The organism is Mesorhizobium sp. dw_380 (assembly GCF_018588885.1).
Lineage (GTDB): Bacteria > Pseudomonadota > Alphaproteobacteria > Rhizobiales > Rhizobiaceae > Mesorhizobium.
On the sequence record NZ_JAFFIW010000007.1, the window covers coordinates 169,164 to 250,310 of the forward strand.

At 63.5% G+C, this 81,147-nt stretch carries 69 protein-coding genes and 1 riboswitch (1 of these 70 cut by a window edge); of the genes, 29 read left to right on the forward strand and 40 right to left on the reverse strand.

Features of this window, described 5'->3' with window-relative positions:
- The 11 genes from JT360_RS09810 to JT360_RS09860 all read left to right on the forward strand — a co-directional run.
- Positions 1-591 carry the final stretch of an amylo-alpha-1,6-glucosidase gene (locus JT360_RS09810; protein WP_214471322.1) on the forward strand. 687 nt of this gene lie to the left of the window's left edge, so 591 of the gene's 1,278 nt are visible here — the last part of the coding sequence; the start codon falls outside the window, past its left edge; the stop codon is at positions 589-591.
- 210 nt (positions 592-801) lie between these two features.
- Positions 802-1,779: a sugar-binding transcriptional regulator gene (locus JT360_RS09815; protein WP_214471323.1), complete on the forward strand. Its 978-nt coding sequence runs from the start codon at positions 802-804 to the stop codon at positions 1,777-1,779.
- 45 nt (positions 1,780-1,824) lie between these two features.
- On the forward strand, positions 1,825-3,270 hold the full coding sequence (locus tag JT360_RS09820) for an ABC transporter substrate-binding protein (protein WP_214471324.1): 1,446 nt from the start codon (positions 1,825-1,827) through the stop codon (positions 3,268-3,270).
- 212 nt (positions 3,271-3,482) lie between these two features.
- Positions 3,483-4,406, forward strand: coding sequence for a carbohydrate ABC transporter permease (locus tag JT360_RS09825; protein WP_023764804.1), 924 nt, complete (start codon positions 3,483-3,485; stop codon positions 4,404-4,406).
- A gap of 9 nt (positions 4,407-4,415) precedes the next feature.
- Positions 4,416-5,273: a carbohydrate ABC transporter permease gene (locus tag JT360_RS09830; RefSeq protein WP_214471325.1), complete on the forward strand. Its 858-nt coding sequence runs from the start codon at positions 4,416-4,418 to the stop codon at positions 5,271-5,273.
- A gap of 2 nt (positions 5,274-5,275) precedes the next feature.
- A complete protein-coding gene (locus JT360_RS09835) occupies positions 5,276-6,394 on the forward strand; it encodes an ABC transporter ATP-binding protein (RefSeq protein WP_214471326.1) in 1,119 nt (372 codons plus the stop codon).
- Positions 6,391-7,515: an ABC transporter ATP-binding protein gene (locus JT360_RS09840; RefSeq protein WP_214471327.1), complete on the forward strand. Its 1,125-nt coding sequence runs from the start codon at positions 6,391-6,393 to the stop codon at positions 7,513-7,515. The genes JT360_RS09835 and JT360_RS09840 overlap by 4 nt, the downstream gene beginning before the upstream one ends.
- Positions 7,515-9,068 (forward strand): FGGY-family carbohydrate kinase, encoded by a 1,554-nt coding sequence (locus tag JT360_RS09845; protein WP_214471328.1) that lies wholly within the window; start codon positions 7,515-7,517, stop codon positions 9,066-9,068. Before JT360_RS09840 ends, JT360_RS09845 begins: the two co-directional genes overlap by 1 nt.
- Before the next feature lie 10 nt (positions 9,069-9,078).
- Positions 9,079-10,119: a 2-hydroxyacid dehydrogenase gene (locus JT360_RS09850; RefSeq protein WP_214471329.1), complete on the forward strand. Its 1,041-nt coding sequence runs from the start codon at positions 9,079-9,081 to the stop codon at positions 10,117-10,119.
- Between the two features lie 46 nt (positions 10,120-10,165).
- A complete protein-coding gene (locus JT360_RS09855) occupies positions 10,166-11,683 on the forward strand; it encodes a glycerol-3-phosphate dehydrogenase (RefSeq protein ID WP_214471330.1) in 1,518 nt (505 codons plus the stop codon).
- A gap of 48 nt (positions 11,684-11,731) precedes the next feature.
- Positions 11,732-12,673: a sugar phosphate isomerase/epimerase family protein gene (locus tag JT360_RS09860; RefSeq protein ID WP_214471393.1), complete on the forward strand. Its 942-nt coding sequence runs from the start codon at positions 11,732-11,734 to the stop codon at positions 12,671-12,673.
- A gap of 56 nt (positions 12,674-12,729) precedes the next feature.
- Here JT360_RS09860 and fba read toward each other — a convergent pair whose 3' ends face one another.
- Positions 12,730-13,794, reverse strand: a complete 1,065-nt coding sequence (fba, locus tag JT360_RS09865) for a class II fructose-bisphosphate aldolase (protein WP_214471331.1) — start codon at positions 13,792-13,794, stop codon at positions 12,730-12,732.
- Between the two features lie 272 nt (positions 13,795-14,066).
- On the opposite strand from fba, the gene JT360_RS09870 reads away from it, so the two are divergent.
- From JT360_RS09870 to derI, 3 genes are read left to right on the forward strand one after another with little or no spacing between them, the layout of a single operon-like run.
- Entirely contained in the window at positions 14,067-14,837 is a 771-nt protein-coding gene (locus JT360_RS09870; RefSeq protein WP_214471332.1) for a DeoR/GlpR family DNA-binding transcription regulator, read from the forward strand.
- Positions 14,838-14,885: 48 nt separating this feature from the next.
- Positions 14,886-15,644: a triose-phosphate isomerase gene (locus tag JT360_RS09875; RefSeq protein WP_214471333.1), complete on the forward strand. Its 759-nt coding sequence runs from the start codon at positions 14,886-14,888 to the stop codon at positions 15,642-15,644.
- Between the two features lie 25 nt (positions 15,645-15,669).
- A complete protein-coding gene (gene derI, locus JT360_RS09880) occupies positions 15,670-16,113 on the forward strand; it encodes a D-erythrulose-4-phosphate isomerase (RefSeq protein WP_214471334.1) in 444 nt (147 codons plus the stop codon).
- 80 nt (positions 16,114-16,193) lie between these two features.
- Here derI and JT360_RS09885 read toward each other — a convergent pair whose 3' ends face one another.
- Positions 16,194-16,916, reverse strand: coding sequence for a FadR/GntR family transcriptional regulator (locus JT360_RS09885; protein WP_250888694.1), 723 nt, complete (start codon positions 16,914-16,916; stop codon positions 16,194-16,196).
- A 253-nt stretch (positions 16,917-17,169) separates the two neighbouring features.
- Here JT360_RS09885 and JT360_RS09890 point away from each other — a divergent pair, with 253 nt between their 5' ends.
- The gene (locus tag JT360_RS09890) at positions 17,170-19,095 is read left to right on the forward strand and encodes an autotransporter outer membrane beta-barrel domain-containing protein (RefSeq protein WP_214471336.1); all 1,926 of its coding nucleotides are present in this window, start codon (positions 17,170-17,172) and stop codon (positions 19,093-19,095) included.
- Here the strand turns inward: JT360_RS09890 and dhaL are convergent.
- From dhaL to JT360_RS09910, 4 genes are all read right to left on the reverse strand, one after another.
- Positions 19,090-19,734, reverse strand: coding sequence for a dihydroxyacetone kinase subunit DhaL (gene dhaL, locus JT360_RS09895; protein ID WP_214471337.1), 645 nt, complete (start codon positions 19,732-19,734; stop codon positions 19,090-19,092). The two genes, JT360_RS09890 and dhaL, sit on opposite strands and share 6 nt — an antisense overlap.
- 15 nt (positions 19,735-19,749) lie before the next feature.
- The gene (locus tag JT360_RS09900; RefSeq protein WP_214471338.1) at positions 19,750-20,757 is read right to left on the reverse strand and encodes a dihydroxyacetone kinase subunit DhaK; all 1,008 of its coding nucleotides are present in this window, start codon (positions 20,755-20,757) and stop codon (positions 19,750-19,752) included.
- A gap of 180 nt (positions 20,758-20,937) precedes the next feature.
- Positions 20,938-21,411, reverse strand: a complete 474-nt coding sequence (locus JT360_RS09905) for a 6,7-dimethyl-8-ribityllumazine synthase (RefSeq protein WP_214471339.1) — start codon at positions 21,409-21,411, stop codon at positions 20,938-20,940.
- A gap of 77 nt (positions 21,412-21,488) precedes the next feature.
- Positions 21,489-21,692, reverse strand: a riboswitch (FMN riboswitch).
- A gap of 100 nt (positions 21,693-21,792) precedes the next feature.
- Positions 21,793-22,968, reverse strand: coding sequence for an MFS transporter (locus tag JT360_RS09910; RefSeq protein WP_214471340.1), 1,176 nt, complete (start codon positions 22,966-22,968; stop codon positions 21,793-21,795).
- Between the two features lie 49 nt (positions 22,969-23,017).
- On the opposite strand from JT360_RS09910, the gene JT360_RS09915 reads away from it, so the two are divergent.
- A complete protein-coding gene (locus tag JT360_RS09915) occupies positions 23,018-23,557 on the forward strand; it encodes an Lrp/AsnC family transcriptional regulator (protein WP_214471341.1) in 540 nt (179 codons plus the stop codon).
- Here the strand turns inward: JT360_RS09915 and JT360_RS09920 are convergent.
- The gene (locus JT360_RS09920) at positions 23,554-24,876 is read right to left on the reverse strand and encodes a four-carbon acid sugar kinase family protein (protein WP_214471342.1); all 1,323 of its coding nucleotides are present in this window, start codon (positions 24,874-24,876) and stop codon (positions 23,554-23,556) included. The two genes, JT360_RS09915 and JT360_RS09920, sit on opposite strands and share 4 nt — an antisense overlap.
- Before the next feature lie 8 nt (positions 24,877-24,884).
- Positions 24,885-26,135, reverse strand: a complete 1,251-nt coding sequence (gene oiaX, locus JT360_RS09925) for a 3-oxo-isoapionate-4-phosphate decarboxylase OiaX (RefSeq protein WP_214471343.1) — start codon at positions 26,133-26,135, stop codon at positions 24,885-24,887.
- 186 nt (positions 26,136-26,321) lie between these two features.
- Here oiaX and JT360_RS09930 point away from each other — a divergent pair, with 186 nt between their 5' ends.
- On the forward strand, positions 26,322-27,035 hold the full coding sequence (locus tag JT360_RS09930; protein ID WP_214471344.1) for a transcriptional regulator NanR: 714 nt from the start codon (positions 26,322-26,324) through the stop codon (positions 27,033-27,035).
- A gap of 7 nt (positions 27,036-27,042) precedes the next feature.
- On the opposite strand, the gene apnL is transcribed toward JT360_RS09930, so the two are convergent.
- The 12 genes from apnL to mtnK form a co-directional block, all read right to left on the reverse strand.
- Positions 27,043-28,881: a D-apionate lactonase gene (gene apnL / locus JT360_RS09935; RefSeq protein ID WP_214471345.1), complete on the reverse strand. Its 1,839-nt coding sequence runs from the start codon at positions 28,879-28,881 to the stop codon at positions 27,043-27,045.
- Entirely contained in the window at positions 28,878-29,912 is a 1,035-nt protein-coding gene (locus tag JT360_RS09940; RefSeq protein WP_214471346.1) for a Gfo/Idh/MocA family protein, read from the reverse strand. The genes apnL and JT360_RS09940 overlap by 4 nt, the downstream gene beginning before the upstream one ends.
- Positions 29,913-29,914: 2 nt before the next feature.
- Complete coding sequence (locus JT360_RS09945; protein ID WP_214471347.1) at positions 29,915-30,979, reverse strand: ABC transporter permease; 1,065 nt, start codon at positions 30,977-30,979, stop codon at positions 29,915-29,917.
- Complete coding sequence (locus tag JT360_RS09950; protein WP_214471348.1) at positions 30,972-32,543, reverse strand: sugar ABC transporter ATP-binding protein; 1,572 nt, start codon at positions 32,541-32,543, stop codon at positions 30,972-30,974. The genes JT360_RS09945 and JT360_RS09950 overlap by 8 nt, the downstream gene beginning before the upstream one ends.
- A complete protein-coding gene (locus tag JT360_RS09955; protein WP_214471349.1) occupies positions 32,540-33,184 on the reverse strand; it encodes a DUF2291 family protein in 645 nt (214 codons plus the stop codon). The genes JT360_RS09950 and JT360_RS09955 overlap by 4 nt, the downstream gene beginning before the upstream one ends.
- Positions 33,185-33,261: 77 nt before the next feature.
- Positions 33,262-34,203, reverse strand: a complete 942-nt coding sequence (locus JT360_RS09960) for a D-ribose ABC transporter substrate-binding protein (RefSeq protein ID WP_214471350.1) — start codon at positions 34,201-34,203, stop codon at positions 33,262-33,264.
- Positions 34,204-34,500: 297 nt separating this feature from the next.
- Entirely contained in the window at positions 34,501-35,328 is an 828-nt protein-coding gene (locus tag JT360_RS09965; RefSeq protein ID WP_214471351.1) for a phosphogluconate dehydrogenase C-terminal domain-containing protein, read from the reverse strand.
- 111 nt (positions 35,329-35,439) lie between these two features.
- Positions 35,440-36,471 carry an ABC transporter permease gene (locus JT360_RS09970; protein WP_214471352.1) on the reverse strand — a complete coding sequence of 344 codons (1,032 nt, stop codon included), beginning with the start codon at positions 36,469-36,471 and terminating at the stop codon, positions 35,440-35,442.
- Complete coding sequence (locus tag JT360_RS09975; protein WP_214471353.1) at positions 36,468-38,948, reverse strand: ATP-binding cassette domain-containing protein; 2,481 nt, start codon at positions 38,946-38,948, stop codon at positions 36,468-36,470. Before JT360_RS09975 ends, JT360_RS09970 begins: the two co-directional genes overlap by 4 nt.
- Before the next feature lie 68 nt (positions 38,949-39,016).
- Positions 39,017-40,039, reverse strand: a complete 1,023-nt coding sequence (locus JT360_RS09980) for an ABC transporter substrate-binding protein (protein WP_214471354.1) — start codon at positions 40,037-40,039, stop codon at positions 39,017-39,019.
- Between the two features lie 309 nt (positions 40,040-40,348).
- Complete coding sequence (gene mtnA / locus JT360_RS09985) at positions 40,349-41,443, reverse strand: S-methyl-5-thioribose-1-phosphate isomerase (protein WP_214471355.1); 1,095 nt, start codon at positions 41,441-41,443, stop codon at positions 40,349-40,351.
- On the reverse strand, positions 41,440-42,711 hold the full coding sequence (mtnK, locus tag JT360_RS09990; protein ID WP_214471356.1) for an S-methyl-5-thioribose kinase: 1,272 nt from the start codon (positions 42,709-42,711) through the stop codon (positions 41,440-41,442). The genes mtnA and mtnK overlap by 4 nt, the downstream gene beginning before the upstream one ends.
- Before the next feature lie 137 nt (positions 42,712-42,848).
- Between mtnK and JT360_RS09995 the strand changes: the two genes are divergently transcribed.
- The 3 genes from JT360_RS09995 to JT360_RS10005 all read left to right on the forward strand — a co-directional run bounded on the left by JT360_RS09995 (position 42,849) and on the right by JT360_RS10005 (position 46,537).
- Positions 42,849-44,360, forward strand: coding sequence for a sugar ABC transporter ATP-binding protein (locus JT360_RS09995; RefSeq protein ID WP_214471395.1), 1,512 nt, complete (start codon positions 42,849-42,851; stop codon positions 44,358-44,360).
- An 81-nt stretch (positions 44,361-44,441) separates the two neighbouring features.
- Positions 44,442-45,437 carry an ABC transporter permease gene (locus JT360_RS10000; RefSeq protein WP_091576572.1) on the forward strand — a complete coding sequence of 332 codons (996 nt, stop codon included), beginning with the start codon at positions 44,442-44,444 and terminating at the stop codon, positions 45,435-45,437.
- A gap of 47 nt (positions 45,438-45,484) precedes the next feature.
- Positions 45,485-46,537 (forward strand): substrate-binding domain-containing protein, encoded by a 1,053-nt coding sequence (locus JT360_RS10005; protein WP_214471357.1) that lies wholly within the window; start codon positions 45,485-45,487, stop codon positions 46,535-46,537.
- A 135-nt stretch (positions 46,538-46,672) separates the two neighbouring features.
- Here JT360_RS10005 and JT360_RS10010 read toward each other — a convergent pair whose 3' ends face one another.
- The 4 genes from JT360_RS10010 to JT360_RS10025 form a co-directional block, all read right to left on the reverse strand.
- On the reverse strand, positions 46,673-46,888 hold the full coding sequence (locus tag JT360_RS10010) for a type II toxin-antitoxin system RelE/ParE family toxin (protein WP_352127009.1): 216 nt from the start codon (positions 46,886-46,888) through the stop codon (positions 46,673-46,675).
- Positions 46,881-47,141, reverse strand: coding sequence for a type II toxin-antitoxin system ParD family antitoxin (locus JT360_RS10015; RefSeq protein ID WP_250888697.1), 261 nt, complete (start codon positions 47,139-47,141; stop codon positions 46,881-46,883). The genes JT360_RS10010 and JT360_RS10015 overlap by 8 nt, the downstream gene beginning before the upstream one ends.
- Before the next feature lie 125 nt (positions 47,142-47,266).
- Positions 47,267-49,321: a bifunctional aldolase/short-chain dehydrogenase gene (locus tag JT360_RS10020; RefSeq protein ID WP_214471359.1), complete on the reverse strand. Its 2,055-nt coding sequence runs from the start codon at positions 49,319-49,321 to the stop codon at positions 47,267-47,269.
- An 88-nt stretch (positions 49,322-49,409) separates the two neighbouring features.
- Positions 49,410-50,375: a sugar-binding transcriptional regulator gene (locus JT360_RS10025; RefSeq protein ID WP_214471360.1), complete on the reverse strand. Its 966-nt coding sequence runs from the start codon at positions 50,373-50,375 to the stop codon at positions 49,410-49,412.
- A 203-nt stretch (positions 50,376-50,578) separates the two neighbouring features.
- Here JT360_RS10025 and JT360_RS10030 point away from each other — a divergent pair, with 203 nt between their 5' ends.
- The 5 genes from JT360_RS10030 to JT360_RS10050 all read left to right on the forward strand — a co-directional run bounded on the left by JT360_RS10030 (position 50,579) and on the right by JT360_RS10050 (position 59,146).
- Entirely contained in the window at positions 50,579-52,219 is a 1,641-nt protein-coding gene (locus tag JT360_RS10030; protein ID WP_214471361.1) for an acyl-CoA synthetase, read from the forward strand.
- A 190-nt stretch (positions 52,220-52,409) separates the two neighbouring features.
- Entirely contained in the window at positions 52,410-53,015 is a 606-nt protein-coding gene (locus tag JT360_RS10035) for a TetR/AcrR family transcriptional regulator (protein WP_214471362.1), read from the forward strand.
- Positions 53,016-53,063: 48 nt separating this feature from the next.
- Positions 53,064-54,206, forward strand: coding sequence for an efflux RND transporter periplasmic adaptor subunit (locus JT360_RS10040; RefSeq protein ID WP_214471363.1), 1,143 nt, complete (start codon positions 53,064-53,066; stop codon positions 54,204-54,206).
- A gap of 244 nt (positions 54,207-54,450) precedes the next feature.
- The gene (locus JT360_RS10045; protein ID WP_214471364.1) at positions 54,451-57,591 is read left to right on the forward strand and encodes an efflux RND transporter permease subunit; all 3,141 of its coding nucleotides are present in this window, start codon (positions 54,451-54,453) and stop codon (positions 57,589-57,591) included.
- A gap of 199 nt (positions 57,592-57,790) precedes the next feature.
- Positions 57,791-59,146, forward strand: coding sequence for an LLM class flavin-dependent oxidoreductase (locus tag JT360_RS10050; protein WP_214471365.1), 1,356 nt, complete (start codon positions 57,791-57,793; stop codon positions 59,144-59,146).
- Between the two features lie 64 nt (positions 59,147-59,210).
- On the opposite strand, the gene JT360_RS10055 is transcribed toward JT360_RS10050, so the two are convergent.
- The 16 genes from JT360_RS10055 to JT360_RS10130 all read right to left on the reverse strand — a co-directional run bounded on the left by JT360_RS10055 (position 59,211) and on the right by JT360_RS10130 (position 77,048).
- Positions 59,211-60,920, reverse strand: coding sequence for a trimethylamine N-oxide permease (locus JT360_RS10055; RefSeq protein WP_214471366.1), 1,710 nt, complete (start codon positions 60,918-60,920; stop codon positions 59,211-59,213).
- A gap of 254 nt (positions 60,921-61,174) precedes the next feature.
- The gene (locus JT360_RS10060; protein WP_214471367.1) at positions 61,175-63,544 is read right to left on the reverse strand and encodes a trimethylamine N-oxide demethylase; all 2,370 of its coding nucleotides are present in this window, start codon (positions 63,542-63,544) and stop codon (positions 61,175-61,177) included.
- A 352-nt stretch (positions 63,545-63,896) separates the two neighbouring features.
- A complete protein-coding gene (locus JT360_RS10065) occupies positions 63,897-64,523 on the reverse strand; it encodes a sarcosine oxidase subunit gamma (protein ID WP_214471368.1) in 627 nt (208 codons plus the stop codon).
- A complete protein-coding gene (locus JT360_RS10070) occupies positions 64,516-67,497 on the reverse strand; it encodes a sarcosine oxidase subunit alpha (protein ID WP_214471369.1) in 2,982 nt (993 codons plus the stop codon). Before JT360_RS10070 ends, JT360_RS10065 begins: the two co-directional genes overlap by 8 nt.
- Before the next feature lie 223 nt (positions 67,498-67,720).
- Positions 67,721-67,996 carry a sarcosine oxidase subunit delta gene (locus JT360_RS10075; RefSeq protein WP_214471370.1) on the reverse strand — a complete coding sequence of 92 codons (276 nt, stop codon included), beginning with the start codon at positions 67,994-67,996 and terminating at the stop codon, positions 67,721-67,723.
- A 10-nt stretch (positions 67,997-68,006) separates the two neighbouring features.
- A complete protein-coding gene (locus JT360_RS10080) occupies positions 68,007-69,260 on the reverse strand; it encodes a sarcosine oxidase subunit beta family protein (RefSeq protein ID WP_214471371.1) in 1,254 nt (417 codons plus the stop codon).
- A 35-nt stretch (positions 69,261-69,295) separates the two neighbouring features.
- Positions 69,296-70,603: a type III glutamate--ammonia ligase gene (gene glnT / locus JT360_RS10085; protein ID WP_214471372.1), complete on the reverse strand. Its 1,308-nt coding sequence runs from the start codon at positions 70,601-70,603 to the stop codon at positions 69,296-69,298.
- 56 nt (positions 70,604-70,659) lie between these two features.
- Entirely contained in the window at positions 70,660-71,988 is a 1,329-nt protein-coding gene (locus tag JT360_RS10090) for an FMN-binding glutamate synthase family protein (RefSeq protein WP_010914750.1), read from the reverse strand.
- Between the two features lie 6 nt (positions 71,989-71,994).
- Positions 71,995-72,726 carry a GltB/FmdC/FwdC-like GXGXG domain-containing protein gene (locus tag JT360_RS10095; protein ID WP_214471373.1) on the reverse strand — a complete coding sequence of 244 codons (732 nt, stop codon included), beginning with the start codon at positions 72,724-72,726 and terminating at the stop codon, positions 71,995-71,997.
- 4 nt (positions 72,727-72,730) lie between these two features.
- Complete coding sequence (locus JT360_RS10100) at positions 72,731-73,627, reverse strand: class II glutamine amidotransferase (RefSeq protein WP_214471374.1); 897 nt, start codon at positions 73,625-73,627, stop codon at positions 72,731-72,733.
- Positions 73,628-73,712: 85 nt separating this feature from the next.
- Positions 73,713-74,042 (reverse strand): hypothetical protein, encoded by a 330-nt coding sequence (locus tag JT360_RS10105; RefSeq protein WP_214471375.1) that lies wholly within the window; start codon positions 74,040-74,042, stop codon positions 73,713-73,715.
- Positions 74,039-74,728, reverse strand: a complete 690-nt coding sequence (locus tag JT360_RS10110; protein WP_214471376.1) for a hypothetical protein — start codon at positions 74,726-74,728, stop codon at positions 74,039-74,041. Before JT360_RS10110 ends, JT360_RS10105 begins: the two co-directional genes overlap by 4 nt.
- A 45-nt stretch (positions 74,729-74,773) precedes the next feature.
- Positions 74,774-76,180, reverse strand: coding sequence for an APC family permease (locus tag JT360_RS10115; RefSeq protein ID WP_214471377.1), 1,407 nt, complete (start codon positions 76,178-76,180; stop codon positions 74,774-74,776).
- Positions 76,181-76,194: 14 nt separating this feature from the next.
- A complete protein-coding gene (locus tag JT360_RS10120) occupies positions 76,195-76,356 on the reverse strand; it encodes a hypothetical protein (RefSeq protein WP_140638582.1) in 162 nt (53 codons plus the stop codon).
- 15 nt (positions 76,357-76,371) lie between these two features.
- Positions 76,372-76,749 (reverse strand): hypothetical protein, encoded by a 378-nt coding sequence (locus JT360_RS10125; RefSeq protein WP_214471378.1) that lies wholly within the window; start codon positions 76,747-76,749, stop codon positions 76,372-76,374.
- A gap of 11 nt (positions 76,750-76,760) precedes the next feature.
- Complete coding sequence (locus JT360_RS10130) at positions 76,761-77,048, reverse strand: hypothetical protein (protein ID WP_214471379.1); 288 nt, start codon at positions 77,046-77,048, stop codon at positions 76,761-76,763.
- A gap of 285 nt (positions 77,049-77,333) precedes the next feature.
- On the opposite strand from JT360_RS10130, the gene JT360_RS10135 reads away from it, so the two are divergent.
- From JT360_RS10135 to JT360_RS10150, 4 genes are read left to right on the forward strand one after another with little or no spacing between them, the layout of a single operon-like run.
- On the forward strand, positions 77,334-78,467 hold the full coding sequence (locus tag JT360_RS10135) for an aminomethyl transferase family protein (RefSeq protein WP_214471397.1): 1,134 nt from the start codon (positions 77,334-77,336) through the stop codon (positions 78,465-78,467).
- Between the two features lie 41 nt (positions 78,468-78,508).
- The gene (locus tag JT360_RS10140) at positions 78,509-79,105 is read left to right on the forward strand and encodes a dimethylamine monooxygenase subunit DmmA family protein (protein WP_214471380.1); all 597 of its coding nucleotides are present in this window, start codon (positions 78,509-78,511) and stop codon (positions 79,103-79,105) included.
- Positions 79,102-80,067: a PDR/VanB family oxidoreductase gene (locus JT360_RS10145; protein WP_214471381.1), complete on the forward strand. Its 966-nt coding sequence runs from the start codon at positions 79,102-79,104 to the stop codon at positions 80,065-80,067. Before JT360_RS10140 ends, JT360_RS10145 begins: the two co-directional genes overlap by 4 nt.
- A 9-nt stretch (positions 80,068-80,076) precedes the next feature.
- Positions 80,077-81,117, forward strand: a complete 1,041-nt coding sequence (locus JT360_RS10150; RefSeq protein ID WP_214471382.1) for a heme-dependent oxidative N-demethylase family protein — start codon at positions 80,077-80,079, stop codon at positions 81,115-81,117.
- Positions 81,118-81,147 lie beyond the last annotated feature (30 nt).

The window sequence follows — 81,147 nt, forward strand, 5'->3', positions numbered from 1 at the left end:
TCGCCCTTCCGGGTCGTCGATCCCGGCTTCAACGCCATCCTGATCCGCGCCGCGACCGATCTTGCCGATCTCGCCGAGGCGCTCGGCGAAACCGAGATTGCCGCCATCAACCGCGCCCGCGTTCGAAAAGGCCTGGCGGCGATGGAGCGGCTGTGGAGCGATGCGCATGGCCAGTATCTCTGCCTCGACCGCATCACCGGCGAACTGATCGACAGCGCATCCGTTGGTGGCATCCTGCCCGCCTTCGCGGCCATCCCGCAAAATCGTGCCGCGGCGGTCGCCGCAAAGGTCGAGCGGCTGGCCGGCAAGGCACGCTATGTCGTGCCGTCGCATGATCTCGGTGATCTGCGTTTCGAGGCCAAACGCTACTGGCGCGGTCCGATCTGGCTGGTGGTCAACTACATGATCGCGGACGGGCTTGCCGCCGCCGGCCACGACCAGGTCGCACAACGCATCACCCAGTCCAGCCTCGACTTGATCTGCGAGAGCGGCTTTGCCGAATATTACGATCCGCTCACCGGCGAGCCGCTCGGCGGCGGCCGCTTCACCTGGACAGCGGCGATGGTCATCGAATTTTTGAGCGAAGCATAAGCGGCCTTTCTACGTCCGCAGCCCGTCGCGGCTCCTGACCGGGCTGCGCCAGGGGCCGGCCTTTCGCGGCGTTTGCCATGCACAGATGTCATTGGACGGCCAGGAGCCGTTTTGAACCTCCGCGACGACCCGGGGGAAGATCGTCGCTTGACTCTGATCATGCCTTGTGAAAAATTTTGCAGCAACTGATAAAAATATCAAAGGGTGGAAATGGTAGGGTTCGGCAACGGCCTCCTGCGCGACGATGAAAGCAGCATGGCGGCGCGTGCCGCCTGGCTTCATTACGCCGGCGGCATGACCCAGTCCGAGGTTGCCAAGCGGCTGGGGCTGACCAGCCTCAAGGCCCACCGCCTCATCACCAAGGCCAACCAGGAAGGGCTGGTGAAGGTCTATATCGACGGCGAAGTTTCCGAATGCGTCGAGCTCGAGGACGAATTGTCCCGCCGCTACGGCCTCGACTATTGCGAGGTGGTGCCGGACTTCGATTCCGAGGATCTGCCGCTGAAGGCGCTCGGCATTGCCGGCGCGCAGTTCCTCAAGCGCGAGATCGAACGCGGCGAGCAGGCGCTGATCGGTGTCGGCCATGGCCGCACGCTCGCGGCTTGCGTCGAATACCTGCCGCGCACCTCGACCGACCGGATCCGCTTCGTTTCGCTGCTTGGCGGCCTGACGCGCAAATTCTCGGCCAACCCCCATGACGTCATTCACCGTCTCGCCGAGCGCACCGGCGCCGAAGCCTATGTGATGCCGGTGCCGATGTTCGCCAACACGGCCGAGGACCGGATTGTGCTGCTCGGGCAGAAGGGCATCAGCGAAGTCTTCGATCTCGCCAAATCCGCCGACCTGCTGCTTGCCGGCATCGGCACCGCCGAACGCGAGGCGTCGCTGGTCGCCACCGGCATGATCGAGAAAGGCGAGATGGAGGAGATCCGCCGCAATGGCGGTGTCGGCGAATTGCTCGGCCACTTTTTCGACGAGGCCGGCAATGCGGTCGCCACCACCGTATCCAACCGGGCGTTGGCGCTGGCCCGTGAAGATATCAGCAACCGCCGGATTGTCGCCGTTGCCGGCGGCAAGGTGAAGGTTCGTGCCATCAAGTCAGTGCTGGAGGGGCGCTATCTCAAGGGCTTGATTTCAGACGAGCGGACGGCGCGATCGCTCGTGGAAGAAGAGACGCCGGTCGGGTAGCTGGCGTCAGTTCAGTTGAAACTACCCTGTGGAGGAGAAGACGAAATGCATGAGAAAGAGAAAGACCTCATCAATGCCTTCCTGCGCGGTCAAGTGGACCGTCGCGGACTGATCAAGGGCCTGGGTGCGATGGGCCTTGCCGCCGGCACCGCCGGCACGCTGCTCAACCTTGGGCAGACCCGCGCGCTGGCCGCCGATTTCGACTGGAAGGCGCATAAGGGCAAGACCATCAAGCTCCTGCTCAACAAGCATCCTTATGCCGATGCGATGATCGCCGATCTGGAGAACTTCAAACAGCTGACCGGCATGAACGTCGTCTATGACGTGTTCCCCGAGGACGTCTATTTCGACAAGGTCACGGCCGCGCTGTCGGCAAGCTCGCCCGAATACGATGCCTTCATGACCGGCGCCTACATGACCTGGACCTATGGTCCCGCCGGCTGGATCACCGATCTCAACGAATGGATCAAGGACCCGGCCAAGACCAACCCGAACTATGCCTGGGACGACTTCCTGCCCGGCGTCAGGAATTCCTGTGCCTGGAACGGCAAGCCGGGCGGCGCGCTGGGTTCGGAGGATGCCAAGCAGTGGTGCATTCCGTGGGGCTTCGAGCAGAACAACATCACCTACAACAAGGGCATGTTCGACAAGGCGGGCGTTAAGGTCCCCGGCAACATGGACGAGATGGTGGCCGCGGCGGCCAAGCTCACCAAGGATGTCGGCGGCGGCGTCTACGGCATCGGCGTGCGCGGCTCGCGCTCCTGGGCGACGATCCATCCGGGCTTCCTGTCGGCCTACGCCAATTTCGACCAGAAGGACCTGAATGTGTCGGCCGACGGCAAATTGTCGGCCGCCATGAACACCGCACAGTCCAAGGCTTTCCACAAGCAGTGGGTGCAGATGATCCAGGAGAGCGGCCCCAAGGACTGGTCGACCTACACCTGGTATCAGGTCGGTACCGATCTCGGCGCCGGCGCCTCGGCGATGATCTTCGACGCCGACATCCTCGGCTACTTCATGAATGGCGGCGACAACAAGATGGCCGGGAAGCTTGCCTTCGCCGCCTTCAAGGCCAACCCGGCCGCCAAGGCGCCGACACCGAACATCTGGATCTGGTCGCTGTCGATGTCCAACTTCTCCAAGGACAAGGACGCCACCTGGTACTTCATGCAATGGGCCTCGGGGCCGGAGCATGGGCTGTTCGGCGCCACCAAGATGGACTTCGTCAATCCGGTCCGCCAGTCGGTCTGGAAGGACGAGATGTTCCGCGAGAAGCTGAACAAGAGCTATCCGGGCTATGTCGAGATGTTCGACGCTTCGGCGCCGGGCGCCAGCATCAAGTTCACCGCGCAGCCGCTGTTCTTCGACCTCACCACCGAATGGGCGGCGACGCTGCAGAAGATGGTGTCCAAGGAGGTGCCGGTCGACGAGGGCCTCGACAAGCTCGCCGAAAGCATCAACGGCCAGCTCAAAGAGGCCGGTCTGGGTTAAGTCGCAACGAGGGCCGGCCTGCTTGGCGGGCCGGCCCTCGTCACACCTTTTCATGTTTGCGATGCGGTGCCTGGACATCGGACCCAAAAGTGGAATCCGGTTTTGGGAAAATCCGATGCTCGAGAAAAAGCGCCGCAACTTCGCCCGACCGGCCGCCTTGCTCCCTTGGGCGGCCGGCAGGGGCGAAGCGACAGTAACAACGGAGCAGCTCGATGACTGCGGTGGTATCGCAAAGGCACAAGCCATCCGGCTTCAGGATCAGCAAGCGGGTGCTGCCCTACGTTCTCAGCCTGCCGGCCTTGCTGGTCTGCATCGGCATCCTCATCCCGTTCCTGACCTCGGTCGTCTATTCCTTCCAGCGCTACCGGCTGAGCCAGCCCTGGGCGCGCCAGTTCAACTGGGGTGACAACTACATCTCCTTCTTCACCGACCCGAAGTTCTGGAACACGCTCAAGGTTTCGCTGCTCTATGCCGGCACCACGGTCGTGCTGGAGCTGCTTCTAGGCCTGGCCATCGCCTTGCTGCTGCAGAAGCGCTCGACACTGAACAACTTCATCTCGATCATGCTCTTGATGCCGCTGATGACGGCGCCGGCTCTTGCTGCGCTGATGTGGAAGCTGATGACCAATCCCGGCTTCGGCGTGCTGAGCTATCTCGCCAGCCTGATCGGGCTGCAGGATTTCCGCTGGGCCTCGTCGCCGTCGACGGCCCTGTTCACCGTCGTGCTCGTCGACATCTGGGTCTATACGCCCTTCATCATGATCCTGCTGCTCGCCGGCCTGCGCAGCCTGCCGACACAGCCCTTCGAGGCTGCGGCCCTCGATGGCGTGCCGAGGAGCTTCGTGTTCTTCCGCATCACGCTGCCGATGCTGACGCCCTACATCTTGACGGCGACGCTGTTTCGCCTGCTCGATTCCATCCAGCAGTTCGACATCATCTACGCGATGACACAAGGCGGGCCGGGCGACACGCTCACAGTCTTCCAGGTCGAGGCCTACCTCAACTTCTTCCAGTCGACCAATGTCGGCCGCTCGGCGGCACTGATGATCATCCTTTGGGCGATCACCTATTTCCTCTCCAACATCTTCATCAAGAACTGGCTGCGGCTGCGCGAACGCGCCCGCGGCCAGGCATAGGAGGCAGCAATGGAACATACGTCCTTGCTGGAGCGCATCCTGCGCGGCGCAGCGCTGACGCTGGTCGTGATCTTCTTCATGTTCCCGATCGTCTGGATCTTCATGATGTCGTTCCAGACCAATGAGACCATCCTGCGCATTCCCCCGCAGCTGGTCTTCGAGCCGACGCTCGCCAACTATACCGCACTGATCACCGGCAAGCTGATGACCGCCGCCGGCACGCTCGACATCGCCTTCATGCGCAATCTCTGGAATTCGGTGTTCCTGTCGGTGACCTCGGTTGCCGTCTCGCTGCTGCTCGGCGTGCCGGCTGCCTACGCCTTCGCGCGGCACAAGTTCCGCGGCTCGGAGGATATCGCCTTCACGCTGCTGTCGTTCAGGTTCGCGCCGGCGCTGCTGGTGCTCCTGCCGCTCACCCTCTATTTCCAGAAGCTTGGGCTGGCGAACACCTATGTCGGACTGATCTGGGTCTATCAGCTGATCTGCCTGCCGTTGATCCTGTGGATCGTGCGCGGCTATTTCGAGGATATTCCCGCCGACATCGAATATGCCTACCGCATCGGCGGCCATTCCTGGTTCGCCACCTTCCGCAAGATCGCGCTGCCGCTCGCCGGCCCCGGCATCGCCGCCGCCGGCCTGCTCGCCTTCATCTTCGCCTGGAACAATTTTGTCTTCGCGCTGGTGCTAGCCTCGGCCGACAAGCAGCCGGTGACAGTCGGCGCGCTCGCCTTTATCACCTCCTCGGGCATCCAGTACGGCCAGATCTCGGCAGCCATCGTGCTTTCGATCACGCCGACGCTGGCGCTCGCCCTCTATGCACAGCGCTACCTGGTCGAAGGCCTGTCGCTTGGCGCGGTGAAAGGATAGAAATGGCCAGCCTCGAACTCAGAAAAATCGTCAAGCGCTACAAGAGCCAGACCGTCCTCGACAATCTGTCGCTGACGGTCGCCGATGGCGAAACCCTGGTGCTGTTCGGACCCTCGGGCGCCGGCAAGACGGTGCTGCTGCGTCTTGTCGCCGGCGTCATCGACCCGGATGAAGGCAAGATCCTCATTGGCGGCGACGACATGACCGATGTCGACGCGGAATTCCGCGGCGTCGGCATGGCGTTCCAGAATTTCGCCCTGTTTCCGCATATGAGCGCGTTCGACAATATCGCCACGCCGCTGCAGGCCAAGCGGTCCTCGCAAGGCGCCATCAAGGCCGGCGTCGAGAGCGTCGCCAAGCTGTTGAAGATCGCCCATGTGCTCTCGCACAAGCCGCGCGCGCTCTCCAACGGCCAGAAACAGCGCACGGCACTTGCCCGCGCTTTGGTCGGCTCGCCGCCGCTACTGCTGCTCGACGATCCCTTGCGCAATGTCGACGCCAAGCTGCGCTTCGAGATGCGGCTCGAACTGCCGCGGCTGCTCGCCGATCGTGGCGCCACCGTCGTCTACGTTACCCAGGACTACAAGGAAGCAATGGCGCTTGGCGACCGCATCGCGGTGATGGCGCAAGGCGTCATCAGGCAGCTCGGCACGCCCGAGCAGATCTATCGCGAGCCGGCCAACATCGAGATCGCGCGGCTGTTCGGCGATCCCACCATCAACCTGCTCGACGTCAAGCCCGCGCGGGATGCCAGGGGGATTTATGTCGGTCTGTCGAATGTGCAAGTCTATCTCCCCGATGCTCCCGGGACCGCGGTTGGCCGCGATTGCATCATCGGGCTCAGGCCGGAGGCACTGCATTTCGTTGATGAAAACGAGCCTGGCGCCATTCCGGTGACGGTCGAGGCCGAGACGCCGCTCAACGAAAAGATCGTTACGCTGGTGCGCACCGTGCGCGGCCGCGAGATCCTGGTCTCGCGCCCGGCCGGGACGCCGGGCCGCAGCGAGGGCAAGGCCCATATCGCCGTCGACGGCAAGAGCGCCTTGCTGTTCGACCATGCGAGCGGCGAGCGCATCGGCTCCAAGAATGTCCTCAATTTGCGCAGCGGAGAAGCGGCATGAGCCCGAGCGCACTCACCATTTCCGGCGTCGACAAGTTCTATGGCCCGATCGACAGGGGCGTTCAGGCCGTCAAGAAGCTGACGATAGAGATCGGCAAGGGCGAGATCGTGGCGCTCCTCGGTTCGTCCGGCTGCGGCAAGACCTCGACGCTGCGCATGATCGCCGGCTTCGAAGAAGTCTCGCGCGGCACGATCTCGGTCGGCGGCCGGCAGGTGCACACCTTGCCGCCGGTCAAGCGCAATGTAGCGATGGCCTTCGAGGGCTATTCGCTCTATCCGCCGCTGACCGTTCGCGAGAACATGGCCTTCGCGCTCAAGGCGGCGAGGCTGCCGAAGAGCGAAGTCGAGGCCAAGGTCGCCAGCATCGCCAAGCTGCTCGAGATCGAGGACATACTGGAGCGCCATCCCAGTTCCATTTCAGGCGGCCAGCAGCAGCGTGCCAGCCTTGGCCGGGCGTTGATCCGCGAGGCCGACCTGCATCTTCTGGACGAGCCGATGGGGCAGCTCGAACCGCAGCTTCGCGCCGTGCTGCGCGGCCGCATCAAGCACTTCATCAAGGAGCGCGGCCTGACCGCGATCCTGGTCACCCACGACCAGACCGAGGCGAACGCACTTGCCGACCGCATCGCGGTCATGGAAGGCGGCGTGCTGCAGCAGTTCGACACGCCAGACCGGATCAAGGAACGCCCGGCGAACCTGTTCACCGGCACCTTTGTCGGCGAGCCGCCGATGAACGTTTTCGAGGCCTATGTCGGCTCCGCCGCCGGCAAGATCAATCTCAGACTGCCCGACGGCCTGTCCCTCGACTACGACAAGGATGCCTTCAGCGCTCCTGTTCGCGATCAGTTGCTCAGCCGCGAACGGGTCGTCATCGGCATCAGGCCCTACGCCGTGCGCCGCTCGAAGGAGGGCGTTCCGGCCAGGGTTTCGGCCAACCAATGGCTCGGCGACCAGACCCATATCGCCGCCGACTTCGCCGGCGGCTCGCTGGTCCTGGTCGAGCATGACCGCACCCGCCTCGACCTTGGCGCGCCGATCAACGTCAGCATCGATCCGAAAAACCTGCATGTCTTCGATCAGGCGAGCGGCGAGGCGATTTCGCACGGCATGGAGCTTGCTTGATGCGTGACATACTGATCGGCATCGACGCCGGCACCTCTGTCATCAAGTCCATCGCCTTCGACACGGCGGGCCGGCAGATCGCCGCCGCCGCGCTGCCGAACCACTATGAGACGCTGCCGGGCGGCGGCGCCGAACAGGACCTGACGCAGACATGGGCCGACGCCGCCACGACCCTGCGCCAGCTCGCCGACAAGGTGCCTGATCTCGCCAGCCGGACCGTGGCGATCTCGGTCACCGGGCAAGGCGACGGCACCTGGCTGATCGACGCCAAGGGCGAGCCGGTGGCGAAGGGCTGGCTCTGGCTCGACGCGCGCGCGGCGGCAATCGTCGAGGAGATCCGCGCGCGACCCGAGGACCGGCTTCGCTTCGAAAAGACCGGCAGCGGGCTTGCCGCTTGCCAGCAGGGTTCGCAATTCGTGTTCATGAAGCGCACCATGCCCGAAATGCTTGGCAAGGCGGCGACCGCGTTCCACTGCAAGGACTGGCTCTATTTCAAGCTGACCGGAGAACGTGCCACCGATCCGTCCGAGGGAACTTTCACCTTCGGCGACTTTCACACCCGCGACTACAGCGACGACGTGCTCGATGTGCTCGGCGTCGCCGATCTCAGGCATCTGCTGCCGCCGATCGTCGATGGCACCAGGCTCAGCACCGGGTTGTCGCGGGCGGCTGCCGACGCCACCGGGATGCTGGCCGGCACGCCAGTGGTGCTCGGCTATGTCGACGTCGTCTGCACCGCACTCGGCGCCGGCCTGCTCGACCGCAAGCGCAAGCCCGGCTGCTCGATCATCGGGTCCACCGGCATGCATATGCGGCTGGCCGAGACCCCGGACGATGTGCAGCTCAACGAAGCTGCGACCGGCTATACGATGGCGATGCCGGCGCCCGGCGTGTTTGCACAGATGCAGTCGAATTTGGCGGCGACGCTCAACATCGACTGGGTGCTCGGGCTCGCCTCCGGCATTCTCGCCTCGCAGGGCATTTCGCGCAGCAATGGCGAGATGATCGCGCTGGTCGATGCCTGGATCGCGGCAGCGCAGCCCGCCTCGCTGCTCTATCAGCCTTATGTGTCGGAGGCGGGTGAGCGGGGACCGTTCGTCGATGCCAACGCAAGGGCGGGCTTCGTCGGCATTTCCTCGCGGCACGGCTATGCGGACCTCGTCCGTGCCGTCTTCGAGGGGTTGGCCTTCGCCGCGCGCGACTGCTACGCCGCCATGGGGCCGCTGCCGCGCGAGGTCCGCCTCACCGGCGGCGCCGCCAGAAGCCCGGCCCTGCGCAAGATCCTCGGTGCCGCGTTGGGCGCCGATATACGCACCAGCGCGCGCGAGGAGGCGGGTGCCGCGGGCGCGGCGATGATCGCCGCTGTCTGCGTCGGTCTGTACCCGTCCATGGACGCGTGCGTCGGCGAATGGGTGACGCCGCTGCTCGGCGATGCCGAGCCGAGCGACCGCATCCTCGCCGCGATCTACGAGAAGATGACCCCATCCTACATGTTGGCGCACCAGGCATTGCGGCCGGTCTGGCGCGCCATGGCTTCAGTGCAGGCAAATTGAGAAGTCGAGTATGCGCAGGAAAATAGCGATCATCGGCGACAACTTCATGCTTCCGGAGGTGTTTCGCGCCAAAATCGAGAAGGTCGCGAGCGGCGACCTCGATATCAGGACATTGCAGACGGCCTGGCCCGACGAGCCGATGGAATTCGGCGATCCGGCGCTCGGCCTCGACAAGGTCAAGGAATATTTCGGCCACCCCGACGAGGTCGTCGATTTCATCGGCGATGCCGAGATACTGGTCACTCAGCTCGCGCCGCTGTCGGAGGGCATGATGGGCCGCCTGCCGGCGCTCAAGCTTGTCGCGGTTTCTCGCGGCGGTCCGATCAACATCGACATGGCCGCGGCGCGAGCCCACGGCATCACAGTGGTCAATGTGCCCGGCCGCAACGCGACCGCCGTGGCCGAATTCACCATCGGCGCCATCCTTGCCGAGACGCGGCTGATCCGGGTCGGCCACGAGGCCTTGCGCAAGGGGGAATGGCGCGGCGATCTCTATCGCGCCGACCGCACCGGCCGCGAACTCGGCGAAATGACCGTCGGCGTCGTCGGCTATGGCAATATCGGCACGAAGGTGGTCCGGCTGCTGCGTGCCTTCGGCTGCCACGTCCTGGTCAGCGATCCCTATGTGCAGTTGAGCGCGGAGGATCGCAATGCTGGCGTCGAACTGGTTGGGCTCGACGATCTCCTATCCCGCTCCGACGTGGTCACGCTGCATTCGCGGGTGACCGAGGAGACGCGCGGCCTGATCGGTAAGGACACCATTGCGCGGATGAAGCCCGGCGTGGTCTTCGTCAACACGGCGCGCGGGCCGCTGGTCGACTATGACGCGCTCTATGAGGCGCTGGTTTCAGGACAGATTGCCAGCGCCATGCTGGAGACGTTCGCGGTCGAGCCGGTGCCATCGGATTGGCCCCTGCTGCAGCTTCCCAACGTGACGCTGACGCCGCATATCGCCGGCGCCTCGGTGCGCACCGTGACCTATGCCGCCGAGCAGGCCGCCGAAGAGGTGCGCCGCTACATCGCCGGCTTGCCTCCGGTCAATCCATGCTGAGGGTGGCGGCCATGGCAGACCAATCCGGCATCGAGGCCCAGGCGGGATGAGCGGCGGCACCGAAATCGTCGACCTCTTTGTCGTCGGCGGCGGCGTCAACGGCGCCGGCATCGCGCGCGATGCCGCGGGGCGTGGCCTTTCCGTCATCTTGTGCGAAAAGGACGATCTTGCCGAAGGCACCAGCTCCCGCTCGGGCAAACTCGTCCATGGCGGCCTGCGCTACCTCGAATATTACGAGTTCCGGCTGGTGCGCGAGGCGCTGATCGAGCGCGAGGTGCTCCTGGAATCGGCGCCCCACATCATCTGGCCGATGCGCTTCGTCCTTCCGCACAGCCCCGATGACCGGCCGGCCTGGCTGGTACGGTTAGGCCTGTTCCTCTACGACCATCTCGGCGGCCGCAAGCGGCTGCCACCGACCCGCACGCTCGACCTGCGCACGGCGCCCGAAGGCGCGCCGATCAAGGACGCGTTCAGGCGCGGCTTCGAATATTCCGACTGCTGGGTCGACGATGCGCGCCTCGTCGTCATCAACGCGCTCGACGCCGCCGAGCGCGGGGCGAAGGTTTTCACCCGCACCGCTTGCACCGCTGCCCGCCGCGAGAACGGCCTGTGGGTTGTCGAGATGCGAGACGGCAGGAACGGCGCCAGGACGATGGTTCGGGCGCGCGCCCTGGTCAATGCCGCCGGCCCCTGGGTCAACGACATCGTCAACCGCGTTGCCGGCCAGAACTCGAGGCGCAATGTCCGCCTGGTCAAAGGCAGCCATATCGTCGTGCCCAAATTCTGGGAAGGGCGGCAGGCCTATCTCGTCCAGAACAGCGACAAGCGTGTGATCTTCATCAATCCCTATCAGAACGATCTCGCTTTGATCGGCACCACCGACATTCCCTATGAGGGGCGGCCCGAGGACGTGACGGCGGATGAGAGCGAGATCGATTACCTGATCAGGGTGGTCAACCGCTATTTCAAGCGCGGCCTTGCGCGCGGCGATGTGATCTATTCGTTCTCCGGCGTCAGGCCGCTCTATGACGACAATGCCGACAATCCGAGTGCAGTAACCCGCGACTACATTTTCGAACTCGACGCGCCGGACGCGCAGGCGCCGCTGCTCTCCGTCTTCGGCGGCAAGATCACCACCTTCCGCAAGCTGGCCGAACATGCGCTGGACAGGATCGCGCCTTTCTTTCCCCGGATGGGCAAGCCGTGGACAGCGAAGGCGCACCTGCCCGGCGGCGACATCGCCAATGCCGATTTCGAGCAGTTTCTCGGCGACCTCGGACGTGAGTATCCGTGGATGCCGGCATCCTTGGTCAAGCATTACGGCCGGCTTTACGGCACCAGGACACGTCTTCTGGTCGGTGCCGCCGGATCGCTCGCCGGATTGGGGCGATGCTTCGGCAAGGATTTCTTCGAGCGCGAGGCCAATTATCTCTTCGAACAGGAGTGGGCGGCAACCCCAGCCGACATCCTCGAGCGGCGTACCAAGCATGGCCTGCATCTGTCGGCCGAGGAGAGGGCGGCCTTCGAGCATTGGTGCGCGAACCGGCTGGCGAGGGCAGGCTGATGGCGGTCATCGCCAATGTCCCGCGACAGCGCTGAGAGGACCGCGACCGTGGCGTTCACGCTCTCCCTCAACACCAATCCGCTGGTCAACCGCTTCGCCGAGCCGGACGATCTGATCGACACGATTGCTTATGGAATCGGCATCCGGGACGTGCAGCTCACGCACGAATTCATCAATCCGGGCTGGCCGGCGGCGACGATCGTCAAATTCGTCCGCCTGTTCCGCAACGCGCTCGCCCGCACCGGCGTGCGCGTGACTTCAGGCATGACCGGCCCCTACGGCCGGCTCAACCATTTCGGCCATCCCGACGCCGATGTGCGCCGCTACTATGTCGACTGGTTCAAGACCTTCGCCGACATCTCCGCCGAGCTTGGCGCCAGCGGCATGGGCACCCAATTCGCCATCTTCACCCATCGCGACTTCGACGATCCGGAGCGCCGCGCGCGGCTGTTCGACATTGCGCTGGAATGCTGGCGCGAGGTCGCCGAACACGCCCGTGCGGCCGGGCTGAGCTACTTGTTCTGGGAACCGATGTCGGTCGGCCGCGAATTCGGACACACCATCGAAAACTGCCGGCAGCTGCAAGGCGCGATCGACGCCGCCGGCCTGGCCATTCCGCTGGAGATGATGGTCGATATCGACCATGGCGACGTCACGTCCAGCAATCCGGCCGACATCGATCCCTATGCCTGGGCCGAGGCCTTTCCCAAGAAATCGCCGATCATCCATATCAAGCAGTCGTCGATGAACAAGGGCGGACATTGGCCGTTCACATCGGCTTACAACAAGGACGGCCGTATCACGCCTGAAAAGCTGCTGGAGACGGTGCGGCGCGGCGGCGGCACCGACAACGAGATCTGCCTCGAACTGTCGTTCCGCGAGCGCGAGCCAGTCGACCATCAGGTCGTTGCCATGATCCGCGAGTCCGTCGACTATTGGGCGCCGTTCATCGAGACGGGCAGGGCAGGGATTTCACCAAAGGCCGAATGAAATCGGGCAGGAGCCGATGCAACTCCTGCCCGTTGAACGCGACCGGGTGAACCGCTCTATCCGAATTTCGGATCGAGACTGCCCGACTTGTAGCGCTTGGCCATTTCGGAGACCGGCAGCGGCTTGATCTTCGGCGCATTGCCGGCGGTGCCAAACTGTTCGAACCGCTCCCTGCAGAGCTTGCGCATGGCAGCCATGGCCGGCGTCAGGTACTTGCGCGGATCGAACTCGCTTGGGTTCTCGGTCAGCACCTTGCGGATGGCGCCGGTCAGCGCCATGCGGTTGTCGGTATCGATGTTGATCTTGCGCACGCCGTGCTTGATGCCGCGCTGGATCTCCTCCACCGGCACGCCCCAGGTCGGCTTCATCTGGCCGCCATATTTGTTGATGATCTCCTGCAGATCCTCCGGCACCGAGGACGAGCCGTGCATGACCAGATGCATGTTGGGCAGCCGCCGATGGATCTCCTCGATGACGTTCATGGCCAGCACCGCGCCGTCCGGTTTGCGCGAGAATTTGTAGGCGCCGTGGCTGGTGCCCATGGCAACCGCCAGCGCATCGACATGGGTGTCCTTGACGAACTCGACCGCCTGCACCGGATCCGTCAGAAGCTGGTCGTGGCTGATCGCACCTTCGACGCCGTGGCCGTCTTCCTGTTCGCCGCCGCCGCTCTCCAGCGAACCCAGCACGCCGATCTCGCCTTCCACCGACACGCCGCCCCAATGCGCCATGTCGACGACGCGCTTGGTGATGCCGGAATTGTAAGCGTAATCGGCCGGCGACTTGCCGTCTTCCTTGAGCGAGCCGTCCATCATCACCGAGGTGAAGCCATGCTGGATCGCGGTGACGCAGGTTGCTTCGTTGTTGCCATGGTCGAGATGCATGCAGACCGGGATGTCGGGGTGGATTTCGACCAGCGCGTCGATCAGCTTGGCCAGCACCACGTCATTGGCATAGGCGCGTGCCCCGCGGCTCGCTTGCAGGATGACGGGCGATTTGGTCTCTTCCGCCGCCTCCATGATGGCGAGGCCCTGTTCCATGTTGTTCATGTTGAAGGCCGGCACGCCGTAGCCGTATTCGGCGGCGTGATCGAGCAATTGTCTCAATGTGATGCGAGCCAACGAATAGTCTCCCGTATCTGGTTTCAAACCTGTGGTTGCGGACTGTCCGCGCATCGTCCAGCCCACCGATGCTTCTGGCCGGATTTCGGCGCAACCGCAACCGCCAGAGCCCGTCCAGGCAGCAATTCTTGTTACAGCGCAGCGATCAAAGCCAACGAAATGTCCCAAAAAATCATCCCATTATCACAAAAATACTGATACTTTTGCGACGATAGCTGTTATACTTAGGGTGCAATCAAGGGCCACGGTTCGGCGTTGGCGGGTCGGCGGCAATGAAGAGCGATATCCGGCGGCAAGGCATTATGGACTTTCTGGTGGACGCCGGCGGGGCGAGCGTCGACGATCTTGCCGTGCGTTTTGGCGTCTCCAGGATGACCGTGCACCGCGACCTCGACGAACTCGAGGAAAGCGGTTTTTTGCGCAAGGTGCGCGGCGGCGCCTCGATCCAGCCGAGCAGTCTGTTTGAAAGCGATTTCCGCTACCGGCAGAAGCAGGCGACCGAGGAAAAGCAGCGCCTTGCGGCAGCCGCGATGGCCATGATCGAACCCGGCCAGACTGTGATCATCGATGACGGTTCGACGGCGGGCGGCATTGCGCGCCATCTCGCCGAGCTGCGGCCGCTGACGGTGATCTCCAACAATCTGGCCGTCATCCAGGAGCTGGCTGGCGCCGGTGGGATCAACCTGATCGCGCTCGGCGGTCAATACAGCAAGAAGTTCCACGGCTTCTTCGGCCTGCTGGCCGAGGCTTCGCTCAAATCGCTGCGCGCCGACGTCGCCTTCCTGTCCTCATCCGCCATCCATGGCGCTGCCGCCTTCCACCAGGACCAGGAGGTGGTGCAGACCAAACGGCTGATGATGGCGGCGGCAACCCGCAAATATCTGCTGGTCGATCATGGCAAATTCGGCCGCACGGCGCTGCACTTCCTGACAGATCTCAGGGCATTCGACACCGTCTTCACCGGCCGCGCGCCCGAGCCGGGGATGCGCGCCGCGCTGGATGCCGCCGGCGTTTCGCTGACGGTGATCGACAAGGGAGCATGATCCCGAAAATCGGGAGTTCGTGGTCAACAAAGGTAAGGAGCAGTACGCGTGGTTTACTGGGTCGGTACAAGCTGGAAGATGAACAAGACGCTCGCCGAGGCGCTGGATTTCGTAGAGCGCCTCGCTGGATTCATCCCAGGCTTCGATGACCGCATCCAGCCCTTCGTCATCCCGCCTTTCACGGCGGTGCGCGAAGTCAAGCAGGCGCTGTCGGCAACGCGCATCAAGGTTGGCGCTCAGAACATGCATTGGGCCGATGCCGGCGCCTGGACCGGCGAGATTTCGCCCCCGATGCTGACCGACTGCGGGCTCGATCTTGTCGAACTCGGCCACAGCGAACGGCGCGAGCATTTTGGCGAGACCGACCGCATGGTCGGCCTGAAGACTGCGGCAGCCGTGAAGCACGGATTGGTACCGCTGATCTGCGTCGGCGAGACGCTGGCCGAGCGCGAAAGCGGCGGGGCCGATGCCGTGCTGACCAGCCAGGTCGAGGGTGCGCTGCAATTCCTCGAAGGCGAGGCGAAGGGCGCAAAGATCCTGTTCGCCTACGAACCGGTCTGGGCGATCGGCGACAAGGGCATTCCGGCCAGTTCCGACTACGCCGACAAACAGCAGGGACTGATCAAGAAGGTGGCCGGCAGCCGGCTGCCGTCCGTGCCGCCGGTGCTCTATGGCGGCAGCGTCAATTCCGGCAACGCCGCCGAGCTGATCGGCCAGCCCAATATCGACGGGCTCTTCATCGGCCGCTCCGCCTGGCAGGCGGATGGCTACATCGACATCCTCGGCCGCGCCTCGGCGGCGATCTGATTAATCGAACAGGAAGGACACGACCATGAAAATAGCCATTGGAGCCGACAGCGCCGGCAAGCCGCTGCTCGATGTCATCGCAGCCCATCTGGCAACGAAGCCCGGCCTTGCCGTCAGCGATCTCAGCCAGGCCGGCTACTATGCCGACCTGTCGCAAAAACTCGCCCAGACCATCGTCGACGGCGAGAATGATCGCGGCATCCTGTTCTGCGGCACCGGCATCGGCGTCTCGATCTCGGCCAACAAGGTGCCCGGCATCCGGGCGGCACTCACCCACGACACCTATTCGGCCGAGCGCGCGGCGAAATCCAACAATGCACAGATCATCACCATGGGCGCCCGCGTCATTGGCCCGGAACTGGCCAAGGCGATCGTCGATACGTGGCTCGCCTCCGAGTTCGACGAAAAAGGTCCCTCGGCCGGCAATGTCCAGGCGATCAACAGGCTCGACGCGGCGAAACCCGCATGATCCGCGCAAGCAAGCCGGCGGCATAGGCTGGCAGGTTCGATTCCTGGCGTAGCGGCGCCGAGCATGCCGTGATGCCGGCTCTATTTCTGCCTGCCAAGCCTTGTCGCGAGGGAACGCCGCACGTCCTCTTCCGCCCCGTCGAGCAGGTCGATCAGCACCTTGCTGGTGGCCGCCGGGTCGCGCTTTTCGATATTCTCGACGATCTGCCGGTGCAGGCCGAGCGAGTGGCGCTGACCGGCCGGATTGTCATCCGAAAGCCGGAAGCTGATCAGCAGCGCGGTTTCGATCAAAGCAGCGAGCGAACCGATCAGCTCGTTGCCCGACATATGCAGGATCGCCTGGTGGAAAGCCAGATCGGGTACGGCGAAGCGCTCGCCGTCATCACCGGCACGTTCCATCTCTTCGAGGATTGACCGCAATTCGGCGATCTGCTCCGGACTGGCGCGCTCCGCCGCCAGTGCGCCAGCCGTCGGTTCGATCGCGCGGCGAAGCTCGAACAGGGAACGCGCCTCCTCGGCCGTCGTCCGCGAGCCGAAGCGCCATTGCAGCACGTCGGGGTCGAGGAAATTCCAATCCTTGCGCGGCCGCACCCTGGTCCCGGTCCGGGGCCGCATTTCCACCATGCCCTTGCCCGCCAGGACCTTGACGACCTCGCGCAGGCCGGTGCGGCTCGCGCCATAGGAGGCGCTCCAAACGTCGCCGTTCGGCAGCTGATCGCCCGGAATCAGTTCGCCGCGCACGATGCTGAGACCGATTTCGTTGAGCAGCCTGGCGTGAAGGCCGGAATGGGACGAGCCAGCCATGCGCGACCTCATCCGGGGTAGGGCGGCTGAATTCTTCATACTATTCTCATTATTCATACGATTGTCACGTGCCCACCCTAGTGAGCACATCGTTGAACTCTCCGCCAGAGCGATCGACGAACCACAGCGCAGATAGCACCCGAAGAGCCATAAAACCTCAAATCTTGCCATCGCCGACGGCCGCCACCGTCGTTGGTCGATGTCGTGCGCGTCGAGCCGTCGATCATAAACAGCAAAAGGAACGCGTCAGAAAATGTCTCCCAAGATGATTGATCACGCCAGCAAAGCCACCCTGAAGGGAACGGCTTGCCTTCCGAAAACCATAACCTCCTGCATCTTCCTGTCCAGCGCGCTTGCCATGACATCGGTGCCGGCGCTTGCCGTCGAGCCCTGGATCATGGTCGAGAAGACGACCTTCACCGGCGACGCGATATCCTCAAAACAGCAGGGCGTGACCACGGACGGGACGAACTGGTACTTCTCCGGCACCAATATTCTCTCGCGCACGGACAGGAACTATAATCCGTCCCTGACCGTCTCGCCTGCCATTCCCGACGGTCTCAAGCTTCCGTCGCAATATTCCGACATCGGGCTGAACCACATCGGCGACATCGATTATGCCGACGGGCTTCTCTATATCTCACTGGATTCGAGCAAGCGTGACCCGGTCACCGGGGGCAAGTACGAGAACCCGGTTTTCGCGGTGTATCGCGCGAGTGACCTGAGCTTCACCGGCCAGGCCTTTTCACTCAATCCGCCTCACGGCATCCATGACATTGCCAGCTGGGTAGCTGTCGATGCCAAGAACGGCCTCGGTTACGGCATGGCCTATGAGAACGCGACGGAATTGACCGTCTACAATCTGTCGGACTGGAGCTTCAAGGAATACATCCCGCTGACGCAAACCATCGACCAGGCCCAGGGCGGCAAGCTCCTCAACGGCTGGATGTATTTTTCGACCGATAATGACGAGAAGATCATCTACCGGGCGAACCTCAAGACCGGCGAAGTCGAGAATCTCGGCAACCTGAAGATCGACCGCGAGCAGGAAGTCGAAGGTCTTTCCTTCAACCAGACGAAGGATGGCTGGTCGATGTACATCCTCAATCGGGAAGCCCTGGAGGGAAACCCTGACCAAGAGGCGGTTGGCTTCTATCGTTATCTGCGACCTTACGGAAACGCGCTCTCCGGCGAGATCCACGCCGATATCAATGGCGCGCTTGTCGAGGACAGCCGTTTCGGGCGGGATGCCGCGAACAGCCGAATTCGCTCCGCCTTCGACGCGGTCTCCGCACCGGTTCTGACAACCGCCAGCATCGACGCAGGCGGCGTGCACGCCGCGCCCGCCACCGCCGACGGCATCGTGATCTGGAGCGAGGCACTGGCGATGACGGGCGACGCGAACGCCTCCGGCGATGCCGCTGCCTTTGGCCGCAATACCGCCGGGTTCATCGGTGGTGCCGACGCACCTGTCGGAAGCTGGCGGCTTGGCGTGCTCGGCGGTTACAGCCATTCGAGCTTCGATGTCACCGACCGCGCTTCATCCGGCTCGAGCGACAATTATAATCTCGGCATCTATGCCGGTACGCAGTGGGGCGCGCTCGGCTTTCGCACCGGCGCGATCTATGGCTGGCATGACATCGAGACCAGGCGCAGCGTCGTCTTCCCTGCCTTCAGCGAACAGCTCTCCGCCGACTATGATGCCGCGACGGCGCAGGCTTTCAGCGAACTGGCCTACCGGTTCGATATCGGCCGCAATGCCTTCGAACCCTTCGCCAACCTCGCCTATGTCCATCTGACCACCGATGGCTTCGCCGAGACCGGCGGCGCGACTTCGGCGCTGACGGCACAGAAGATGACGACCGAAAACACCTTCTCGACATTTGGCGTTCGCGCTTCGACCCAATTCGACACGGGTGCGACCAAGGCCGCCCTGCACGGCATGCTGGGCTGGCAGCACGCCTATGGTGACATCGGTCCGAGCTCCGATCTGGCCTTCAATACCGGAGCCTCCTTTACCATCTCTGGCGTGCCGATCGCCAGGGATGCGCTGGCGGTCGAAGCGGGCTTCGATGTTTCCCTGTCATCCAATGCCACACTCGGTGCGTCCTATTCCGGCCAGATCGCCAAGGACACCCAGGGGCATGCCTTCAAGGTCAGCTTCGATTTGAAGCTATAGAGCCGACCCCAGGCTCTTGCGCATCGCGCCGATGACGGTGACGGCCGATGCGGCACCTGGATCGACGTGGCCAAGCGACCGCTCGCCCAGCCGGGCCGAGCGGCCCTTGGCCGCGATCATGTCCTTGGTCGCTTCCGCGCCACGCTCGGCGGCGGCAAGGGCGGCCCCAAGGCTCTCAGCCAGGGTCTTGCCGGCGACACTGGCTGCGGCGGCTGCTTCGGCCGCCGGCTGCCAGGCATCGACCATCGTCTTTTCGCCAGGTTCGGCCTTGCCGCGATCTCTGATACCCTGTGCCATCGCCTGGAACAGGGCAATGAATTCCGCGCCCGCCAGTGTCGCCTTGCCCTTGACCGCGGCGGCGGCACGCATGAAGGCCGTGGCATAGAGCGGGCCTGACGAGGCGCCGACGGCATTGAGGAACGATTTCGCCGCCGTGTTGAGCAGCGCCGTCGGCTCAGTCGCGGCCAGATCGAGCGGCGCCAGCGCGTCGCGCACGGCGTTGAAGCCGAGCGCCATGGCAATGCCGTGGTCGGCATCGCCAATAACGCCGTCCAGTTGGCAGAGCCGGTCCTTGTCGGCCTCGATCGCGACGGCGATTTCATCGAACATTCTTTTCAGGTCAGCGGCATCGATTGTCACAGGATCGCTCTTTCGTCAGCCGGCGCGGAACATGGCGCAGTCGCAGGGATGGTCGAGCATGGTCTGCAGCTCGCCATCGAGATGCATCAACGTCACCGAGGCGCCGGCCATTTCCAGGGATGTGCAGTAATTGCCGACCCAGGTCGCGTGGATGGAAACGCCGATTGCGTCGAGCCTCTGCTTGACCCGGCGGTTCATGATGTAGAGCTCCATCAGCGGCGTTGAGCCGAGCGAGTTGACCAGCACGGCGACTTTGTCGCCACGCGACGGCGCCATCTCGGCGAATATTTTGTCCAGCATCTCGTCAGTGATCTCGTCGGCCGTCCCGAGCTTGCCGCGCGCGATGCCGGGTTCGCCATGGATGCCCATGCCGATCTCCATCTCGTCAGCGCCGATCTCGAAATTCGGCCGCCGGGTCTGCGGCAGCGAGCAGGGCGACAGCGCGACGCCCATGGTGAAGGTGTGGTCATTGGCCTTGCGCGCGACGCGCTCGCATTCGTCGAAGGAGAGCATCCGGTCGCAGGCGGCACCGGCTGCCTTGAAGATGAAGAAATTGCCGGCGACGCCGCGCCGCTTGTGCCGCTGGTCGCGCGGTGCCGAGGCGACGTCGTCGGTGGTCAGCACTGTGCGCACCTCGACGTCGTCCATCGCCGCCATCTCGGCCGCCATGTCGAAATTCATCACGTCGCCGGCATAGTTGCCGTACATGAACAGGACGCCGGCGCCGCCGCTTACCGCCTTGGCGCATTCGAGGATCGGATCGGGTGGCGGCGAGGCAAAGACGTTGCCGATTGCCGCCGCGTCCGCCAATCCCTTGCCGACAAAGCCGAGAAAGGTCGGCTCGTGGCCCGAGCCGCCGCCGATCACCAGCCCGACCTTGCCGGGCCGCGGCCCGTCGCGGGCGATAATCGAGCGCGGGCTGCCGTCCGCGCTCCTGAGGTGGCGAGGATGCGCGGCGAGGATCCCTTCGAGCATCTCGTCGACGGAGCGATTACCGTCATTGATGATCTTCTTGGTCTGCACCGGCATTCTCCCGAACTCGATATTTTCCCTGAAACGCGTCGCGCTGAAAACGAATTCGCGCGACGCGTTTCAGGTCTTTGTTTTATGCATGTCGTTATCCCAAAACCGCTGCGCACTTTTGGGCGATATGCATCCGATACTACCGGCTGTTACCGCGATTTCCACCCGGCTGGGAATATTTCATGCCGCGAGTTTCTCACGAGCCGCGAGAATGTCCACGCAGGCCTTGGCCGCCTCTTTGCCCTTGACGGTGAAGTGCTCGAAGAAGAAGCGATGGTGCTCGGCGCTGTCGTGGTAATTGTGCGGCGTGAGCACCGCCGAAAGCACCGGCACTCCGGTCGACAGTTGCACGTTCATCATGCCATCGATGACGGCGCTGGCGACGAACTCATGCCGGTAGATCCCGCCATCGACGACGAACGCCGTGCCGAGGATCGCCGCATAGCGGTCGGTCTGGGCCAGGGTCTTGGCATGCAGGGGGATTTCGTAGGCGCCGGGCACATCGAAGACATCGACGGCGAAGCGGTCGCCGCCGATGTCAGCCAGTTCGGCCTCGAAAGCTCTTACGCACTGGTCGACGATATCGGCGTGCCAGCGCGCCCTGATAACGGCGATGCGGATTGTCTCGTAGTCTTTGTGGGAATGCTGATTCATGGGTCCATCCTTCCGTTTCGAACCAGAATCAGGACGCACGATACGGGATCCGGCCCGCCGAGGCGGTCCGTCTTCCGTTTCGTTCTCTTCCATCCGGACTGTGACCGTCGGCTCCGGAATCACACCGGATCTGCTGACCCTTCCGATTGTGTCGGAAAGCGCTCGCGGGCTTGGGCCTGCCGCATGACCCCGAAAACCGGAACCGGTTTTCGGAAAGGTGTCATGCGCACTTAAGGTGCCTTACCGCCGGTGGGGACTTTCACCCCGCCCTGAGAACATTAACGGGGTTTGTATGGAAGGGCAGGGTATTGCTGTCAACCACAGGGGGGGCGGTGGCCAATCATGTTCTGTCGCCTGGAGCAATTGCGTGAAAGAACCGCCTTATTGCGTGCGCCATGCCGCCGCTGAGGCGGCAACCAGCATCAGCAGCGCCGCGACCATAGCGCAGATGTCAAAACCGAAGCTGGAATAGAGCGGCCCGAAGCCGGTGGTGCCGACAAAGACCGCCAGATAGGTCACCGCGCTGTTCAGGCCCATGATCGTGCCGCGCCGCGAGGGATCGAGCGCCGAGAGGCGCATCACCAGGACATTCAGTCCGAAATGATTGGCAAGCCCCCACACCGCCACCATGGCGAGCGTCAGTCCAAAACTGTTGCTCGTTAGGGCAATGGCGACGTAGACGGCGGCGACGAGCAGATAGGCGAACGGCATGACGCGCCGCGCCCCCAGCCGATCGATCACGCCGTCGAGGAGAGCAGCCGCGCCGAAGCCGATGCCGTAGGCGAGCGCGGCCCACCCATTGGCGCTCACCGGTTTGCCCAGTCCGCTGTGAAGGTGATCACCGAGATAGCCATAGACACCGTAGAAGGCGGTCATGAAGGCCGCGCAGGCGACGAGAAGCGGCACAATGCCGGGAATACCCAGCGCGGCCAGCGGCGTTGGCGCCGGGCCGCTCTTCCTGATGTCGCTCAGAGACGTCATGGTAAGACTGGCCAGCGCAAGCATCGCAAGCACCGCGACGGCGGCAAAGACGGCGCGCCAATGCACGAGGTCGGCAAGCACGGCCGACAGCGAAACGCCGGCCACCATGCTGAGCGTCCATCCGGTCAGCACGACGCCGATCGTCCCGCTTTCACGGCCGGGCGCTGCAATGGCCGCGGAACTGGCGTAGATCGCCGGCATGGCGACGCCCGCAGCAATGCCGGCCAGCAGTTGCGCCGCGACAAGCATGATCACCGTCGGTGCGGCCGCGCTGGCCACCAGGGCTATGGCGAGCAACAGCAATGCCCCCTGAAGCATCCGGCGGGCGCCGAGCCTGTCGATGTAGCGGGCCAGGAACAGGGCGCTTGCAGAGGTCCCAAGACCGAACGCCGCCGCCGCAATCATCACGACCGGCACGCTTGTTCCGAACGAGGAGGCGACAGCCGGTGCTATCGGGCCCAGCACTAGCGAGTTCGAGCCGATCACGGCGATGCAGCCGGTCAGCAGATAGGCAAGCGCCGGGATCGGCGTCCGGGCACTTGCTGGCAATGATGCAGTTTGATCAGCGTTCGACATATCGTTATAATGGCCGTATTTTATTCAGCGGCAATTGGGAGATTTCGCTATGGATGAAGAAACAGATGGTATTCTGCAGAATAAGCCTGCGGCTCGCGACCTCGACGCAATTGACCGAAAGATATTAGGCGTGCTGGTCGAGGACGCGACGGTCAGCTATGCCGAACTGGGCGATCGCGTCGGTCTTTCGCCGCCTGCCGCGCATGAGCGGGTCAAGCGCCTTCGGCGCAGCGGCGCCATTCGCGGCACAGCTGTCATCATCGACCCCAAGGCGGTGAAGAAGCCGCTGCTCGCTTTCGTGCATATCGACACCAGGGGCTGGGGCAAGACCCCCGAGCTGATGGCGGTCTCGCAATACCCGGAGGTTGAGGAGATCCACACCGTCGCCGGCGATACCTGCATGTTGCTGAAGGTCCGCACCGAAGATACGAGAGCGCTGGAAGGCCTGCTTGCTCGCCTCTACGAAACGCCTGGCGTCACCTCGACGCGAAGCTATGTGGTGCTGTCGACCTATCTCGAGCGGCCGGTGCAGCCCGGCGTCACCGACAAGTGGCCAACGCCGGGCCATATGAGCAAGCCGCTGTACTAGCCGCCCAGCCGGATCGTCTCGAAATAGGCGTCGGTGCCGACCTGGCCGCCCTTCAGCGCGATTTCGAGGCCATCGATCTCGCCGCTACCATGGGCGAGACAGAGCGGCGAGCCGGGCGATTGCGGCAATGGCATGCGCACGGTCAAGGCATCGATGGACAATTGTCCCAGCGCGTGGCTGGACGTGTCGCCGCCGGCGATCACCGCGCGCTTGAGTTTCTGGTCGACGACCAGCCGCCGCAGAATGTCCCCCAACGCGCGGCCGAGCCTGTTTCGCGCGCCTTCGACATGGTCGATCTCGGCACTGCGATCGGCTTGGGGACCAAGGGCGGTGTAGAGGATGACGCTCCGCCCCGCCGCCAAGCTCGCCAGGCCGCTTGCGACGGCTCGCTCGATCGCCTCGCCGGCGCCGTCAGAGACCAGTTGCATCGCGTCCATCTGGATGCCGTCGAACCCATGGGCAAGCGCGAAGCGGATCTGCTTCTCCGTGGTCGGCGACACACTGCCCGAGACCACAGCGAGCCGGTCGACCCGGCCGGGTGCCGCGAATGACGCGTGCCCCCTGGCGATGCCTTTGCCGACCCACTCTGCGAGCAGGGCGTATTCGACGCCCGAGGATCCGACGACGAAACCATGACCTTGTTCGCAGATGCGCCAGATCTGTTCGCCGACGCGCTTCTGCGTCTGGCGGCTTTCGACATCGAACAGGACGATCTCCTTGTCCTGCAAAGCCTGGTCGACCTTGTGCGAAAGATCATCCGCCTGCAAATCCGCCAGGTCGACAAGGCCGGAACCGAGACTGGTCTGACGAGAGAGGTGGACGAGCAGATCGGCCTCGTTCATCGGCGTCACCGGATGCCGGCTCATGACCGGATGACGGTCGATGCGGAAATATTCACCGCGAAATGCGGCGAAGAGATTGCCGAACGCTGTGTAGCGCTTGAGCTGCGGCGCGCCGACGACCACCGGCACGGTTTTCTGGCTGAACACGCGCCGGCCGATCTCGATGGCGCGGCCGATGTTGCCGATCGTCGGGCTGGAATCGAAGGTCGAGCAGATCTTGTAGTGGCAAACCGATGCTTCGAGTCCTCTCAGCCATTCGAAGGCCGGCGCCAGATTGTCGTCCATCCATTGCGGCGTTTCGCTGCGGCTGGTGCCCGCCAGTCCGATGGCTCGGCAATGCGAAAATCGCGCCAGCAAGGGTTGCTCGGGCCGGCGCATGAACAGCACTGTCGGCACGCCGCCGAGTTCGAGTGCCTCCATGACGTCGGTCGAGCCGGTGAGGTCGTCGCCATAATAGCTGAGGAGCAGGTTCTGCATGGCCTTGCTCACGCCGCCTTGCCGTCGCCGAACTTTTCGATCGAGCGCGCCAGCTCGACATGGCTGCGGGCATAGTCGGCCAGCGGAATGCCCTCGACAGCGGCCTGCCAAGCCTGCTGGACGGCGCGCACGCCGGCACCCGGGCCATCCGGATGGCTGACGATGCCGCCGCCGCAGAGGTAGAGCAGGTCGACCGTGCGCCCGGTGCGCTGGTAGGTCTCGGGCGCCTGTCCGCCCCACTGGCCGGAACCGACGACGGGCAGGGCGCAATCGTCCGGCGAGAACAGGGGCGTCGTCACCGCCTCGAAGGAGCGGATGAACGATGCATCCGGCTCCCAGTATTTCGAGGCGATGCCGTTGATCTGGAACTGGTCGACGCCAAGCAACCGCCAGAACTGCTGCCAGACCCGAAAATCCATGCCGAGGCCGGGATGGCGGGTGAGGATGTCCCAGCCGTTGCGGTGGGCGTGCAGCACCAGGCCGGAGCGCTTTCTGAGGAAAGCCATGCCGCCGAAGCCGATGGAATTGATGTTGACCACGGCGCAATTGCCGCCGGCTTCGAGAACCAGATCGTGATTACGCATCATCTCGTCCGGATCGGCATGCGAGATGCCGAAGGCATACATCACCTTCTTGCCGGTCTTCTGCTCGTGGTCGAGGATCAGCGGCATGATCGCCTTCACCCGCTCCGCCAGCGGCGAGTAGGCCGGGCTCATCAGCTTCTCGTCGTCCTTGATGAAATCGACGCCGGCCGCGATCAATTCACCGACCATCGCGGCCGTCTCGTGCGGCCTCAAGCCCAGCGCCGGCTTGACGATGGTGCCGATGATGGGGCGGCCCTCGACGCCGGTCAGCCTGCGGCTGCCGGCCAGACCGAACTGCGGGCCCGGATGGGCGCCCCTGAATTGTTGCGGCAGCTTCATGTCGACGACGCGGATGCCCGACAGGCCCTTGATCGAATAGGTGCCGCCGATGGCGATGGTCATCAGTGCCGACAGGTCGGTGCCGATCGCATCGAACGGAAATGCAATGTCGACATCGGCGCGCCTGAAAGGCCCGGTGCCGGCTTCGGGAATGGACGGCTGCTCCGCATCGGGCAGATTCCGGATCGCCAGCACCCGCGCCGCCACGCGTGCCTTTAGCTCTTCGGTTTCGCCGGGCAGGGCAACGAAGGTGCCGGTCGACTGGTCGCTGGCGATCTTGGCCGCCAGCGCCTCGACATTTTCAGACGTTTCGATGCGATAGGTGAGGGTGATCATCGTGCGCCGGCCAGTCGAAAAGGGTCCGAAAAAAGTTTGGTTGCGTAGGAAATCTGGTATAATGAGTACATAAGTATTGCAAGCAATATCCCGACGTTGGCGCAACGGGGCGGGCAAGACGCGGGCATTCCGGGAATCCAGTCGGCAATGCTAAACAGGAACCGGGCCAGGGAGTGATTCGCCACGATGAACCGTTCGGAGCCGATCGTCCGCCGCAAACTTTCCGACGAAGTCTTTGCGAGGCTGAAGCTGCTGATCACCAGCCGCGAGCTGCAGCCGGGCGACGACATGCCGTCGGAACGCGAATTGATGGAGCGTTTCGAGGTTGGCCGGCCGGCGATCCGCGAGGCCATGCAGGCGCTGAGCAATATGGGCCTCGTCGCCATCTCGCATGGCGAGCGGGCCAAGGTGCTGCAACTCACCGCCAAGTCGATCATCAAACAGGTCGACGGCGCGGCCAAGATCATCCTGTCGTCGTCGAAGGACACGCTTGAGCATTTGAAGACCGCGCGCATCTTCTTCGAGCGTGGCATGGTCAGGGAGGCCGCTGAGAAGGCCACCGTCGAGGACGTGCAGCGGCTCAAGGCAACCGTCGCCGAGCAGCGCGCCGCGCGCGGCGATTCCGAAGCCTTCATTTCCGCCGATATGAAATTTCACACCCAGATCGCGGCGATATCGGGCAATCCTATCTATGTTGCCGTCAGCGAGGCGATGCTCGGCTGGCTGAAGGAATATCACACCGAGATGCTGATCTGGACCGGCAAGGAAAAGTACACGCTGACCGAGCACGAGGAGATCATCGACCGCATCGAACACAGGGATGCCGACGGCGCCGAGAAGGCGATGATCAAGCATCTGGAACGCTCACGTGCGCTCTATGTGATGAATTCCGAGAAGTAAGGCTTGCCTAACTGATCTTGGCAATCGCGTAAGGCGACATGACGAGATGGCCCTGACCAAGCTCGGAGGCGTCGACCGGCACTTCGTGCGCCGTCAGGTTCGCCAGCCACACGAGGGTCGCCCCAGAAGCGGACCTGCCGGCCAGCGCCAGAACCCGCGTCTCGTCGCTTGTTTCAGCGGCAACATGCGCAAGACCAGCCAATTCGCAGAGCGCATTGATGGCCTGGAAGATCGGCCGCGGTGATCCTTCCGTGGTTGGTTCACCGGGTGCCGCCAGCACGCCGAACGGCCCGGTGAAGCTGGACAGCGTCAGCATCTCCAGCCCGGCCGCAGCGACGCGCGCGGCATAGCCGATCGTCCATGCGGCGGCGAATTGCCCGGCATGGCGCGGATCGCGATTGGCCATGGCGATGCGCTGTCCCTGCGGATTGTCCTTGGTCGCGCCGCCATAGGGGTTCTGCCGCATGGCAATGGTCGAAGGCCCGATCCGGTAGGGCTTATCGCCGAAGATCGCCCGCGCCGACCGGGTGATGAATGGCAGTGCCTCCAGTGACTGCATGACGCTGAGATCGTCGGCTGCATGCACGATCGGACAGGTGCAATGGGTGACGAAATCGAGCAGCCCGGCCGGAGCGCGCTTGCGGTTGAGTTCGGTGAAATAGCTGAACATGCCGCCGCCGAGACGGAGATCGGGAAAGGCACGGCGCGCCGCGGCATAGACATCCTCCAGTGGCGGGCACGCCGGCCAGGCGCTGCCCGGCGGCGTCGACTGCCGGTCGACCGAAGGCGACACCGCGATGGCGTCGAGCCGCAGGCCTGCCCGGCGCACCATGTCGGCGACATCGCTGAGTTCGGCATCGAGGTCGCCGGTGCAGGCCACCACGCATTCGAGCGTTGTTGCGGCAGGGCAGGCGGCGGCGAGCCGGGCATGGGCGCGCAAGGCCTCCAGCCCATGGCCACGTGTCGGATCGTAATGGAGGAGGATCTGCTGCGGGCCGAACCTCGACAACATTGGCAAGTTCGCGAGCGCTGTCTCCACATCGCTGGGGTAGATCACGACGCCGATGTCGGGCAGTCTTGTTCCAGCCTCGCCGAGCTGGATGCGGACGGGTTCGTTGGCCGCGGCTGAGATCGAAGGTCTGGTGTCGCCCGCGATGCGCAGGGTGACCGTCTGGCGCACCGGTTCGCCGGCCGGCAACACATAGGGCCATGGCAGCGCCAGCGGCCGCACATAGGTCTTGTAGGAAGCGTCGGACCAATTGCGCTGGTCCTCCATTTCGAAAATGTCGCCTTCCATCCGGCATTCGGCGGCGACATCGGGCCGTATCTCGTGCGTGATGGCGCGCAAATCCTTGAAAGGCTGCCAGGGGTCGATCAGATCGGGCAGCTCGGTGTCCACGACGCTGCCGTCGGTATGCTCGACCGTCACCGGGCTGCCGGCGAGGCCGGCGATCGGATGCAGGATGCAGAAGCCGCAGCGGTTGGTCTCGAAATCGCTTTCGGGCAGCGCGCTGACTTCGAATACCAGCCGTCCGTCCGCCCACCCCTTGATGGTGGCGCGGAAGACGAGCCGGCTTTCGTCCGGTCCGGTGCAGCTTGCCGTGTAACTGACAGAGAAAGCATCGGCACCCTGGTCGATGGTCAGGTCCGTCAACGTCGGCTCATAGGTGCCCCAGTCGCGGTCGCGCACGACATAGGCGATGGCGCGCAGCACCTCGGTGCCGCCATGGCGGATGGTGCGCAGATTGCCGTTGACGAAATCGGCGCTGAGAGGGCCGGCGCTGAGCCGGACCGGTTTGGCTTCCGCCACGCGTGTGCCGCAGAGAAGAAAGCGATCCACAGTCATTTCAGAAGGTCGTCGATCCGCACCGGTTCCCGGCTCGCTGCACCGGAATAGGCCGCCTCGACCAGCGCGAACGTCTTGAGATTGTCGGCCCCCGAGGTTGCCGGCTCCTTGCCTGATGCAAGGCAGTCGACCCAGTGCCGCTGGATTGCCAGCACGCTTTCCTGGATGTTGTGCCATGGCCGCGATGCCCAGGGCAGAAGCGGCGGCGAGATGTCCTTGACCGTTGTGCCGCTCTTGCCGGTGACGGTGAGCTGGTAGCCCTGCGCCAGCCGGATCGTGCCGTCACTGCCGTCGATCTCGATCAGCGTTTCGGGGAATGGTTCGACGGCAAGCCGGGTCGCGTAGCTGCAATCGACGACGGAGGTGGCGCCGCTCCCGTGATCCATCAGCATCGTCGCGACATCCTCGCCGGCGATGGCGGGATTGATGCGCGCCGTGCGGGCGGTGAGGGTCGCGACGTCGCCCAGCAGAAAACGGGCGATGTCGAGGATGTGGATGCCGAGATCCTCGATGATGAAGCGTTTTCCGGTCGCCAGATAAGGCTGGCCGGAAAACACGTCGTAGGCGGAACGGAAGGAGATGCGTCCGAAGAAGGGCGTGCCGATCTCGCCACTGTCGAGCACGGCGCGCACCGCCTGGATCGGTGACTGCCAGCGGAAATTTTCATGCACCATCAGCGGCACGCCGGCCTTGGCGCAGGCCACGACCATCGCCTTGGCGTCGGCGAGCGTCGGCGCGAACGGTTTTTGGCAGATCACCGGAATGCGGTGGGCGGCCGCCATCTCCACCAGCGGCCGGTGACTGCTCACGGTGGTGGCGATGTCGACGAAATCCAGCGTCTCGCTCGCAAACATCTCAGCCGTATCGGTGTAGCGCTTGGAAATACCGAACTGGTCGCCGACGATCCTGAGCCGCTCCGGATCGCGGTCGCAAATGGCGACGATCGAGGCGTCTTCGATGTCGCGCCAGGCGTGCATCTGGTTGACGGCGAAGAAGCCGCAGCCGATCAGCGCTCCTCTTAAGCTCACCATGGTCAGCCCGCCTTTGCCATCTGCATCAGCGTGACACGCTGCTGGAGCCGGCGCTGCGCCTGGTCGACGACGACGGCGACGATGATGACGAGGCCCTTGATCACCATCTGCCAGAAGGAACTCACGCCCATCATCACCAGCCCGTCCGATAGGATGCCGATGACGAAGGCGCCGACGATGGTGCCGCCAATCGTACCCCGCCCGCCCGACATCGACGTGCCGCCAAGCACCGCCGCTGCAATGGCATTCAATTCGAAGCTCTCGCCCGTCGCCGGATGCGAGGCCATCAGCTCCGACGAGATGATCAGGCCGACGATCGCCGCGCAGAAGCCGGAGAACATGTAGACGAACATTTTGATCATGTTGACGCGCACGCCCGAGATGCGCGCCGCGCGCTCATTGCCGCCGACCGCGAAGATATGGCGGCCGAGCGGCGTGTATCTGGCGAGGTAGGCCGCTCCCAGCGCCACCACGACCAGGATCCAGATCGACACCGGCAGGCCGACGAGCCGTCCGGCGCCGAGGAAGCCGAAGCCGGTGGTGCCGAGTTCCGGTCTGCCGACAAGGTTGGGGAAGGTGCGCCCGTCCGACGACAGCAGCGCCAGGCCGCGCGCCACATAGAGCACGCCCAGTGTGGCGATGAAGGGCGCGACGTTTAATTTGGTGATCAGCAATCCGTTGACGGCGCCGATCAGTATGCCCACCACCAGCGTGATCAACGCGATCTCGAAGACATTGAAATAGATGGTGTAGCCGATCTGCAGGTCGATGCCGTTGAGCACGAGATAGCCGGCGACCATGCCGCACAGGCCGACGATCGAACCGACCGAAAGGTCGATGCCGCCGGTGATGATGACGAAGGTCATGCCCATGGCGAGGAAGGCGTTGAGCGCCACATGCTTGGCCATCAGGATCAAATTGGCGGCCGACAGGAAATTCGGCGCCGCGATGGAGAAGAACACCAGCACGGCAATCAGCGCGATGAAGGTCCTGAGCTTCATCAGCGTCAGCAGCGCGGAACCGCTGGAAGCCGAAGAGGGAGCCGCCCTGGCCGGAATGTCAGTCATCAGCGTTGCTTTCCATATGCCGGGCAAGATGTGCGGGGGCAGGTCCGTGGCCGAGCGCCGACGCTGCGATGATCGCTGCGTCGGTCGCCTCGGCACGGTCGAACATGCCGGTCAGTTTGCCATTGCTCATCACCGCGATCCGGTCGGACAGCGCCATCACCTCGTCGAGGTCGGACGTGGCGAAGAGGATGCCCAGCCCATCGCGTGACAGCTTGCGCATGGTGCGAAAGACATCGGCCTTCGCACCGACATCGATGCCGCGGCTCGGTTCATCCATGAGAAGCACCTTGGGTCCGGTGAGCAGCGCCTTGCCGATCACCACCTTCTGCTGGTTGCCGCCGGAAAGCGACGAGACTTCCTGTGCCGGATCGGCGACCTTGATCGCGAGTTCCCGCACCATCTGCATCACGGCCTGCCGCTCGGCGCTGCCGCGGATGTGGAACAGGCGCACGAAGCGCGACAGGCTCGCCAGCGTCAGGTTACTGGCAACCGAGAGGATCGACACCAGGCCCTCGCGCTGGCGGTCTTCCGGGATCAGCGCCAGGCCCCGCCGGATGCGCCGCGTCGTGTCGCGTTCCCTGATTTGTTTTCCGTCGATGAAGATCTTGCCGCTGGCATGGCCGTGGCGGCCCATGATGCAGTCGAACAGCTCGCTGCGCCCGGCGCCCATAAGTCCGTAGATGCCGAGGATCTCGCCGGCGCGCAGCGACAGCGAGACGTGGTCGACCGCCAGTCCGCCGGTCACGCGCGGCAGGCAAATCTCCTCGGCACGGAAGATCTCTTCGCCTGGCACATGGCCGTCGGCCTTGGCGAAATCCTTGGCGTCCGAGCCGATCATCTGCCGCACGATCCACTGCGTATCGACGTGTCTCATCTCTTCCTGGCCGGTGATGCGGCCATCGCGCAGCACGGTGATGTAGTCGCCGATGCGGATCAGCTCCTCGAGCCGGTGCGAGATGTAGACGATGGCCACGCCGCACGCCTTTAGGTCGGCGATAACCTTGAACAGGATCTCGACTTCGGCGGCACTCAGCGCCGAGGTCGGCTCGTCCATGATCAGGATGCGCGCGTCGAGCGAGACCGCCTTGGCGATCTCGACCAGCTGCTGCTGGCCGATGCGCAGATCCTCGACCAGCATGTCCGGCCGGATACCGGCTTCGAGCCGATCGAGGAATTCACCTGCCCGCCGCTCCTGCTCCTTGCGGTCGATCTTGCGAAACCGGTTGGTGAGCTCGCGCGTGGCGAAAATGTTCTCGGCGACGGTCATGTTGCCGAACAGGTTCAGCTCCTGGAACACCATGCCGATGCCACGGTTGACCGCGTCACCGGAAGACGAGAACGAGACCTCGTTACCGTCGAGGAGGATGCGCCCGGCCGTCGGCTGCTCGACACCGGCGATGATCTTCATCAGCGTCGATTTGCCGGCGCCGTTTTCGCCGACCAGCACATTGACCGCGCTCTTGCGCACCTCGAAATTGGCCTGCTTGACCGCGACGGTGCCGGCATAGACTTTCGAGACGTCTTCCAGCTTCAGGATGACGTCGTGACCGGCTGCCGCGCTCATGGCTTCGGCCCGATCTCGGCCTCCGCCGGGGTCACCAGCGGCAGGTCCTGGCCGCCTTCGATCGTGTAGGCGCCGAGCACCTTGGCGCTGCGACCCTCCAGCGCCTCGCGCGGCAGCTTGGACAGCACGGTCTTGTCGGCATAGGCGTTGAAGGCCTTGCCGAACTGGGCGAAGTCGATCTGGTTGGTGAAATCGTTGAACTGGACGAAGTCGAGGCTGTCGCGCAGCGCCGTTCCGCGCATCGCCGGCCCGACCTGGACGCGCGCATCCGCCTTGCCGTCACCATCGACGTCGATATCCATCGTGGCCGCGCGCGACTGCGTGTTGGCGGCGACGATCTTGCCCTCGACGCGAACCGCGAAGGTCCATGGCGAATTCGCCTGCTTCTTGGGATTGCCGTATTTGGCGCCGGCCGCCGCGGGATCGGTCTTCGCCAGTGCGTGCACCTCGGCGAACGGCCCGGCCTTCTGCCGCAGGTACGGAATGACCTTCGCAGCCCAGATGTCCTCGACCATCTTGTCGGGATTGAAAGCCGGCGCACTGCCCTCGCTTTGCGCCGAGGGCGTCGGCAGGATCTTGCAAGCGCCGAGGCCAAGGCCGGCGAGCGCGACAAGAGTCAGCCAGGTCAACTTCTTCGGCATCGCGGTCGAGCATCCCAGTGAAATGGAGGCGAGGGACGAACCCTGGGTTCGCCCCTCGCTGATTGCATTGCGCCGGCTCAGTTCTTCAGTGCGAAGGTTTCCAGCTTCTTGGCGTTGTCGCCATTGACGAGCACGCAGTCCATCAGCTGCTTTTCCTTCTCGGGCGACTTCTTGTTTTTGATGAAGTCGTTGGCCTGCTCGACCGCCATCTGCGCCTGGGCATAGGCCGGCTGCAGCACGGTGGCCTTGATGCCGCTGGAGGTGATGGAGTCGCGCACGTCGTTCGAGCCGTCGAAGCCGACGACGATGACATCCTTGCGGTTCGCGGCGGCCAGCGCCGCATAGGCACCCATCGCCATCGTGTCGTTGCCGGAGATCACGCCCTTGATGTCGGGATTGGCCTGCAGGATCGATTCCATCTTGGAATAGGCCTCGGTCTGGCTCCAGTTGGCCGACTGCTGCGCGACCATCTTCAGGTCCGGATAGTCGTCGATGACATCATGATAGCCCTTGGAACGGATGCCGGCATTGGTGTCGGATTCCTTGCCGACCAGCTCGACGAAATTGCCCTTCTCGCCCATCAGCTTGACGAACTCCTGCGCGCCGAGTTGGGCGCCCTGGTAGTTGTTGGAGACGATCTGCGCCACGGCGACGCCGGTGGCGTTGATCTCGCGGTCGATCAGGAAAGAGGGAATGCCGGCGTCCTTGGCCTTCTGCACGGCGGCAACGGTGGCGTCGGCGCCGGCATTGTCGAGGATGATCGCTTTGGCGCCGCGGCCGATTGCGGTGTCGATCAGTTCGGATTGCTTGTTGGCGTCGTCGTCATGGACCAGCACCAGCGCCTCGTAGCCAAGCTCCTTGGCTTTTGCCTCGGCGCCGACGGCCTCCGCCTTGAAGAACGGATTGTCGTGCGATGGGGTGATGATGGCGATCAGGTCGGCCGCGAAGGCCGGCGCCGCCGTGCCAAGTGCCAATACGCCGGCGAAAGCCGCAAGCGTCATTCTGCGTGTCAGTGTCATGAAGTCCTCCCGTTGAAAAACCGTGCCTCGATCGATCGAGGCCATTGTTTCATTTGAATTCGTCAGGCAGTGCGAGGCAGCACACGCTCGGTCAGGCAAAGCCGTTTGCCGACTTTCCAACCGAGCCGATTTTCGCTCCCGTTCCCGCCATCCTCCGCTCGTCCCGGCATCAATCGGAGCGCGGCATCAGCTTAGCCAACTGGTATGATGAGTCAATCACTAATTCAGATGATCTGTATCTGAGAGGTGGCCCGGTTTCCTTCTCCCTCTGTAGGAGAAGGGAAATGGGCGACCTCCTCAGGTAATGCGCTGGATGCTGGCGGCGATCTCTTGCGGTTCGAAGACACGCTTCCAGTCGTCGCGCATCAGCACCGGCTTGCCGAATTCGATCGCCTTGTTGCAGGCGTCGGAGAACACGCCCTTGGTCTCGCCGAAGATGACGGCGCCGAGCACATTCATGTGGCCGAGCAGGAAATCGAGCGCGGCCTGCCGGTCTACGCCACGCGCCACGACCTCGTCGAGGGCTTCCTTCATGACGACGAGCAGCGAAGCGCACACCGTCTCCGAAAGACCCGGCTCCAGCAACGCCATATGTTCGACCGTGACGCGGTGCGAGCGCATCACCGGCGCCCAGATGATCTGGGCGATCTTCTCGCCCTTGGCATAGTCCGCCTCCGGCCCCTGCATCAGGGCGCTGACGAAATGCTGCTTGGCTTTCACACCGCCGAAAAAGTCCTTCTTGGCGGCCATGTCGGTCTCGTCGTTGAAGATCGGCGGATGGCAGGGATGGGTCACGAAATAGGTAAGGTCGGGACGATCAGGCAGGTGCCCGGCGAAGGGGGCAGCCGCATCGAGCACGATCACCATCGTGCCCGGTGCAAGCTTGCTCTCGATGCCGGCGGCGACCTTGCCGATGTGGGTGTCCGGCACCGCGAGGATCACGGCCTCAGCGCCCTCGAGCGCCTCATCGACGCTGACCGTGTCGATGCCTAGCCCGGTTTTCAGCCGATCCTTGCCGGCCTCGCTGATCTCGACATGGCGGATCTTGTAGGGAGAACCGCGAAAATTGGTCGACAGGCGGTAGCCCATTTTCCCGCCCGCACCGAACAGTGCAATCGTTGTCATCTGGCCCTTGCTCCTTGATCAAACAGACGAGCGTCGCGCGATCGTCAACTCATATACTGGTATGATCACTCTACCATGGTTTGGCAAGAGCAATCGTGGATTCTGTGTTCGTCACTTCGGCAGGGGCGCGGCAGCACCTGGCTCCGTCTTTGCCGCTGCGGCGTCCGTGAGATCGACGGAGGCGCGCCGCGCCAACGCCTGCCGGCCCGCCAGCGCCAAGACGAAGATGACGACGATGCCCTGGACGATGTCCTGGGCGCCGGGAGGCAGCCCGATGATCTGCATGGTGGTGACGATGAGGATGAGCAGGATGCTGGCGAACAGGGTGCCGAGCGCGGTCGCCGAACCGCCGAAGATCAGCGTGCCGCCGAGCACCACCGCGGCGATTGACTGCAACAGATAGGGCTGGCCCATTTCGAGGAAAGCGCCGCCGATATAGGCGCCGAGCAGCAGGCCGTCGAGCGAGGCGAGCACCGACGAGATGATGAAGGCCGCCGCGATCACCCGGCCGTTCTTGATGGCGGCGAGCCGGGCGGCAGTGCGGTTCTGGCCGACCGCCGACAGAAGCTGCCCGAACACGGTGTAGCGCAGCACGAACGATGTCGCCGCCACACCGAGGATGGCGATGATTGCCATGATCGGAACACCCGAGATGCGGCCCGTTGCCAGGCCTTTCAGCGCCGGGCTGACGGCAAAGCCAGGGATTGCCTTGTTCGACAGCAGCGTCGCGGTCGCCAGCACATAGCCGGTCGCGAGCGTGGCGATGATCGCTGGAATGCCAAGGCCGACGACGAGCAGCGAATTGAGCAGCCCGACAGCGAGGCCAAGCAGGATGGCAGCCACGACGCCAATGGCAAGGTTGGCGTCCTGGCCCTTGATGGTCAGCAGCGCGACGAAGGCGCTGAGCGTGATCACCGAGGCGACGGAAAGGTCGATGTTGCCGCGTCCGGTGGTGACGACGAACATCTGGCCGATGCCGACGACGGTCAGGAACGAGGCCGACAGCATGATGCCCGACAGGCTGGAGAGGCTGAACCGGTTGGTGACCACGGAGAGCACAAGCCAGAGCAGGAGCACGCCGATCGCCGCCCAGATCCAGCGGTTTTTCTGGGTCCACAAGGTGAAGGCGGACAGCGCGTTCATTGTTCGCTCCCGCGGCCCGCGGTCAGGCCGCGCAGCGTCAAGAGGGCGATGAGGATCAGCCCTTGCGTGGCGGCATTGAAGTCGCTGCTCACATTGAGCGTGCCGAGCAACGCGCCGATCAGCGACAGCGTCACCGCGCCGGCAATGGCGCCGACCGGCGAGACGATGCCGCCGAGCAGCGAGCAGCCGCCCATCACCACGGCGGCGACGCTGAGCAGCGTGAAGGAATTGCCGGAATTGATGTCGCTTGCCGTGTTGATCGCCGTCAGCGACAGCCCCGCGGCCGCGGCGAACAACCCGGCGATGAGATAACGCACCAGCGCATAGCGTGTCGGCGACCAGCCCGAGCGGACCATCGCCGTCGGGTTGTTGCCGAAGCCGCGCAGCACGACGCCGAGCGGCAGCCGGTCGATCGCCAACACCGCCAGGGCGACCGCGGCGATGAGGATGATGGACGTGGGCAGAAAGCCGACCGACCAGCCGAACAGCGCCGTCAGCCATTCCGGGCTGGCGCCGCCCGGCGTCGGCTGCAGTGCATAGCCCAGCCCCACCCAGACGAAGGAGGCGCCGAGCGTGACCACGATGGCCGGGATCTTTCGTGCCTGGATCAACCCGCCGAGACCGGCATAGGCGGCGACCGCCGCTGCCAGCGCCAGCGCGCCGAGCCATGGCTGATCGTAGAGCAGCGTGGCGCTGAGAACGCTGATGAGGCCGGCGAAGGCGCCGACGCCGAGATCGATTTCGCTGCCGCCGACGACGAACATCTGCGCCGCCGCCACCAGCACCAGCGACAGCGCCGGCATCAAAAGCAGGTCTAGCCCGAAGATCGAGGCGACCGCCGGATTGGCCGAGATCATCACCGCCAGCACGGCGGCGAGGCCGATGAAGGGGGCCGCGTTCACCAGCCTGCGGCCAAGCCCGGCCGCGCCAGCCTTGTCATGCGCGGCGTCCCTGCGCTTGTCGGCTTGCTGGGCGAAGGACGCTCCGACGATCGCCGCTTCGGTGATCGCAGCGCCGGTGAGTTCCTTGACGATCCGCCCGCCGGAAAAGACCAGCACGCGGTCGCAGGCCAACAGCTCGGCGTCCTCGGTCGTGTGCCAGACAAGTGTTCGTCCGCTGCGCGCGGTGTCGTTGCAGAGCCGGTAGAAATCCTGCTTTGTGGCGATGTCGACGCCGCGCGTCGGATCATCGAGCAGGATGATCGGCGTATCGGCGACGAGCGCCCGGGCGACCAGCGCCTTCTGCTGGTTGCCGCCGCTCAGCTCCAATATGTTGGACCCGAAGCGGTTTTCGTCGAGCCGCAGCCGGCCGGCGGCGTCGGCCGCGGCCTCACGGTTGAGCCGATCCGAGACCAGGCCCAGCGCCGGGCGGCGCGCGAGGCTGCCGATGGAGATGTTTCCCAGCACGCTCCACAACGGGAACACGCCTTCCTTCTGCCGGTCGCCGGCAATGAAGCCGGCTTCGCCGGTCCTGCTGACGGCGGCATCCTTTGCGGGGCTGGGCTTGAAGATGGCATGCAGTAGATCTTTCTGGCCGCTGCCCTCGAGCCCCGCCAGTCCGACGATCTCACCGCGCGCGATTTCGATGTCGCTGCCCAGTTGGGAGGTCAGCGTCCCGGACAGCCGCACCAGCGCGCCCCCAGTGCTGGCGACCGCGGTTCCATGCTGATGGATCGAGTTGGCGTCGCCGCCCATCAGCTCAACCAGCTTGCCGATCGACGTATCCGCCACGTCGCCGCGCCAGGCAGTGCGTCCGTTGCGCAGCACGACCACCTGCGCGGCGATGTCGATGATTTCCTGCAGCTTGTGGCTGATGAAGATGAAGGCCAGGCCGGCCTTGGCCCGTTCGCGGATGAAAGCCCGCAACTGCCTGGAACGATCGAGATCGAGCGAGGAGGTCGGTTCGTCGAGAACGATGAGCCTGACGCCGGGTGTCGCCGCGGCGCGCGCGATCTCCACCATCTGCCGTTCGGCGATGGAGAGCTGGCCGACATCGGCATCCACATCGATCTCGTTGCCGGGAAAGACGGCGTCCAATGCCAAGCGCGCGCGGCCTCTGTAAAGCTTCCGCCAGCCCGGCCGGCTTGCCGCGTCTTGCGGCGTCTCCAGAAAGAAGTTTTCGGCGACGGAAAGGTTGGCGCACAGCGACAATTCCTGATGCACCATGCGGATCCCGCGCCGTTGCGCTTCCGCAGTGTCATAGCCGGCGAAGCTCAGCGCCTGGCCGGCGAACGAGATCGAGCCCAGCGTCGGCCACATGGTGCCGCAGAGAATGCGCATCAGCGTCGACTTGCCGGCGCCGTTGCCGCCAACGAGGCCGATGATCTCGCCGGCCGAAATTGCGAGGTCGATCTCGGCATTCGCCAGCGTCGGCCCGAAACTCTTGGTGATCTGTGAAAGCGAGACGATTTCCTGCCGGATCGACGCGGCGGGCGCGGTGGCGGCTGCACCTTTCTCGGCAACGGCAAGATGGGACATTCGTCCTCCGTTTCTTCACGGCCAAGGATCGGGCGCCATTCGGCGTCCGATCCATCGTGCTGGTCGCGTTACTTGCTCAGCAGGTTCTGCTTGACCCAGTCCAACGAATAGCTGGGGCTGATGATCTGGCCACCCGGCAGCTTGGCGTATTCCTTGAGGTTGCTGGCATCGACGGTCGCCACAGGCATGATCATCATCTTGGGCGCCTTGGCGCCCTTGAGCAGGGACAGGCCGAGCCAGAACGCGGCGCCGCCGATGCCGGGCGTCGTGTTCATCGAGACCGTCTGATAGCCGTTCTTGGCATTCTCGTCGGCCCACCATTTGACGAAATCGGTGCCGCCGCCGCCTTCGATGACCGGCATCTTGCCGGCATAGTCGCCGCCATACTGGACGAAGGCCTGGGCGATACCGACGTCGTCGCTGCCGCCCTGGCCGAGCACCGCATCGACATGCGGCAGCGAGGGCAGGACATTGGCGATGGCCGCCTGCGCGACCGAGGCGGTCGCCTGGCCATAGACGGTGGCGACAACCTTGATGTCGGGATATTTCGCCAGCACCGACTGCTGGGCGTTGAACATGTCATTGTCCGGGGCCGAGCCCTTGACGCCGCGCACCTGGATGACGTTGCCCTTGCCGCCGAGCATCTTGAAGACGGCCTCGGCCTGTGCCGCCTTGTAGCCCTTGAAGTCGAAGTTGAGCTGGTAGTTGCAAGGCGCCGACGCGACCGAATCGAACGAAATGACGATGATGCCGGCCTTGCAGGCTTTCTCGATGATGCCGTTGACCGCGGTTTCCGAGGCAGCGTCGACCGCGAGCACGTCGACCTTCTTGAGGATCAGTTCGGCGATCTGGCTGTTCTGCTGCGCCACCGATCCATCGCCGTTCATGACGATGTAGTCGGAAATCTGTCCCGCGGCCTTTGCTTCCTTGGCCGACGCCTCGAAAGCCTCCACCATCTGATGCCGCCAGGTGTTGCCGTAATAGGCATTGGCGAGCGCGATCACCGGTGCGTCCGCAGACGCTGCCGCCGGCAGCACCGCAACACTCATCAGCACGGCGCTGGCAAGCGCCGACACAGTCACAAACCTCATGATGGTTCCTCCCAGAACACGATGGGCCGAACCCTGCCGGTCCGGCTTTGCCACTAGACCACGGCGCCATGAAGGACACCATACCAGGTACATATTATACCAGCATACCAAATGCGCAAGCAACCCTGTGTTGAGCGGGAAGGGAGCTTCCCGCGCTCAGGGCGTTTTTATGTCGGGAGACTGGGTGGACGCCGGCTCGCGAGGCGCGTGTGAGCGTTTGCAGGCCGCAAGGTTCAACGACCCCCGAAGGGGATGCCAGCGCAAAGGAATTCTGGTTCCGGCGACGCCGGCAGCAAGGCCGGTCGAACGCTATCCCCGCTCGGGGAACATTGCCTTCAGGGCCTCGCGCGAGGCCTTGGCGACGCCGCGTTCGGTGATCAAGCCGGTGACCAGCCGCGCCGGCGTCACGTCGAAAGCCGGGTTCGCCGCGGGCGTCGTCTCCGGCGAGATGCGCACCTGGGCGATCTCGCCACCGGCGGTCTTGCCCCAGACCAGCGAGACCTCGTCGGCCGAGCGCTGCTCGATCGGTATTTCTTGGAGGCCGTCATGCGCCGTCCAGTCGATGGTCGGCGACGGCAGCGCGACATAGAACGGCACGTCATTGTCGGCGGCGGCGAGTGCCTTGAGATAGGTGCCGATCTTGTTGCAGACATCGCCGTCGGCGGTGGTGCGGTCGGTGCCGACGATGACCATGTCGATTGCGCCGCGCTGCATCAGATGGCCGCCGGCATTGTCAACGATCAGCGTATGCGGCACGCCGTGCCCGGCCATCTCCCAGGCGGTCAGCTGGGCGCCCTGGTTGCGCGGCCGCGTCTCGTCGACATAGACGTGGACCGGAATGCCGGCCTCGGTTGCAAGGTAGATCGGTGCTGTGGCGGTGCCATAGTCGACGGTCGCCAGCCAGCCGGCATTGCAGTGGGTGAGGATGTTGACCGTCTCGCCCGGCTGCTTGCTGGCGGCGATCGCCTTGATGATGGCAAGACCGTTCTCGCCGATGGCGCGATTGAGGCCGACATCCTCGTCGGCGATCTCGCTGGCGCGCCGATAGGCGGCCTCGGCGCGTTCTTTCGGTGCGAGCGGCTTGAGGAAGCGTCGCATCTCGTCGAGCGCCCAACGCAAATTGATCGCGGTCGGCCGCGTCTCATGCAGCGTTTCCCAGACGGCATCGAGTGCTGTATCGGACGGGTCATCCGCCATCTGCATGGCGACGCCATAGGCTGCGGTGACGCCGATCAGCGGGGCGCCGCGCACCCACATGTCGCGGATGGCGGTGGCGATGCCGGAAACGGTGCGGACCCTCTCGATGCGGAATTCATGCGGCAGCCAGCGCTGATCGATGATCTCAACCGAACGCCCGTCGTCGCTCAGCCAGATGGTGCGGTAATGGCGGTCGCCGACGTTCAAATTCTGTTCTCCTGTTCGATCAGCGTGGCCAGAGTGTTGACCTCGTCGATGCTGTGGATCCGGCGCCGGTTGACGGCGATGTGACGGCCGAATTTCAGCGCCTTTGCCTCACAACTGGCGCGCAAATCCTCGTCGGCAATGGTCTCGAAATCGGCATTGTGGGCGAGGCCGAGGATGCGCCTGTGCACCTCGATGCCGGCAAACCCGAGCAGGTCGGTCCAGATCTGGTGCAGCACATGATCGAGCGCCTGCTCGGCGGCAAGCATGTCGCCTTGATCCTCGAAAAGGCTTTTTTGATAGAGCATGCCGGTGCGCTCGGTGCGCCAAAGATGCGAGAACTCGGCGCGGAAAACGGCCCAGGTCTCGGCCGTCACCCCGAGCAGATAGGCGCGCATGGCATCGCGCTTGCCCTTTTGCTCCTGGCCGCGCTGCGAGAAGAACGACATCCAGAAATTGGCAAGCAGCATGCCGACATCGAAGGCCATCGGACCATAGAAGGCGAATTCCGGATCGATCATCCGCGTTTCCTGGTCGGTGACCATGATCGAGCCGGAATGCAGGTCGCCATGCAGCAGCGTTTCGGCATTGGCGGCGAAGATGTGCTTCAGCCGTTGCGCCTCGACCTTGAGGTCGCGATCGGCGCGCAGTTCGGCAACCAAGGCGTCGAGCTGAGGACTCGTATGGCGGTTCATCTTGGCGTCGAAATAGGGGTCTGAGAACACCAGGTTCTCGGTGATGTCACAAAGCTCGACATTGTCGGCGAACAGCGCCAGGTCGGCCTTGCGATCCTTGGTCACCATCGACAGGTCGGAACCACGAAACAGCGTGCGGGCCATGAACAGGCCGATATCCCTGGCGATGTTGGGCAACTGCCGGCCTTCGATCAATGCGCGCCGCAAGATGATGTGCGGCGACAGATATTCCATGATGATCAGCGCCTGGCCTTCGTCGAAATGATAGATCGCCGGCACCGAGCCGGGCGCGCGCGCCTCCTGCCTCGTTAGCGCATGATATTCGAAGAAGGAACGCTTCAAGGGCAGCGGCCAGCTGTCGCCGACGAGACGGACATAGGGCAGGGCCTGCTTGACCACCGCGGCACCGCCGGCGCCCTCGACAATGAACACCAGGTTCAGATTGCCGTCGCCGACCTCGCGGACCTTCCAGGCGCTGGTGTCCTTGCCGATCTTCGCGCACAGCGCCTCGTTCGTGCTGAGGCGCGTTGCAAGCGTCTCCACCGACAATGCTTCGAACGGCAATTTACCAGTCATTCTTCTTCCTCCCGCCTGTGTGCTCCGATCATAAGGGAGCCTTAGCGGCTGGGCCAAGCTAGGAAGCTGCCTGGCAATTGTCAATCGTGTTGACAATTGCCGACATAGACCATAGCGTCATGGTCAGGGAGGAACGCATGGTCGGCAATGCCGTGTTCCGCGTAGAGGGACTGAGGAAATCCTTTGGCCGCAACGAGGTGCTCGGCGGCGTCTCGCTGGACCTCCATGCCGGCGAAGTGACCGTGCTGATGGGCGCCAACGGCGCCGGCAAATCCACCCTCGTCAAGATCGTCAGCGGTGTCTACGAACGCGGTGGCGGCACCATGACGCTTGCCGACCAGGATTTCGCGCCGAATACCCCCGCGGAAGCGATCCGCGCCGGCGTCGTCACCGTCCATCAGAACATCAATGATGGTGTCGTGGCCGATCTCGATGTCGCCACCAATCTTACGCTGGACAGGCTGAGCGGTCGGGGCGTGCCGACCCTGTTCAATCCGGCCCGCGTGCGCCGTGAGGCCAAGGCTGTCGCCGACCGCATGGGACTGGCCATCGATTTGAAGGCGCGCGTCAGCGATCTTTCGCTGGCCGATCGCCAGATGGTGGCGATTGCCCGTGCCTTGGCGCACCAGCCGAAAGTGCTGATCCTCGACGAGCCGACTTCCTCGCTCTCCAGCGCCGAAGCCGACCGGCTGTTCACGCTGATCGACAGGTTGCGCGAGCAAGGCGTGGCCATCCTCTACATCTCGCATCGCATGTCTGATATCAGGCGGCTTGCCGACCGCATCGTCTCGATGCGCGACGGCGTCATTTCGGGCGTCTTCGACACCAAGCCGCTCGACTATGAAGGCGCGGTCAACGCCATGCTCGGCCGCAAGATCCATCTCGACCAGATCGTCGCCAGAAACTCTGCCAAGGCGGTCCTGACTGTCGAAGGCCTGCGCATCGGGCAGGGCGCCAAGCCGATCTCGCTGACGCTCGGCGACGGCGAGGTAGTGGCCATCACCGGGCTCGTCGGTGTCGGCAAGACGGCACTTGCCGAAACGCTGTTTGGCGTGCGCAAGCCGCTCGCCGGCACCATGACCATGAACGGCAAGTCCTATGCGCCGCGCTCGGCCAGCGAGGCAATCGCCGCTGGCGTGTTTCTCGTCGCCAAGGATCGCGCCACAAGCGGCATAGTCGGTGGCTTCAACATCGAGCGCAATGTCAGCTTGCCGTTCCTGAAGCGGATGTCGAATCTGGGCGTGCTCAAGCGCCGCCTGGAACGCGCCACCGCGCGCCGGCAGATCGAGCAACTCAGCATCGTCTGCCGCTCCGAGAAGGATGAGATGTCGGCATTGTCGGGCGGCAACCAGCAGAAGGTGATGGTCGCCCGCTGGATGGCGCAGAATGCCGCGCTGTTCATCCTCGACGAGCCGTTCCAGGGCGTCGACATTTCGGCCAGGCGCGACATCGCCGCCAAGCTCAGGGCAAGCGCCAATGGCCGCGCGACGCTTTTGTTCGTCACCGAACTCGACGAGGCGCTGGAGACAGCCGATCGCATCCTGGTGATGTCGGAGCACACAATCGTCGGCGAACACCGCAACGCCGAGGTCGATCTCGATCGCCTGCTGGCCGAGGTAGCCGGCGGGCCGCTGCACAGCGCTGCCTGAGCGTGGCGGTCGATGGAAATGGAACGGAGAGACCATGGTTTCGAGTTGGGTAAAAACGAAAGCGGCGCCGGGGAGCGCTGCATGACGCTGCGCGACCACGCCATCCGCTATGGATTCATCGTTCTCCTGTTCGGACTCGTCGCCTATTTCGCGATCGCCGCCGACGGTTTCGTCTCGCCGCAAAGTGCCGTCTTCATCTTCCAGTCGGTCGCCATCACCGGCGTGCTGGCGCTCGGCGTCACCGCCACGCTGGTCGTCGGCGGCTTTGACCTGTCGATCGGCTCGGTCGCCACCTCGGCCATGATGGCGGCCGCCTATGTGATGGTGGTGCTGGAGCAGAACGCCGTCGTCGCGGTCGTCGTCTGCCTGCTCATCGGCGCCATTGTCGGCCTGATCAATGGCTGGCTGATCGTCTATATGCGGGTGCCCGACCTCCTGGCGACGCTCGGCATGATGTTCCTGCTTGTCGGCCTGCAGCGCATCCCGACCGAGGGCCGCTCGATCGCCACCGGCATGACCATGCCCGACGGCTCGGTCGCCAATGGCAAATTCGGCGATGCCTTCCTTGCGCTTGGTCGCCACCGCTTCGACTTCTTTATCCCGAACCTCATCCCGGTGTCGGTGGTCGTGCTGCTCGTGCTGGCGGTGCTGATCTGGTTTTTTCTTGAATACACACGCTTCGGCCGCATGATGTACGCCGTCGGCAGCAATGAGCGCGCCGCCGAACTCGCCGGTGCGCCTGTCAAGGCCTACAAGATCTGGGCCTACGTCATTTCAGGAGTTTTTGCCTCGATTGGCGGCATCTTGCTCGCCGCCCGGCTTGGACGCGGCGACATCGCCTCGGGTAATAATCTGCTGCTCGATGCGGTTGCCGCGGCGCTGATCGGCTACGCGGTGCTCGGTGCCGCCAAGCCGAACGCCTTTGGCACCGCCGTCGGCGCGCTGTTCGTCGGGATCTTGCTGCAAGGCCTGACGATGATGAACGCGCCTTACTACACGCAGGATTTCGTCAAGGGCGTGGTTCTGGTCGTCGCCCTTGTCTTCACTTTTGCCCTTTCCGGCAGGGGCAGGGGATAGTTTCGGCCGGACAGGATTTGGGTTCAACAAGAGTGGAGGAAAACAAGGTGAACATCACAAGAAGACTTCTGGGGAAAGCGGCGCTCGGGCTGGCCGGCGCAACCATGCTGATGCAGTTCCCGGCGTTGGCCGCTGACAAGCCGGCGCCGTTCGACAAGCCCGGCGTCAAGATCGCGCTGGTGCGCTATCTCTCGACCGGTGACTTCTTCCAGGCCTATCTCTCGGGCGTCGAGGCACAGTCGAAGGCGCTCGGCATCGACCTGCGCGTGCTCGACAGCCGCCAGGATGCCGCCCTCCAATCCGACATGGTCGACCAGGCCATCGCGCTCGGCGTCCAGGGTATCATCATCCAGCACGGCCTGACGGAATCGATGAAGGACGCCGCCCAGCGTGCGGTCGACGCCGGCATCAAGGTGGTGGCTTTCGACGTCAACGTCGAAAACCCCAAGATCCCGCAGATCGAACAGTCCGACCGCGACCTTGCTCGCCTCGCGCTCGAACAGGCGGTCAAGGACAATGGCGAAAGCTGGAACGCCGGCTACGTCTATGTCGCCGGCATCGCGCCGCTCGACCGCCGCAACGAGACCTGGGTGGACGTGAAGAAGAAATATGCCGGCATCAAGGAAGTCGCGATGTTCGGCACATTGGACAATCCCATCGCCAACTCCGTCGCCAACCAGGCGCGTTCGGTGCTGTCGGCTCACCCCGACATCAAGGTGATGTTCGCCCCCTATGACGAATTCGCCAAGGGCGTGAAGATCGCGGTCGACGAGGCCGGCCTGAACAAGGGCATCAAGATCTATTCGGCTGACATTTCGACGTCCGACATATCAGCGATGCGCGAGTCCGACAGTGCCTGGGCCGCGACCGCGGCGACCAATCCGGCTGTGGTCGGCCAGGTCTCTGTGCGCGCTCTGGCGCAGCTGCTCGCTGGTGAAGATCCCGGCCACAACGTCATCGTGCCGCCGACGCTGATCACCCAAAAGGAGCTGATCGACAAGGACATCAAAAACATGGAAGACCTGTCGGCCAAGCTGCCGCAGTTCGCCCATGCCGATGTCGCCATGCCCGCCTGGATGCCGAACCCGAACGCGAAGTAAGTGCGGGTCTGATGACGGCGAAAGGGCGGCCACGAGCCGCCCTTTTCATATGGCCTTTCAATTTTACAGCCAGTGTTCCGGATCGCGCATTCCGTGGACAATCGCCACGACCAGGACGCCGTTCGGCTGCGGTTCTTAAATGACGATATAGCGGCCTTCGATGAGCACGCGGGCCGTCACGCTCAATTCCGGCCGGGCCGTCCCCATTTTGGGCTGTTGGACCGCCAGTTCCAGCTTGTCAAAGATGCGCATCAGCAGCTTGTCCGCTGCCTTTTCATTGTCGATTGCAATCGTATCCCAGATGTCTCGCAAATCCTGCGAGGCGCGAGGTGTGAGCCGATATCTAGCCACGGGCGCGGCGTTCTGCCTTCAGACTGTGTAGAAACTCGGCGGGGTCGACTTCCACCGGCTTGCCGCTGGTCATGCCGTCGGCATAGGCGCGCTTCAGGTGCTCGAGCTCCAAGGCGCGCAATTCCTCGCGCTGCTCCCAGAGCCGCAAGGCGTCTCGAACAATCTCGCTGTTGGAGGCATATCCGCCGCCTTCAATGGCGCTTTGCAGGCGAGCGGCCTGTTGCGCGGTAAGGGAAACAGTGAGGGTGCGCATCGGTTCGGCTTTCATGCCGACTATATAGCGCGCCTAACAAGAACTAACAAGATTTGTTAGGATTCTAGCGTTCGTATCATTATCCCCTGCCTCGCGGCAGGGGATAAGAAGATAGGGATTTGCCCCTACCGCAGCGCCGCCGCGATGTTGCCGCCATCGACGGTCGTCACGTCGGCGGTGGTCCGTTCGGCCAGCGCGTGATGCAGGAAAGCCTGCGCCACGTCCTGCGCCGTCACTTCCTGGCCAAGCAGATTGCCGGACATGTATTCCTTCTCCGAGACACCGCGCGCGCCCGAGCGGCTGGCGATCATGGCGTCCGTCAAAAGGCCGGAGCGGATGCGGTCGGCGTTGACGGCATTCGAACGGATGCCGTGGGCGCCGTAGTCGAGCGCATATTGCCTGGACAGGAACAGCGTCGCCGCCTTCGGCACGCCATAGGCGCCGAATTTCGGGCCCGGATTGACCGCCTGCTTGGAGGTATTGAACAGGAGCACGCCGCCGGTGCCCTGTTCGAGCATGATGCGCACCGCGTTCTGCGCCACCGACTGGTGGGCGAAGAAGTTGAGCTCGAAACTCCTGCGCAGCAGCGCGTCGTCGAGTTCGCCGATCCGGCCTTCCCAGGCCGCCCCCGCATTCGACACCAATATGTCGACGCCGCCGAAGACGGCGACCGCTCTGTCGAAGGCGGCACGCACTTGCCGCGGGTCGGTGATGTCGGCGGCGACGCCGATCGAATTGTTGCCGGCCTTCTTCGCCGCCTCGGCTGCCTTGTCCGCATCGAGATCGACAACGACGGCATGAGCGCCGTTGTCGGCGAACAGTTTTGCGGTTGCCGCACCGATCGCGCCGGCGCCGCCGGTGATCAGCACCACCTGGCCGGTCAGCGGCTTCGGCTTGTTCGAGGCGAGCTTGGCCTGTTCCAGCGACCAGTATTCGAGCGGGAACAGGTCGGCCTTGGACAGCGGATGGAAACGGCCGACCGCCTCGGCGCCGCGCACTGCCTCGATCCACATTTCGCCGACATCCGACGCGATCCTGGCATCCTTCAGCGTGCGCCCGTGGCCGAACATGCCGAGCCCCGGCACCAGCGTCAGCCGCGGCATCGGGTCGAGCATGGTGCGCCTGACCTCGTCGAGGGCGTCATTGGTCTCGAAATAGGCGCGGTAGTCCCTGGCGAAGGCGTCGACATGGCTCTTGATCACGGCCTTGTATTCGCCGACCTTGTCGGCGTCGGGTGCCGGCAACGCCATCGGGCCGGTCTTGATGCGGATCGACAGATCCGGTGTCGACACGCCGCGTCCGGCATAGTCGGCGATCTCGGCCGAATTGATGAAATCGACGATCGCGTCGGAGGTGCGGAAGTCAGAGATCATGCGGTCGAAGCGGCCTTCGCCGCGCGCAAACGCAACAGCGCCGCGCAGCATCGGTGCGATGGATGCCGGCGTTGCGAGCTTTGCCGGGAGTGCTGCCTTTGCCGCTTTCGGCTTGGCGTGCTTGGCCACATACTCCTCGGCGACATTCACATAGTGGATCATCCGGTCGTAGGCCTGTTTGGCATCGTCGCCGAAGGTGAAGATGCCGTGCTTGTCGAGGATCAGGCCTTCAACTGTAGGGTCGGCGTCAAAGACGTCGGCCGCCGCCTTGGCGAGATCGAAGCCCGGCATGATGTAGGGCACGTAGCCCATCTTGTTCCCGAACACCGTCTTCACCAGCGGCTTGCTGTCTTCCTGGTCGACGATGGCCAGGATGGCGGTCGAATGGGTGTGGTCGACGAATTTGTGCGGCAGGAAGGCATGCAGCAGCGTCTCCACCGACGGGTTGGGCGAGGCGGGGTCGATGAGGTTCGCCCGCTGCAGCGCGACCATGTCCTCGTCGGAGAGTTTTTCCAGCGCGCGCGCCTTGAGCAGAGCGCCCATCTTGACCGCCGGCAGGCCTTGCGGCTCGATGACGGCCATGTCCCAGCCGCTGCCCTTGACGCACAGCACATCCCATTCGTCGCCGACGAGGTCGGTCGCCTTGGTCTTGCAGGACGTGTTGCCGCCGCCATGCAGGACCAGCTGCGGCACGCCGCCCAAAAGCCGCGTCGTGTAGACACGTAAGGCGAGGTCGCGGCCGACACCCTTCTTGGCGTAGTCGGCAACGAGTTTCTCGGCCGTGTCGTCGTTCCACAAATTCTTCATGTTCGGTTCGTCCAGTTGCTGTCTTTGGATGGTGAAACAGGAATGCGGCGACGCCCTGATGACGATGCGCCGGCGAAGGGTTGCTTTCTCAGGATGCTTTTTTAAGCGCCGCTCCGGCATGATCGAGCAGCCGCTGCGCCATGTGCGCGCCGACCACCAGATGCGTGCAAAGTCCCCCAGTGATCGCCGCCAGCAGCGGTTCGAACTTGCTGTCCTCCTGCACGACCATCAGCCGCCTGGCGATGGCGCGCAGCGAGGCCAGTTCGGCGGAGATGACGCGGCGGTTGTAGCTGCAATCGAGCACATTGCCATCGGCGTCGATGATCTGCCCGGCAATGACCCCGGCGGCGCCTCGACTGCGCAGTTCCGCCATCTCGCCTGATGTCAGGGCGCCGCATTTGACCAGATGGCTGTCGGCATCGACCGCGCCGACCGAGTAGAGCGCCAGATCGCAGTCTCTGATTCCCGACAATTGCTCGCGGATCACCGGTTCGTCCCGTAGAGCCCGTGCCAACTCTTCCGTCGACAGCACCAGCGGGGCGTAGAAGTTGAGGCCCTTGGCATTGAGCCGCCGCGCGATCTCCATCGTGCACTGGTCGGGCCGGTAGGAGTAGGGCGCGCCGAGATTGCCGCAGAGCTGCACCACCGTGACATCCTGCAGGTCGGCATAGGACATGATGTCGGCGATCGTGTAGACGGTGCGGCCCCAGGCAACGCCGATGCGGTCGCCCTTCTTCACCAGTTCGAGGAAGACGCTCGCCGCCAGCACCGCGATGTCCGTCGACGGGTCCGGTATGTGGCCGTTTTCCGGTGCGATCCAGACCGCGTCGAGCCCCAAGGCGTCCTCGAGCTGGCGCGCCATCACGTCGTCGGTGAAAAGCTGGGTCGAGGTCGAGATGTTGACGATGCCGGTCTCGCGCGCCTTGCGCAGATACATGGCCACCGAAGCCCGGGAAATGTTAAGCTGGCTCGCCACCTGGTCTTGGCGCAGGCCGTGCGCATAGTAGAGCCAGGCGGCCTTGTGGATGAGCTGTTCTGCCGGTCGGATCGCCATGCCGTCTCCTCGGCTGACATTAGTCACGGCTCTCGACAAAAGTCAAATTGCGATGCGTGGACGCGATCGCCTCTCAGCAAGGCTTACGCGGGATAGCCGTTCTACAAAGCCTGCATAGCATAGCATTTTTCGGCCATTCAGGGGGATAGCCTGACGAGGTCCCTAAGGTTAGAAAGCTCGAAAAGGACTTTGGGGAGGCCGGGATGGGAAATCCCTACGAACAGGATCTCGACAGGAACGCGGCCAACCACCAGCCGCTGACGCCGCTCACCTATCTGGAACGCGCGGCCAAGACCTATCCGGACCATATCGCCATCATCCACGGCCGCCAGCGCATCAGCTATCGCGATTTCTGGCTTCGTTCGCTTAAGCTCGCCTCGGCGTTGCACAAGCGTGGCATCGGCAAGGGCGACACGGTCACCGTCATGCTGTCCAATACGCCGCCAATGCTCGAGGCACATTTCGGCGTGCCGATGACCAAGGCGGTGCTGCACTCGCTCAACACGCGCCTCGATGCCGCGGTCATTGCCTTCCAGCTCGACCATGCCGAGACCAAGGTGCTGATCGTCGATCGCGAATTCTCCGGCGTCGTCCGGCAAGCGCTCGATCTGGCCAAGGTCAAGCCGCAGGTCATCGACTACGACGATCCCGATTACGCCGCCGACGCGCCCTATCCGAAGGGGGAGCGGATCGGCACGATTGATTATGAGGGTTTTGTTGCTAGCGGCGACGAGCATTTCGCCTGGTCGATGCCAGACGACGAATGGGATGCCATCTCGCTCAACTACACTTCGGGCACGACGGGCAATCCGAAGGGCGTCGTCTACCACCATCGCGGCGCGGCGCTGATGGCCTACACCAACACCATCCATGCCGGCATGGCAAAGCATGCCGTCTATCTTTGGACGCTGCCGATGTTCCATTGCAATGGCTGGTGCTTTCCCTGGACGCTCGCCGTCCAGGCCGGCACCCATCTCTGCCTGCGCTGGGTGCGGCCGAAGCCGATCTACGACGCCATTGCCGACCATGGCGTCACCCATCTCTGCGGTGCGCCGGTCGTCATGTCCGTGCTGATCAACGCGAAGGATGAAGACAAGCGCGCGTTCGCGCAGACCGTCACCTTCAACACCGCCGCCGCCCCGCCGCCGGAAGCGGTGCTGTCGGGCATGGCCGATGCCGGCTTCGCCGTCACCCATCTCTATGGGCTGACCGAGACCTACGGCCCGGCGGTGGTCAACGAATGGCACGGCGAATGGGACGGTCTCGCAAAGGGCGAGCGCAGCGCCAAGAAGGCAAGGCAGGGCGTGCGCTACGCTGCGCTCGAAGGGCTTGCCGTCATGGACCCTGAGACGATGCAGGTAACGCCAGCCGACGGCGAAACCATCGGCGAGGTGATGTTCCGCGGCAACATCGTCATGAAGGGCTATCTCAGGAATCGCAAGGCCAGCGAAGAAGCCTTTGCCGGCGGCTGGTTCCACTCCGGCGATCTCGGCGTCATGCATCCCGACGGTTACATCCAGCTCAAGGACCGCTCCAAGGACATCATCATTTCGGGCGGCGAGAACATTTCTTCGATCGAAGTCGAGGACGCGCTCTACAAGCACCCGGCCGTCGCCTCTTGCGGCGTGGTGGCGCGCGCTGACGACAAATGGGGCGAGGTGCCGGTTGCCTATGTCGAGCTGAAGCCCGGCAAGACCGCGACCGAGGCCGAGATCATCGAGCATTGCCGCGCGCTGCTTGCCCGCTTCAAAGTGCCGAAAGCTGTGATTTTCGCTGAAATCCCAAAAACCTCGACGGGCAAGATCCAAAAATTCCTGCTGCGGGAAATGGCCAAGGTCGCCTGAAGGCCAGGCCTCCTCATCCGAAAATATTTTTTGAGCTGCCTGCATCCTTGGGCCGCTTGGTGACGTCTGTGGAATGTCACTATCTGTCACTATCTTGTACGCGTACGTCGATTTTGCGTTGACATCTCGCATTCTACGATTTACGAGTGACGAAAGTTGAAATTCGTCACTTATAAAACAACAGAGAATCATGTCCGAAGCCGCCAACCTAGTCGCCGATGCCGCCAGACAGGAGAATGTGACGCGCATTCTCGACTGCGCCGAGCGCCTGTTCCGGCACTATGGCTACGGCAAGACCAATGTCGCCGACATCGCCCGCGAACTCGGCATGTCGCCCGCTAACATCTACCGTTTCTTCGCTTCCAAGGTTGAAATCCACCAAGCCGTCTGCGGCCGCATGCTCGGTGCAAGCTACAAGATGGCTTACGAGATTATGCACCTGCCGATCAGCGCGGAGGAGCGGCTTCGGCGCTACATCCATGCGCAATACAAGATGACCATGGAAGTCATGCTCGACGAGCAGAAGGTCCATGAAATGGTCATCATCGCGCTCGAACGGGACTGGGGCGTCATCGACAAGCATGTCGACAGCATCCACGATTTGTTCGCGGAGGTGATCCGCGACGGCATCGAGGCCGGTGAGTTCAGGCAACAGGATCCGGTGATCGCGTCGCGCTGCTTCGGCGCCGCCACCGTCATCCTGTGCCATCCGCAAATGGTGGCGCAGTGCCTTGCCAAGACCAATCGGGCAATGCCCGACGACCTTATCGATTATGCAATCAAGGCCCTGAAATAGTCCCCTGCCAGCCGGTGTCGACCATTCATCTCCAGTCGGAGTACCAAGATGTCTTTGTCCAATTCCATCCTTCGTAAGCTGCCAGTTGCCGGCCTGATCGTCGCGGCGCTCGGGCTGGCCGGCTGCTCGCAGGAAAAAGCCGAAGTCAAGGATATCATTCGCCCGGTCAAGGTCGTCGAGATCGCCCAGGCGCATGACACCCGCACACTATCCTATTCCGGATCGGTGCGGGCCCGCACCGAAAGCGCCCTGGCTTTCCGCGTCAACGGCAAGATCACCGAGCGCCTCGTCGATATCGGCCAGCATGTGGTGCCGGGTGATGTGCTCGCCCGCATCGACCCCACCGATTACGACCTTTCGGTGAAGAGCGCGCAAGCAGCCCTCGATGCCGCCGAGCGGCAGGTCGAGACAACAGAGCTCGCCCGCAAGCGCGCGGAGCAGCTCTTTGCCAAGAACTTTGCGCCGAAATCGCAGCTCGAGCAGGCGACGCTGACCTATGACCAGGCTGTCGCCACGCGCGACTCCGCCCGCTCGTCGCTCGACCAGGCCAGGAATCAGGTCGGCTATACCGATCTCAAGGCTGACAGGGACGGCATCGTCACCGCGGTCAACGCCGATGTCGGCCAGGTGGTTGGCTCCGGTACGCCTGTGGTCACCGTCGCGGTCGACGGCGAAAAGGAAGTGCTGATCGCTGTGCCGGAAATGGAGATCGCCGAGTTCAAGCCGGGCAAGCTCGTCAAGACGGGGTTCTGGTCCGACAACAAGCTGACGCTCGACGGCAAGGTCCGCGAGGTTGCCGGCAGCGCCGATCCGCAATCTCGCACGTTCGCCGTCCGTGTCAGCCTGCCCAACGACCAGCGCGTGCTTCTCGGCATGACCGCCAATATCGAGGCATCCGCGGCCAATGAAAAGCAGCTCGTATCGATCCCGCTCAGTGCGCTCGCTGAAAAAGACAGTCAGTCGATCGTCTGGACCGTCGACCGTGGCGCCGACACCGTTCATGCCCGCCCAGTCAAGGTTGCTGAGTTCGCCGCCGATGGCGTGCGTGTCGCCGAGGGATTGAAGCCCGGGGATGTCGTGGTCGCTGCCGGCACGCAGTTCATGACCGAAAATCTGAAGGTGAAACTCGCCGGCGGCGTGGCACAGCAGTCCGCCTCCGCCGGCGGCGATGACGCCAGTCGGCTGCGCTGACGACAGACAGATCGGCCGCGCGTTTCCGCGGCCGCAGGTTTCCGGGCGGCGTGCGCCCGAAGGTCGAGACGTCTAGGCCGATGTACCCCCACATCGATCTTCGCGTCCCACCGCGATGAGTGTCTCTCCGCTCGGAAAGCCTCGCCGCCCGGAAGCCAGTATCGAACGCAGATGATTTCGTTTCGCGCGCCGCGCTTCTTCGCAGCACCAGGCGCCGGCAACCAAGCAAAGTGGACCACTACCGATGACGACCTCCACTGAAGAAAAGCGACCCTTCAACCTTTCGCGTTGGGCCATCGGCCATCCCTCGATCGCGCGGTTCCTGTTCGGGCTGATCATCATCGCCGGCGCGCTCGGCCTGATGCGCATGGGCCAGAAGGAGGATCCAGACTTCACCTTCCGCGTCATGGTCGTGCAGGCGATCTGGCCGGGCTCCTCGATCCAGGAGATGGAAGACCAGGTCGTCAATAAGATCGAACGCAAACTGCAGGAGACGCCGCATCTCGACTTCGTGCGCTCCTTCACCCGCGCCGGCAGCGCCATCATCACGGTGCAAATCAAGGGCGACACCAATACCGCCGAGGTGACGGACGCCTTCTATCAGGTGCGCAAGAAGGTCGGCGACATATCAGGCGACCTTCCGCAAGGCCTGCTTGGCCCCTATTTCAACGACGAGTTCGGTGACACCTTCATCACGCTGCATTCGATCAGCGGCGACGGGTTCTCCTATCCCGAGCTGAAGAAATTCGCCATCCAGGCGCGCGACATGCTTTTGACGACGCCCGGCGTCGAAAAGGCTGTTATCATCGGCGACCAGCCCGAAAAGCTCTATATCGACGTTTCGTCCAAGGCGCTGGCCGAACGCGGCCTGACGCTTCCCGACCTGCAGAACGCGATCAAGGGCCAGAACAATGTCGATCCGGCCGGTTCCGTCGACACCGGCATCAATTCGGTGCGCATCTCGGTCGAAGGCGACGTCACCAAGGCCGCCGACATCCGCGAACTGCGCCTGCGCGCCGGTGGCCAGGTCACCAGGCTCGGCGACATCGCCACCGTGACCTCCGGGCTCGAAGATCCCTTCCAGCGTAAATACCGTTTCAACGGCCACGACAGCGTGCAGCTTGGCGTCGTCATGGCCAAGGGTTTCAAGGTCACCGATGTCGGCAAGGACGTCGAGGCGACCTATAAGCGCTTCGAGGAGACGCTGCCCTATGGCGTGTCGGTCGACCAGATTTCCGACCAGCCGGGCGTCGTCACGGATGCGGTGGCCGAATTCATGCACGCGCTCGGCGAAGCGCTGCTGATCGTGCTTGTCGTCTCCTTCCTGTCTATTGGCTGGCGTTCGGGCCTGGTCATCGCCATCGCCATTCCGCTGGTTCTGGCCGCCACTTTCGCCATCATGTACGAACTCGGCATCGACCTGCAGCGCATTTCGCTGGGCGCCCTGATCATCGCGCTCGGCCTGCTCGTCGACGACGCCATGATCGTCGTCGAGATGATGGAACGAAAGCTGGAGGAGGGGCTGGTCAAGGTCGAGGCGGCGAGCTTCGCCTATTCCTCGACTGCCTTCCCGATGCTGACCGGCACGCTCATCACCACGGCCGGCTTTATTCCCGTCGGCTTTGCTGCCTCTACTGCGGGCGAATATGTGCGCACGCTGTTCTATGTCGTCGGCATCGCGCTGATCGTGTCGTGGTTCGTCGCGGTGTATTTCACGCCGTGGCTCGGCAACATGATCCTCAAGCAGCGCAAGCACGCCGGCAGCCATCATGATGCCTTCGACACGCGCTTCTATCGGCGGCTGCGTTCGACCGTCGGCTGGGCGGTGCGCCATCGCATCATCGTCCTGGCGATGACGCTGGTGACCTTCGCCACCAGCCTGTGGGCGTTCCAGTTCATCCCGCAGAACTTCTTCCCGCAATCGTCCCGGCCGGAAATCCTGGTCGACCTCTGGCTGCCGGAAGGCACCAGCATCAAGGAGGTCGAGGTGCAGGCCAAGGCGCTCGAGGCCAAGATGATGGACGACAAGGACAAGCGCTTCATCGCCACCTATATCGGCGAAGGCGCGCCGCGCTTCTTCCTGCCGCTCGACCAGCAACTGCGCAATCCGAACTTCGCCCAGTTGCTTGTCATGGCCAATGACGAGCCGGCCCGCGAGCGGCTGATCGTCAAGCTGCGCACCGTTCTGGCCGAGGATTTCCCCTCGGTTCGTGCCAAGGTCGACCGCCTGTTCCTCGGCCCGCCGACCGGCTGGCCGGTGCAGATGCGCGTCATGGGGCCGGATCGCCAGGAGGTGCGCCGCATCGCCGACCAGGTGAAGGCGAAATTCCAGAAAGATCCGTTGCTTGGCGCCGTCCATGACGATTGGCTCGAACCCGTGCCGGCGATGAAGCTGGTCATCGACCAGGATCGCGCCCGCGCGCTCGGCGTCACCTCGCAGCGCATCCGCCAGATGCTGCAGACGGCAATGTCCGGTGCGCCGCTCGACGACTTCCGTGACGGCGAGGAGACGGTGTCCATCGTTGCCCGCGAACCGGACGCGAGCCGCAGCCTGCTGTCCTCGGTCGACTCGGTCTACATCCCGACCGATTTCGGCGGCTTCGTGCCTCTGTCGCAGGTGGCCAAGGTGGTTCCGGTGCTGGACCAAGGCATCGAATGGCGCCGCGACCGCTTGCCGACCATCAGCGTGCGCGCCACGCTGCCCGACGGCGTGCAGTCCAACGATGTCGTCACCAAGATGTACAATGACATGAAGGACCTGCGCGCGGGCCTGGCGCCCGGTTACAAGATCGAAATCCAGGGCGGCGCCGAGGATTCGGCGGAAAGCCAGGCTTCCATCGCCGCCAAGGCGCCGATCATGCTGGCCATCATCGTTGTGCTGTTGATGATCCAGCTGCAGCATTTCGGCAAGGCGATGCTGGTGCTGGCCACCGGTCCGCTCGGCATCATCGGGGCTGCCGCGGCATTGCTGATCAGCGGTGCGCCGTTCGGCTTCGTCGCCATCCTCGGCGTCATCGCGCTGCTCGGCATCATCATGCGCAACTCGATCATCCTGGTCGACCAGATCGACCAGGACATCGCGCGAGGCATGGAACGCTCTGAAGCGATCATCGGCTCGGCCGTGCGCCGCTTCCGGCCGATCGTGCTGACGGCGATGACGGCGGTGCTGGCGCTGATTCCGATCTCGCGCGGCGTGTTCTGGGGCCCGCTCGCCTACGCCATGATGGGCGGCATCCTCGTCGCCACCGTGCTGACCATCCTGGTACTGCCTGCGGGCTACGCCCTGTTCTTCGGCCGCGAGCCGAAGAAGCGTGACGTGGATGCCGCCGAAGCAGCCATGACGGAACAGCCGGAAAGGCCGCGACTCGCGCTGGCAGCCGAATAGAACGGCTCTCCATCGGATCATCCGTCTCGCCACCGGTCGATGGCGGATGATCCGGCGTGGCGGTTGGGTCCGCCGCGCCGATGAAAAATGCTCCCCGATAAGGGTTTCGCAAAACAGAATTCCTTCCCAGTGCCGCGAAGGCGTCCCATCCTGAGCGACATCGGAGCGGCAACGCTCGTCCTCATCAGGATGTCTTCCCATGACAGAAAAACGGCAACTGCGGCTCGGCGCCTTCATGCGCCCCGTCAGCTTGCACACCGGCGCCTGGCGCTATCCGGGCGCCTATCCCGATGCCAACTTCAACTTCGCCCATCTGAAGCGGTTCGCGCAGACGCTGGAGGCAGCGAAGTTCGACGCCTTCTTCATGGCCGACCATCTGGCCGTGCTCAACATGCCGATCGAGGCGCTGCGGCGCAGCCATACGGTGACGTCGTTCGAGCCGTTCACGCTGCTGTCGGCGCTTGCCGCCGTCACCGACCATATCGGGCTGGTTGCCACCGCATCGACGACCTTCGACGCGCCCTATCACATCGCCCGCCGCTTCGCCTCGCTCGACCATATCAGCGGCGGCCGCGCCGGCTGGAACATCGTCACCACGTCAAACCCCGATGCCGCGCTCAATTTCGGGCTGGACGAACATGTCGAACATGACGAGCGATATCATCGGGCGCGTGAATTCTATGATGTCGTGACCGGCCTGTGGGACAGTTTCGCCGACGATGCGTTCATCCGCGACGCCAAAAGTGGGCTCTATTTCGATCCGGCGCGGCTGCATGTGCTGGACCACAAGGGTGAACATTTATCGGTGCGAGGTCCGCTCAACATCGCGCGCCCGGTGCAAGGCTGGCCGGTCATCGTCCAGGCCGGCGCATCGGAAGCGGGGCGGCAGCTGGCCGCGGAGACGGCCGAGGTGATTTTCGCCGCCCATGGCGATCTTGCCGCCGGCCAGCGCTTCTTTGCCGATGTCAAAAGCCGCGCGGAAAAACTCGGCCGTTCGCGCGACGACATCAAGATCCTGCCTGGCGCCTTCGTCATCGTTGGCGACAGTGTCGATGAAGCGCGGGACAAGCGCGCCAAGCTCGACAGTCTGGTTTATTACGAGAGCGGCATCGCCTCGTTGTCCATCGCGCTCGGCCACGATGCGTCGGCCTTTGATCCCGACGCCGCCTTGCCGGAAATACCGGAGACCAATGCCTCCAAGAGCAGCCGCGAACGCGTCATTGAGCTGGCTCGGAACGAAAATCTCACTGTGCGCCAGCTTGCCCAGAGACTGGGCGGCTATTCCGGTCTCGCCTTCGTCGGCACGCCGCAAACCATTGCCGACGAGATGGAGGAATGGCTGGTCGCCGAAGGGTCGGACGGCTTCAACATCATGTTTTCCTATCTGCCCGCCGGGCTCGACGATTTCGTCGAGAAGGTGGTGCCCGAGCTGCAGCGGCGCGGCATCTTCAGGCGGCAATACGAGGGATCGACGCTGCGCGAGAATCTCGGCCTGAAGCGGCCGCCGAACCAGTTCTTCGACGACGCGAAAGCGACGATCCGCAAGGCCGGCTGAGGCTCACCGCGAAAAGAAACGGGCGCGCCGGAGCGCGCCCGATCCTTTTCTTGCGAGCACGATGTCAGATGACGAACAGCCAGTTGGCCAGCAGCATCACCGCCACGCCGGCGACCAGCGTCAGATAGGGCAGCATGCCGGCCTTCCTGACCTTGAGATCGGCCGAACTCATGCCGAGATCGGCCAGCATGTGGTCGGGGAACTTGCCGCCGTCCTGGACGTAGTGGCGGAAGCAGAACACCGGGATGATCAGCGCCGCGGTGATCAGCCCGGCCCACAGCGCCATCGGGTTCCACACCTTGGCGCCGGCGCCCATGAAGATCGCATTGACGTAGGCGAAGATCGCCCCGATCCCCAGCAGCCAGCTCGGAGCTTTCCATGGCCGGGCGATATGGCCGTTGTCGATGCGATGGATCCAGCCGGCATTGAGGTTGAGGAAGTTGAAGATGATATAGCCGCAGTTCGACACGGCGAGGATGAAGAAGAAGCTCGTCGCATCGGCCGAGGCGATCGCCAGCACGATCAGGTTGAAGACGAGATCGGTCCACATGGCCCGCGTCGGCGCGCCGTGCTCGTTGACATGGCTGAGATAGCGCGGCAGCCAACCGTCGACCGAGCCCTGGTAGAGCGTGCGCGAGGAGCCGGCCATCGCCGTCATGATGCACAGCACCAGTGCCAGGATCATCAGCATCACCAGCAGGCTGTGGATGAGCCTGCCGCCACCGACCATGCCGGCCAGCGCATCCGCCACGCCGGAACCATCGACGATCGGCGTCGCCAGCATGCCGTTCAAGCCCAGCACGCCCTGGAAGGTGAAGGGCACCAGGATGAACAAGAGCATGCAGAGCAGGCCGGAATAGAAAATGGCCTTGAAGGTGTCGGTACCGGGGTTCTTGAACTCGGAGGTGTAGCAGACGGCGGTTTCGAAGCCGTAGGTCGACCATGCCGCGATAAACATGCCGCCGAGCACGAGGGTCCAGCCGGCGATGTTCCATGAGCCGGGCTCAGGTGCATAGGCGGCGGCCAACGGCACCAGCGGCGAGAAGTTGGCCCAGTTGATCTGCCCGGTGAACATAGGCACGACGCCGACGATCAGCATCGGGACGATGACCAGCAGGCCGATATATTTCTGCACATTGGCAGTGCCGAGGATGCCGCGATGCTGGATCGAGAAGATGATCAGCATCAGCACCGCGCCGATGAAGAAGGTCGCGTTGAGCGTGAAGGAGACCGGACCCAGCGTGTGGCTGAACAGAGTCCAGTTGCGGATCGCCGGCGTCGCGGCGGCCGTCACCGCCGCGATGGCGTCGGCTGGCGCCGTTCCGGCATGCGCCGCGATATAGGCGATGACATCGGGCGACGTCTCGGTGAACAGCGGCACCGGCGCCAGCGCGTTGAGGATATAGGCGGCGGCGATCGAGCAGCCGAGCGACAGCACCGGCGACCAGGCGAACCAGTTGCACCATACCGACAGCGGCGCGATGAACTTGGAATAGCGCAGCCAGGCCGTGGCGCCGTAGATCGAGGCGCCGCCGGACTTGTTCGGGAACAGGCCGGCGATCTCGGCATAGGTGAAGGATTGCAGGAAACCCATGATCATGGACACCGTCCAGATCAGGAAGGCCAGCGTTCCCGTCGTGCCGGCGATGCCGCCTATGGAAAACAGGACCAGTGCCGGAACGCCGCTCGCCACCCAGAAGGCGCCGCGCCAGTCGATATGCCTGAGCAGCTTGCTTTCGGCAGGCTGCTCGAGGACCGTGCTTATGATGCTCATGTCAGTGACTTCCCCTTTTTTCGAATGTTCCCCGCCGGCGATGCCTCGGCTTTGCGAAGCTTGCCCCCGGCACATGACCGCACGACTCCGGTGTTTCCACTCAGTCGCATTTTTTTCTTAAGAGTGAAGATCGATCCGTCGCGCTTTCACGTCAAGCGTTTTGTGAAGCCGTGCACATCACGCTTGCGCGCGGGCACAACAACACGCTCGACGGGTTTCGCCGACAGGCGTCGTCGCGTGCCAGGTTCGGGTAGTTAGGAGCGTGGTCTTGTCTTCTGCGGATCGTAATGGGCGAAGCCAACGACATGCGCCGGCAGCCGCTTGGCATGACCATCGAGCTTGCCGATCTCGACCTCGGTGCCGATGGCCGCATGGGTGACGTCAAGCCGCGCCAGCGCGATGTTCTTGCCGAGCACCGGCGAGCGCATACCTGAGGTGACGACGCCGATCTGGGCACGGCCGACATGCACGCAGTCGCCATGGCCGACCGCGACATTGCTGTCGATGTCGAGCCCGACCAGCTTATTCTGCGGGTTTTCCTTGCGCCGGATCAGCGCCTCGCGGCCGATGAAATCGTCGGTCTTGGTCTTCAGCGGCACGGTGAAGCCGATGCCGGCCTCGAAGGGATCGGTCTGGTCGGAAAACTCGTAGCCTGCGAAAATGAGCCCGGCTTCGATGCGCACCATGTCGAGCGCCTGCAGGCCCATCGGCTTCAGCCCATGCGGCTGGCCGGCTTCCCAGATCGCGTCGAACACGTTCTCGGCGTCGCGCGGGTGGCACCAGATCTCGTAGCCAAGCTCGCCGGTATAACCGGTGCGCGAGACGACGACCGGAATGCCGTTGCCGCCGCCGATGCGGGCGACGGCGAAGCGGAACCATTCGAGCTCATCGATCGACGGCTGCAGCGGCGAGGTCCAGATCACCTCTCGAAGGATGTCGCGGCTCTTCGGACCCTGCACGGCGACATTGTGCATCTGGTCGGTCGACGATCGCACGAGCACATTGAGCCCATGCTTTTTGGCCGTTTCGCGCAGCCATTCGCCGGACAGATCGTCGCCGCCGACCCAGCGGAAATTATCCTTGCCAAGCCTGAGCAGCGTGCCGTCGTCGATCATGCCGCCGTGCTCGTAACACATGGCGGAATAGACGACTTGGCCGACGCCGAGTTTCTTGACGTCGCGGGTCAGCGTGTATTGCAGCAGCGCCTCGGAATCCGGGCCGGTGACCTCGAACTTGCGCAGCGGCGACAGGTCCATGATCACGGCGTCCTGCCGGCAGGCCCAATATTCGGCGATTGGCCCGTCCTTGGCGAAGGAGTTGGCCAGCCAGTAGCCCCTGTACTCGACGAAGTTGCGGGTATGCTTGGCAAAGCTCGAATGAAAAGCTGTCTCGCGGGTCATTTTCGGTTCCGAATCGGGCGTCATGCGTCTGGCGATCGCTCGCGAGAATTTGTGCTGGCCGGAATAGGTCCGCACGTGGATGTCGGTCAGGTCCCAGCCATTGGCCGGTGTCGTGTCGTCGGGGCAGGCCGAGGAGACGCAGACGATGTCGGTCAGTGCCCTCAGCAGCACATAGTCGCCCGGCCGCGACCATGGCTCGTCCGACACCATGACACCATGCGCGTCGATCGCCGTGTTGAAGAAGAAGTTGATGGCCATCCAGCCGGCGCGGGGATTGACGCCCTTGTCGGCCAGCGCCCGATTGAAATTTTCCGAGCAATTGGTGTGCCCGGGATAGCCGATATCGTCATAATATTTAGCGGCACAGGCGAGTGCGAAGGCGTCGTGCCGGCCGCATGTGTCCTGCACCACCTCGACCAGCGGCTCCATGTCCTGGTCGTAATATTTCGAATGCAGACCGGGCATCGGATAGCTCGCGCCCATCAGCGTGCGCGTCGTCGTCACGTCGAGCGGATGGCCGAGGCCCTTGTCCAGCTTGCGCGCCGAAAAGCACTGGAAGTCGGTGCACTGGCGGCCGTCGACATCGATGATCTGCAGATAGTCGCCCGCCTTGACGAAATAGGATTCCGCCGTCGCCGAATGGACGCGCAGATCGAGCACCGGATCGGCGAGCGGATCGGCAAGCTGTGATCGCGCCGCGGGGCGGATCGTGTTGCGCCGGACGATGATCGTAAGCGGCGTCGTGGTGTCGTGGCCATCGACCAGCATCGGCCCGCCGGGTGCTGCAATCAGCATCGAGCCGTCGCGCGCGACGGTAAAACTCTGCTCTGACCCAACGGGTGTCGCACTGCCGAACACCCGCACCGCCTTGGCCTGATCGAGCTGAACCTGCCGGCGTGCGAGGCCACGGCGCACCGAAGCGAGGCTGTCGCCGCCATCGACCAGCAGCGCCTTGATACCAGCGGCATTGCTGTTCGAAATTTCAGCGAAGATGCCTGGATCGGTCCCGCCCGTGCTGTCCCATGCCAGCAGCTCGCAAGCCTGGCCGCCCTCGACATTGCGCACCGTGATCGTATCGCCGGCCTCGACCTCGATCAGCACAGCGCCGTTGCCTTGGATCGTATAGCGCTCCATGCCCGACGGCAGCGCGATCTGCCCAGGCCTCAGGATGAGGCTTGGCCGGGGCGGTCCGGCTGCGACGGCAGGGTAGGGCGACTGGCTCATCTCAGCCTTGCGGTTCGAGAAACAAGTTTGCCTGTGTGTAAAATTATTTTAGCAGCAAGAATAGCAGGGGGATCGCGTTTGGCAAGGCTGAGGTGGCGGCCCGGATGTGAACACAGGGATGAATTCGCTACTCAGCTTCATCTTCCGAACGTCAGCGCTGCCCCTCATCTGGCTGCCGCCATCTTCTCCCCGTAAACGGGGCGAAGGGCGCTGTCGTGGCCGGTTTCGCCAATCGCCAACGTTGCAGAACCAGCGCCGAGGAGTGCGGCCAGCGTCTTTCTCCCCGTCATTATACGGGGAGAAATGCCCGGCAGGGCAATGAGGGGCGGCGCCGAGATCTACAATTGTCGAACTAAAGTTCCTCTGAATGTTTGATGTCGACGCCATACTCGGCAGCCGAGTCGAGGATCGAGTGCCAAAGGCTCTCGGCAAAGGTGGCGAACACCAGCAGATTAAACACCGCCTGTCCATCCGTTCGGTCATTGCCGCGCCAGAGCGTGACGCTGGTGTGATCCATCGAAGTAGCGGCGGCCATGCCAACAGGGAACGCTGCCGGGTGCAAATCGATCGATGACAGCTTGGCCAGCATCGTCCGCGCCTTGGCGCCCGAAATGCTGATCAAGACCCGCGCATGCGATTGGTCGGACAGCGACGCCGATTGCGCGAACGTTTGGCCGAGCGCGCCAATCCTGTGCTTGCCGCCCCTCGACAGGACGAAGAACTGATCCGGCCCTGACCAGATCAGCGTGGCATCCTGCGCCTGCACGGCCTTGGGCGCATCCGGAGCGGCAACGCCGAAACGCTCCTTCGCGGCATTAGCCAGGTCGACCGCCTTGCCGCGCCGCGCCATCACCTGGATCAGGTCGAAATTGCGGATTTCGGTCAGCGAGACGCCGGCCTCGCCACCGCGAGCGCCATGCGCACCGGCGACAAGCGCATGCTCCAACGGACTGCGGGAGACCCAGGAAAACTCAGCCACGCTGGCGCCCTCCATCCGGATCGTAGAAGACGGGATTGCACAGCTCGACATCATAGTCCTCGCCGCGCAGCGGATCATGAGCATGGACGATCTCGCCGATGCGTTCGCGGCCGCGCTCAACCAGGGCAAGCCCGATCCATTGGTCTGATGTCGGCGAGAAACAGACCGAGGTGACGTAGCCCTGGTCATTATCCGGTCCGGGCGTCTGCCCCTTCGGGATGATATGTGCGCCGGAGCGCAGCCGGCGGGCCTTGTCGGTCGGCTTGATGCCGACCACGACCTGCCGGTCCGGTGCGACCAGCGCCTCGCGGCCGGCCATGACGCGGCCAATGAAATCCTTCTTGGTCGACATCATCTTGCCCAGGCCGAGATCGGCGGCCGTCGTCGTGCCGTTCAGTTCCGGTCCGGCGATGTGGCCCTTTTCGATACGCATGACGCCGAGCGCCTCGGTGCCGTAAGGGGTCACGCCAAATTGTTTTCCGGCCAGCATCAGATTGCGCGCCATGGCCTGGCCAAAGCGCGCCGGCACCGAAATCTCGAACGCCATCTCGCCGGAGAAGGAGATGCGAAACAGCCGCGCCTTGATGCCGCCGCGCAACGCCACTTCCCGTGCGCCCATGAACGGGAAGCCCTCGTTGGAAAGGTCCTCCGCCGGATCGACGATCTCCTTGAGCAGGTCGCGGGTCCTCGGTCCCGCGATCGAAAATTGCGCCCACTGGTCGGAGACCGAGGTCAGCTGCACGTCGAGTTCGGGAAACAGCACCTGCCGGCAGAATTCGAGATGCTGCATCACCAGCCCGGCCTTGGCCGTGGTGGTGGTCAGGAAATAATGGTCTTCGGCCAGCCGCGACGTCGTGCCGTCGTCATGGACGATGCCGTCCTCGCGCAGCATCAGACCGTAACGCGCCTTGCCAACGGCGAGGTTGGAGAAGGTGTTGATGTAGACACGGTCGAGGAAGGCGCCGGCATCCGGGCCATGCACATCGATCTTGCCAAGCGTCGAGACATCGCAGAAGCCGACGCCGCCACGCACCGCCTTGACCTCGCGGGCCACCGATTCCAGCCAGTCCTTCTCGCCCGCGCGGGGATACCATTGCGCCCGCTTCCACAGACCTGTGTCGACGAAAACAGCGCCCTGTTCTTCCGCCCAATGATGTGACGGCGTCAATCTTGTGGCGTGGAACGTCTCGTCGCGGTGATGGCCGGCGAAGGCGCCGATGGCGACCGGCACATAAGGCGGCCGGTAGATCGTCGTGCCGGTCTCGGGAATGGATCTGCCGGAGACTTCAGCCATGATGGCAAGGCCGGCGACGTTCGAGGTCTTGCCCTGGTCGGTCGCCATGCCGAGCGTGGTGTAGCGCTTCAGGTGCTCGACCGATTCAAAACCTTCGCGCTGCGCCAGTTCGATATCGGAAGCGGTGACATCGTGCTGGTAGTCGACAAACGCCTTGCCCTTGCCGGCGACGTGCCAGAGCGGCGTCAATGAGAAGGCCTCGTCATCGGCGATAGGCGCGGTGCCTGCCTTGCCATTGTGTCCCGCATCACGTGCCGCTACAGCGCCGGCGGCAAAACCCTGGCTCAGGCAAGCGCCGAGGCCGAAGGCGCCGGTTGCGGCTCCGGCGGCGACCATGCCGGGAGGCGCGCCATCGGGAACGAAGGCGGCAATGTCGTCGCGCCATTTCGGCCGGCCGCGATGATAGGAGGTGAGCCCGACCGCCGGGTTCCAGCCGCCCGAAACCGCAAGCCCGTCCACCTCGACCTCGGCGCGCGCGCCGCCGGCCAGCGACACCGCGATTTTTCTCACGCCATCCTTGCCGCCGTCGACGCCGCTGACGGCGCCATGCAGCACCGGAAAGCCGCCCTTGGATGCCAGTGAACGGTGGGCAGGTGAAACATCGGCCCGTGCATCGATAACCGCGGCGATTTGCAAGCCCGCGCCGAGTGCCGCCTCGACCGTGCGCCAGCCATCCTCATTGTTGGTGAACAGTGCGATGCGTTTTGCCGGCGTCGCCGCATAACGCGCGACATAGGTCCGCATGGCGGACGCCATCATCACGCCGGGCGTGTCGTTGCCGGCAAAGACGATCGGCCGCTCGATGGCACCGGCGGCCACCACGCAGCGTTTTGCCACGATCCGCCACAGCCGCTGCCGCACCTGATGTTCGGGCGGCGAGGGCAAATGGTCGTTGACCCGCTCGATCGCGCCATAGGTGCCGCCATCATAGACGCCGAACAGCGTCGTTCGGGTCATGATGCGGACATCCGGCATTGTCGCCAGTTCGGCCAGAGTCCGTGAAATCCACTCGGCTGCCGGGAGCCCGTCGATCGTGCCGCCATCGGACAGCAGGCGGCCGCCGAGCGTAAAATCCTCTTCGCACAGGATGACACGGGCACCCGCGCGACCGGCGGCGAGTGCCGCCGCCAGGCCGGTCGGGCCGGAACCGGCGATCAGCACGTCGCAATGCGCCCAGGCCTTGTCGTAGCGGTCGGGATCGGCAACGCCGGCGGCGCGGCCGAGACCGGCGGCGCGTCGGATCGCCGGTTCGTATATCGCCTCCCAGAACTTCGCCGGCCACATGAAGGTCTTGTAGTAGAAGCCGGCGACGAAGATCGGTGAGAACAGCTGGTTCACCGACATCACATCGAAGCGCAGCGACGGCCAACGGTTCTGGCTGGCCGCCTCGAGCCCGTCATAGAGCTCGGCTGTCGTCGCCTTGGTGTTCGGCTCGCGCCTCGCGCCCGTGCGCAGTTCGACCAGCGCGTTCGGCTCTTCCGAACCCGCGGTCAGAATGCCGCGCGGGCGGTGGTATTTGAACGAGCGGCCGACCAGCTTGACGCCGTTGGCGACCAGCGCCGACGCGAGCGTGTCGCCCTGGAAGCCGTAAAAGCTCTTGCCGTCGAAGCGGAAGTTCAGCGGCGCCGAGCGATCGATGAGGCCGCCGGATTCGAGGCGATTTTCCTGGAAGGATGTCACGATGCAGCCTCATACCAGGACGTCGCGCTGCCCCTCATCGCCCTGCCGGGCACTTCTCCCCGTATAGTGACGGGGAGAAGGACGCTCTCGTTCACGATTTCGCCAATCATTGACGTTGCAAGAAGCGCGCCGAGGTTCCGGCTATCTCCCTTCTCCCCGTCACTATACGGGGAGAAGGTGCCGGCAGGCGGATGAGGGGCGGCACTGACCTGAACAGAAAAACTCATCTTGCAGCCTGCCTCGCCCCAACGCCCGCCGCTGGCTCCACGGCCGAAATCTCGTGCGTCAGCGTGTTGCGGGTGACCTTCAGCCAGGCCCGGCAGCCGCCGCCATGATACCAGTATTCGCTGGTGTCGCCGGCGACATTGTCGCGCAGATAGACGTAGTCGAAGACCTCGTCTTCCGAAGCGCCGGCCGCCGGCCGCACCGGCTTGGCGTCGCCGAGATAGGTGAACTCGCCAAGTTCGCGTTCGCCGCAGAAGGGACAGACAATGCGCATGTGACCGTCCTCAGTGAAGGTTCGGTTGGGCGCCCTGGCCCTTTTCGTCGATCATGGCACCCGTCCGGAAGCGGTCGAGGCGGAACCGCGCCGCCTCCGCATGCGATTCGTCGCGGGCCAGGAGGTGCGCAAAGACAAGGCCCGATCCCGGCGTTGCCTTGAACCCGCCATAGCACCAGCCGGCATTGAGGTAGAGCCCGTCCACCGGCGTCTTGTCGATGATCGGCGAGCCGTCCATCGACATGTCCATGATGCCGCCCCATTGGCGTAAGAGGCGCACGCGGCCGATCATCGGCATCAGCGCCATGCCACCCTCGCAGACGTCCTCCATGACAGGCATGTTGCCGCGCTGGGCGTAGGAATTGTAGCCGTCAATGTCGCCGCCGAAGACCAGCCCGCCCTTGTCCGACTGGCTGACATAGAAATGGCCGGCGCCGAAGGTCATGACATTGGGGATCAGCGGCTTGATTGCCTCGGAGACGAAGGCTTGCAGCACATGGCTTTCGATCGGCAGGCGCAGGCCCGCCATCGCCGCGACGCGCGAGGAGGAGCCGGCGACCGCCATGCCGACCTTGCCGGCGCCGATCCTGCCGCGCGAGGTCTCGACGCCGGTCACCTTGCCGTTGGCGTCCCTGACAAAGCCCGTGACTTCGCAGTTCTGGATGATGTCGACGCCGAGCGCACTCGCCGCATGGGCATAGCCCCAGACCACGGCGTCATGCCGTGCCGTGCCGCCGCGCCGCTGCAAGAGTCCGCCCTGCACGGGAAAGCGCGCATTGTCGAAATTCAGGAACGGCATCATCTTCCTGACCGCGGCGAGGTCGAGCAGTTCGGCATCGATGCCGTTGATGCGCATGGTGTTGCCGCGCCTGGCATAGGCGTCGCGCTGCGCATCGGAATGGTAGAGGTTGACGACGCCGCGCTGGCTGACCATCGCGTTGTAGTTGAGGTCCTGCTCCATTCGCTCCCACAGCTTCATCGACAGTTCGTAGAAGCCGGTATTGCCGGGCAAGCCATAATTGGAGCGGATGATGGTGGTGTTGCGGCCGGCATTGCCGGAGCCGATCCAGCCTTTTTCCAGCACCGCGACATTCCTGATGCCGTATTCGCTGGCAAGGAACCAGGCGGTGGCCAGGCCATGGCCGCCGCCGCCGATGATCACCACGTCGTAGCGGTCCTTCGGACTGGCATCGCGCCAGGTGCGCTGCCAATTCTTGTGGCCGGAAAAGGCAGCGCGGGCGAGCGAGAAGATCGAGTATTTCATTCAGTTCATTCCGAGCCGCTCGCACCGCTAGACAGTTAAATGTCCAGCGTGTGGTCGCGCTCCCACTGCGTGAAGTGCGAAGCATAAGAATTCCATTCTTGCTGCTTCAGCTTTAGATATGCCGACGAAAATTCCTCACCCAGCGCCGCCTTTAGCGATTTGTCGTTGTCGAACTCGCGCAGCGCGTCGAGCAGGTTGAGCGGTAGTTTCGGTGCGTCCGTGACGGTATGGCCGAGCTGGTACATGTCGATGTCGTAGCGCTTGCCGGGATCGGCCTTGGAGCGGATGCCGTCGAGGCCGGCGGCGATGATGACGGCCTGCAGCAAATAGGGGTTGGCCGCGCCGTCGGGCAGGCGCAGCTCGAAGCGGCCGGGGCCGGGCACGCGCACCATGTGGGTGCGGTTGTTGCCGGTCCAGGTCACCGTGTTCGGCGCCCAGGTGGCGCCCGAAATGGTGCGCGGGGCGTTGATGCGCTTATAGGAATTGACGGTCGGATTGGTGATCGCGGCAAGGGCCGAAGCGTGCTTCATGATGCCGCCGAGGAAGTTTTTGCCCTTGGCCGACAGGCCGAGTTCCATCGAGTTGTCGGCAAACACATTGGTCTTGCCGGTCTCGTCCCATACCGAGATATGGGCGTGGCAGCCATTGCCGGTCAGCCCCTGGAAGGGTTTGGGCATGAAGGTCGCGCGCAAGCCGTGTTTTTCCGCGATCGACTTGACCATGAACTTGAAGAAGGAGTGCTTGTCGGCGGTCGCCAGCGCATCGTCGAAGGCCCAATTCATCTCGAACTGGCCGTTGGCATCCTCGTGGTCGTTCTGATAGGCGCCCCAGCCGAGCGCCAGCATATGGTCGCAGATCTCTGCGATGACATCGTAGCGGCGCATCACCGCTTGCTGGTCGTAGCACGGCTTCGAGGCCGTGTCGTATTCGTCCGAGATCGTCTTGCCGTCCGGCGAGATCAGGAAGAACTCGGCCTCGACACCGGTCTTGACGTGCATGCCGGCGCTGGCGGCTTCCGCGATCAATCGCTTCAGCGTGTTGCGCGGCGCCTGGTCGACCTCCTTGTCGTCCATGATGCAGTTGGCGGCGACCCAGGCGACCTCAGGCTTCCACGGCAGCTGGATGACGGAGTCCGGATCCGGAACCGCCAGCATGTCGGGATGCGCCGGCGTCAGATCGAGCCAGGTGGCGAAGCCGGCAAAGCCTGCGCCATCCTTCTGCATGTCGGCGATCGCCTGCGCCGGCACCAGCTTGGCACGCTGGCCACTGAACAGGTCGGTGTAGGAAATCATGAAATATTTGACGTTTTTCGCCCTTGCGAATTCTGCAAGATCAGCTGTCACGGAAGTTCCCCATTTTTTGTTGGCCCTAAAGCATATGGCCTTCGGCCCATCGTTGATTAGAAGCCGTTCTTCCCTGGTATCCAGTTGGTGCCGGCCAGCGGGACGCCGGCCATGGCGGCTGCCTCGATCGTCAGCGCGACGAGGTCCTCGGGTTCGAGATTATGCAGGCTGTTCTTGCCGCAGGCTCGTGCGATTGTCTGCGCCTCCAGCGTCATCACCTTGAGGTAGTTCGCCAGCCGGCGGCCGGCGGCCACCGGGTCGACCCGCTTCATCAGTTCGGGATCCTGCGTGGTGATGCCGGCCGGGTCGCGGCCCTCGTGCCAATCGTCATAGGCGCCGGCCGTGGTGCCGAGTTCGTTGTACTCCGCCTCCCAGCGCGGATCGTTGTCGCCGAGCGCGACAAGGGCCGCCGTGCCGATCGAGACCGCGTCGACGCCGAGCGCCAGCGCCTTGGCGACGTCGGCGCCGTTGCGGATGCCGCCGGAGACGATCAGCTGCACCTTGCGGTGCATGCCAAGATCCTGCAGCGCCTGTACCGCCGGCCTGATGCAGGCAAGCGTCGGCTGGCCGACATTCTCGATGAACACTTCCTGCGTGGCGGCGGTGCCGCCTTGCATGCCGTCGACGACGACGACATCGGCGCCGGCCTTCACCGCAAGCGCAGTATCGTAATAGGGGCGGGCGCCGCCGACCTTGACATAGATCGGCTTTTCCCAGTCGGTGATTTCGCGCAGTTCGAGGATCTTGATCTCGAGATCGTCGGGGCCGGTCCAGTCTGGATGACGCGAGGCCGAGCGCTGGTCGATGCCTTTGGGCAGCGTGCGCATCTCGGCGACGCGATCGGAAATCTTCTGTCCGAGCAGCATGCCGCCGCCGCCTGGCTTGGCGCCTTGGCCGACCACGACTTCGATGGCGTCGGCGCGGCGCAGGTCACGCAGGTTCATGCCGTAGCGCGACGGCAAATATTGATAGACCAGTTGCTTGGAATGGCCACGTTCTTCCTCGGTCATGCCGCCGTCGCCGGTGGTGGTCGAGGTGCCGGACAGCGTCGCGCCGCGGCCGAGCGCCTCCTTGGCCGGGCCCGACAGCGAGCCAAAGCTCATGCCGGCGATGGTGATCGGGATTTTCAGCTCGATCGGCTTCTTGGCATGGCGCGAGCCCAGCACCACGCTGGTGTCGCAACGCTCCCGGTAGCCTTCGAGCGGATAGCGCGAAATCGAGGCGCCGAGGAACAAGAGATCATCGAAATGCGGCAGCTTGCGCTTGGCGCCGGCGCCCCGGATATCATAGATACCGGTCGCCGCCGCGCGGCGGATTTCGGAAAGCGTGTAGTCGTCGAAAGTCGCGGATTTGCGCGGCGTCGTCGGCGGGTTGCGATAGGTCATGCTGCCTCAATACGCGTCGGCGTTGTCGATATTGAAATTGTAGAGGGTGCGCGCCGAACCGTAGCGCTTGAACTCCGATGGCTTGGCGCCGGTGACGCCGGCGCGGTCGAGCAAGCCCTGCAGCAGTTCCAGATGCTCGGGCCGCATCGCCTTTTCGATGCAGTCGGCGCCAAGGCTGTCGACCTTGCCGCGCACGAACAGCCGTGCCTCGTAGATGGAATCGCCCAGCGCGTCTCCCGCATCGCCCAGCACCACCAGATTGCCGGACTGCGCCATGAAGGCCGACATGTGGCCTATATTGCCGTGCACGACGATGTCGATGCCTTTCATCGAAATGCCGCAACGCGACGACGCATTACCCTCAATGACCAGCAGCCCGCCCTTGCCGGTGGCGCCGGCATACTGGCTGGCATCGCCTTTGATCGTGATCGAGCCCGACATCATGTTCTCGCCGACGCCGGGGCCCGCCGAACCATGCACGGTGATGGCGCTGCCGGAGTTCATACCGCCGCAATAGTAGCCGACGCTGCCGCGCACATCGATGGTGACAGGCTGGTCGACGCCGACGGCGACCGAATGGCTGCCTTTCGGGTTCAACACTTCCCACGCGGTCTCGTTCGAGCCGGGGGTCAAATTGTGCAGCGCCTGGTTGAGCTCGCGCAGCGACATCTGATCGAGGTCGAACACCCGAGAGGCGTGATCGCTCGCCGCCGTCTTTGAAAGGTTAATTGCCGGCATGAATTCAATGCTCCCAGAAATAGACGGTTGCGGGTTCCGGTTCCCAGACCCTCGCATTGTCTATGCCGGGCAGTTTGGTCAGCGCGCGATACTCCGAGCCAAAGGCTACATATTGGTCGGTCTCGGCCATCACGGCGGGCTTGCAGGCGATCGGATCGCGCACCACGCCGAAACCGTTCTTGGTGCCGACGACGAAGGTGAAGAAGCCGTCGAGGTCCGACAGCGTGCCTTTCAGCGCTTCGCCGAGGTTCTTGCCATGCGCCATCTGCGAAGAGAGATAGGCGGCCGCGACCTCCGTGTCGTTCTCGGTTTCGAATTTCATGCCTTCGCGGATCAGCTCGCGGCGGACATTGTTGTGGTTGGACAGCGAGCCATTGTGCACCAGGCACTGGTCGGCGCCGGTCGAGAACGGATGCGCGCCCATCGTCGTCACAGCCGATTCCGTCGCCATGCGGGTGTGGCCGATGCCATGCGTGCCGGTCATCTTGCGGACATCGAAACGATCGACGACCGCCTCCGGCAGGCCGACTTCCTTGTAGATCTCGACAACATCGCCGGCCCCCATGATGCGGATGTCGGGGCGCAGTGTCTGGATGGCCTCGCGGGCCTCATCGATCTTGTCGGGGCGGGTTCTGACGACGGCATGGGTCGATTTCACCGCAATGCCCACCGGTGCGCCGATCGCCTTGGCAAGCTCGGCATCGAGGCCATGAAAATCGCGCGCCGGCTTTGCCGACTGGATAGTGATCTTGGCCTCATTCTTGGAGGCGGCGCCATAGATGGCAATGCCTGCACTGTCCGGACCGCGATCGCTGAGCGAGACCAGCATCTCCGACAGCATCGCGCCGAGCTTCGGCTCCAGCGACTTGTCCTTCAAAAAAAGTCCGACGATTCCGCACATGTCAGCCTCCCGACGTTTGTGGCTCCGAAATGATGTATCGAATGAACGTCCTAAATTCAATCGTATGAAAAAAATTTTCCTCTAGTTACATATGCGGCGCAATGCCGCCTTGCGAATTGTCACTTCCATCGTGGGCCTTGTGAACCCATAGCGCATGGCGGACGCGGGCGAGCTTATAGGCGTCGAGGATCGATAGCGCATAGATCAGGAAGCCGCCGGCATGACGGCCGATGAAGCTGGCATCGGGCGGCGCGATCTTGGCGGTGACCCACGCCAGGATCACCATGAAGAAAAGAAACTGCAGCCCGCGCACAGGCACGCCGAGAATGACATGGCCGCTGGCCGGCAGCACGATTGCCGCACCCAGGACGAGATAGGGGTTCGCCGGTGCCGGCGAAGTGTTTGAACTGGTCATGCGGCTCGCCGTTCGCTTTGGTTGATGGCGTCGCGGAGTCCCGAGAGAGAGGTGAGCAGCCGCTGGATCAGCGCCGGATCGATCTGCATGTCGCCGAACGCGGCTTGCCGGAAAACGCCGTAGCGTGCCCGCTCGGCTTCCGCCAGCAGCCAGACGATGCGTACACCCTTCGGCGTGATCAGCAATTCCTTGGCGCGCCCTTCTGAAAAGGGTTCCAGGTGATCGGCGATGATGCCTTGCGGGAAGCGCGTCCCTCTACGGTCGGTTCGCAGCACCGCCTCGGCTGGAAATCCCGGAGCCTTCGGCAGCGTATGCTGGAGATGGTCGAAATTGGAGAAGGTCGTCGGCGAGCCCGGCCGCATCATCATGTCGAAGGTGGCGGACACCGCGACGCTTTCGGTGATCGAAACGCTGAGCCAGCGGGCCGGGAGCTTTCGCGTCGCCAGCGTATCGACGATGGTGCGCAGCTGGACGCGCTGGCCGTTCCACGTACCCTCCCAGGTGATGACACCGGCGGTGCCGTCCGAGACATTGGCCGCGTCGGCAATGACGGCGCGAATGCCGGCCTCGTCGGCGGCGAGCGCCGCCGAAACCCTGTTGCGGCTGCGGCGCGCCAGCAACGCAAGATGAAGGACGAGAGCGAGGACAATCGCCCCGGCAAGCAGTGCTGATGTCACCTCGGACATTTTGTCATGTCCGGCCCGCCAATGATCTGGGCGGGCCGTCTCCCATCAATAGCCCTGCGGTTTCGGCCACGGCATGGTGAACTGGTCGCCGCGCCGCACGAATCTGTAGCGATAGAAGTGAAACCACAGGGAGATCAGGAAGTAGAAGGCGACCATGGCGATCAGCTGCGAGCCGAAGCCGAGGAAGATGGCGAAGAAGGTCACCACGCAGAGGCAGAACAGCACGATCGCCGGCAGCGGATGGAAAGGGTGGGTGTAACCACGGCGGATCGAACCCAGCGGCCACTTCTTGCGGAACATCATGATGTTGATGCTCATGAAGGTGTATTGCAGCACGCCCGACAGGATCGAGAAGGTGATCGCCTGGTTGAGGTCGGCGATGAAGGCGAAGGCGAGCGCGATCGGCAGCAGGAACAGGATCGAGCGGTAGGGTGTGCGGTACCTCGGGTGAACCGCCGAGAACCAGCTCGGCAGGTAGCGGTCGCGGCCAAGCGAGAACCAGGCGCGCGCCGCATCGTTGATGCAGCCATTGGCGGAGGCCAGTGCGGCAAGCAGCGTGGCGACGAACAGCAGGTTTTCCAGCAGCGGGCTGCCGGTCAGCTTGCCGGCGTCCCAAAGCGGGTAATAGGTGATGCCGAGATATTCCCAGGGCATCAGCGAGGCGCAGACATACCAGGTCATAGCGGCGGCGATCAGAAGCGTGATCATGCCGGCCATGGTCCCGTAGGGCAGCGAGCGGGCAGGCGAGCGCACTTCCTCGGCGGCCTGCGTGGTGCCCTCAATGCCGAGATAGTACCAGATGCCGAACTGGAAGGCGGCGATGACACCGATCCAGCCATAGGGCAGCGCGTTGCCGGGCGTGACCAGCTCGTTGAGCTTCAGCACCGCCCCTTGCGTCCACGGGCTGACCGAGAAGAACAGGATGACGATCGAGATATAGGCGATCGCGGTGATGACGAAATTGACGTTGAGCGTCATCAGAACGCCGCGATAGTTGAGCCATGCCAGGACCACTATGGTGGCGGCGATGAAGGAATTGTGGGTGAGCCCTTCGACGCCGGCCTTGGCGACGATCGTATCGCCGAGCAGGATGGCGTCGGACACTTCGAGCATCGTATAGGCGAAGACCAGGAACAGCGCGACATTGAAGGCCATCAGCGGTCCGACGATGTGCTTGGCCTGCGCATACTGGCCGCCGGCGGCGGCCACCGTCGACGTCACCTCGGAATCGATCATGGCGACGGATGTGTAGAGCAGGCCGACGATCCAGCAGACGATCAGGGCGGCAAGCGCGCCGCCCTTGTCCGCGGAGAAATTCCAGCCGGTGAACTCGCCGACCAGAACGATGCCGACCCCGAGCGCCCAGACATGGGCAGGGCCAAGCACCCTGAGCAGCGATACCCGGTCGCCGTGAATGGTGGTGGTGATGGTATTCTCAACCGCGACGGTCATCGCTCAATCCCCACTCAGATCCGGTGTTTTTCGGAGACGGCTTCAAGCTCGCCTTCGCGCGACGAGGTCAGAACGTCCTCGGAGTAGGTCGTGTCGACCTTGAACCAGTCGTAGAGCATCCACAGCGCGAGCACGATCGAGATGCCCCAGCATGCGTAAGAGAGTGCTATCCACATGATCTTGCCCCCGGATTACTTGTCTTCGAACTTCTCGTTAATGACATCGCGATACTCGCGATCGGATGCCCGGAACAGGAACACGAAATAACCGATCAGGACGGCTGCCATGATGATCAGCGTCGGCCAGTCGATGATGTAGTGGAAACGGTTCTGGATGATGTCGTGCGCGGTCTCCGGCGTATAGCCGAGCTTTTCCCAGATCGACGCCATGGTCGGATTCTGGCCGAGCGCTTCCCATGTCTTGGCGTCGAGCGCGTCGATGGATTTCGCGGCACCCGCCAGACCGAGCTTCAGCGGCAACCAGAGTGCCACGAAAATGGCGACGACAACGACGGCGATATCGAAGACTTGCCCGGCCTTGCTCTGCTCCGGCGGCGTATAGCGGGACATGGTTTTTCCCCTCAGGACTTGCGGTTGCGGGATGCGTCGGCGTTCTTGATGTCGAGGCCGTAGATGAAGTCCTTGTCTTCCTTGTAGTGCTTGACCATCGCCAGGATCGCGGCCGTGTTGAAGATCAGCACGGCGGCGGCGGCAATCGCGACCACGGCCTTGATGCCGCCGTCCGGAATGTAGGGCCATGTCATGAAGAGGACGAAGAGGATCGTCGCCCACAGACAGATGATCAGCAACGCTGATCCGCGCAAATCGGAACGGTACAGCGCTTCGATGCGCCGCTGCAGGTCTGACATCGGTTTTCCCCTTTTCCCGGCACCCGGTTCCGAATTCACCGCGCGCCGCCCTCTTTCAAGAGAGTGAAATTTTTTTCATAAATTCGGGCCGATTTCCGCAATTGTCAAGTCGAATTTACGCTGAGTTAACTGTTTGGTTAGAGCGGTCAATTTTGCCTGACAATGAAATTATTTGCTTTCAGGGGATTGCGGCTCCCCCGCGTTTACGATCAATATTCAACCCAAAGCTCCGGCCCTTGCGCCAAGGAGCAGGGAACAATGGATTTTGAAACGGAGGACGAGCGGATGACGGCATCCTGGAGATTTTCGACCTTGGCGGATCGCCACCGCGCGCTGGGTTCGAAGCTCGAAGACTGGAGCGGCATGGGAACCGCCTGGACCTACGACAAGGATGCCGACGAGGAGTACATCGCCATCCGCACCAAAGCCGGGCTGATGGATGTGTCGGGCCTGAAGAAAGTTCACGTCACCGGGCCGCACGCCTCGCATCTGATCGACCTCGCCACCACGCGCGATGTCGAGAAGATTTATCCCGGCAAGTCGGCCTATGCCTGCATGCTGAACGAGGCGGGAAAATTCACCGACGACTGCATCCTCTACCGCACCGGCCCGAACGCCTGGATGGTGGTGCATGGCTCGGGTACCGGCCATGAAGAGTTGCAGCGCGCGGCGATGGGCCGTGACGTGTCGCTGCGCTTCGACGACAATCTGCATGATTTGTCGCTGCAAGGGCCGGCCGCGGTCGACTATCTCGCCAAACATGTGCCTGGTATCCGCGATCTCAACTACTTCCACCACGTGCAGACGCAGCTGTTCGGTTTTCCGGTGATGATCTCGCGCACCGGCTACACCGGCGAGCGCGGCTACGAGATCTTCTGCCGTGGTCAGGATGCCGGCACGATCTGGGACAGGATTCTTGAGGAGGGCAAGGGCGCCGGCATCATTCCATGCCGCTTCACCACGCTCGACATGCTGCGGGTCGAGAGCTATCTGCTGTTCTATCCCTACGACAATTCGCAAAAATATCCGTTCGAGAATGAAGGCCCCGGCGACACGCTGTGGGAACTCGGCCTCGACTTCACCGTCAGCCCCGGCAAGACCGGTTTTCGCGGTGCCGAGGAGCACTACCGTCTCAAGGGCAAGGAGCGCTTCAAGATTTTTGGCGTTCTGCTCGACGGCAAGGAGCCGGCAGACGAGGGCGCGCCGGTCTACCGCGACGGCAAGAAAGTCGGGGTGGTGACCTGCGCCATGTATTCGCCGCTGGTCGAGAAATCGATGGGCATCGCCCGCCTCGACGTCGACTGCGCCGTCAAGGACACCAAGCTCGAAATCCGCAACAAAAGCGGATCGATCAAGGCGACGGCGCAGCCATTGCCGTTTGATGATCCGAAGAAGACCAAGCGCACAGCGAAGGGCTGAGGCATAATCAACAGCGAGGGGTTCGAGGCACGAAGATTTAAATGGCAGCCAAAAGCATCATCAGCCGGCCGGTCTATGGAACGCTCTCTCCGCAGCCCGGCAAACACCATCTTTTCATCGCCGATGCCGAAGGGGCGCTCGCTATTTCAGACATGGCCGCAAGAGCCCCAGCCGGCTTTTTCGACGGTGCGGAAATCGTCTTCATTCCCGGCCCTGACGGCAAGCATGTCGGCATGCTCGAAGCGCTGAGGCCGGCGCAGTTTCATCAGGCGCCGTCCTTCGCCAGCCTGCTGCCGCGGTTGAAGCAGACGCTGACCAACGCCCATATGGGTCTGCGCCTTTATCTCTCCGGCACCGAAGGCCTGATCGGCCAGGCGATGCAGGTCGCACTTGAAGCCGGCATCGATCACACCTCGATCCAGACCGAGCATCGCGGCTCGCTGGCGCGGCGCATGCAATGCGTGCACTGCAAGGGCATCACCGAGAACGTGACGACACAGCCGGCCACCTGCGCGCATTGCGGCCTGCTGCTTCTGGTGCGCGATCACTATTCCCGGCGTCTCGCCGCCTTCCAGGGCGTCTGCATCAATGCCGAGGACCGCACTGAAATTCCTCCGATCGAGGAGGCCTTTCCATGAGCACCGGCACCACCAAGCTCGATGTCGTGGTCAGCGATGTCGTTCCCGTCAACGACCTCGTCACCCGCTTCCATTTCCGCCGGCGCGACGGCGAGCTGTTACCGACCTTTTCCGGCGGCGCCCATGTTGTGGTCGAGATGCGTGATGGCGAGCGCACAAGGCTCAATCCCTATTCGCTGATGGGCTCGCCGCTCGACACCAGCGAATACACGATCTCGGTGCGCCGCGACGATATCGGCCGCGGCGGCTCGCTGTTCATGCACCGCAACGTCAGGCCGGGCCTGGAGATGGTGATCAGCTATCCCGTCAATCTGTTCTCGCTCGACCTCAGGGCGAAGAAAAATCTGATGCTGGCCGGCGGCATCGGCATCACGCCCTTCATGGCGCAGACCGCACAGCTGGCGGGGCAGGGCGGCAATTTCGAACTGCACTACACCTGCCGCACCGCTTCGCTCGCTACCTATGCCGACGTGCTGCGGGAGCGTTACAACAGGCGCGTCAGGCTCTATCATGACGACCGTGACGAGCGCATCGATCTCGACCGGCTGCTGTCGACACAGCCGCTCGGGACGCATCTCTATGTCTGCGGTCCGTCCGGTATGATCAACTGGGTGCGCGATCGCGCAGCAAGCTTGGGTTGGCCGTCGGAGGCCGTGCATTTCGAGCATTTCGCGGCACCCCAGCCCGGGCTGCCTTTCGATGTGACGCTGGCCGTCAGCGGCAAAGTGATCCGGGTCGGCGAGCAGCAGAGCCTGCTCGAGGCGATCGAGGCGGCCGGTGTCGATCCGCCCTATCTCTGCCGCGGCGGCGTCTGCGGCCAGTGCGAAACCAATGTCATCTCATCCGACGGCAAGTTCATCCACAACGACCACTGGCTGAGCGAGGAAGACCATCGCTCCGGCTGCAAGATCATGCCGTGCGTGTCGCGCTTCGAGGGTCGGTCGTTGGTTTTGGAAAGATAGGAGGCGAAGATGGGCATCACCTTTCGCAAGGAAACGTTCCGCGACGATTTCACCTTCAAGAACAGCCCGGAGCACATCAGGCGGTTTCCGTTCCCGTTTCACGAAGACGCCTACATGTACGCCGTCAACATCGAGCCGCATGTCGTCGGGCCGAAAGGCAGCGTGCTGGAAAACCTGATCGACGTCGACGAACACTATGTCGCCGAGATGCAGGACCGCGCTTTGGTGCTGGCCGAGGATCCGCTGCGCTGCCAGTCCTTGCCGCACATGACGCTCGCCGGCTGGGACCTGCTGGAGCTCCTGATGGAGCAGCAGGCGCTGGGCTATCCCGAGCATTTCACCTTGACACGCGATGGCGACCGCTGGCGTTGGATCAACCGGCCGCTCGGCATCGACGACACTTTCACTTTCGGCGACACCTCGACGCTGCCTTACGGACCGATGGAATACATTACCCGGCAGAGCCAGGGCGATTTCTGCATCCTCGACCAGCGCGACGGCAATCTGTGGATGGACGCCGGCATGGTCACCACCCAGGCCGACTGGTCGCTCGACTTCGACATCGGCATGAACTTCTTCGAGTGGCACGCGCCGGTGCCGCTGGCGCATGAGAAGGGAATCTTCACCCGCGCGCTGAAATTCCTCACCAACATCCAGCAGGGCAAGCCAGCGCGGCGGCTCAACTGGACGATGACCATCAACCCGCGCCTCGACACCAGTCCGGAAAACTACCACAAATGGGGCCCGGACCGGGCAACTGTGACGCCGGAGAATGTCGGCGACAAGGTGCATCTTCGTGTCGAACTGCAGAGCTTCTGGCGGCTGCCGCGCTCCAACGGCATCGTCTTTCCGATCCGCTGCTACCTGATCAAGATGGACGAACTGGTGACGCAGCCGAAATGGGCGCGGCGCCTGCACCGCGTCATCCGCGACCTGCCCGAGGAACTGGCCAACTACAAGGGCCTGACCCGCTATCGCCCGACGCTGGTCGAGTGGCTGTCGAAGCTCGATGACGGGAGTGCGACGTCACCGGGATTTGGGCCGGATTGAATAACTGATGTTGGCGCTGTCCCCAAAACA

Bases quoted from the DNA above. Each gene is read 5' to 3' on its own strand.
- JT360_RS10130 (WP_214471379.1), bottom strand. From the start codon at position 77,048: ATGTCAGACCTGCAGCGGCGCATCGAAGCGCTGTACCGTTCCGATTTG.
- JT360_RS10030 (WP_214471361.1), top strand. From the start codon at position 50,579: ATGGGAAATCCCTACGAACAGGATCTCGACAGGAACGCGGCCAACCAC.
- mtnK (WP_214471356.1), bottom strand. From the start codon at position 42,711: ATGACTGGTAAATTGCCGTTCGAAGCATTGTCGGTGGAGACGCTTGCA.
- JT360_RS10100 (WP_214471374.1), bottom strand. From the start codon at position 73,627: ATGTGCGGAATCGTCGGACTTTTTTTGAAGGACAAGTCGCTGGAGCCG.
- JT360_RS10140 (WP_214471380.1), top strand. From the start codon at position 78,509: ATGGCAGCCAAAAGCATCATCAGCCGGCCGGTCTATGGAACGCTCTCT.
- JT360_RS09945 (WP_214471347.1), bottom strand. From the start codon at position 30,979: ATGACTGACATTCCGGCCAGGGCGGCTCCCTCTTCGGCTTCCAGCGGT.
- JT360_RS09850 (WP_214471329.1), top strand. From the start codon at position 9,079: ATGCGCAGGAAAATAGCGATCATCGGCGACAACTTCATGCTTCCGGAG.
- JT360_RS09830 (WP_214471325.1), top strand. From the start codon at position 4,416: ATGGAACATACGTCCTTGCTGGAGCGCATCCTGCGCGGCGCAGCGCTG.
- JT360_RS09855 (WP_214471330.1), top strand. From the start codon at position 10,166: ATGAGCGGCGGCACCGAAATCGTCGACCTCTTTGTCGTCGGCGGCGGC.
- JT360_RS10145 (WP_214471381.1), top strand. From the start codon at position 79,102: ATGAGCACCGGCACCACCAAGCTCGATGTCGTGGTCAGCGATGTCGTT.
- JT360_RS09940 (WP_214471346.1), bottom strand. From the start codon at position 29,912: ATGGTGAGCTTAAGAGGAGCGCTGATCGGCTGCGGCTTCTTCGCCGTC.
- JT360_RS09885 (WP_250888694.1), bottom strand. From the start codon at position 16,916: ATGGCTGGCTCGTCCCATTCCGGCCTTCACGCCAGGCTGCTCAACGAA.
- JT360_RS10035 (WP_214471362.1), top strand. From the start codon at position 52,410: ATGTCCGAAGCCGCCAACCTAGTCGCCGATGCCGCCAGACAGGAGAAT.
- JT360_RS10115 (WP_214471377.1), bottom strand. From the start codon at position 76,180: ATGACCGTCGCGGTTGAGAATACCATCACCACCACCATTCACGGCGAC.
- JT360_RS09975 (WP_214471353.1), bottom strand. From the start codon at position 38,948: ATGTCCCATCTTGCCGTTGCCGAGAAAGGTGCAGCCGCCACCGCGCCC.
- JT360_RS09840 (WP_214471327.1), top strand. From the start codon at position 6,391: ATGAGCCCGAGCGCACTCACCATTTCCGGCGTCGACAAGTTCTATGGC.
- JT360_RS10000 (WP_091576572.1), top strand. From the start codon at position 44,442: ATGACGCTGCGCGACCACGCCATCCGCTATGGATTCATCGTTCTCCTG.
- JT360_RS10025 (WP_214471360.1), bottom strand. From the start codon at position 50,375: ATGGCGATCCGACCGGCAGAACAGCTCATCCACAAGGCCGCCTGGCTC.
- JT360_RS10135 (WP_214471397.1), top strand. From the start codon at position 77,334: ATGACGGCATCCTGGAGATTTTCGACCTTGGCGGATCGCCACCGCGCG.
- JT360_RS09890 (WP_214471336.1), top strand. From the start codon at position 17,170: ATGTCTCCCAAGATGATTGATCACGCCAGCAAAGCCACCCTGAAGGGA.
- JT360_RS10095 (WP_214471373.1), bottom strand. From the start codon at position 72,726: ATGCCGGCAATTAACCTTTCAAAGACGGCGGCGAGCGATCACGCCTCT.
- JT360_RS09960 (WP_214471350.1), bottom strand. From the start codon at position 34,203: ATGACACTGACACGCAGAATGACGCTTGCGGCTTTCGCCGGCGTATTG.
- JT360_RS09825 (WP_023764804.1), top strand. From the start codon at position 3,483: ATGACTGCGGTGGTATCGCAAAGGCACAAGCCATCCGGCTTCAGGATC.
- JT360_RS10125 (WP_214471378.1), bottom strand. From the start codon at position 76,749: ATGTCCCGCTATACGCCGCCGGAGCAGAGCAAGGCCGGGCAAGTCTTC.
- JT360_RS09980 (WP_214471354.1), bottom strand. From the start codon at position 40,039: ATGAGGTTTGTGACTGTGTCGGCGCTTGCCAGCGCCGTGCTGATGAGT.
- JT360_RS10080 (WP_214471371.1), bottom strand. From the start codon at position 69,260: ATGAAATACTCGATCTTCTCGCTCGCCCGCGCTGCCTTTTCCGGCCAC.
- oiaX (WP_214471343.1), bottom strand. From the start codon at position 26,135: ATGATCACCCTCACCTATCGCATCGAAACGTCTGAAAATGTCGAGGCG.
- derI (WP_214471334.1), top strand. From the start codon at position 15,670: ATGAAAATAGCCATTGGAGCCGACAGCGCCGGCAAGCCGCTGCTCGAT.
- JT360_RS10110 (WP_214471376.1), bottom strand. From the start codon at position 74,728: ATGTCCGAGGTGACATCAGCACTGCTTGCCGGGGCGATTGTCCTCGCT.
- JT360_RS10090 (WP_010914750.1), bottom strand. From the start codon at position 71,988: ATGACCTATCGCAACCCGCCGACGACGCCGCGCAAATCCGCGACTTTC.
- JT360_RS10015 (WP_250888697.1), bottom strand. From the start codon at position 47,141: ATGCGCACCCTCACTGTTTCCCTTACCGCGCAACAGGCCGCTCGCCTG.
- JT360_RS09835 (WP_214471326.1), top strand. From the start codon at position 5,276: ATGGCCAGCCTCGAACTCAGAAAAATCGTCAAGCGCTACAAGAGCCAG.
- JT360_RS09950 (WP_214471348.1), bottom strand. From the start codon at position 32,543: ATGAGCGCGGCAGCCGGTCACGACGTCATCCTGAAGCTGGAAGACGTC.
- JT360_RS10040 (WP_214471363.1), top strand. From the start codon at position 53,064: ATGTCTTTGTCCAATTCCATCCTTCGTAAGCTGCCAGTTGCCGGCCTG.
- JT360_RS09820 (WP_214471324.1), top strand. From the start codon at position 1,825: ATGCATGAGAAAGAGAAAGACCTCATCAATGCCTTCCTGCGCGGTCAA.
- JT360_RS10055 (WP_214471366.1), bottom strand. From the start codon at position 60,920: ATGAGCATCATAAGCACGGTCCTCGAGCAGCCTGCCGAAAGCAAGCTG.
- JT360_RS09870 (WP_214471332.1), top strand. From the start codon at position 14,067: ATGAAGAGCGATATCCGGCGGCAAGGCATTATGGACTTTCTGGTGGAC.
- JT360_RS10150 (WP_214471382.1), top strand. From the start codon at position 80,077: ATGGGCATCACCTTTCGCAAGGAAACGTTCCGCGACGATTTCACCTTC.
- JT360_RS10060 (WP_214471367.1), bottom strand. From the start codon at position 63,544: ATGAGCCAGTCGCCCTACCCTGCCGTCGCAGCCGGACCGCCCCGGCCA.
- JT360_RS09905 (WP_214471339.1), bottom strand. From the start codon at position 21,411: ATGAATCAGCATTCCCACAAAGACTACGAGACAATCCGCATCGCCGTT.
- JT360_RS10045 (WP_214471364.1), top strand. From the start codon at position 54,451: ATGACGACCTCCACTGAAGAAAAGCGACCCTTCAACCTTTCGCGTTGG.
- JT360_RS09910 (WP_214471340.1), bottom strand. From the start codon at position 22,968: ATGTCGAACGCTGATCAAACTGCATCATTGCCAGCAAGTGCCCGGACG.
- JT360_RS09920 (WP_214471342.1), bottom strand. From the start codon at position 24,876: ATGCAGAACCTGCTCCTCAGCTATTATGGCGACGACCTCACCGGCTCG.
- JT360_RS09995 (WP_214471395.1), top strand. From the start codon at position 42,849: ATGGTCGGCAATGCCGTGTTCCGCGTAGAGGGACTGAGGAAATCCTTT.
- JT360_RS10105 (WP_214471375.1), bottom strand. From the start codon at position 74,042: ATGACCAGTTCAAACACTTCGCCGGCACCGGCGAACCCCTATCTCGTC.
- JT360_RS09965 (WP_214471351.1), bottom strand. From the start codon at position 35,328: ATGACAACGATTGCACTGTTCGGTGCGGGCGGGAAAATGGGCTACCGC.
- JT360_RS10050 (WP_214471365.1), top strand. From the start codon at position 57,791: ATGACAGAAAAACGGCAACTGCGGCTCGGCGCCTTCATGCGCCCCGTC.
- JT360_RS09815 (WP_214471323.1), top strand. From the start codon at position 802: ATGGTAGGGTTCGGCAACGGCCTCCTGCGCGACGATGAAAGCAGCATG.
- JT360_RS09915 (WP_214471341.1), top strand. From the start codon at position 23,018: ATGGATGAAGAAACAGATGGTATTCTGCAGAATAAGCCTGCGGCTCGC.
- JT360_RS10075 (WP_214471370.1), bottom strand. From the start codon at position 67,996: ATGCGCATTGTCTGTCCCTTCTGCGGCGAACGCGAACTTGGCGAGTTC.
- JT360_RS09955 (WP_214471349.1), bottom strand. From the start codon at position 33,184: ATGCCGAAGAAGTTGACCTGGCTGACTCTTGTCGCGCTCGCCGGCCTT.
- JT360_RS09845 (WP_214471328.1), top strand. From the start codon at position 7,515: ATGCGTGACATACTGATCGGCATCGACGCCGGCACCTCTGTCATCAAG.
- JT360_RS09930 (WP_214471344.1), top strand. From the start codon at position 26,322: ATGAACCGTTCGGAGCCGATCGTCCGCCGCAAACTTTCCGACGAAGTC.
- JT360_RS10120 (WP_140638582.1), bottom strand. From the start codon at position 76,356: ATGTGGATAGCACTCTCTTACGCATGCTGGGGCATCTCGATCGTGCTC.
- apnL (WP_214471345.1), bottom strand. From the start codon at position 28,881: ATGACTGTGGATCGCTTTCTTCTCTGCGGCACACGCGTGGCGGAAGCC.
- JT360_RS09970 (WP_214471352.1), bottom strand. From the start codon at position 36,471: ATGAACGCGCTGTCCGCCTTCACCTTGTGGACCCAGAAAAACCGCTGG.
- JT360_RS10020 (WP_214471359.1), bottom strand. From the start codon at position 49,321: ATGAAGAATTTGTGGAACGACGACACGGCCGAGAAACTCGTTGCCGAC.